Origin of the sequence: Streptomyces sp. MP131-18 (assembly GCF_001984575.1) — a bacterium.
In the GTDB taxonomy this organism is placed as follows: Bacteria; Actinomycetota; Actinomycetes; order Streptomycetales; family Streptomycetaceae; genus Streptomyces; species Streptomyces johnsoniae.
The window spans coordinates 7,418,833-7,519,616 of sequence record NZ_LZNS01000001.1; the positions used below are offsets into that span (position 1 = coordinate 7,418,833).

Sequence of the window (100,784 nt, forward strand, 5' to 3'; positions counted from 1 at the left end):
CGCTACACGTCGGCGGGCAAGACCATCTGGACGGAACAGCTGCTCGACCGGGACTGACCGGCTGCGGAACGGCGTTGTCGGTGCCAGCGCCTAAGGTGTGCCCGTGACCGTATCCGCCCAGGCCCCGGGCCCGCAGACCGGCCGCAGCCCCGCACCGGGGCCCGCGGCCGACGAGGGGCTCGCCCGCAGACTGCGCGCCCTCGCCTGCACCGCGCCCCTGCACGATCTGGACTCCCGCAAGGCCAACCTGGCGGGCGAGTACGGCACGTACGCCATGGCCGAAGTGGCGCTCGCCGCCATCGATCTGGTCACCCTCAGCATGGACTTCGACACCGGCGCCGATCACGAGCAGATCGTCGCCAGGCTCCTGCCCCGTATCGCCGCCCAGGCCCCGCGCCGCCCCGCCGCCGAGCACGAGCGGGTGGCCCGCTGGGTGCTGGACAATCTCATCAACGTGGGCAGTGTCGACCGCGGCTTCCGGGCCGTCTACGGCACCTTCGGCCCGGACGGCGTCTACGTGCGCAGGGACTACGACTTCAAGCTCGTCGAGGAGGTCCAGGGCCCCGGCGGCGGCGTCTACCTGCGCACCACCGACGAGGCCGTCAACGTGCTCGTCGGCGCCCTGGACACGGACGTCACCAGCGCCCAGATCGCCGCCGAGGTCAAGCTTGAGGTCCTCATCAGCCGCGGGCGCCTCGCCGATGCGCAGCTGGCCGCCGAGCAGGCCAGATACCGCACCGTGCAGTACGCGGAGACGCTGCGGCGCACCCTGGAGACCACCAGGCGCGACGTCCGGGCCGTCGACTGGCTGCGCGCCGTCCCCGACATGATCACCGAGGCGCTCGACCACATCGCCGACCGCTACCGCCACGAAAACGCGATCCTCACCAACATCCGCCGTGCCCGCGACGAAGCCGTCGACACCGGCCACAAGCTGCGTGCCGCCGAGCTGGTCGACATCGTCAAGGACTGCATCCGCCGTCACACCCAGCTCCAGACCCGGCTCCTCGAAGCCGGGCCGCTCTTCCGGGCCGAGCAGGACCGGCAGGCGTTCCAGCCGCCCGCCGCCCGCGCCGGGACGGACCTGTACGGTCAGCTCCTCGCCCCGCTGCTGCCGCTGCCCGTGGAGCGGGCCACCCGCGTCACCGACGCGTTCTTCGCCCGCGGCACGGGGCCGCGCCCGCCGGCCGCCGTACGCCTGGGCGACCTCACCGAGCTGCTGCTCACCCCGCCGCCGCCGCGCGAGCACCTCGGCGCCGAGCTGCCCGAGCCGGACCTCGTCGCCACCCCGGACGACAGCCGCTTCACCGAGGAGCAGCTCGGCGCCGCCCTCGACCTGCTCCGGCTCCCCGAGGACGCGCCGCGCCGCCTCTCCGGGCTCCTCGCCGAGGCCCGCCGCGGCGATGCCGACCTCCCGTATCTCGTCGCCCTGCTCGCGGTCCACGCCGCAAGCCCGCCCGTCGGCACCGCGCACCGGCAGGGCGAGCCGCGGCTGCTGTTCGCCGTCGACGACGGCGCCGAGCTGGACGACCCCGAGTTCGGCGGCGCCGACCTGATCGTCGGCACCGCCCTGCTGGCCCCCCGCGGGCCCGCCGCATCCCACGAGCCCGCCGGCACCGACGAGGAGGACTGAGTGACCGAGACCGCCCCCGCGGAGCGGGACGCCCGCACCGCCGCGCCGCTCTCCCCGGCGGACGCCGCCGACGCCGCCCGGCTGGTGTCCTTCGGCCTCCAGCCGAAGCTCGTGCCCGCCCGCGACGCCGAGTACGCCGCCCTGCTGCGGCGCTACCAGGAGGAGCCCGGGTTCGGCCGCCTCGCCGACGCCGTCGCCACCGGCCTCGGCCTCATCGTCCTCGAAGTGTCCCCCCGCGCGGGCATGGCCGTCGCCGCCGCGGAGGACTCCGTCTTCGCCGTCCGCATGAGCGAGTACGCGCGCCGCGCCACCGCCGACCCCGCCGACCGCTTCCTGCACGGCCTGGCCCATCTCGCCGTCGCCGCCCTGGCGTTCCCCCGCCCCGCCGACCTCGCCGACGAGGGCTACCTCGGCCGCGTCACCGTCAACGGCGTGGAGGCGTTCGTCCGCCAGGCGTGCCACCGGCTGGCGGAGCGCGCCGCCGAGCACGGCGACAACACCGACCCGGAGACCGAGGCGCCCGGTCTTGAGGCCGCATGGCGGGTGTACGCCCGCCGCAGCGCCACCGGCGCCACCAAGGACGCCCGCCGGCTCGCCGGTTCGACCACGGGCATCGTCGGCAAGGCCGTCGCGTTCCTCGCCGACTCCGGATTCCTCCAGCGCACGGGCGACGACGCGGGCGGCACGTACCGCACCACCGCGCGCTACCAGCTGCAGGTCAGGGACATGGCCGCGGGCAGCGCCATGACCGAGCTGCTCGCCCTCGGCGTCGTCCCGGTCGGCGACGGCTCCGCCGCCCTGCTGCCCCCGGAGGAGGACGCCGCCCTCGACCTGGTGGACGGCGCCGGCCTCCCCTTCCACCGCTGACTCCGCCGCCGCTCCACGGAAGACCCGACATGTACGAGCTGTCCCGCATCCGCCTCTACTCCATCGGACCGGCAGGCGCCCGCTACGCCGACACCGTGCTCGACCTGCGGGGCGTCGGCGCCCCCGTGCCCAGGCCCGCGCCGGCCCAGGCGGACTTCTTCGAGGACGAGCCCACCGGCCCGCCCCGCAGACCTGCCCCGGCGGGCGTCCTCTTCCTGGAGAACGGCGGCGGCAAGTCCGTCCTGCTCAAGCTCATCTTCTCCGTCATGCTGCCCGGCCACCGCAACACCCTGGGCGGCGCCAGCTCCGGCGTGCTGCGCAAATTCCTGCTCGCCGACGACTGCGGGCACGTCGCCCTGGAGTGGCAGCACACGGTCACCGGCGAAACCGTCGTGGTCGGCAAGGTCAGCGAGTGGCGCGGCCGGCAGGTGTCGAGCGACCCGCGCAAGTTCGCCGAGGCGTGGTACTCGTTCCGGCCGGGTCCTGGCATGAGCCTGGACTCCCTGCCCGTCGCCGAGTCCACGGCGCTGCGCCCCCGCGCGGAGCGGGACGGCAGCTCCGGCGCCAGGGGCAGGCGCCGCACGATGAAGGGCTTCCGCGACGTCCTGACCGAGACCGCCAGGACCTACCCGAATCTCGACTTCGTCTGGGAGGAGATCCACGAGCGCTGGGTCGACCACCTCGGACGCCTCGGCCTGGACCCGGAGCTGTTCCGCTACCAGCGCGAGATGAACGCCGACGAGGGCGAGGCCGCCGGCCTGTTCGCCGTCAAGAACGACTCGGACTTCACCGACCTGCTGCTGCGCGCCGTCACCGACACCCGCGACACCGACGGCCTGGCCGACCTCGTCCACGGCTTCGCCCATAAGCTGGGGCGCCGCGCCGAGTTGACCGCCGAGCGGGACTTCACCGCCGGCTCCGTCGACCTGCTCACGCACATCACCGAGGCCGCGGCGGAGCGCGAGTCAGCCCGCGCCGTGCACGGCGCGGCCGGGAGCCGGGCCCGGGCCCTCGCCCAGCGGCTCGCCGCGCGCGGCGGCGCCGAGCGCGGCCGGGCGGCCGAGCTGGCCGGCCGGGTCACCGACGCCGCGGCCACCGCGACGCGTGCCGAGGAGGCCCGCGCACACGCCGCCCGCACCGCCGCGGAGCTGGCCTACCGGCACGCCTCGCTGGCCCTGGCCGCCGCCGAGAAGGCCGGGGCGGCCCAGCGCCGCGAGCTGAGCGACGCCCGCACCCTGCACGCCGCCTGGCAGGCCGCGGAGACCGTACTCGCGCACCGCGCCGCCGCGGACCGTTCGGCCCGCGTCGCCGCCGCGATCCGCGAGGCGGAGCGCGACGCGGCCCCCGCCCTGGCCGCCCGCGGCCGGGCCGCCGCCGCCCTGGTCCGGGCCCTGCACGCCGCGGCGGGCGAGGGCGAGCGGGCCGCGGCCGAGCAGGAAGAGCGGGCCGGTGTCCTCCAGTCCGCGTCCGAGGCCGCCCACCGGGACGCCACCGCCGCCGCCACCGAGGCGCAGCGCGCCCGCAGCGAGGCCGAGCACCTGCGGCAGCGGCTCGCCGAGGTCGAGCAGGAGACCGAGCAGGCCGTACACGCGGGCTGGTTGGAGCCGGCCGGCGCGGGCCGCGACGGAGGCACGGACCCGGCGCGCGCCGCGCTCGCCGCGAGCGACGCGGAGCAGGCCGCCGTCGCGGCCTGGGAGAGTGCGCGAGACGCCGCCGCCCGCACCGCGGAGCAGGCCGGCGAGGCCGCGGCGGGGCACGCGCGCGCCGAGCTGGCCGCGGCCCGCGCGGCGGATGCCGGCGAGGCCGCGGCCGCCGCGTTCGCCGCGGAGCGCGACGCGGCCACGGCCCTGGCCGCCGAGCCCCGCGTCGCCGTGCTCCTCGGCCTCCCGCAGCCCGCCGAGGGCGGGGCCGCGCTGAGCGCCGAGGATCTTGACCGCAACGCCGACACGCTCGGCGCGCTCCTCGATGACGCCGTCGCCGCCGCGGAGCGGCAGCTGTTCGACCTGCGCACCGCCGCGGCCGACGACTCCAGAATTCTGTCCGCGCTCGGCGACGGTGGCCTGCTGCCGCCGGGGCCCGACGTCACGGCCACCGTCGAGTTCCTGGGCGAGCACGGCATCCCCGCGCTGCCCGGCTGGCGCTATCTCGCCCAGTCCGTCGACCCCGCCGACCACGCCACGGTGCTCGCCGCCAGGCCCGAGCTGGTCGACGGCGTCGTGATCACCGACCCGGACAGCCACGCCCGCGCCCGCGAGGCCCTGGCCGGCGCGGCCCTGCTGCCACGTTCCGCCGTGGCCGTCGGCACCGCGGCCGCGCTGCTCGCGCCGACCCCGCCGCCGGGCGGCGCCGACAGCGGCGTCTTCCTCGTCCCGCCCAACCCGGCCATGCACGACGAGAGCGCCGCCGACGCCGAGCGGCACGCCCTGCGCGAGCGCGCCGCGGCCCGCGACGCCGACATCCGGGCCCTCGCCGCCCGGCTCACCGCCGACCGCACCCTCGCCGCGCGCCTGTCCTCCTGGCGCGCCGGCTGCCCGGCCGGCCGCCTGGCCGAGCTGGCGGCCGCGGCTGAGGCGGCCACCACCGCGGCCGGGGACGCCCGCCGCCACCTCGCCGACACCGCCGCCGCCCGGGCCGCCGCCGAGGAGGCCGCTGCCGAGGCCGCCCGCGCCAGGGACGAACGGCAGGAGGCCGCGCAGCGGGCCCGCCGCTCGGCCGATGCCCTGGCCGGGCTCGCCTTCCGGCTCCGGGAGCGCGACCGCTGGCAGTCGCGCCTCAAGGAGCTGGCCGCCGACGCGGCCGAGGCCGAGGCCCGCGCCGCCGAGCTGCTCGACCGCGCCCGCGCCGCCGACGAGGACCGCCGTGGCGTCCAGCGCGCAGCCGATGACGCCCGCCGCACCACACGCGCGCTCCGCGCGGAGCGGGCCGAGGTCTCCGGGGCGCCCGACGATCCGCGGGGCCAGGAGCCTGCCGCCGGCGCGCAGCAGTCGCTGCCCGCGCTGCGGGAGGCGTACCGTTCCGCGTCCCAGCTCTACGAGAAGGTCGGCGTCGGCGCCGATCTGCGCGCGGAGCAGGCGCGCGCCGAGGGCGACGAGAGCGGCGCCCTCGCGACCCTCGACCGCCTCAGCAACAAGGTAAGGACCCGCGCCGCGCGGCTCCTCGACGGCCCGGAGGGTGCCGACGGCCCCTCCCGGCAGGCCGCCGCCGCCCGCGCCGAAGCACTGGTCCAGCTGCTGGAGTCGCGCGCGTCCGCCGCCAGCGAGCGTCTGGGGCGGCTCCGCGGCGAGGCCGAGCGCCTGGCCCCCGCCGAGGGTGATGCCCATATCGGCCTGCCCGATGAGCTCGTGCCCGCCGATGCGGAGGCGGCCCGCGACCTGCTGCGCACCGCAACCGCCGAGCTGGCGGCGCACGAGGACGCGCTGCGCGCCGCCCGCGACGCCCACCACGACCTGGTGGCGGAGCACCGGGCCGCGCAGGACGCGGCCGGCGCCTTCGACGAGACCGCCGCGCTGCTGCGGGACCTCCTGCGCGATCCGCCGCCCGGCCAGGCGCCCGCGGAGGCCGGGGAGATGTCCGGCGCGCAGCCGGCCGAGGAGGCGGAGCCCTACCCGGGCACCGCCGCGGCGGCCAGGGAGGCGGCGACCGAGGCCAGGCGCGCGCTGCGGTCCTGCGCGGCCGGTCTCGCCGCCGCCGAGTCGGCCGTCCGCGAGGCGTGCGACCGCCTCGTCCGGCATGCCAACGCCACTCGCTACGAGCAGGTCCGCACCCCCGCCAGGCAGCAGATCAGGGAGCTGCCCGCGGCGGCCCTGCCGGCTCACGCCGCCGCCTGGGCCGAGGCGTTCGCACCCAGGCTGCGCGTTCTCACCGACGAGCTGGCGCAGCTGGAGCGCAACAGGGAGAGCATCGTCGACCGGCTGCGGGGTCTGGTGGAGTCCTCCCTCGACACCCTGCGCTCGGCGCAGCGGCTCTCCCGGCTCCCCGAGGGACTGGGCGAGTGGTCGGGGCAGGAGTTCCTGCGCATCCGGTTCGAGGACCCCGACCAGGCGACGCTGGCCGAGCGGCTGGGCGAGGTCGTCGACGAGACGACCCGCGCCGCCGTCAGGAAGAACGCGGACCTGCGCCGAGACGGCATGTCCCTGCTGCTGCGCGGCGTGCACGCGGCGCTCGGGCCGCGCGGGGTGCACGTCGAGATCCTGAAGCCGGACGCCGTGCTGCGCGCGGAGCGCGTGCCGGTCGGCCAGATGGGCGATGTGTTCTCCGGCGGTCAGCTGCTGACCGCGGCCATCGCGCTCTACTGCACGATGGCCGCCCTGCGGGGGAACGATCGCGGCCGCGACCGGCACCGGCACGCGGGCACGCTGTTCCTTGACAATCCCATCGGCCGCGCCAACGCGACCTATCTGCTGGAGCTCCAGCGGGCGGTCGCGGACGCGCTGGGCGTTCAGCTGCTGTACACCACGGGCCTGTTCGACACGACGGCGCTGGCCGAGTTCCCCCTGGTGATCCGCCTGCGCAACGATGCGGACCTGCGCGCGGGGCTGAAGTACATCAGCGTCGAGGAGCATCTGCGCCCCGGCCTGCCGCGCCAGGACCCCGCCGCCGAGCCGGTGCACGGCGAGATCACCGCCACCCGCGTCTTCCGCCGCCCGCGCGAGGAGCCGGACGCCGCCCACTGAGCCGGGGCCTCCCGGCACCAGCTCCTCGACGGGCCGCCGCCGGGCGGGCGTGCGGGCCACCCGCCCGGCCCGCCCGCCCGGCCCGCAGGGGCCAGGTCACCGGCGGCGCAGCAGCCGGCGCCTGGCGGCGCTGCTCGGCTCCGACACCACGCCGTTGCGCTGGAGCCAGGACTGACGGGTGATCCAGATGTCGAGCACCGCCCACGTCGCCACGAAAGTGCTGCCGACCGACGACAGCGTCATCGGGAAGGCCAGCCACGATCCGGCCAGGGTGCACAGCAGGACCACCACGACCTGAGTGAGCGTCAGCGCGATGATGATGACGGCGCGCACGGCGGCGGCACGTACCGGGTCCGGCATGCGGGGTTTCGCGTACACGCCGCCTTCGCTCCTGCACGATGAGAACGCGGATATGTCTCTGCGTACATGGTAGAACGCCTTGCGTGCCCGGATGCGACCCACGAGTATGGGGCGGCTTTGTAGTCAACTCCAGGGAATCCCGGGGTTATCGGCCAGCCGCCACCCGGACCGGTAGTAGGCTCGCGCTGCCGGACCGGGCGGGTCCGGTGACCGCCGGTCCGCCGGGAACCGATCCCGCCGGAAACCAAGGGGAGGGCATGCGCTTTCGCGGCAAGTCGATCCGACGGAAGATAGGGGCGCTCACTCTGGTGCCGCTGCTGTCGCTCGTATCGGTCTGGGCGTTCGCGACGGCCATCACGGTCCCCGAGGCCCGCGAGGTGACCGCGTCCCGCGACGCCGCCACCGTGCTGTCCGCCCACACCGAGGACGTCGCGCAGTCCCTCCAGCGCGAGCGCCGCCAGACGCTCGTTCACCTCGCCGACCCCCGCCGGGCCGACGAGCTGCGGGAGTTGGAGGAGATCCAGGCCGCCACCGACGCCGCCGTCGGATCGCTCGCGCGGCGCGCTTCGGCCGAGCGCGGCGCGCTCGACGGCGTCGGCGGGGACCGGCTCGACAACCTCCTCGCCTCGCTCGAGAGCCTCGGCCCGCTGCGCGACCAGGTGGCCAACAGCACCATTTCGGGCACCGGCGCCCTGGAGAGCTACAGTTCGCTGGCCGATCCCGCCTACCGTTTCCTGGCCGTCCTCCAGCCACTGGACGACGTCGACCTCGCCCGCCAGGCGCGGGCCGTCACCGGCCTCGCGGAGGCCCGCGAGCACCTGTCCCAGGAGGACGCCCTCGTGGCGGCGGCCCTCGCGGCGAACCAGATCACCCAGGAGGAGCTGCGCGCCCTCGGCGATCTGATCGCCAGGCGCGACCTGGTCTACGACACCTACCTGCCCGATCTGCCGCTCGAGGACCGGCAGGCGCACGAGAGTTTCTGGGACAGCGGCACCGGCAGCCTCCTGACGTCCACCGAGGCCAGCCTCCTCGACGGCCGGCTCGCCGTCATCCGCCCCGACCAGTGGGAGCAGACCGGCAGCAGCGCGCATGAACAGCTGGGCGCGCTGCTCGCCGACGCCCAGAGCCGTTACGGGGCCAGGCTGGACCCTGGCGTCGACTCCGCCGTCGTACGTGGCGTGATCGCGGGAATCGGCCTGCTGGCCGTGGCCGCCTCCGCGGTCATCGCGGTGCGCGTCGGCCGCGGCCTCGCGCGGGACCTGCGGACCCTGTCGCGGGAGGCCGAGGACGCGGCCGAGTTGCGGCTGCCGGGCGTGAAACGGCGCCTCGCCGCCGGTGAGCGTATCGACGTGGGGACAGAGGCGCCGCAGCTGGAGTACGGCGACGACGAGATCGGCCAGGTGGGGCGCGCGCTCAACACGCTTCAGCGGGAGGCGGTCTCCGCCACCGTCGAGCGGACCGAGACGCGCCGCGGCGTGTCGGAGGTCTTCGTCAACCTCGCGCGCCGCAGCCAGGTGCTGCTGCACCGCCAGCTCAACCTGCTGAACGGGCTCGAGCGCCGCTCCGAGAGCGCCGACGACCTGGCCGACCTGATCAGGCTCGACCACCTCACCAGCCGCATGCGCCGGCATGCGGAGGGCCTGGTCATCCTCTCCGGCGCGGCGCCCGCCCGCCAGTGGCGCAAGCCGGAGCTGCTGATGGACGTGATACGGGCGGCGGTGGACGAGGTCGAGGACTACGAGCGTATCGAGATCCACCGCCTTCCGCCGTTCTCCGTCGCCGGGGGCGCGGTCGCCGATCTCGTGCACCTCGTCGCGGAACTGCTGGAGAACGCCACGCTGTTCTCGCCGCCGCACACCGCGGTCCAGGTCTCCGGGGAGCGCGTTCCGCACGGTTTCACGCTGGAGATACACGACCGGGGCCTCGGCATGACGGCGGACGCCCTGCGCGACGCCAACCAGCAGCTGGCCAAGGCCCCGGCCTTCGAACTGTCCGACACCGACCGGCTCGGACTGCACGTCGTTTCCCGCCTCGCGGAGCGCCACGGCATCCGCGTCTCCCTGCGGGAGTCGTCCTACGGCGGCACCACCGCGGTGACCCTGATACCCGGCGAGCTGCTCACCGAGGTTCCCGAGGAGCCGCAGGAGCGGGAGCGCCTCTCGCGCGCGCCCGGCAGGCCGGCCCTTCTCGACGGTCCCGTCGACGGCCCCGTCGAGCTGGAAGCACCGATCGGCGCCGTCGAACGCGGCGAGGGGGAGCCGGAGTTCGCCGGGCACACGGGTGGCCGCTTCGTCAACGGGCACGGGCGGGCCGCCGACGGGACCGACGAGAGGGACGAGGCGGGAAGCCGGGCGGCCGGCCACGCCGCCGGGCACGACGCGGAGCCCTCCGCATCCCCGCCGCGGCTTCCGCAGCGCAGGCGCGCCCCGGTCCTGGTCACCGACCACGGCCGCCCCGTGACCTCGCCGCCCGGCGAGGACGGGCAGGACAGCGAACCCACGACCGGCTCCGGACTGCCGCGCCGCGTGCGGCAGCGCGGCCAGGACCGCGCCGCGCCCGCGCCCGCGCCCGCGCCCGCGGAGAGCGAAGGCCACACCGGGGCAGAGACCGTTCCCGATCTGGACGCCGACGAGGTCCGCTCGCGCATGGCGGCCCTCCAGCGCGGCTGGCGGCTCGGACGGCAGCAGAGCGACCCCCGGCGGGGCCAGGCCCCGCCGGAACCGAGAGTGTAAGCAGCCAGACCAGCGTTAGGCAGGACCGATGACCGCACCGGAGTCCGGGGCTCACGGCGGCACCCCGCAGCACGGCACCGCGCAGGAGAGCAGCCGGATCAGCACACTTCTCGACGAGCTGGTCGACCGGGTGCCCAGCATCCGGCACGCCCTCGTGCTCGCCGCCGACGGCCTTCCCCGCGGCGCCTCGCGTTCGCTCGGCAGGGAGGACGGCGAGCAGTTGGCGGCGGTGGCCTCCGGGTTCCACAGCCTCGCGCGGGGCGTCGGCGGCCACTTCGAGACCGGGACCACCCGCCAGACCCTCGTGGAGCTCGACCACGCCTTCCTCCTGGTGACCGCGGCCGGATCGGGCAGCGCCCTGGCCGTGTTCGCCGAGGCCGACGCCGATATCGGGCAGGTGGCCTACGAGATGGCGCTGCTCGTCAAGCACGTCGGGCCGCTGCTCGCGACCGCGCCGCGCACCATTCCCGGCGGGCTCCCCTGACCGGCGCCGCCCGTTCTTCCGCGCCACGCTGCACGGATGTCGCGAACCGGTGACAAGGCCCGGGGCCGGTGAACCGCCGTGCCGGGCCCGGCGTCGATTGCGATGACGGTGGCGGCCCGGGACCGACGGGGGTGGCTCCGGGACGCCGCCGTCGTCCCGCTCACCCGCCCGCGGCCCCGGCCACCGCGCCGCGCGTCACGGGGAAGTCGAAGTAGGTGTCGGGGAACGGCTCCTCCCGCAGCGTGAAGTGCCACCACTCGGTCGCCACCGGCTCGAAGCCCGCGTCCGTCAGCACGGCGGCCAGCAGTGCGCGCGCCGCGCGCGCCCTCTTCCCGACGTCGCGGGAGGCGGGTGCCGAGCGCGGGTCGAAGAAGTCGAACGGCGTGCCCATGTCCACCGCTTCGCCCGAAGCCCGCCGGAGGGTGACGTCCACGGTGCTGCCGCGGCTGTGCCCCGACCGCGCGGCCAGGTAACCCTCGTCGAAAAGCCGCTCCTTGGGCACCCGCGGGTGATACTCCTCCCGCGTGCCGCCGTCCCGCGGATCGTCCGCCCACCGCAGAAACCGGTCCACGGCCCGCTGCGGCCGGTAGCAGTCGTACACCAGCAGGCCGAGATCCCGTTCCGCCAGCGCCCGGTGCGCCGCGCGCAGGGCCAGCGCGGCCTCCTCGGTCAGCAGGCACACCGGAGCGCGGTAACCGTCGACGGTCTCGCCGGTGAAGTTGTGCGGCGTCGCGTACCGCACGTCCTGCCGGATGCCGGGCGCGACGTCGGCCAGCGCGACGAACCCGTCCGGCGCGTCACGGCCCTCGGCCACCGGCGCGGGCGCCACCGAACCGGCGAGCCCGGCCAGCAGCGCGGCCAGGGTGAGGGCAACGGGAAGGCGGCGCACGTCTCCACACCTACCAGCGGCCCGCCGGCCCCGACAGCGGGCGCGGGCCCCCTGCCCGGCATTCGGGTGGGGCGGGCCTGGTATCCGCGCCGCTGACCTGGCATCGTCCAGGCAAACCGTGCCACGTGTACCCGCCGGGAGCCGCCATGACCGCCACGCACGACGCACCCACGCACGACGTACTTGAGCCCGCCGCGCCCGAGCCCCTGTGGCGCCCGGGCCCCGAACGGGTCGCCGCCGCCCGGCTCAGCCGCTTCCACGCGTTCGCCGCCGACCGCCACGGCGCCCCCGGCCCGGTGCCGGGCGACCCCGCGGGCAGCTATGCCGCCCTGCACCGCTGGTCCGTCACGCGGCTCGGACCGTTCTGGCAGGCCGTCGCCGAGTGGTTCGACGTCCGCTTCGCCACCCCGTACGACACGGTGCTCGCCGATGCCGCGATGCCGGGGGCCCGGTGGTTCCCGGGGGCCACCCTCAACTACGCGGAACACGCCCTGCGGGCCGGCGAGCCCGGCTCGCCGCGGGCGGCGGAGGCCGCGCTGCTCCGGGTCGACGAGGATCACCGGCCCGAGCCCGTCACCTGGGCGCAGCTGCGCGCCCGCGTCGGCGCGCTCGCCGCGGCGCTGCGGGAGCAGGGGGTGCGCCCGGGCGACCGCGTCAGCGGCTATCTGCCCAACGTTCCCGAGGCCGTCGTCGCCCTGCTCGCCAGTGCCGCCGTCGGAGCCGTGTGGACCTCATGCGCCCCGGACTTCGGCGCCCGCAGCGTCCTTGACCGTTTCCAGCAGGTCGAGCCGGTGGTGCTGTTCGCCGTCGACGGCTACCGCTACGGGGGCCGCGTGCACGACCGCACCGGCACCGTTGCGGAGCTGCGCCGCGGCCTGCCCACGCTGCGGGCCGTGGTGCACGTACCGCTGCTCGGCACGCCGGCCCCCGAAGGGGCCCTTGAGTGGGCGGAGCTGACCGACCACGGCGCCGAACCCGACTTCACGCAGGTCCCGTTCGACCATCCGCTGTGGGTGCTGTACTCCTCGGGCACCACCGGGCTGCCCAAGGCGATCGTGCAGTCCCAGGGCGGCATCCTGCTGGAGCACCTCAAGCAACTGGGGCTGCACTGCGATCTCGGCGCGGGCGACCGGCTGTTCTGGTACACCTCCACGGGCTGGATGATGTGGAACTTCCTGGTGTCCTCGCTGCTGACCGGCACCACCGCGGTGCTGTACGACGGCAGCCCAGGACACCCGGACACCGCCGCGCAGTGGCGGGTCGCCGAACGCACCCGCGCCACCCTCTTCGGCACCTCCGCCGCGTACGTGATGGCCTGTGCCAAGGCGGACGTCCACCCGGGGCGCGACTTCGACCTGTCCGCCACCAGGGGCGTGGCCACCACCGGTTCCCCGCTGCCGCCCGACGGCTTCCGCTGGCTGCACGAGGAGGCCGGGGCCGGGCTGTGGATCGCCTCGGTCAGCGGCGGCACCGATGTGTGCAGCTGCTTCGCGGGCGCCGTGCCCACGCTGCCGGTGTGGACGGGGGAGCTCCAGGCCCCCTGCCTGGGCACGGATCTGCGCGCTTTCTCGCCCGAGGGGCAGCCGCTGGTGGACGAGGTCGGCGAACTGGTCGTCACCACACCGATGCCGTCGATGCCGGTCGGCTTCTGGAACGATCCGGAGGGAGTCCGCTACCACGAGAGCTACTTCGCGATGTTCCCCGGCGTGTGGCGGCACGGTGACTGGACCACGCTGACCTCGCGCGGCACCGTCGTCATCCACGGCCGTTCGGACTCGACGCTCAACCGGCAGGGCGTGCGGATGGGGTCGGCCGACATCTACGAGGCCGTCGAACGGCTCCCGGAGATCCGGGAGTCGCTGGTCATCGGCGTCGAGGAGCCGGACGGCGGCTACTGGATGCCGCTGTTCGTCCGGCTCGCCGAGGGAGCCGTGCTCGACGACGCGCTGCGCGAACGGGTGCGCCGCACGATCCGCGAGGCCCTGTCGCCCCGCCATCTCCCGGACGACATCGTGGAGATCCCCGGCGTTCCGCACACCCTCACCGGCAAGCGGCTCGAAGTGCCGGTCAAACGCCTGCTCCAGGGCGTGCCGCTGGAGCAGGCGGCCAATCCGGGCTCGGTGGACGACCCGGATCTGCTCCGCTTCTTCGAGCGCATGGCCCGCGAGAGGGCCACTGTCAGTGACGGCGACTACGGTGGGTGACCAAGAGCTTCCGATCCGTTGAGGGGGAGTCATGGCACACACCAGGCGGCGCGCCGGACGCGCGGCATCCTGGCGGGAGTCGGCGGGGATGGTGGCGGTCGTCGCGGACGCGGGCGGGTTCGCCCTGATGCGCCGCTACGCGACGTTCCGTTTCACCGACCACACCAGCTATCTGCGGCAGACCGAGCTGCTGCTGCGCTCATTGGCGGGCCGGCACGGGCATACCACTGTCGCGCTGTTCGACCCGGTCGGATTCGCCGACTTCTGCGAGCGGGAGCGGCTGCCCCAGGACAGCGCGGCCAGCCGCGCGCGCTATACGGCGGAGGTCGCGGCCCGGGGGGCGACCGTGCCCTACGAGGGGCAGCCGATCGCCCGGCTGGTGCCCGCGCTGCTGGTCGCCCACCTGCGGTGGGAGACCTGGGAGGTGGGCACGGACCTGCTGGCGGCGGCCGGGGCCTGCCCCGACTGCGGGGCGCCGCACTCCCGTTGCGCGTTCCAGCGGGCCGCGGGGCAGCTCGCGGCCGTGATGGAGCGGGCCGGCCCCGGCGTTCACCACCTGGTGTGCAGCCTGATCGCCCCGACGGGCCCGCTGACCGCGGCCCTGCACGCGGAGCGCGCCGCCGACGGCTCGCTCGACGTGGGCGAGCCGGACGCGCTCGTGCTGTGCACGCTGCTCGCCGTCGGCCTGGCCACCGGCGAGCCGGGCGGTCTGGTGCTGCGCTCGGTGCGCGCCGCCGGGGGCGCGGGCGAGGAGGTGCGCGGGTGGAGCCTGCACCGCGGCCGGCTGCGGGCGCTCAGTGAGGGAGAGGTGTTCGCGGCCTACTGCACGGACGTGCGGACCGGCGAGCCGGTCCCGCCGGAGCCTGGGGTCGCCTACCGGGCGGCGGACGAGCTGCCGCCGGGCGGCTGCGCGGGACCGTGACCGGGGTGGGCGGTCCCCGGCATCGGACCGGGGACCGCCCACCCGGACGGCAAACCACCTGAAAGCATGTCTCCTCGGGACCGTCCGCCTCATACGGCCCACCTCGCGGCTGCGTTCGGCCCGGCCGGTAAGGTCGGACGCACAGCGCGGGCAGGGCTCGTTTCGACAGGTCAACAGGAGGGCGTCCGGGTGGAGATCCAGGAAACGGATATTCAGACGGACCGCGTCCTCACCATCCCCAACATCCTGAGCATGGCTCGGCTGCTGGGCGTTCCGGTATTCCTTTGGCTCGTCCTCTCACCGGTCTTCGACGGGCCCAACCTGGACGTGTGGGCGCTGGCCGTGCTGGCGTTCAGCGGCGTCAGCGACTATTTGGACGGCAAGCTCGCCCGCCGGTGGAACCAGGTGAGCGCACTCGGCCGCGTGCTCGACCCGGCGGCCGACCGCCTCTACATCCTCTCCACGCTCGTGGGTCTCACCTGGCGCGACATCCTGCCGCTGTGGCTCACCGGGCTCCTGCTGGCCCGGGAGCTGATGCTGCTGGTGGTGGTGTGGCGACTCGACCGGCACGGATATGCACCCCCACAGGTGAACTTTCTCGGTAAGGCGGCGACCCTCAATCTCATGTACGCCTTCCCGTTGCTGCTGCTCAGCGACGGTGGTGGCTGGCTCGCTACCCTCGCTGCTATTTTCGGATGGGCGTTCGCCGGCTGGGGTACAGCGCTCTACTGGTGGGCAGGGATGCTCTACGTGGTCCAGGTCCGCCGTCTCCTCAAGGCGGATGCCACGGCCGACTGAGCTCGCCCTGGCAGCGTCGCAGGGGCCTGGCGCCCGCATGTGCCGCAGTATTCCGGGGAGCCACCCCGGGCCCGGGCCCCTCCAGACGGGCGCAGTCGGAGTGACTGTCGACTCCCCAAGGAGGACACTTCCGATATGAAGGCCGTAGTAATGGCTGGCGGCGAAGGCACCCGGCTTCGCCCGATGACCGCGAGCATGCCCAAGCCCCTGCTGCCCGTGGCCAACCGCCCGATCATGGAGCACGTGCTCCGGCTGCTGAAGCGGCACGGACTCACGGAGACCGTGGTCACCGTGCAATTCCTCGCCTCCCTCGTGAAAAACTACTTCGGCGACGGTGAGGAACTCGGGATGGATCTCACCTACGCCCATGAAGAGAAGCCCCTGGGTACGGCCGGAAGTGTGAAGAACGCCGAGGACGCACTCAAGAACGATTCTTTCCTGGTGATTTCGGGGGATGCGCTCACCGACTTCGACCTGACCGATCTCATCCGCTACCACAGGGAGCGCGGTGCCCTCGTCACCGTCTGCCTGACGCGCGTGCCGAACCCACTGGAGTTCGGCATCACCATCGTCAACGAGGACGGACGCGTCGACCGTTTCCTGGAGAAGCCCACCTGGGGACAGGTGTTCTCCGACACCGTCAACACCGGCATCTACGTCATGGAGCCCGAGGTCTTCGACTACGTCGAGCCGGACGTCCCGGTCGACTGGTCGGGCGATGTGTTCCCCCGCCTCATGAAGGAGGGGAAGCCGGTCTACGGCTATGTCGCCGAGGGCTATTGGGAGGACGTGGGCACGCACGAGAGCTACGTGAAGGCGCAGGCCGACGTGCTCGAAGGGAAAGTCGACGTCGAGATCGACGGATTCGAGATCTCGCCGGGCGTGTGGATCGCCGAGGGCGCGGAGGTGCACCCCGACGCAAAGCTCAGGGGCCCCCTCTACGTCGGCGACTACGCGAAGATCGAGGCGGGCGCCGAAATCCGCGAGCACACCGTCATCGGCTCCAACGTGGTCGTCAAGGCCGACGCGTTCCTGCACCGGGCGGTCGTCCACGACAATGTGTACATCGGCCCGCAGACCAATCTCCGCGGCTGCGTCGTCGGCAAGAACACCGACGTGATGCGGGCCGCCCGCATCGAGGACGGCGCCGTCATCGGCGACGAGTGCCTCGTCGGCGAGGAGTCCATCGTCCAGGGCAACGTCCGGGTCTACCCGTTCAAGACCGTGGAGGCCGGTGCCTTCGTCAACACCTCGGTCATCTGGGAGGCGCGCGGCCAGGCCAATCTGTTCGGCGCCCGCGGCGTCTCCGGCATTCTCAACGTCGAGATCACCCCGGAGCTGGCCGTCCGGCTCGCCAGCGCCTACGCCACCACCCTGAAGAAGGGGTCCACCGTCACCACCGCCCGCGACCACTCCCGCGGTGCCCGCGCCCTGAAGCGTGCGGTGATCTCCGCCCTCCAGGCCAGCGCGATCGACGTGCGGGACCTGGAGAACGTGCCGTTGCCCGTCGCCAGACAGCAGACCGCGCGCGGCAGTGCGGGCGGGGTCATGATCCGCACCACCCCGGGCGTGCCCGACTCCGTCGACATCATGTTCTTCGACGAGCGCGGCGCGGATCTCTCCCAGGCGGGCCAGCGCAAGCTGGACCGCGTCTACGCCCGCCAGGAGTACCGCAGGGCCTTCCCGGGCGAGATCGGCGACCTGCGGTTCCCCGCCAGCGTCTTCGACGCGTACACGGGCTCCGTGCTGCGCGCCGTGGACACCACCGGCGTGGCCGAGTCCGGGCTCAAGATCGTGGTCGACGCCGCCAACGGCAGCGCCGGCCTGGTGCTGCCCAGCCTGCTCGGCCGCATCGGTGTGGACGCCCTCACCATCAACCCCGGCCTGGACGAGGCCAGGCCGACCGAGACCGCCGACGTCAGGCGCGCCGGACTGGTGCGCCTCGGCGAGATCGTCTCCTCGGCCCGCGCCGCCTTCGGCGTCCGCTTCGACCCCGTCGGCGAGCGTCTCGCCCTGGTCGACGAGCGCGGCCGCATCATCGAGGACCAGCGTGCGCTGCTGGTCATGCTGGACCTCATCGCGGCCGAGCGCCGCAGCGGGCGGGTGGCACTGCCGGTGACCACCACCCGCATCGCCGAGCAGGTCGCCGCCTACCACGGCACCCAGGTCGAGTGGACCACCACCTCGCCCGACGACCTGACCCGAGTCGCCCACAAGGAGGGCTCGGTCTTCGGCGGGGACGGACAGGGGGGCTTCATCGTCCCCGAGTTCTCGTCCGTCTTCGACGCCACGGCGGCGTTCACCCGGCTCATCGCCCTGGTCGCCCGCACCCAGCTCTCGCTCAGCCAGATCGACGCCCGCATCCCGCGGGCCCACGTGCTCCGGCGGGACGTCGCCACCCCCTGGGCCATCAAGGGACTGGTGATGCGCCGGGTCGTCGAGGCGGCGGGGGAACGCTCCATCGACACCACCGATGGCGTGCGCGTCGTCGAGCCGGACGGCAGGTGGATTCTCGTGCTGCCGGACCCCGCCGAGGCCGTCACCCACCTGTGGGCCGAGGGGCCGGACGATGCCGCCGCGCAGGAGCTGCTGGACACCTGGTCGACGGTCGTGGACAGCGCCGACCGCTGAGCACGAACGGGCCCCGCCACGGGCCCGATTCGGTCTCCTGAGTGGCGCGTGCGACGATGTGCGCCATGCCACAGCAGGAGCCCGGGCGACGTGTCCCGGCGCGCCCCGACGCCTCCATGTCGCTGCTGACCACCGTGATGAGCAACACCCTCGACGAGGGATACGCGGCGGTCGGCCGGCGGGCCGCCGGCCGGTCAGAGCTGCCGCGCACGCTGCGCGCCAGACTCTGGCTGGCCGGCGGCCTCGCGCTGGCCGCCGTGGTGGTCACCCTGGGCGCCGCACAGGCGCGCGAGGCGGAGCCCACCCTTGCCAGGGGGCGCGAGGAGCTGCTCGACCGCGTCGAGGCGCGCACCGCCGAACTGGACGACCTCCAGGGGGAGGTCGACGCGCTGCGCGCGGACGTCGACGAGCGGCAGCGCGACGCCATCGGCGACGCGCGCTCTGCGGCGGGCGAGCTGACCGCGCTCCTGGCCGGCGCCACCGCCGTCACAGGGCCGGGGATCGAGCTGGTCGTCAACGACGCCGAGGGCGCCGCCTCCGGCGCCGGCGGCCCGCGCGACGCCGGCTTCGCCGACACCGGCCGGGTGCGCGACCGGGATCTCCAGCGCGTGGTCAACGGGCTGTGGCAGGCGGGCGCCGAGGCGATATCGGTCAACGGCAGACGCCTGACCGCCCTGTCCGCCATCCGGGCCGCGGGCGACGCCGTTCTCGTCGACAACAGGCCCCTCGCCCCGCCGTACACGCTGCTCGCGATCGGCCCGGGGGACGAGCTGGCGGCGGCCTTCCGCGCCACCGCGGAGGGCCGCTATCTGGACGTGCTGCGCGAGGACTACGGCATCAGGGCCGGCACCACCGTCCACGACAGGCTGGAGCTGCCCGCCGCGCCCGGCCTCACCACGCGCACCGCCAGACCCGCCGCCGCACCGGAAACACCACGGGAAGCACAGCGGCAAGCACCGCCGGAAGATCAACCGGAAGAAGGGGGCGCGCCGTGATCGCCGTCCTGGGACTCGTGCTGGGGGTCGTGGTCGGGATTCTGACGCGCCCGGTCGTTCCGGCCGGTCTGGAACCGTACCTGCCCATCGCCGTCGTCGCCGCCCTCGACGCGGTCTTCGGCGGGCTGCGCGCCATGCTCGACGGCCTGTTCGACGACAAGGTGTTCGTCGTGTCCTTCCTGTCGAACGTCACGGTCGCCGCCCTGATCGTCTTCCTCGGTGACAAGCTCGGCGTCGGGGCGCAGCTGTCCACCGGCGTCGTCGTGGTCCTCGGCATCCGCATCTTCTCCAACGCCGCCGCAATCCGCCGGCACGTCTTCGGGGCGTGAGCCGGTGACCGAGGAGGAGACCGCGCCGCCGCCGCCCGGCCCGGAGCCGGGCCGGGACCGCCCCACCGGCCGCAGCGCCCTGCGCGCCGGGCTGTGGCCGCCGCGCGCGACGCGCAGCCAGCTGCTCGCCGCCGTGCTGCTGTTCGTGCTCGGGCTCGGGCTCGCCATCCAGGTGCGGGCCACCGGCAGCGAGGAGACGGCGCTGCGCGGCGCCCGGCAGGAGGATCTGGTGCGGATTCTCAGCGATCTGGAGGACCGCACCGCGCGCCTGGAGGAGGAGAAGAGCGGCCTGGAGGAGCAGCGCACCGAGCTGGAGACCAGCTCCGACCAGGCCGAGGAGGCCAGGCGGCAGACGGAGGAGCGCGAACGGCAGCTCGGGGTGCTCGCCGGTACCGTCGCCGCCGAGGGCCCCGGCATCACGCTGCGCATCGACGATCCACTCGGGGCCGTCGAGGCGGATATGCTGCTCGACGCGGTGCAGGAGCTGCGCGCGGCGGGCGCCGAGGCCATCCAGATCAACGACGTGCGGATCGCGGCGGGCACCTCTTTCGTGGACGAGAACGGCGGGGTGTTCGTCGATGGCGAGCCGGTGCGCGCACCGTTCCGGATCGGCGCCATCGGGCGGCCGCAGGACCTGGAGCCGGCGCTGAACATCCCCGGGGGCGTGGTGCAGTCCCTGGAGAACGAGCAGGCGGAGGTGTCGGTGGAGCGCCAGGAGAAGGTCGTCGTGGACGCCTTGCGATCGGCGGAGCAGCCTGACTACGCTCAGTCGTCACCGTGACGGAGCCGACGTCACGGGGGCTGCCACACTTCCGTGGCACTCGGTGAGGGAAACTGAACGGGGGCCGGGGACGTTGTCACGACGTCCTGTACGGCCGGTGAGAGACAATGGACCGGTCCCGTCCGACGACGGGCCGGGCTAGGCGCGAGGGGATCGCTGGTGAGCTTTTTCGCTAGATTGTTCGGCAGGCGTCGGAGCGGCGTGCACAGCGCCGCACGGAGCCGCGCCCGCCAACAAGGCGACCCAGCGACGGCGCCCGGCGGAGAGCCGGGGCGCCCGTTGTTCCGGGACGAGGTCGCCGGCCCCGGCGGCATAGGCTCCCAGGGGTCGGGACGCGAGACGGTCACCTGCTCCCGCTGCGGCCACAGGGCCGCCGCGACCAGCAGGTTCTGTTCCAACTGCGGCAATGGGCTGCGCCCGGGGCTCGAAGGCTCGTCAGAGACGACCTCCACCATTTCGATCACGGGCCTTGAGGCGTACGAGGCCGAGGTCACCGGGCAGCACCCGGCGCCGGCGCTCTCGCCCGAGGCACAGGCGGCGGTCGAGGCGCTGCCGCCCGGCTCGGCCCTGCTCATCGTGCGCCGCGGGCCGAATTCCGGGAGCAGGTTCCTGCTCGACGGGGACCTGACGACCGCGGGCCGGCACCCGCAGAGCGACATCTTCCTCGACGACGTGACGGTCTCACGCCGTCACGTGGAGTTCCGGCGCCAGCCCGACGCCAGCTTCACGGTGAGTGACGTCGGCAGTCTCAACGGCACCTACGTCAACCGGGAGCCCCTGGATTCGGCGGTGCTCAACAACGGCGACGAGGTACAGATCGGGAAGTACCGGCTGGTTTTCTTCGCCAGCAGGCAGGGGTTCTGACCTGCGAGCGTGGCCGCTCGCGCGCCGCACGGCGGTGCTCGACTATCCAAATGCACCGAGCACCGCCTAGGGTTGCTGTGTGAATCAGCTCGACGTCGTGGGCGTGCGGGTGGAAATGCCCAACAACCAGCCCATCGTGCTACTCCGTGAAGTCGGAGGCGACCGCTATCTCCCGATCTGGATCGGCCCGGGGGAGGCGACCGCCATCGCGTTCGCCCAGCAGGGCATGACTCCTGCCCGGCCCCTGACGCACGATCTCTTCAAGAACGTGCTGGAGGCGGTGGGGCAGGAGCTCAGCGCGGTACGCATCACCGACCTGCGCGACGGGGTCTTCTATGCCGAGCTCGTGTTCGCCAGTGGGGTGGAGGTCAGCGCCCGTCCTTCCGACGCCATAGCCCTCGCGCTGCGCGTCGGTACGCCGATCTACGGCAGCGATGCCGTACTCGACGACGCCGGGATCATCATTCCCGACGAGCAGGAGGACGAGGTCGAGAGGTTCCGCGAGTTCCTCGACCAGATCTCCCCCGAGGACTTCGGCACGAGCAGCCAGTAGCGGCGCGTGGCGATCGTTGACGCGCTGAGTGTGGATGCCTAGCGTCAATGGGGCATGTCTTGGGAGGAGCGCTGTGTGCGTGCTCATCGTGACAGCCGGTGAGCGACGAAGGCACGGTCGGGGCATGCGGAACGGAGGCCGGCGTGACAGGTAACGGCGACAGCAGAGCGGTGGGCGGGACATCCTCCCTCCCCGGCGCGCCGCCTCCACCAGGGCTGAGACCCTCCGCGGCCGGGCAGGAGCGCGAAGCGCCGGACCGGCTCGGCTACCGGGGCCCGAGCGCCTGTGCCGCTGCGGGCATCACCTACCGGCAGCTCGATTACTGGGCCCGCACCGGGCTGGTGCAGCCCAGCGTGCGCCCGGCCCACGGCTCGGGCACCCAGCGTCTCTACAGTTTCCGGGACGTGCTGGTCCTCAAGATCGTCAAACGGCTGCTGGACGCCGGGGTTTCCCTCCAGAGCATCCGCACGGCCGTTCAGGCGCTGTGCTCCGCGGATCTTGCGGAGCTGTCGGACATGACCCTGATGAGCGACGGTGCCACCGTGTACCGCTGCGCCTCCCCCGAGGAGCTGGCCGAGCTGCTGCGCGGCGGCCGGGGCGTTTTCGGCATCGCCGTCGGCGCGGTGTGGAGCGATGTGGAGGGCGCGCTGGCCCAGCTGAGCGCCGAGCGGCTCGACACGGGCGAGCCCGTGCCCGTCGCCCACCCGGGCGACGAGCTGGCGCGCCGCAGGCACCGCACGGGCTGATCCGGGCCCGGGCCCGGGCAGGCGTTCCCCCCCGGCTTGTCAGACCCGTGGGGCACCATCGTCGTGTGAGAGGCCAGCCGACGGTTCTGCACCTCGACATGGACGCCTTCTACGCCTCGGTGGAGCAGGCGGCCAAGCCGAGCCTGCGTGGCAAGCCCGTGATCGTCGGCGGTCTCGGGCCGCGCGGCGTGGTCGCCACCGCCTCCTACGAGGCCAGGCGGTTCGGCGTGCACTCGGCGATGCCCATGGCGCAGGCGCGCCGCCTGTCCCCGCACGCCGCGTTCCTGGTGCCGCGCTTCCAGGTCTACCGGGCGATCAGCGAGACGGTGATGGGTCTGCTGGCCGAGCTGTCCCCGCTGGTCGAGCCGCTGAGTCTGGACGAGGCGTTCGTCGATCTGGCGGCGGGCGGCACGGCCGCGTCCGCGGAGGAGGCGCGGCGCACCGGCGAGCGGCTGCGCGCCGGGATTCGCGAGGCCACCGGCGTCACCGGTTCTGTGGGCCTGGCAGGCTCCAAGATGCTGGCCAAGATCGCCTCCGAGCAGGCCAAGCCGGACGGTCTTGTGCTGATCCGCCCCGGCACGGAGCGCGAGCTGCTCGCGCCCATGCCCGTGCGGACCCTGCCCGGCGTCGGCCCGGCCACCGCGGAGGTGCTGCGCAGGGCGGGCATCACGACCGTGGGGGAGACGGTGCAGGCGGGTGAGGCCGAGCTGCTGCGGCTGCTCGGCAAGGCGCACGGCGCCTCGCTGTACCTCATGGCCCGCGGGGTCGACGAGCGGCCCGTGGTCGCGGACCGGGACACCAAGTCCGTATCCGTGGAGGACACCTTCGACGTCGACGTCACCGACCGGGCCCGCATCCGGTTCGAGGTGGCCGGGCTGGCGGACCGCTGCACGCGGCGCCTGCGGGCGGCCGGCCGCTCGGGGCGGACGGTGGTGCTGAAGGTCAGGCGCTACGACTTCACCACGCTCACCCGGTCCGAGACGCTGCGCGGCCCCACGGACGACCCCGAGGTGGTCCAGGAGGCGGCCCGGCGGCTGCTGGAGGGCGTGGACACCACGGAGGGCGTCCGGCTGCTCGGCGTGGGCGTCAGCGGGCTGGCCGACTTCACCCAGGAGGATCTGTTCGCCCAGGCGCTCCAGTCATCGCGCGCGCCGGAGCAGCCGGCCGCCGAGCCCTCGCCCGGCGGTGCGCCCGCGCCGCGGACGGCCCCGCGGGCCACCGACTGGCTGCCCGGGCTCGATGTGACGCACGAGCGGTTCGGACCCGGCTGGGTCCAGGGGAGCGGCGTCGGCCGCGTCACGGTCCGCTTCGAGCGCCCCGATTCGCCGCCGGGCCGAGTGCGCACGTTCCTGGTGGACGACCCGGAGCTGACCGGCGGCGAGCCGCTGCCCCTGGTCGAGCGGGCGGCCCCGGCAGGCGGCGGGAGTCAGGCGGACAGCGTGTCGTCCGGACCGAGCCGGGGGACGTCGAGGCCGTAGTGGTGGTACAGCTGGAGCTCCTGTTCGGGGGAGAGGTGGCGGCCCACGCCGAAGTCGGGGGCGTCCCTGATCAGGGAGCGGGGGAAGGGGACGCACAGCGTGTCGTCCACCAGCTCGCTCGGTTCGAGCGGAACGAACGCGTCGCGGCTGAACAGGCCGGTGCGCACGGCCGCCCATTCGGGTGCCCCGGTGGCGTCGTCGAGATACACCTCATCCACAGTGCCGATCTTGGTGCCGTCGCGGTCGAACGCCTTGAGGCCGATCAGACTGCGCGGGTCGATGTCGGTCTGCACGATTCCTCCAACTGATCACCACTGGTCCCGGAAGGTCTCTACGACCTACGAAAAGGCACAATCCGCGGACTGGCCAGTCGAGTGGCACCCGGGCCACCGGGACCACCCCCGCTGGTACCCTCAAAGACGGTCGACAACCTCGTGCGGGAGAGTCCCGGTGCCGACCAGGCCCCGGGCGCCGAAGGAGCAACTCCTCCCCGGAATCTCTCAGGCCCCTGTACCGCGCGGGGAAGACCACTCTGGAAAGCAGGGTGACGGGGGAGCGACGCTCCCCGGTTCCCTCACCGACGGTGCAAGCCGGGTCACGTGTGTGACGCGGTGAAGCTCTCAGGTCGACATGACAGAGGGGGAGGCAGCCAGGCGCCGGTGCCTGGCACCCCCGCAGGTCGCCGCGACCAGGAGGAGCCTCCCGATGACCGCTCGCCGCACCCCGTTGTCCGCCCTGGAGCAGGGCACTCCCTTCGCTGCCCGGCACATCGGGCCCGACGCGCAGGACCAGGCCAAGATGCTGGCCCACGTCGGCTTCGGCTCCCTGGACGAGCTGACCGCCGCCGCGGTGCCCGAGACGATCCGCACCACCGAGGCGCTGCGGCTGCCCGAGGCGCGCGACGAGGCGGGCGTGCTGGCCGAGCTGCGGGCCCTCGCCGCCAGGAACACGGTGCTGCACTCCATGATCGGCCTCGGCTACCACGGCACGTTCACCCCGCCCGTCATCCTGCGGAACGTCATGGAGAACCCGGCCTGGTACACCGCGTACACCCCGTACCAGCCGGAGATCTCGCAGGGCAGGCTGGAGGCCCTGCTCAACTTCCAGACCGTCGTCGCCGACCTCACCGGGCTGCCCACGGCCGGTGCGTCCCTGCTCGACGAGGCGACCGCCGCCGCCGAGGCGATGGCGCTGTCCCGCCGGGTCGGCAAGGTCAAGGGCGGGGTCTTCCTCGTCGACGCCGACTGCCTGCCGCAGACCATCGCGGTGGTACGCACCCGTGCCGAGCCGACGGGCGTGGACGTGCTGGTCGCGGACCTCGGTGACGGCATTCCGGCCGAGGCCGCGGAGCGTGGGGTCTTCGGCGTTCTCGTGCAGTACCCCGGGGCCTCCGGCGCCGTGCGCGACTTCCGCGGCCTGATCGAGGAGGCACACGGCCTCGGCGCGGTCGTCACGGTGGCCGCCGACCTGCTCGCCCTGACGCTCCTCACCCCGCCGGGGGAGCTGGGCGCCGACATCGCGGTCGGCTCCAGCCAGCGGTTCGGCGTCCCGATGGGCTTCGGCGGCCCGCACGCCGGCTTCATGTCCGTGCGGAACACCTACGCCCGCAGCCTGCCCGGGCGTCTGGTCGGCGTCTCCCGGGACGCGGCCGGGGCGCCGGCCCACCGCCTCGCGCTCCAGACGCGGGAGCAGCACATCCGCCGCGAGAAGGCGACGAGCAACATCTGCACCGCACAGGTGCTGCTGGCCGTGATGGCCGGCATGTACGCGGTGTACCACGGGCCGGACGGGCTGGCCGCCATCGCCCGCCGCACCCACAGGTATGCCGCGCTGCTCGCGGCCGGGCTGCGCGACGGCGGCGTGGAGGTCGTGCACGACTCCTTCTTCGACACCGTCACGGCCCATGTGCCCGGCCGGGCGGCGGAGGTGGTGGCGGCGGCCCGCGAGGCCGGGGTGAACCTGCGCCTGACCGACGCCGACCACGTCGGCGTCTCGTGCGACGAGACCACGGGACGCGGCCAGCTCGCCGCGGTCTGGGCGGCGTTCGGGGTGGCCGGTGACGCGTTCGGCATCGACGCGCTGGACGCGCGCACGCCGGACGCGCTGCCCGAGCAGCTGCTGCGAGGCGACGACTACCTCGCGCACCCGGTCTTCCACCGGTACCGTTCGGAGACCGCGATGCTGCGCTATCTGCGGCGGCTCGCCGACCGCGACTACGCGCTGGACCGGGGCATGATCCCGCTGGGCTCGTGCACCATGAAGCTGAACGCGACGGTGGAGATGGAGCCGGTCACCTGGCCGGAGTTCGCCGCGCTGCACCCGTTCGCGCCCCTCGAACAGGCCGAGGGCTATGTCGCGCTGATCCGGGAGCTGGAGGAGCGGCTGGCCGAGGTCACGGGCTACGACAGCGTCTCGCTCCAGCCGAACGCCGGCTCCCAGGGCGAGTTGGCGGGCCTGCTCGCCGTGCGCGCCTACCACCGGGCGGCCGGGCAGCCCGGCCGGACCGTCTGCCTCATACCGTCCTCCGCGCACGGCACCAACGCCGCGAGCGCCGTCATGGCCGGGATGCGGGTCGTCGTGGTCGCGACCGGCGAGAACGGCGATGTGGACGCCGATGACCTGCGGGCCAAGATTGCCGCACACGCGGACGAGCTGGCCGTGCTGATGGTCACCTACCCGTCCACGCACGGGGTGTTCGAGGAGGACATCGCGGATATCTGCGCGGTCGTGCACGACGCGGGCGGTCAGGTGTACGTGGACGGTGCCAATCTCAACGCGCTCGTCGGTCTGGCCAGGCCGGGCCGGTTCGGCGCGGATGTCTCGCACCTCAACCTGCACAAGACGTTCTGCATCCCGCACGGCGGCGGCGGTCCTGGCGTCGGCCCGGTCGCGGTCCGTTCCCATCTCGCGCCCCACCTGCCCGGCCACCCGCTCCAGCCCGCCGCGGGGCCCGCGGGCGGCGGAACGGGGCCGGTCTCGGCGGCGCCGTGGGGTTCGGCCGGCATCCTCCCGATCTCCTGGGCGTACGTGCGGCTGATGGGCGCGACGGGGCTGCGCCGCGCCACGCAGGTCGCGGTACTCGCCGCCAACTACGTCGCCAAGCGGCTGGAGCCGCACTACCCGGTGCTGTACGCGGGTCCCGGCGGGCTGGTGGCGCACGAGTGCATCATCGACGTGCGGCCGCTGACGAAAGCGACCGGCGTCAGTATCGACGACGTCGCCAAGCGGCTGATCGACTACGGGTTCCACGCGCCGACCATGTCGTTCCCCGTGCCGGGAACCCTCATGATCGAGCCCACGGAGAGCGAGGATCTGGCAGAGCTCGACCGGTTCTGCGAGGCGATGATCGCCATTCGTGCCGAGATCGACCGCGTCGGGTCGGGGGAGTGGCCCAAGGACGACAATCCGCTGGCCAACGCCCCACACACCGCGGCCCAGCTGAGCGGCGAGTGGCCGCACCCGTACACCCGGCAGGAGGCCGTCTTCCCGACCGGGGCCCAGGACCAGCGGGCGGGCAAGTACTGGCCGCCGGTCCGGCGCATCGACGGCGCCTTCGGGGACCGCAATCTGGTCTGCTCCTGCCCGCCGGTGTCCGACTACGCGGACTGAACGCCGGGCACGAGAGCCGGGGCCGGTTCGCGCCGTTGCGGCCCGGCCCCGGACGTTTCGGTGGTGAGCGGTCAGCTCGCCAGTCCGACGGGCGCGAGCCGGGTGCTCAGCACCGGAAGCAGCACGTCGGTGCGGACCGCCCGGTCGGCGGCGATCCCGGGCGGCGCGGGCGCCAGCGGGATGAGCAGGTCCTGCGGCTGAGGGCTGCCCTCGGCGGGGTCCGCGGCCGGGTCGGAGTGCAGCCAGAGCGTCAGCATGTACAGCTCCGGCACGGACAGCAGGCGCGGCTGGTAGGGCGCGGGCAGCGACTCGGCCAGCCGCACGGCCCGCTCCGTCGACGCGATGTACGGGCCCTCGCAGAAGTGCGAGAACGCCCAGCCCTCCGGCGTGCGCGCGGTTTCCGCCGCGCCGACGGCCCGGCCGTCGCGCGTGAGCAGGAAGCGCCAGCCGGTCAGCCGGGCGTCGGGCGGCACGGCGGACCCGGTAACCGGCGACAGCCGGTGCACGGGCAGCGGAAGGGCCAGGTCCAGGGCGCCGTGGTCGAGGTACAGCGGATGCGGTGCCCGCCTCGTTGCGGGGTGAAGCGCCGTACGGATGCTGCGCTCGGCGGCAGCGGGAGCCGTCGGGTTAAGCACGGGCATGATGGGTCGCCTCTCGCTTCGGAGTAGGTCGCCTCTTGATGGGGAGACACGCCGTGCCGGATTTTATACGCGGCTTGTTGTCCCTACGTTTCAAGTAGCCCACCCGCGAGGTTTCGGCAAGGGGGAAATCCGGTCGCCGCGGGGGCAGCCGAGACGGTGATTATTCCAGGGGAATATGCCCTGATGGTGAGGCTGCGGCGCGCGGGACATGCGTGCCGTCCCGGCCACCTGGGCAGGATCGAGCCCATGACACCGCTCGACCGAGGAGGTGCCCCATGGGAGAGAAGGTCGTCGCCGACCGCTTCGATCTGGCCGCACGGCAGCGGTTCAGGGCCCGGCTGCACGCGTGTCTCGACGCCCTCGGCGCGCTGCTGCGCGAGGACCGCTTCGAGGGGCCGCGTGACCAGATCGGTCTTGAGGTGGAGCTGTGCCTCGCCGACTCCGACGGATCGCCCCGAATGGTCAACGACGAAGTGCTGTCCCGAATGGCGACCCGCGATTTCCAGGCTGAGCTCGGACAATTCACCCTCGAACTCAATATGGCGCCCCGACGGCTGTCCGGGCGGGTGTTCGACGATCTGGCCGAAGAACTGCGCATCGCCCTGGGCTATGCCGACCGAATGGCCGCGGAATTCGATGCCCGGTTGGTGATGACCGGAGTGCTGCCGACGATCACCGCTGAGCAGATGGCGCCTGACACGTTCTCCCCGGGTGACCGTTACATGCTGCTGAACGATCAGATCATGGCGTCACGCGGGGAGGCGATCACCCTGGACATCACCGGCGCCGAGCGGCTGCGCGGGACCTTCGAGTCCATAGCCGCCGAATCGGCGTGCACCTCGGTGCAGTTCCACCTCCAGACCACGCCGGAACGATTCGCCGACACCTGGAACGCCGCGCAGGCCGCGACCGCCGCGCAGATCGCCGTCGGTGCGAACGCCCCGTTCGTCTTCGGCCGCGAGCTGTGGCACGAGTCGAGGCCCCCGTTCTTCCTCCAGGCCACCGACAGCCGCCCGCCCGAGCACGCGGCCCAGGGAGTCCGCCCGCGGGCCTGGTTCGGGGAACGCTGGATCGACTCGGTCAGCTGCCTGTTCGAGGAGAACGTCCGCTACTTCCCCGCCCTGCTCCCGCTGTGCGGCGAGGAGGACCCGCTGGAGGTGCTCGCGTCCGGCGGCGTGCCGCGGCTGTCGGAACTGATCCTGCACAACGGCACGGTGTACCGCTGGAACCGGCCGGTGTACGCGGTCACCGGCGGCGTTCCGCACCTGCGCGTGGAGAACCGCGTGCTGTCCACCGGGCCCACGGTCACCGACACCGTGGCCAACGCCGCGTTCTACTACGGGCTGGTGCGCGCGCTGGCGGACGACCCGGAGCCGGTGTGGCGGCGGATGCCGTTCGCCACCGCGGAGGAGAACTTCCTCGCGGCCTGCCGGCACGGCATCGACGCCGAACTGAGCTGGCCAGGGCCGGGGGCGGGCGCCCCCAAGGCGTGGCCCGCCGCCGAACTGGTCCGCCGGCAGCTGCTGCCGCTGGCCGCCGACGGCCTCGACGCCTGCGGTGTCGCCGCCGCGGACCGCGACCACTACCTCGCCGTGATCGAGGGGAGGTGCCGCCGCCGCGTCACCGGAGCGGGCTGGCAGACTCGGGTCTACCACCAGGCGGTGGCCGATGGAGCGGACCGGACGAGCGCACTGCGCGATCTCGTCCGGCGGTACAGCGAACTGGCGCGGTCGGACGCTCCCGTGCACAGCTGGCCGGACGAGGGCTGACGCCCCCGGGGCCCGCGCGCGGGCGCACGGCGGCGGCGCGCGGACGGGAGGCGGCGTTGGGGCCGGAGCAGGTGACGAAGGCGGCCACGGGCGGCGCGGGACGGCGCTCCCGCCGCCTGCTCGGCCACGAAGTGCTGCTGGTGCTCGGGCTTTCTCTCGGCGCGAGCGCGATCGGGGCACTGATCCGCTTCTCGGGCGTGCTGACCCGCCCGGGCGGGCTGAGCGACCAGGCCGCCACGCTCAACAGCTCCCGGGCTCCCGACCGGCCATGGCTGGACCTGGCGTGGCAGCTGTTCGGAATCGCCACCGCGCTGGTGCCGGTCGCGTTGGTCGCCCACCTCCTGCTGCGCGAACGGGCCGAGGCCGCCGGCCCGGGGCTGCGGGGCATCGGCTTCGACGGGCACCGGCCCCGCTTCGACCTGGCCTGGGGAGCCGTGGTGGCCGCGGGCATCGGCGGCAGCGGGCTGCTGCTCTACCTCGGCGCGCACGCAGCAGGGGCCAACCTCACCGTCGTCCCCGAATCGCTGCCGGACGTGTGGTGGAAGATGCCGGTGCTGATCCTCTCCGCCATCCAGAACTCCGTGGTGGAGGAGGTCATCGTCGTCGGCTACCTGCTGCGCCGCCTCGGGCAGCTCGGCTGGTCGCCGATGGGCGCGCTGGTCGCCAGCTCCGTGCTGCGCGGCACGTACCACCTTTACCAGGGCATCGGCGGTTTCTTCGGGAACGTGGCGATGGGCGTGATCTTCGTCTGGCTGTACCGGCGGTGGGGGCGGGTCATGCCGCTGGTCGTGGCGCACGCGCTGATCGACATCGTCGCGTTCGTCGGCTATGCGCTGCTGGCCGGCCGCGTCGACTGGCTCCCCACCGCCTGACCGCCGTTACCGCGGGGGGCCGGTGCCCGCGGCGAGCGGGAGCGCCTCGATCCGGCCCGCGCCGCACACCGAGCCGAAGTCCCACTCGGCGCTGGTCGGGCTGTACTCGTCCGGCGGGATCACGGCAAGACCCGCGGGGTCGGGCCCGCAGTTGCCGTCGGCCGGGTCCTGTTCGCCGGGCACCGCGCTCCAGTGCAGCTGGGCCCAGGCGCTGCCGCCCGGTTCGACGGTGAGCACCTGCGGGGCGGCGGAGTCGTCGCGGACGGTCGTGGTCGGAATGTCGTCGCCGTCCTGGGCCGTGAGCTGGAGTCCGGGCCAGCCCTGGGTGCGGCAGGCGGTGTCGGAGGTGTTGGTGAGCACGAGCGCGGCGTAGCGGTTGCCGGCGCCGGGCGAGAGCGGGGTCAGCGAGGCGGACAGCGCGTCGGGCGAGCACCACGCCGGGTCGTCGGCGGCGGCCGGGGGCGCCCCGCCGCCCTCCTGGGCGGTGTTCTCCCGGTCGCTGTCCTCTTCTTCCCCGGACCCGGGGCCGGAGGTGTCGGGCAGCGGTTCGGCTTCCTCGGTCGCGGGGTCCGCTTCCGCCGGACCGCCGTCCCGTTCCGCGGAGCGCTCCTCCGCGGCGGTGTCGGACGCGTCGCGGCTTCCGGCGGTGTCGTCGGTGTCGTCCGAACCGGCGCAGCCGCCGGCTACGAGCACGGCGAGTGCGGCGAGTGCTGCGGTGCGTAGGGAATGAGACGCCATGATTCGTTCCTCCGGTGTGGGGATTCGGCTGGGCGGAGGAGTGCTGTGGGGATTGGACGCGTCCCCGTCAAAAGAGGTTCCCCGCGGACCGGTTGGCACGCCTGCTCGCGCACGGGCTTCCCGCCGGGCCTGTGCGGCGCAGCGGGGCAGCATCTAAGGTGGCAGACGTGATCAGGACTGTTCTTCCGCCGCCGGCCGCGTAACGCGGGCGGCCCCACCGAGGCACGTGCCGGGCGATGCGCCCCGGCGCGCGGCCGGTCCTGCCCGCCTCCGGGATCAGTGACCGCCACCTCGTCCTGTGTGGGAGAACCTTCATGCGTCATTCATCGTCCTCGCGTGTGCCGAGCGGCCTGCCGACCGGCCGTGGAGCGGCCTTCGTAGCCCTGGCCGCCGTCGCCTGGGGCACCGCGGGCGCCGTCGCGGCCCTGCTGTTCGACACCAGTGGGCTGGGCGCCATCGCCCTGACCTTCTGGCGTACGGCGGGCGGTCTCGTGCTGCTGCTCGCCGTCCGCCCGCTACTGCGCGGGCGGGGCGCGGCGCGCCCGCGCGTACGACCCACGGCGCAGCGCCCGTTGCGCCGGGCGGCGAGCGTCGGGGTGATGGGCGCCGGTTTCGCCCTGTTCCAGGCCGCCTACTTCGCGGCCGTCGACGCCACAGGGCTGGCCGTCGCCACCGTGGTCACCCTCGGCGCAGGCCCGGTCCTGATAGCGCTCGGCGGCCGGCTGCTGCTGGGGGAGCGGCTCGGCAGGGGCGGGGTGGCGGCGGTGGCCGGTGCGCTGGCCGGGCTCGCCGTGCTCTCCTTCGGCGGCGCGGACGGGGCGGGCGCGGTGCGGCCCTCGGGGCTGGCGTTCGCCCTGCTGGCCGCGTCGGGCTACACCGTCATCACCCTGCACAGCCGCAGGCAGGGCACGGCCGCCGTGGCGGCCGACCCGCTGACGACCACCCTCTCCTCCCTGGCCGTGGGAACGGGGCTGCTGCTGCCGTTCGCCCTGGCCGACGGGGTGCTTCCGCGGGGCGAGGACCTGGCCGCCTCGCTGTTCCTGCTCGGGTACCTGGCGGCCGTGCCGACGGCCCTGGCCTACGCGCTGTACTTCGCCGGGCTCGCCGTGGTGCGGGCCGCCACCGCCTCGGTGATCGCGCTGATCGAGCCGGTGACGGCCACGCTGATCGCCGTGACACTGCTCGGCGAGCGGCTGACCGCGGCCGTCGTCGCCGGCACGGCGCTGCTGCTCGGCGCGGTCGTGGGCCTGGTCCTGGCCGAGGGCCGGTCAGCCCCGGGCGTAAGCCGTCAGGTAGCCGGGAGCGGGCAGCCGCTCGGTGTCGTGGGGAACGGGGTCGCCGTGGACGGTGCGGACCGGGAGGACGCCGGACCAGTGCGGGAGTGACGCGTCCTCGGGATCGTCGTTCGGGCCGCCGCGGCGGACCTTGGCCGAGACCTCGGCGAGGTCGAGAACCAGCACGGCGGTCGCGGCCAGTTCCCGGGCGTTGGCCGGGCGGCAGTCGGCCGCCCGGCCCGGCACCACGTGGTCCACCAGCAGGTCGAGCGCGCGGGCCTTCTCCGCGGTGTCCGTCACGGGACGCGCGGTGCCGTGCACCACCACCGAGCGGTAGTTGACGGAGTGGTGGAACGCCGAGCGCGCCAGCACCAGGCCGTCCACATGGGTCACCGTCAGGCACACCGGCAGGCCCCGCTCCGGTCCGCCGGCGGCCCGCAGCGGGCGGGAGGCGGTGGAACCGTGCAGGTAGAGCCGCTCGCCCTCGCGCGCGTACAGGGTCGGCAGCACGGCGGGCGCGCCGTCGCGCACGAAGCCGAGGTGGCACAGGTAGCCCTCGTCCAGGACGGCGTGCACCAGCTCCCGGTCGTAGGAGACCCGTTGCCTGGCGCGGGTCGCGGTCGTGCGGGGGGTCTGCGGGTAGTCGGCCGCGTCGGGGGCGGTGGACATCGGACGCTCCTCGGGTCGGACTTGCCCAGCGCTTTGCACTAGTGCAAAATGCTGATTGTGCTAGGAGAATATCGAATCGAGGGCCGGGGCGCCTCCGACATTGCGGCCAGCGTCGAACGAGGCGTCGGCAGCGGCGCGTTGGCCCCCGGTCGGCCCCTGCCGACGCTGCGGGCGCTGGCCGAGCTGCTCGGCGTGAACCAGAACACCGTGGCCGCGGCGTACCGGATGCTGCGCGAGCGGGGCGTCATCGAAACGGCCGGCCGCCGCGGCAGTCGCGTGCGCGCCCGTCCGGCCAGCACTCCGCGCGAGGCCGTCGGCGTCGATGTACCGCCCGGCGTCCGCGACCTGTCCCGCGGCAACCCCGCCCCGGCCCTGCTGCCGCGGCTCGGCACCGTGCTCGCGTCCGCCGCCGCCCGCGCCACGCGTTCCCCCGTGCTCTACGGCGACCCGCCGGTGCACGCCGCGCTGGAACGGGTGGCCCGTGACCGCTTCGGACGGGACGGAGTGCCCACCGGCCGGATCGCCGTCACCTCGGGCGCGCTCGACGCCGTGGAACGTGTCCTCGCCGCGCGCCTGCGCCCCGGCGACACGGTGGCCGTCGAGGACCCGGGCTGGGGTGCGCTGCTCGACCTGATCCCCGCACTCGGCCTGCACACCGCGCCCGTCGCGGTGGACGACGAGGGCCCGCTGCCGGAGCGGGCGGCGGATGCGCTGCGCCGGGGAGCGCGCGCCCTGATCGTGACCGCCCGCGCGCAGAATCCGACGGGCGCCGCCATCTCCGCGTCGCGCGCCGCGGCGCTCCGTGCCGTTCTCGCCGCCCATCCGGACGTCCTCCTCATCGAGGACGACCACGGCGACGGCATCGTGGAGGTGCCCCCGCACCCGCTGGCCGGGCACACCAGCTGCTGGGCGTTCGTCCGTTCCGCCGCCAAGGCGTACGGGCCCGATCTGCGCGTTGCCGTGTGCACCGGCGACCCGGTCACCGTCGACCGGGTGCTGGGGCGGCAGCGCCTCGGCCCGGGCTGGGTCAGCCACCTGCTCCAGGACGCGGTGGCGCAGCTGTGGGAAGGCGGCGCGGAGGAGGCGCGGCGCGCGGCGCGGACCTACGGCGAGCGCCGGGACGCGCTGCTTGGCGCCCTCGCCGCCCGCGGTGTGCCGGCCCACGGCCCCAGCGGCCTGAACGTGTGGCTGCCGGTTCCGGACGAGACCACCACGGTCGCCAGGCTGCTGCACGCAGGATGGGCCGTCGCGCCCGGGGCCCGCTTCCGGCTCGCCGCGCCGCCGGGCGTCCGGATCACCGTGGCGGACCTCGACGTGGCCGAGGTCCCGCCGCTCGCGGACGCCGTCGCGGCGGCCGTGCGGCCCTCGGCCGCGCGCCGGTACGACTGACCGCGCGCTCGCGTGCGGGTGACCGTGAAGCAGAGCGTCGCAGCCGGCGCACGGGCCCGTAGCATCACTGAGGTGTTGAACATCGACCGGCTGCGCGTCCTGCATGCCATCAGCCACCACGGCTCGGTCAGCGCCGCCGCGGCGGCGCTGCACGTGACCACGTCCGCGGTGTCCCAGCAGATGGCCAAGCTGGAGCGCGAGACCGGCCAGCGCCTCCTCGCCAAGAACGGCCGCGGCATCCGCCTCACCGACGCGGGCCGGCTGCTGAGCGAGCACGCCGACCGCATCCTGTCCCAGGTCGAGCTGGCCCACGCCGACTTGGAGGCCCAGCAGGGCCGGGCCGTCGGCGAGCTGCTCATCGGCGCGTTCGCCACTGCCGCCCGCGGCCTGTTCCCGCAGACGCTCGCCGCGCTGCGGGCCGGGCATCCGCGGCTGGCGCCGCGGCTGCGGGAGATGGAGCCGGAGGAGGCGCTGCGCGACCTGGCCCGCGGCGATATCGACCTGGCCGTCGTCCTGGACTGGTACAACAGGCCGCTGGCCCTGCCCGGCGGTCTGGCCAGGCAGCCGCTGCTGGACGACGTGGCCGACGTCGCCATGCCCGCCGAGCACCCGCTGGCCAGGCGGCGCGAGGTGGATCTTGAGGAGTTCGCCGACGACCCCTGGGTGTCCTGGCCGCCCGGCGCGATCTGCCACGAGTGGCTGATGTTCACGCTGCGCAGCCGCGGCGTCGAGCCCCGGATCACGCACACCGCGGCCGAACACCACACGCAGCTGGCGCTGATCGCGGCCGGGCTCGGCGTCGCCGTCGCGCCCCGGCTCGGACGTACGCCGGTGCCGGCCGGGGTCGCGGTGGTGCCGGTACGGCAGACGATCACCCGCCGCGTGTACGCGGTCTGGCGTGCGGGCGCCGACCGCAGGCCGTCGGTCGCGGCGGCGGTCGGCGCGCTGCGCGCCGCGGCCCTCGAGGTGGCCGAGGAGCCGCGGGGGGCCGCCGCCGGCTGATCAGGCGAGCCGGATGTCCTCCCCGCTGACGGTGACCTCGCGCGCCGTCAGCGGCTCGGTGGCCGGCCCCTGCACGACGCTGCCGTCCTCGATGGCGAACTTGCTGCCGTGGCACAGGCAGTCGATCGTTCCGTCGCGCACCTCGGAGACGGTGCAGCCCTGATGGGGGCAGACCGCGGAGAACCCGCGGAAGTCGCCCGCGGCGGGCTGCGTCACCACCACCCGCTGCCCGTCGAAGACCCTGCCGCCGCCCTCCGGCACGTCGGAGGCGGCACCGAGGCGTTCGCCCGCCTCGCCGCCGCCCTCGCCGCCGCCCGTCTCGGAACCGCAGGCGCCGAGCAGCCCCGTCAGTCCCACGGCACCCGCCGCCACCACGCTCCGACGGGATGTCACCGGTCCGGTCACGCCGGCCCCTTCCTCGTTGTGCCCGCTCGCGAACGTACCCGCCCGCGCCCGGCGCGAACGGCGCCGGGGGGCCCGAGAGTACCGGGAGCGCGCCGTTCTCACCTGGGGGAATGCTGCGTGAAACGTCCGCGACCCGCTACGTCACCCCCCTGCGGGAGGGTGGCATGTGAGGTCGTTCTCGAGCAGGCCGACGGGCGGCCGGGATGGGCGTGACCCTGTGTGAGCTACTCGCCAAGGGCGAGGGCGACGAAGTGGTCAGCGGTGCTGCCCACTTGGCGGACGTGGAGCGCCATCTGCGGCGCCTCACCGAATCCGAGACAGCCGTGGAAACGCTGGCTTGCGTCGGCGGCCCTCGGAGGCACGTCGGCGGAAGCGCTGTACCACCTGGCCCCGCTGGTCGGCGAACCAACAGCCGGCCTGTCCGGCCTCATGGAACGCCTCGCTCGCAACGGGCTCGTGGACAACGCCGGCGACAGATGGCGTCTGCAGCCGACGCTACGGGCCCCGTTGATGGCCCGATGGTTTTTCACCAGCCCGACGCGCGGACCATGGTCCACCCTCAGCGACGCTTTCCCGGACCATGCCCTCGATCCCGCCTCCGCGGTAGTGGCCGCTGCCCGGGTCTCCGCCTCGCCCGTTGCCCGGGCAGCGGCGAACGCGGGGGCCCAGGCACTGCCCGCGGCCACGACCTGGGACCCTCGAACCTTCGCGGTGATGTCCGAGTACGCCCAACTGGACCGACAAGCAGCCGCGGCCACACTCCACCCGCTGATCCAGGCCTCCCCGGGGTTGACCCTGCGCGCCCAGCGCATGCTCGACGCCATCTACGAGGGCCGTGCCCGCGCCGCCAGCGGCCCGGCGTTCGAGGTCGACCCCGGTATTGGTAACTGCCGCTGCCAGAACCTGTGGAATGAGTCAGGTGGTTCATCGGGGTGAACGGGGTCCAGCGCCTGGCGCCTGGCGCCGACGTGGGGCAGCCTGCAGCAGCAGGACGTGGTGCGCGTCGGCCTGCGTGAACGCCGACGCGGCGCCAAGACGCAGTCATGGCTTATATAAGTGAGGGTCGGTATATTCGCTGTCGTGCACGCCTTCGACATACTCGGTGACCCCGTTCGCCGACGCATTCTGGAGCTGCTCGCCGACGATGAGCAGACCTCCGGGGCGATCACGGAGATCATCCGGGAGGAGTTCGCCATCTCCCAGCCGGCTGTCTCCCAGCATCTGCGCGTGCTGCGTGACAGCGGGTTCGCGTCGGTGCGGGCCGAGGGTACGCGCCGGTTCTACGCCGTCGAGCCCGAGCCGCTGAGCGAGGTCGACGCGTGGCTGGACCGGTTTCGCCGGTTCTGGGAACAACGCCTCGACGCCCTGGGAACCGAGCTGGCCCGGGGCAGGCGTGCCCGCCACCTGGCCGGCGGGGAACCCGTCCGACCTGCGGGGTCCGGCGCCGACACGGGCAAGACCGATGCAACACCGAAGGAGACATGACATGAAAGATGTTCTCGACGAGCTGGCTGCCGTGCGCCGGGCGATGGGCACGGGCAGCGTGCCCGCCGGCGAGGCGTACACCATCGAGCTGCGGCGTCGATACGACGCGGAGATCGTTGACGTCTGGGACGCCATCACCAGCCCCGAGCGGCTACAGCGCTGGTTCAAGCCGGTCACCGGGGACCTTCGGCTTGGCGGACAGTTCGCTTTGGACGGTGGCGAGCACGGCGAGATCCTCCGGTGCGAGCCGCCGCATCTGCTGAAGGTGTCCTGGCTCTACGGGCCGGACGGCGACGCCTGGCCCGGCACAAGCGAGGTGGAGGTGCGCCTGGCCGCCGGCCCGGCCGGCGACACCGAGTTCGAGCTGATCCATGCAGCGGTCGTCGGGGAGCCCCTGTTCCCTACCTACGGCCCCGGCGCCGGAGGCGTCGGCTGGGACCTGGCCCTCTTCGCCCTGGGGCGGCTCCTGGCCGGCGGCGAGATCACCGGACACGAGGAGTTCGAGAAGTCGCCCGAAGGGCGCGAGTTCGGCCGCCGTAGCGCCGCAGCCTGGGGCCAGGCCCACCTGGCCGCCGGTGGCGAACCGGAGCACGTCGCGGCCGCAGTCGAGGCCACCACCAAGTTCTACGTACCCGACCCGACCTGACACCCCTGCTGCGGTGGACCGACCGGCCTCCTCGGCGCCCACGACGTGCAGGACAAGCCGGACCAGCAGGGCTGCGGCGCGTTGTTCCACACCATAAGGAAAAGGGCGATACCTCATGAAATGCATTGTCTCGACCGAGATCGCCCTGCCGCGGGAGACAGTGGTCCAGCTCCTCGCCGACCCGGCACACCTGCCGAAGTGGCTGCGGGGCCTGGTACTGCACGAGCCGCTGAACGGGAAACACGGGCAGCTCGGCACCAAGTCGCGCGTCGTGATGCAGATGGGGAAGCAGAAGATCGAGTGCACCGAGACCATCACCCGCCGGGAACCGGCAGACCTGCACGAGATCCCGAAAGGCAGCGTCGTTCACTTCGACCGCGAGATCGTCAGCGAGGGCATGTGGAACGCCGTGCGCGACCGGCTGACCGAAGCCGGTCCGGAGACGACACTCTGGGAAAGCGAGAGCGAATACCGGTTCAGCAGCGTCATGATGCGGCTGGCGGGACTTCTGATGCCCGGTGCCTTCCGCAAGCAGTCGGAACAGCACATGCAGGACTTCAAGCGTTTCCCCGAGCAGGGCAAGGACGTCCGCGAAGAGACGGACTGATCTGCCGTCACGCTCGGCGATGCCATGTAGGCGGGTTCTGTGCGGTGCATGATGAGGACATGACCTTCGAGGAAGAGGCTATCGAGACGTCGCCTTGGCGGGGACGGTTGCGGCGTATCGGATCCGGTGCCGCCTTCCTGGGTCCAGGCGGTGGCGGTCTCGGGGCTCCTTGACCCCGGTTCCTGGACACGGGTTATGCGGCTTGGGTCAGCGTAGTTGGTGTCGTTCGGAAGGTGTTCTCGTAGGCGGTCGGGCTGCGGTGGCCGAGGCGGGAGTGACGGCGTCGGGTGTTGTAGCGATGAAGCCAGTGGAACGCGTGGAGGCGGGCCTCGCGCTCGCTGGGCCAGTGCTTTCGGCCCTGGAGCGTCTCGCGTTTGAACGTCGCGTTGAAGGACTCGGCGAGCGCCTTGTCCGCGCTGGAGCCGATCGCGCTCATCGACTGGCGGACGCAGGCCTGGCGGCAGGCGTCCGCGAAGGCCCGGCTGGTGTATTGGGCGCCGTGGTCGGTGTGCAGGACCGCTCCGGCGAGGCTGCCGCGGGTGCGCTCGGCGGCGGCCGGTGCATCGATGACGGGGCCTGTGCGCATATGGTCCGCGATCGCCCGGCCGGCCAGGCGGCGGGAAGCAAGATCGATCACGGTGGCCAGGTAGAGGAACTTCCCGCCGTCCACCGGAAGGTAGGTGATGTCGCCGACGTACTTCGTGTTCGGCTCGGTGGCGGCGAAGTCGCGGTTGATCAAGTCCGGGGCCTTCATCCCGGCCGGGTCCGCGATGGTGGTGTGGTGCCTGCGGCGCAGCCGGGCGCCCGCCAGGCCGATGCTGCGCATCACTCGTGCGATCCGCTTGTGGTTGACGCGCTCGCCGTCGCGGAGCTTGGCGGTGATCCTCGGGACGCCGTAGGTGCCGTCCGACTCGTGGTGCACGGCCCGGATCCGGGCGGCCCGGTCCGCGGCCGTCACACGCCAGTAGTAGAAGCTGGAGCGGGCGATGCCCAGGATGGTGCACAGCCGCTTGACGCCGTAGCGGCGCTGGTGGTCGGCGACGAACTGGAAGCGGTTCAGGAGCCGTCAACTAACTACTGCCTGATTTGGATCTGCTGCGGCCTGTGACGTTATAGATGGCGTCCGTGAGGATGACGGAAGCGACTCTGGCGGCACTGGACGTGAAGTTCGTGGTGATGCTGCCGCACTTGGACGAGCGGCAGCGCCGCCTGTATCTGGCCTCCGAGGCCGATGCGCCTGGACACCAGAGCCTTGGGCCTGGCGCGGGCGAAACGCCGTTCGGCGACGAGGCTGGGGTGGGCGGTGCAGTGGGGCACGGTACGGATGCTCGGCACCTTTCTGACCGAGGACCTCACGGCGGTCCCGGCCGCCGTGGTGCGGTTCGTCGCCGAGCAGCTCGGGATCGGCGACGAGCACTTCGCCGAGTACGGGACGCGCTCGCAGATGGTCTACGAGCACGCGTGGGAGATCCGCGACGAGTACGGCTACCGGGACTTCGCCGCGGGTGAGGCGGATTTGCGGGAGTTCCTGGCGGCGCGGGTGTGGTCGTCGCTGGAGGAACCGCGCGCTCTGTCCGACCGGGCGGTGGTGTGGCTGGTGAACAACCGGGTGCTGCTGCCTGGCGTGACGACGCTGGCCCGGATGGTCGCCGCGGTCCGCCAGGAGGAGAACGACCGGCTGCACGCCTCGCTGTACGAGGCGGTCCCGTACGACCTGCGCACCGAGATGATCCGGCTGCTCGAAGTGCCGGAGAAGAAGCGGGTGTCGGAGCTGGAGCGGCTGCGGCTGGGCCCGATGCGGGTGTCGGGCAAGGCCATGGAACTTGCCCTGGATCGCGCCCGCGAGGTTCGTGGCCTGGGTGCCGGCGCCGTCGACGTCGGCCGGGTCCCGGCCGCCCGGATGACCGGGCTGGCCCGATACGGGCTGACCTCGACGGCTCCGACGCTGAAGCGGCTGGAAGCCACAAGGCAGACCGCCACCCTCCTGGCGGCCGTGCGACACCTGGAGACCGCGACGGCTCACGGTCCCCGTGCAGACCCTCTACGCGGGCTCGAACCCACGGTACTTCGGCCTGCGGCACAAGGGAGCCACCTGGCTGAACGTGGTCAACGACCAGGTGATGGGGCTGGGCGGGGTGGTCGTGCCGGGCACGCTGCGCGACTCGCTGTTCATCCTTGACGCCATCCACGCACGCGACGGCGGGCCGAAGCCGGAGGCCGTCATCACGGACACCGCGTCGTACTCCGACATCGTCTTCGGCCTGTTCGCCATCTGCGGCTACCAGTTCTCGCCGAGGATCGCCGACATATCCGACGCCCGGCTGTGGCCTACGAACACCGCGGCCGACCACGGGTCGCTCCAGCCGGTCTCCAGCCACACGATCCGCCTGGACCGGATACGCGTTCACTGGGGCGACATGCTCCGCGTGGCGGGCTCCCTGACCCTGGGGGAAGTCCGTGGCCACGACCTGATTCGCATGCTGTCCCGGGACGGCAAGCCGACCGGACTGGGCGAGGCGTTCGCCCACTACGGGCGAATCTTCAAAACCCTGCACCTGCTCCAGTTCGTCTTGGGCGAGGGCTACCGGCGGATGATCGGCGCCCAGCTCAACGTCACCGAGGCCCGCCACCGCCTCGCCCGGAAGATCTTCTTCGGCCAGCGCGGCGAACTGCGCCAGCACTACCGTGAAGGGATGGAGGGCCATCTCGGCGCCCTCGGACTGGCCCTGAACGCCGTGGTGCTGTTCAGCAGCCTCTACAACGACGCCGTCAAACAGTTCGCCGCCGCCGGCTTCCCCGTCACCGACGAGCTGCTCACCCGCCTCTCCCCGCTCCAGTACGACCACATCAACTTCCTCGGCCGCTACGCCTTCACCCGACCAGTCGCGCCTGGGCTGCGGCAGCTGCGCGACCCGCACACCGGTGACGAGACCGACGATGGCGAGGACGAGTAGCCGCGCCGCGCGCCCGTACAGTCGGACGGGTGGCTCTGTTCACGTCGCACAGCAGCGTTTCGACAGCAGCTCGGGCGGCGGCGCCTGGGAGCAACCGGGCACGATGTCAGCTCTGTTCGAGGTCCCACACGAGTACCCGGCCGTCCTGCCCCGCCGTGATGGCGACCGTGCGACCGTCCAGATCAGCGACGCGGACGCCGACAACCTCCCTGCCATGGTGTTCGTCGAACGGCCCATGGACGAGGCGGCGCTCCGCCAGCGACCACACGCACACCCGACCGTCTTTCGAACCGGTCACCGCGACCGGACGGCCGCCCACGACGCTGACATCCATGCAGGAAATAGCGGTCTCCTTCTCCTCTTTGTCCTCCTCGTCGAACTCTTCGTCAAACTCGATCGAATCCTCGTCGATCGGCCCTTCCCACTCCCAGACCCCGGTGTCGGGGTCCCCAAGGATCACCCGGTTCCCGCCGGCCGCCACCACCCGGGTGAGGCCGTCCACCGTCGCCAGACCGACGTCCGCCACTGGCACGGGGCAGGGAAACTCTCTGACGACGTTCTGGGTGTCGACGTCCCACACCGCCACACTGTCTTTGTAGGAGCCGAAGATCACGACCGGGCGGCCGTTCAGCGTGCCGGCCGCGATCCCGGCGACGGTGTCCCGGTTTCCATAGAGAACAGCTGGTTCGACATCTGTGGCACCGTTGGTATCTTTACGTGCCGCATTCCACATGTATGTACGGTCGCTACAGCTGATGAAGAACGGTTGCCCGTTCAGCCACACCGTCGCCACTTTCCCCGTACCGCCGTGGCTGAGACGCGCGTGCACGCGGACAGCTCCGCTGGTCAGATCCCACTGCGCGAAGGACTCTCGGTACTCGGCCCCACCAACCACGATCCGACCGTCCACGACGGCGGCGCAGACTCTGGTGAACAGCTCAGCGTCCTTGTCATTGCTGGTCGGGGGGTACCCGATCATCGCGCGGAAGTCGTCGGGGCGGTACGGCATGTCCAGCCGGTACCGCGTCCATCGGTCCTCGGACGGCTCCCAGGTGTACGCGGACGGCTCGACGGCGCAGACGACGAGGAGACGACCGTCGACGGTGACAAGGTCGAGGTCCCAGAGGCGCCCGGTAGGGAGTTGACTCGAGAGAGCAAGTGCAGTCATGCGCCCTGAGTGTAGAAACGAGGTCTGACAGACCCCCCTCCGCGTCACCGCCGTCCCCTCGATGCACCGCAGCCTCCTCGCCCGGTGCCAGCCACTCGACGGCACCAAGGGACTCCCCGGTCGTCCCGGCTCAGCGCAAGGCCCGCCGCGAGTACGAGAACCGCGTCAGCCCCCTCGGTACAGCCGGGCCGTGATCCCTGTCAGCCGCTACCGCTGGTTTCCGTTCGGATACTCCCGATGGCCCGTGGCCGCAGACCCGCGGAACGTCGGATGCGGCGTGCTCAGGCTCGGCGGCCGGCGGCGGCCTCGATGAGCTCGGTGAGGCGGGCGAGCACGGTGGTGAGCTGGTCGATCTGTTTGCTGATGCGGGCGTGTTCGGCGTTGAGCATGGCCCACTGGTGGTCGGTGGTGGTGTCGGTGTCGATGCAGGGGAGCAGTTCGGCGATGCGGCGGCTGGGCAGGCCCGCGGCGTAGAGCTGCTGGAAGATGCGGACCCGGTCGACGGCGTCTTCGGCGTACTCGCGGTGGCCGCCGGGGCTGCGGCCGGGCGTGAGGAGCCCCTGCTCCTCGTAGTAGCGCAGTGCGCGGACGCTCACTCCGGAGCGCCGGGCGACCTCTCCGATGCGCACGCTTCCCCTTCTCGTCGAACCCTCGTCGAAACCCGGACGCAGGACTTGATTCTGACGTCAGCGGTAGGTATTAGCGTACCCGACATGGCCACACCGAACACGGAACCGAACACCCCTGCCCACCCAGCGCCCGGTCTCCTGATCGAGGGCGCGGTCGCGCTCGTGACCGGCGCCAACCGAGGACTGGGCCGCCACTTCGCCCGGCAGCTCCTGGAACGCGGCGCGGCGCGTGTGTACGCGACCGCCAGGCATCCTGAGGCGGTCGACCTGCCCGGCGTCGTGCCACTGCGGCTGGACGTCACGGACGACGACGAGGTCCGGGCCGCCGCCGCGGCGGCGGGTGACGTGACACTCCTGGTGAACAATGCCGGGGTCAGTCACGGGACGAACCTCGTCACCGCCGACCTGGCAGCCATACGCGCGGAGATGGAGACGAACTTCTGGGGCACTCTGGCCGTCGTGCGAGCGTTCGCTCCTGTGCTCTCGGTCAACGGGGGCGGGGCGATCCTCAACGTACTGTCCGCGCAGTCCTGGCACGCCTACCCGGGCACGAACGGCTACCACGCCTCCAAGGCAGCCCAGTGGGCGTTGACGAACGGCGTGCGAACGGAGCTTGCCGAGCAGGGCACGCTCGTGACGGGGCTGCACCTGGGAGCCGTCGACACCGACTTCAGCGCCGCCTACGACGGACCCAAGGGTGATCCCGCCGTCGCCGTCCGTGCCGGCCTGGACGGGATCGAGGCGGGGGTGGCCGAGGTGGTTTCCGACGATTGGAGCGCGCACGTCAAGAAGTCACTGGCCGAGGATCCCGCCCGACTGTACGACGAGATCCGCGCCGGCATCGTCTGATCGGATCGTCCCGGTTCGACCAGGTGCATCCGTGGCCCGTAAGGCCGAGGCTGCAACCGGGTGCCCGGCCTCGGGCGTTCGCTAAGCAGAGCGTCCGAGTGGTGATCACCTAAGCGGAAAGCGCCTCTGGCCAGCGAGAATGAGGATTTTCGAGGTCCTTGTCCGCGTATGAGCCTGAGGCGCTTTTCAGGTGGGGAAGCGTATCGGGTCGTACCCTCGTGTACGCGTCGAGGGCGGCGGTCGGGCGATGGTCTCGCAGGCGGGCGGCATCCTGCTGGTGGAGCCGTTCCGCAGACTGGGCTGGATCAGGCGATGTCGGCCGCCCTGACACCGGCGCAAGGCGCGGGCAGCCCACGATCCCGGCAAGGTCCTCCTGGACGTGGCCTCGGCGGTCGCGCAGGGCGGGGACTGCCTCGCGGATGGGCGCTGCTCCTCTTTGCGGCCGACTCAGCGGACCGTCGGAGCTGGCGGCGCGGCCACTTCGCACAGCTCGGCGGCGGCCTGGGCGACGAGCTCGGAGAAGGCTGCGTCCGGGTCGGCCAGCCAGCGGGACGTGGCGCGCCGGGAGACCGCCATCGCCACGTCGATGATGAAGCGCGCCTTGTCGGGCTGGACGCCGCGGCGCCCGAGCGCCGGCACCAGCGCCTCGGCGATGTGGGCGAGCTTGATCAAATCGCGCTCGGCCAGTGCCGGGCTGGCGGCGATCACTCTGACGCGGCGCAGCAGGAACTCGCGCGAGCGAAAGACCTCGTCGGCGGTCCTCAGCGCGGTCAGCAGCGCCTCGAGTGGCCTGAGGCCCGGGTCGGCCGCCTCGACCTGTCCCACGAGGTGCGCCTCGATCTCGTGGCCGGCGAAGAGGACTTCCCGCTTGTCGGGGAAGTAACGGTAGAAGGAGCGCTCGGTCAGACCGGCGGTGCGCGCGATCTGCGCGACCGACGTGCGCTCGTACCCCTGCGTCTCGAACAGCTCGAGCGCCGCGCGCTCGAGCCGACCCTGTGCGTCGGACTCCCATCTCGGCATACGCCTCAGCGTATGACAGCAGATGCTGTTGTCGCGCTAGGATCAATGACAACAGATGCTGTCATCACATAGGAGATAGTCATGAAGGCTCTTCAGTTCGACAGATTCGGGTCCCCGGAGGTGATCGTGCTCCGCGACGTCCCGAAGCCGGAGCCGGGACCCGGACAGATCCGAATAGCCGTGCGGGCGTGCGGCCTGACCCCGGCTGACTGGGTGGTCGTCGACGGACTCTTCGCCGACCGGATGCCGCCGCTGCCGCGCGGGCTCGGCCTCGAGGTCGCGGGCACCGTCGACGCGCTCGGCGAGGGCGTCACCGGCACGGAGATCGGCGACCCCGTGTTCGGCCCGGCCACCTTCGACGGCCCGACGGCCGGTGCCGCCGAGTTTGCGCTGATGGCGGCCTGGGCGCGCATCCCCGAGGGCGTCACCGCCGAGCAGGCCGCCGCGCTGCCGATGGCGGCCGAGACGGCGTGGCGCGCGCTCGACGACCTCGGCGTCCAGCCGGGTGAGCTGCTGCTCGTCCACGGCGCGGGCGCCACGGTGGGTGAGGCGGCGGTGCGCTTGGCGCTGCACCGGGGTGTTCGGGTGATCGCCACCGCCGGGCCGACCCGGGCCGCTGCCCTGGGAGAGATCGGCGCCCAGGTGACCGGCTACGGCGACGGTATGGCCGAACGCGTTACCGCACTGGCCGGAGGCCGCGTCGACCGTGCCCTGGACGCGGCCCCGACGGGCGGCCGGATCGACCGAGCCGACCAGGCCAGCCCGGCCGGCGGCTCACTGCCGACCCTGATCGATCTGACCGGTGATCCCGACCGCGTCCTCACCGTCTCGGACTTCGCCGCCGCGGCCGAACTGGGGGCCCGGATCACCACCGAGATCCGCTACGACCTGATGGGCGAGTTCGCCCGGCTGGCCGGCGAAGGCGTCCTGGCCGTACCGGTCGCCCGCACCTACACGCTCGACCAGATCCAGGAAGCGGCCAAGCTCAGCCAGTCCCGCCGACCCGGCGGCAAGCTCATGCTCGTCCTGTGATCGCCTTGCTGGCCTGGTCAGGCGAAAGGAGTCCACACAACCCCCGATGATCAGGCGATGACCGTACCCGTTCCCGACCAGGATTCCCTACAGGATCGCGAAGTCACACTGGAGTGCTAACCGCCGGTCACGGTGGAGTTGCCGTGGGGAGAACCCGGCGCGGAGCAGTTGAGCAGGTCCTCCTTGCTGCTCACGACTCGCTTCAGTAACGCCGTCGCCGTGAACACCCGGGACACGTACACGTGGAAGCCTGCTCTGGCGAAGGCCGGGGCCACCCCTCGTCAGGCCCCGGGGCGAAGCCTTGGCAATGGGGCGGCGTCGCCCAAGAACGGCTTCCATGTGCTCCGGCACACCTATGCCTTCATCGTGCTGGACCACTCCGCCCACTTCATGTCGGAGGGCGGCGGTGGGCCTCGGCGGACGAAACTCCCCAGGAACTCCCCAGAGATGATCAAGGTGGGTCGCCGCGCCGGAGGGCCCGGCGATCCACCATGCATTCCAAGGCTGGAGGGGCGTATAGCCTGGAACGATGCTGCGTGAAACGTCCGCGACCCGCTACGTCACCCCCCTGCGGGAGGGTGGCTCGCTGCCGGGCATCGTGGAGGCCGACGACCTCGGCACCTATGTGATGAAGTTCACCGGGGCGGGGCAGGGCCGCAAGTCCCTGGTGGCCGAGGTGATCTGCGGCGGGCTCGCCCGCCGCCTCGGGCTGCGCGTGCCCGAGCTGGTGCGCATGAGCCTGGACCCCGTGATCGGGCGGAGCGAGCCCGACCAGGAGGTGCAGGCTCTGCTGAAGGCCAGTGCCGGGCTCAATCTGGGCATGGACTTCCTGCCGGGCTCGCTCGGCTACGACCCGCTGGCCTTCCGCGTGAGCGCGGCCGAGGCGGGGCGCGTCGTGTGGTTCGACGCTGTCGTCAACAATGTCGACCGCTCGTGGCGCAACCCCAACCTGCTGGTCTGGCACGGCGATCTGTGGCTGATCGACCACGGTGCCGCCCTGATCTGGCACCACAACTGGCAGGCCGCGGGCGCCTCGGCGGCCAGGGCGTATGACGCCTCCGACCACGTGCTCGCCGCGTTCAACCCGGATGTCGCCGCGGCGGCGGCCGAGTTGGCGCCGCGGGTGACGGGCGACCTGCTGGCCGCGGTGCTCGCGGAGGTGCCGGAGGCATGGCTGGCGGACGAGCCGGGGTTCGGCGGGCCGGACGAGGTGCGCGCCGCCTACGCCGAGGTCCTGGCCGCGCGTGCCGCCTCGGTCCACGAGCGCATCACCCTGGGCCCGCCCACCCCGGAGCGCGGGTCCAACGCACCCGGCTGGCTGACGGCCTGGCCCCACCGGAAGCCGGAGGCGGCGCGATGAGCGAGGGAGGGCGGGCCACGCCCGCGGCGACGACCGGCCGGGACGTGTTCGAGTACGCGCTGCTGCGGGTCGTGCCGCGCGTGGAGCGCGGCGAGTCGTTCAACGCCGGGGTCGTGCTGTACTGCCGGACGCGTTCCTTCCTCGCCGCGCGCATCCACCTCGACGAGGACCGGCTGAGGGTGCTCGACCCGGACGCCGACGTGGTGGGCGTGCGGGCGGCGCTGGCCGCGGCGGAGTGCGTCTGCCTGGGCGGTCCCGCGGCGGGGGCGGCGGGCGCGGACGACGCGGGCCGCCGGTTCCGGTGGCTGGTCGCCCCGCGGAGCACCGTCGTGCAGCCGGGCCCCGTGCACACCGGGCTCACCGCCGATCCGCCCGCCGATCTTGACCGGCTGCTTCGCGTGCTGGTCCGTTGACAGATCGTGCGCCGCTTTCTAGCGTCAGCCATACGCCGGTTACCTGTCGGTAGCCAGGCCGTCGACGGCGAGGAGAAGCAGACATGTCCACCCCTGAGCAGCGCGTCGCCATCGTGACCGGGGCGGCCCGGGGCATCGGCGCGGCCACCGCCCGCCGGCTGGCCGCGGAGGGCCGCGCGGTCGCCGTCGTGGACCTGGAGGAGTCGGCGGGCAGGGGCACGGTGGACGAGATCACCGCGGCCGGCGGCCGGGCGCTCGCCGTCGGCTGCGACGTCTCCGACGCCGACGCCGTGCGGGCGGCGGTGTCGCGGGTCGCCGAGGAGCTGGGCCCACCGCAGATCCTCGTCAACAACGCGGGTGTGCTGCGGGACAATCTGCTGTTCAAGATGAGCGAGGGGGACTGGGACACCGTCATGAACGTGCACCTGCGCGGCGCGTTCCTGATGTCCCGTGCCTGCCAGGCTCACATGGTCGAGGCCAAGTTCGGCCGTATCGTGAGCCTTTCCTCCAGCTCCGCCCTCGGCAACCGCGGCCAGGCCAACTACTCCGCCGCCAAGGCCGGGCTCCAGGGCTTCACCAAGACCCTCGCGATCGAGCTGGGCAAGTTCGGCATCACGGCAAACGCCGTCGCGCCCGGGTTCATCGTCACCGACATGACCGCGCAGACCGCCGCCCGGGTCGGTATGGGCTTCGAGGACTTCCAGCAGGCCGCCGCGGACTCCGTCCCGGTGCGGCGCGTCGGCAGGCCGGAGGATGTCGCCGGGGCCATCGCCTTCTTCACGGGCGAGGCGGCCGGCTTCGTCTCCGGCCAGGTGCTGTACGTGGCCGGCGGCCCCCTCGACTGAACGGGAGATCTCCTCGATGAACGCATCACAGGTCGCGGTGGTCACCGGCGGGAGCCGCGGGATCGGGTACGGCATCGCCGCCGCCCTCGTCGCCCGCGGCGACCGGGTGTGCATCACCGGCCGGAACGCGGAGCCGCTGGCCGAGGCCGTCGCCGCCCTCGGCCCGGAGCGCGCCATGGGCGTCGCGGGCAAGGCGCACGACGAGGCGCACCAGGCGGAGGTGGTCGAACGGGTCATGGACGCGTGGGGCCGCATCGACCACCTGGTCAACAACGCCGGGCGCAATCCGGTGCTCGCGCCCCTCGCCGACGCCGACGCCGCGCTGCTGGCCAAGGTGTTCGAGACCAACGTGCTGTCGGCCTTCGGCTTCGCCCGGCGCACGTGGCACGCCTGGCAGCGCGAGAACGGCGGCAGCATCGTCAACATATCGTCGGTCGCCGGGCTCAGCGCCTCGCCGTTCCTCGGCGCCTACGGCGTGAGCAAGGCCGCCCTGATCAATCTCACCGAGCAGCTCGCGCACGAGTTCGCCCCGGGCGTGCGGGTGAACGCGATCGCGCCCGCCGTGGTCAGGACCAAGTTCGCCGCGGCGCTGTACGAGGGCCGCGAGGCGGAGGCGGCGGCGGCCTACCCGCTGGGCCGGCTCGGCCTGCCGTCGGACGTGGCGGGCGCCGCGGCGTTCCTCACCTCGCCGGACGCGGGCTGGCTGACCGGGCAGACCCTGGTGCTGGACGGCGGCCTTTTCCTCAACGCCGGGCTCGCCTGACCGCCGCTGTCAGTGCCTGCGGGTACGTTGCTGATCAACAACTCATCGCGTAACCCCGGAGGTTCACGACGTGATCGGCATGCTGCCCGAGTCCTGGCAGGGCGTACTCGGCGAGGAGCTCGACAAGCCCTACTTCAAGGAGCTGACCGAGTTCGTCGAGCAGGAGCGGGCCCGCGGCCCGGTGTACCCGCCCCGCGAGGAGGTGTTCGCCGCCCTGGCCGCGACGCCGTTCCCCCGGGTGAAGGTGCTGGTCCTCGGGCAGGACCCGTACCACGGGGAGGGCCAGGGGCACGGGCTGTGCTTCTCGGTGCGCCCCGGCGTGCGCGTTCCCCCGTCCCTGCGCAATGTCTACAAGGAGATGCACGCCGAGCTGGGGCACCCGGTCCCGGACAACGGGTATCTGATGCCGTGGGCCGAGCAGGGCGTCCTCCTGCTGAACGCGGTGCTCACCGTCCGGGCGGGCGAGCCCAATTCCCACAAGGGCAAGGGCTGGGAGAAGTTCACGGACGCGGTGATCCGTGCCGTGGCCGCCCGGCCCGATCCGGCGGTCTTCGTCCTGTGGGGCAGCTACGCCAGGAAGAAGCTCCGCCTGATCGACACCGAGCGGCACGCCGTGGTGGAGGGGCCGCACCCCTCGCCGCTCTCGGCGGTGAAGTTCGCGGGCACCCGGCCCTTCACGCGGATCGACGAGGCCGTCGCCGCTCAGGGCCACTCTCCGATCGACTGGCGCGTTCCCGACCTCGGCGAGCGGTCTCAGCCCGCCGCGAAGGAGCCGTCGAAGGTGTAGGAGATGGACGTCTCACCGGGCGACGCGGTGTAGGCACCCGTTCCTCGCAGCCCGGCGAGGCCTCCCCCGGCCGAGCCGGGCAGTACCTCCAAGGAGCAGTGCACGGTCCCCGTCGTGTCGAACGTGCCCCACTCCCGCAGCACGAAGGTGCCCTCGCGCCCGTCCACGGTGCCCTCGCAGCGTTCGAAGCCGGAGAAGGCGCCGGTGCCGTCCGCCGCGTAGGAAATGCTGTACGTGCAGGCGGTTTCCGCGGCCGTGATGACGCCGGTGAAGGCGTTGATCACGGTGGCCCGGGCCAGCCGGGCCCCGCCCTCCTCACCCGCGACGACCGACTCCTGCCAGTCCTTGCAGGTGAAACTGCCATCGGTGCACTCCGGCATGGTGACTCCCTTCCCCGGTGGCGCGGGCCCTCCCCGCGCCGGACACCGCCACCCTGCCCGCCTTACCTGACATCTTCTGTCAGGTACCGCGGCACAATGGGGGAGTGCGCGCCGACCGACTGCTGACCCTGCTGCTCCTGCTCCAGAACCGCGGGCGGCTGACAGCCGGGCAGCTGGCCCGTGAGCTCGAGGTCTCCGTCCGCACGGTCTACCGCGACATCGAGGCGCTGGCCGCCTCGGGCGTCCCGGTCTGGGCCGACCGCGGACCGGACGGCGGCTACCGGCTCACCGACGGCTACCGCACCCGCCTGACCGGGCTCACCGGCGGCGAGGCGGGCTCGCTCCCGCTGGCCGGCATGCCGTCCGCCGCCGCCGAACTGGGGCTCGGCGCGGAGCTGGCCACGGCGCAGCTGAAGCTGCGGGCGGCGCTGCCCGCCGCGCTGAACGAACGGGCCGGCCGCGTCGCCGAGCGCTTTCACCTCGACGCCACCGCCTGGTTCCGGGACGCCGACCCGGTGCCGTTCCTCGCCACCGCCGCCGCGGCGGTCTGGGAGGACCGGCTGCTGCGGGTCCACTACCGGCGCTGGGCGGGTGAGGTCAGGCGCGAGCTGCACCCGCTCGGCCTCGTGCTGAAGGGCGGCATCTGGTACTTGGTGGCGGCGGCGGAGGACCAGGTCCGCACCTATCGCGTGTCCCGCCTGCTCGCCGCCGAGGTGCTGGGTCCCGCGCCCGCCAGGCCGGAAGGGTTCGACCTCGCCGGCCACTGGACGGCCTCCGCCCGCCGCCTGGAGGCCGGCCGCTACCGCGACGAGGCCACCGTGCGCGTCACGCCGCGCGGACTGCGGCTGCTGCCCATGCTGTTCGGCGCGGCGGGCGCCGGGGCGGCCGCCGCGGCCGGGCCGCCGGACGCGCACGGCCGGACGGAGGTCGTCCTGCCCGTGGAGTCCGTGCCCGTGGCCGTCGGCGACCTGCTGCGGCTCGGCACCGAGGCCGAGGTCCTCGGCCCGCCGGCGCTGCGTGCCGCGGTCGCCGAGGCGGTCGGGGAGCTGGCCCGCCGGTACCGGTGACGGGCGCGGGGATCGGTGCCCGGGCGGCAACTGCCGCCGCGTATCCTGCCGGTCCACGCATTCGCGATCACCGAGGAGGCCCCGCAGTGAAGGTCGGCGTGATCGGGCTCGGGGATATCGCCCACAAGGCATACCTGCCCGTGCTCACCACCCAGCCCGGTGTGCAGCCTCACCTGCACACCCGCACCCGCGCCACTCTGGACCGCACAGGAGACACCTACCGCCTGCCGGACGGCCAGCGCCACGACGACCTCGACTCGCTCATCGCCGCGGGGCCCGACGCGGCGTTCGTGCACGCCCCCACCGGCGACCACCCGTACCTCGTCACGCGGCTGCTCACCGCGGGCATACCGACCTACGTCGACAAGCCGCTGGCCCGGCACCTCGGCGACGCCCAGCGCATCGTCGAGCTCGCCGAGCGCCGCGGCGTGGGCCTGGCCGTGGGGTTCAACCGCAGGCACGCGCCCGCCTACGCGCACCTCGTCGAGCACCCGCGCGACCTCATCGTCATGCAGAAGCATCGCCGCGGGCTGCCGGAGGACCCCAGGGACATGGTGTACGACGACTTCATCCACGTCGTCGACACGCTGCGTTTCCTCGCGCCCGCCGCCATCGACCGGGTCGCCGTCAGCTGCCGGGTCGGCGGCGGGCTGCTGCACCACGTGGTGCTCCAGCTCTCCGGTGAGGGGTTCACCGCGGTCGGCACGATGAACCACAGGTCGGGATCGGCCGAGGAGATCGTCGAAGTATCGGGGCAGGACGCCAAGCGGGAGGTGCGCAACCTCGCGGAGATCATCGACCACAAGGGCCAGCCGAGCATCCGCCGCCGGGGCGACTGGGTGCCCGTGCCCCGGCAGCGTGGGATCGAGCAGGCCGCCGTCACGTTCCTCGACGCCGTGCGCGCGGGGCGCGCGATCAGCGCCCAGGACGCGCTGCGCACCCACGAGCTGTGCGAGCAGATCGTCCTCGCCGCGCTGGAGCAGGACGGGCGGCCGGCTACTGCTCCGAGGTGATCTCCTCGCCGGTGCCGACGTCCTCACCGGCGTGCGGCTCGATGACCCCGAACCAGACCAGCGCCAGGATCACCGTCCCCACGACGATCCGGTACCAGACGAACGGCATGTAGCTGCGGGTGCTGATCCACCTCATGAACCACGCGATGATCGCGTAGCCCACGAAGAACGCCACCACCGTCGCGAAGATCGTCGGCCCCCAGGAGACGTGCGAGCCCTCCTCGCCGATCGAGGTCAGCTCGTAGGCGCCGGAGGCCAGCACCGCCGGGATGGCCAGCAGGAACGCGTACCGCGCCGCGGCTTCCCGCCGGTAGCCGAGGAACAGGCCGCCGGTGATCGTGGCCCCCGACCTGGACACGCCGGGGACCAGCGCCATCGCCTGCGCCAGCCCGTACAGCAGGCCGTCCCTGACAGTCAGGTCCTCCAGGCCCTTGCGCGGCTTGACGGCGCGGTGCTTGCCGCCCGTCGCGTCCCGCATCGCGAACCGGTCGGCGACGCCGAGGATGATGCCGAGGACGATGAGGTTCACGGCGATCAGCCGCAGGTCGCGGAACGGGCCGTCGATGGCGTCCTGAAGGGTCAGACCGAGTACGCCGATCGGAATGGAGCCGATGATCACCAGCCAGCCCATCCGCGCATCGGGATCGGAACGGAGGCTGCGGTCGACGAGGGACCGTGACCAGGCCGAGACGATCCGCACGATGTCCTTGCGGAAGTAGATGAGAACGGCCAGCTCGGTGCCGATCTGCGTCACCGCGGTGAAGGCCGCGCCGGGGTCCTCCCAGTCGAACGCCACGGCCGTGAGCCGGAGATGTGCGCTGGACGAGATCGGCAGGAACTCCGTCAGACCCTGGACAAGACCGAGAATCAGCGATTCGAACCAAGACATGGACTCTGCGGCATCCCAGGGGAGAGTGTCGAGACGAGTGACGTGCGTGAAGCGAGATCACTCTAAGCCAGACGAGGGGGTGCCTCGAACCGCGGCCCCGGGAAAAGCATTCGACGCGGGACGAACGAGGCGCCATCATCATCCGCATGACCCGGCAGGCCGCCTTCCTCGCAGCGCCGTCCGCAGCAGCGGACGCGCCGAAGGCCGCCGTCTTCTTCGCGTTCTTCCCGGCAGTCGGCGCAGCAGCCGCAGCCGACGGCGCTCGACGCTGACCCTTCCCGGATCGTTCCGCGGGCCCCGCAGGGGGAGGGTCGGCGGGAAACAGGGGTCCGTGTACCGGCCGTGCCCGTGGTGGTGGTGCCGGTATCCCACCGCAGCAGCGAGGAAGACTCCGCCATGCCCAAGCAGGCGTACGTGCGCACCAAGCCCCACCTCAACATCGGCACCATGGGGCACGTCGACCACGGCAAGACCACCCTGACCGCCGCCATCACCAAGGTGCTCAGCGACCGCGGCAGCGGCGCGTTCGTCCCCTTCGACCGCATCGACCGGGCGCCCGAGGAGGCGGCCCGCGGCATCACCATCACCATCTCGCACGTCGAGTACGAGACGGCGACGCGGCATTACGCGCACGTGGACATGCCGGGCCACGCCGACTACGTCAAGAACATGGTGACGGGCGCCGCCCAGCTGGACGGCGCGATCCTCGTGGTCTCCGCCGTCGACGGCGTGATGCCGCAGACCGCCGAGCACGTGCTGCTGGCCCGCCAGGTCGGCGTCCGGCACGTCGTCGTCGCCCTCAACAAGGCCGACGCCGGGGACCCGGAGCTGACCGACCTGGTCGAGCTGGAGGTGCGGGAACTGCTGTCCTCGCACGGCTACCAGGGCGACGCCCTGCCGGTGATCCGCGTCTCGGGCCTCGGTGCGCTGAACGGCGAGCCCCGCTGGACCGCCGCCGTCGAGGCGCTGCTCGACGCCGTCGACACCTACGTGCCGGTGCCCGACCGTTACCTGGACGCGCCGTTCCTGCTGCCCGTGGAGAACGTGCTGACCATCACCGGCCGCGGCACTGTCGTCACCGGCGCCGTGGAACGCGGCACCGTGCACGTGGGCGACCGGGTGGAGGTGCTCGGCGCCGGTACGGAGACCGTGGTCACCGGGCTGGAGACGTTCGGCAAGCCGATGACCGAGGCCCAGGCGGGGGACAACGTGGCGCTGCTGCTGCGCGGCGTGCCGCGCGATGCCGTGCGCCGCGGGCACGTGGTGGCCCGGCCGGGCAGTGTCACGCCGCGCCGCGCGTTCACGGCCGAGGTGTACCTGCTGACCACGGCCGAGGGCGGCCGGCGCACCGGCGTCGTGTCCGGCTACCGGCCGCAGTTCTACATCAGGACCGCGGACGTGGTCGGTGACATCGACCTCGGCGCGGCCGGGCGCGCGCTCCCGGGCGAGAGCGTCACGATGACGGTCGGTCTCGGCCACCCGGTGCCGCTCGAACCTGGGCTCGGTTTCGCGATCCGCGAGGGCGGGCGCACCGTGGGCGCGGGCACCGTGACGGCGGTTGCCGACGCCTGAACCCACGCGTCCCGCCCCGCCCCGTCCCGCCGTGCGGGACGGGGCGGGGCCGCGACCGGGTGACAATGGAGCCGTGAACCAGCTGCTGCCGGTGACCCGGACCACCGACCTCGGTACCGCGCGTCTGCTGCCCGACCTCGACCGCGAGGGCGCCTGGCTGCTCACGGTCGACGACGCGCCCCAGTCCTACCTGGACCCGGCCGATCCCACGCACCTGGAGTTCGAGTACACGCGCCGCCTCGCCGACGTGGTGGACACCGCGGCCGGTCCCGGCCGGCCGCTGGACGTCCTGCACCTGGGCGGCGGCGCCCTCACGCTGCCCCGCTGGGTCGCGGCCGTCAGGCCCGGTTCGCGCCAGCGGGTGGCCGAGGCGGACCGCGGGCTCGCCGAGCTGATCGCCGACCGGTTCCCGCTGCCCGCGGGCTGCGGTATCGAGGTCGAGGTCACGGATGCCAGGGCGGCGGTGTCCGCGGCGCCGCCGGGTGGCGCGGACGTCGTCGTGGGCGACGTGTTCAGCGGCACGCGCATCCCCGCGCACGTGACCACCACCGGGTACGCCGGTGCCGTCGCCCGTGCGCTGCGGCCGGGCGGGATCTACGTGGCCAACCTCGCGGACGCCGCGCCGTTCGTCTTCCTGAGGTCCCAGCTCGCCACGTTCGCACAGGACTTCGGTCGGCTGTGCGTGCTGGCCGAGCCGGCGGTGCTGCGTGGTCGGCGCTTCGGGAACGTGGTGCTCGCCGCCTCCGACGCCCCGCTGGACGTGGCCCGCATGGCCCGCCGCGCGGCGGCGGACCCCTTCCCCGCGCGGGTGCTGCACGGCGACGCGCTCGCCGCGCTGCTCGCGGGCGCCGCCCCGGTGGCGGACGGCGCCGCGGTGCCCTCGCCCAGGCCGCCCTCCGGCGCGTTCACCGTGGGCTGACGGCCGGGGTCAGGCGTTGGACCCCTCCTCGGGGTAGGGGCGCAGGCTGTTCATGATCTGCTCGACCGTCTCGTCGTCCAGCTCCTCCGGGTAGCCGGTGTCCATGACCAGCACCCACGTCGCCAGGTCGTTGTTGAGGTCCAGGTAGGAGACGGCGACGACCTTGCCGTCCCAGGTCCCGCACTCGTTCTCCGGGTCCTCGGGGACGTCCGTGATGGTGGCGGTGGCCGTGTGGCCGACGATGCCGTGCTCGCTCTCGAACGGCTCGGCGTCGGTGACCTGGAGGTTGCCCTGCCGCTCCTGGTCGTAGGCGGCCAGGGCCCAGCTGCCCGCCTCGTTGCGCACGGCCTCCTCGGTGCCCGTCGCGCCCTGCCCGCCCTTGGTGCCCGCCACCGCGCGCCAGCTGACGCCGGTCTCGGACTCGGCACACCAGTCCTCCAGGTAGGTGGAGGGTGCGGACATGGAGATGACCGGGTCGCCGAAGGACAGTTCGTCCTCGGCCTCCTCGTCGTCGTTCGTGGTGTCCTCGTAGCCGACCATCAGGCTTTCCGCGCCGACCGTCCAGTCGTCCGGCGGCACGTCGAACGCGTTGTGGCGGTTCTCTATCGTCTGCACCTGCCAGTCGGGCGCCACGACCGGGTCCGGGACCTGGAGCACACCCTGGCGGGGGTCGTCCGGGTCGGGACGGTCCTGCTCGGGCTCCTCGGTCTCCCCGGATTCCCCGGTCTCCTCCGCGGAGGGGGAGGCCCCGCCGTCGCCGCCCGCGTTCGCCTCCTTGTCGTCCTCCCCGCCGAGCACGACGACACCGGTGACCACCGCCGCGGCCACGACCGCCGTCGCGACGGCGACCGCGATGGCCGTCCTGCCGCGCCGCCCGCCGCCCCCGCCGTCCGGTGTCAGCCGGGTCCCGCCGCCGTCCGTGGCCGACGGTGCGATCGGACCCGGTTGCTGCCACTGCCCGGTCGCCTGCTGCCCCGGGTACTGCGGGCCCGCGGGCGGCCGGCCGACGGGCGGCTGCCCCGTGGGCTGCTGCCACTGCCCACCCGCCTGCTGGTCCTGGTACGGGTTGGACTGCTGGTAACCCGGCTGCTGGTACGGGTTCGACCACTGGGAGGAAGGCTCGCCCCCCGGCTGTTGTTCTCCTGGCCTCATGGGCGTCGACCCTAAGGCCGCCGCATGCTTCTCAACCATTCAGGAGCCGCTTTTGCTACGGACCTGCGACTTACCCGTTGGTAACATGTGGCCATGAGCGAAGAAACCACCGCGTCCATAGGCGACGCGCTCACCGCCACGGTGCCGATGGTGCGCACCCTCGGCCTGGAGTTCCTCCACACCGACGCGGAACGTGCCGTCGTGCGGCTGCCCGACCGGCCCGAGTACCGCAACCATGTCGGCGGTCCGCACGCCGGGGCGATGTTCACGCTCGCGGAGTCGGCCAGCGGTGCGGTCGTCCTCGGCGCGTTCGGCGCCGAGTTGTCGCGGGCCGTGCCGCTCGCCGTCCGTGCCGAGATCCACTACAAGAAGCTGGCCCGCGGTCCTGTCACCGCCACCGCGGTCCTCGGCCGCCCGGTCGCCGACGTCGTCGCGGACCTGGACGCCGGGCAGCGCCCCGAGTTCCCCGTGCGCGTCACCCTCACCCGTACCGACGAGGCGGTCACCGGCGAGATGACGGTGGTGTGGACCCTGCGGCCCAACGACTGAAGCAGCCCGGCGCTCGCGGGACTTCAGCCGGAGGCGAGCAGCAGCGTCCCGGCCATGGCGAGACCCGCACCCGCCGCCTGGACCGCCCGCAGCCGCTCCCTGAGCATGCCGCGGGCGGCCAGCGCCGTGACGACCGGGTAGAGCGAGGCGAGCACGGCGGCGACCGTGACCGGGCCGATCCGGGTGGCCAGGGCGTACGTGGCGTTCGCCGCGACGTCCGCGAGGCCGACGAACGTCAGGGCGGGCAGCGCCGCGGCCAGCGCCTGCGGGCCGCCCGCCGGCAGCGCCGCGGCGAACCGGCCGCCCGCCCGCTCCCGGTCCCTGCGCGCCGCCGCGTACAGGGCCGCGCCGCCGACCGCGACGTTGCACACGCGTTGCACGAACAGCGCGAGGAACAGCCCGTTCACGGTCGTGGACGCCTCGGCGATCAGGGCCAGGACCGCGCCGAACCCGAGGGCGGCGAACATGGTGTGACTCAGCGTCCGCCGCTGCACCGGCGCCCCCCTCAGCTGCGGCCCGCCGGCCAGCACGATCCCGGCGAAGGCGACGAGGATGCCGGTGTACTGCACGGCGCCCGGCCGTTCGCCCATGACCAGGGCGACGCCGATCGGCACCGCGACGGCGGTGGCGACCAGCGGGGAGACGACGCCCATCGGGCCGAGGGCGAGCGCCCGGTAGAAGCAGAGCATCGCGATCGGGCCGACCACGCCCGCCGCCACGGCGAACCACAGCCGTTCGCCCGCCTCGCTCCACGCGCCGGTGGCCACGACGACGACGCCGAGCACCGCGGCGGCCAGCAGCTGCGAGACGAGGACCACGGTCAGCGCGGGCATGCGCCGGGTCAGGAGGCCGCCGCCGAAGTCGGCGAGCCCCCACATCAGGCTGGTGGCCAGGGCCAGGGCAACCATGTGGCGATGCACCTCGCAAGGTCGTCGGTACAGTGTGATGAACGATTGGGTCCACCGCAGAGTAGTGCACTCTGGTGGACTGCGCGTACAAAATAATGACGCAGATGTGCAGGAGACGGCACCCCGTGACGGACCTCGACGAGTTCACCCAGTCCCTTGCCCGGAATCTGCGGCGACTGCGCGCCGAGCGCGGCCTGACGCTCGACGCGCTGGCGGCCCGTGCCGGGATCAGCCGCGGCATGCTGATCCAGATGGAACAGGCCAGGACCAATCCCAGCGTCGGCACCGTCGTGAAGGTCGGCGACGCCCTCGGCGTCAGCATCTCCGCGCTGCTCGACTTCGACCGCGGCCCCGCAGTGCGCCTCGTACCGGCCGGGCAGGCCGTGCGGCTGTGGTCCACGGAGGCGGGCAGCCGGGGCACGCTCCTGGTCGGCACCGAGGCGCCCGGGCCGCTGGAGCTGTGGCACTGGCGGCTGATGCCGGGGGAGGGGCATGCCTCGGACCCGCATCCCCCCGGCACGTCCGAGCTGGTGCACGTCACCGCGGGCGAGTTGACCCTCCAGGTGGACGGCGCCGACCACCCGGTCCCCGCCGGCACGTCCGCCGCGTTCGAGTCCCACGTGCCCCACGGCTACCGGAACGACGGGACGGAGCCCGTCGAACTCACCATGGCGGTCGCGGTCCCCGCGCCGCGCTGAGTCGGGCGCCGCTGGTACGGTGCGCCGCATGCAGGCACCCTTCGGCGACTTCGACGACGTCCGCCCGGCCGCGGAAGCGGTCGATTTGATGTGCGGGCCGGTCGCGGCTGCCGTGTCGGCCTGGCGCGGGTCCGTGTCCGTGGACCAGTTCGTCCACGTGGACACCGCCGCGGAGAAGGCCGACACCGCGGATTTCATCGCGGCGTACGGGGCGGACCTGGCGGCCGTTTCGGCCAACTGCGTTGTCGTCGCGGGCCGGCGCGCCGGTGAGACCAGGCTCGCCGCCTGCGTGGTGCCCGCCGGGCTGCGGCTCGACGTCAACGGCGCGGTGCGCCGTCATCTCGGCGTCCGCAAGGCGTCGTTCGCGCCGCGGGAGACCGTGGTGGACGAGACGGGGATGGAGTACGGCGGGATCACGCCGCTCGGACTCCCCGCAGGCTGGCCGGTGTTGCTCGATCCCGCCGTGGTCGGACTGCCGCACGTGCTGCTGGGCAGCGGTACGCGGCGCGGGAAGCTGATCCTGCCGGGCAAGGCGCTCCTCGATCTGCCGGGCGCCGAGGTCGTGCCGGGTCTCGGCCGCTGAGGCCGCACGGCCCGCCCCCGCCGACCCTTCCGCGGCGCGGCGCCCGAGGGGCCGCATATCGCCCGACTCGCCGGGCCGACCGGCCCGGTTGCCTCCTGCCCAAAGCCTAAAATGCGACATATCGGACCATAAGGTAGCGTCTCATTACGTTGGCACCGCTACCCCAGCGGATCGGCTGATATAAGGAGGCATTGATGCTCGCTCAGAAGACCACGCCGTTCATCGCGAACCCCACCGAAGAGGCTGCCGTCCACGCCCTGATGGTCGAGCAGGAAGCGCCGCTCAGCGACGCCCCGCTCTACTCGCCCGAGGCCGTCGGCGTGCTTCTCCTGCTGCTCCTCCTGTCGCCGAAGACTCCTTCGGAGCCGGGGGACAAGTGAACCGTGAACGAGTCGGCATCGGCCGCCCGCCGCACGCCGGTCCTGACCCATCGGTGGAGCGCCACTGATGCGTCCTGCTGAGGGCTCCGTGCGTGCGGCGTACGCGGACGCGATCGCTGTCTTGGCACACCGTGTCCTCGACACCCTGCGGGGTGTCGGGGACACGGCCCCGCTCGCCGGCTTCGTCGAAGGAGCCGCCGACCCCAAGGCCGCCCTCGCCGCCATCCGCATCATCGGCGCGGACACGCTCGCCGCCCAGGCCCTGGGCGGCGCCGCCGCGCACCCGGGGGACGTCGCCGCCGTCCGGCAGGCCGCCGCCGTCTTCCCCACCCCCGTCCATGTGCCGGCGCCCCCCGAGGGCTCCGCCGAGAACTGGGCCGTCGCCTGGCGGGACTGGGCCACCGCCCGCCTGCTCGAACGCCACGCCGACGGCGGCGCGGAGACCCACGCGCCGCAGCCCGCGGCCGGGCCGGCGCTCGCCCCGAACGGCTCCTGGCAGAGCTGGGCCGTGCTGATGGCGCAGCTCTCCCCGCTGAGCCTGCCCGGCGTCGAAGGCCCCGTGCCCGACGCGGCCAGACGCCACCCCGTGTCCCTGGCCCGCGGCATCACCCGCGCCATGCTCCGCCGCGACTACCCCACCGCGGCCCGTCTGGCCCGCTGGATCGCGGTGCTCCACCGCGACGGGGTGCCGCTTCCGCTGGACCCCGCTCCGCTCGTCGAGCACATCTCGCTGCACGCCGGGGGCGGCACCCGCCTCGCCCTCGACGTCGCCATCGCGCGTGCGCTGCTCGCCACCACTCCCGGGAGGACCGCCGGATGAACAGGCAGCCGACATGACGGCGCCCGTCACCTCCACCGCCCACCGGATCGCCACCCGCGCGCTCGGCTGGCTCCACACCCATCGCGCACGCGCCGGGCTGCCCGCGGACACCACCGCCGACCTGGGCGATCCCAACAGCGTGTACAAGCCGCTCGGCGAGACCGCACTCGCCGGGTCACTCGTGCTGCGGGACGCCGCGGCCGGCAGCACGGACAAACGGATCGCCAAGGAGCTGCTCGACCACAGTTGGGCCCAGTTCCGCCAGGGCGACCTGCTGTACGAACGGCAGCTGCGCCACCAGCTGATGACCGATCCGCTGGAGACGTACGCCCACTTCGCCCGCTCCGGCTACCACCACGAGGGAATGGCACGTCTGCTGCGGCACAACGCGGGGCTCGCCTCGGTCCGCGCCGCCGAGGTCGTGCCCAACCGCAGACTGGCCATCGCCAACGCGGCCCGCCTGGCGGGCGTCGACCTCGGCACCGACTGGGACGCCCTCGCCCGCGCCACCTGGCTCGGCGCGGCCGCCGAACCGTGGGCCATCGACTGGATGACCGCGTACGCCATGACGCACACGGTCTTCCACCTGACCGACTGGGGCGGCCGCCCCGAGGGGCTGCCCGTCGAGATGGCCGGCTACCTGACCACCTGGCTGCCCGTGTGGATCGACATCTGGCGCGAGGTCAGCCAGTGGGACCTCGTTGCCGAGCTGATGATCGTCGGCGCCTGCCTGGAGGAGCCCCTCTGCGATCCGGAGAGCTGGGCGGCGCTGGCCGCGGTCCAGCACGAGGACGGACTCGTGCCCCGCGACGGCGAACCCGTCGCGGAGGACGAGCAGCAGCGGTTCGTCGACCACCAGCACACGGCGGTCGTCGCGGCCGTCGCCGGGTGCGTCGCCGTCGCCCGCACCCTCACCACGACCGGCGGCACCGGCGCATGAGCGTCGGGCACGCCCCGCCCACCGGCACCGGAGAGGCGGACCGGCTGCTCGGCCCGCTGGTCGCCGCGGCGGGCGGGGCGAGCGCCGTGGCCGTCGCGGCACACCGCGGCGGCCGGCGCCTGCTGGCCGCCGCCGGTACCACCGCACACGGCGGCGGCCCGGCCGCCGACCCGCGCACGCCGTTCGAAATCGGCTCGGTCACCAAGACGTTCACCGCGCTGCTCCTCGCCGACATGGCCGCCAGGGGCGAGGTCGGCTACGACGATCCCGTCGACCGCCACCTGCCGCCCGGCACGGCGCCCCGTGCCCGCGGCGGCCCGGTCACCCTCCTCCACCTGGCCACCCACACCTCGGGACTGCGCCGGCTGCCCCCCGGGCTGCTGCGCAGCGCGGCGCCGCGCTGGTACAGCAACCCCTACGAGCGGTTCGACACCGCCGACCTGCTGACCTCGCTGCCGCGGGCCCGGCCGTTCGCGCGCCCCGGTGAGCGGATGCGCTACTCCAACTTCGGCGTCGCCCTCCTCGGCCTCGCGCTGGCCCGCGCGGCGGGAAGCGACTACGCGGAGCTGCTGACCGGGCGCGTCCTGGCCCCGCTCGGGCTGACCGGCACCGGCTGCACCGACGGTCCGGACCGCGCGACCGGCTACTGGCGGGGCAGGGCCCGTCCTGGCTGGCGCATCCCCGGCCTCGCCGCCGCCGGAGCCCTGCGCTCCAGCGCCCGCGACCTGCTCCGCTACCTGGAGGCGCACCTCGCGCCCGGCACGGCGGCCCAGGGGAACGGTGCCCTGCGCACGGCCCTCACCGAGGTGACGCGGCCCCGGCTGGTGGCGCCGCCGGGCCGCGACCGGATCTGCCTGGTCTGGAACGCGCGCCCGCGGCCGGGACACGACCTGTACTTCCACTCCGGCGGCACCCGCGGCTGCACGACGTTCGTCGGCTTCAGTCCGCAGCGCGACGTCGCGTTCGCCGCGCTGGCCAACACCTCGCCCACCCTGCGCGGCGCGTTCGTGCAGCGCGCGTACCTCACCCTGCGGGCGCTGGCCGCCGCGCCCGACTGACGTTCAGCCGCTCACGGGGAACTCGTACACCAGTCGGAAGCGGCCCGCCGGCACGGTCAGATCGGCCGTCTCCACCGCCCGGTCGCCCGCGTAGTACGTCCGTTCAAGCGCTTGCACCGGGCCGCCAGCCTGGATACCGAGGCGGCTCGCCTCCGCGGGCGTCGCGGCCCGCGCCGTGACCGCCTCCGCCGCCCGGTCCACGCGTACCCCGATGTGCGCCATCCTGGCGACCACGCCGTGTCCCGCCAGTGGGCCCGCCTCGGGCAGCGCGACCGGCGTGCCGCCCGTGAGCGCCAGCGGCTCCCAGCTCGTGGAGATCATGCCCCGCTCGCCGTCGGTGCGGAAGGTGTACTCGCTGCACATCACGGGCTCCCCGGCCGCGATGCCGAGCCGTTCGGCCACCTCCGCGGTCGCCGGGACGGTCGCCGAGACGCAGTCGCGGCTGCTGTGTGCCTCCCGGCCCGTCTCGCCCGGCACGTACGGGATGCCGCCGAGCCGCCCGTCGTGCCAGGACCGCACCATCGGCCGCGGCTCCGACGGCTCGCGCACGTACACGCCGCTGCCGACCCGGCCGTGGACCAGTCCCTCGGCCATCAGCAGCCGCACCGCGGAGATCGCCACGTTCGGCCCGACGCCGTGGGCCCGCACCAGCTCGGCCCGGGACGGCAGGCGGGAGCCGGGGGGCAGGCCGCCGTCGCGGATGCGGCGGCGCAGCGTCTCGGCGACGCGCAGGTAGGCCGGCGTCTCGGACATGGCGGGGCGGCTCCTCTCGGTCGGCACCGCTGTGACCAACGGCACATGCGGCCACCTGATGCAGCAGGCGGAACGGTGTTGTGCCGTGGCAACCCGGGGCATCCCCATGCTATTCCCGGCGGCGGCGCCGACCTGATGGAACAGGTTGGTGCGGAATATGGGACGGCAATTGACCACGGAATGGGACGCCCTTGACGGGCCGGACGGAAACGAGGCAGATTTCCCGTTCGTTGAACGCCCCGGAGATTCTGCGAATGTGAAGCCACCATGCCCGATGCCGCCGAGCCCGCGGAAGCGGTCGACGTCGCCGTGGTCGGCGCGGGCCCGCGGGGCATCTCCACGGTGGAGCGCATCGTGGCCCGCCACCGTTCGGCTCACCGCCAAGGCACGGGGCCCGAGCTGCGGGTTCTCCTGATCGATCCGTACCAGGCCGGGCCGGGGAAGGTCTGGCACACCGAGCAGCCCGCCGAGCTGCTGATGAACACCATGAGCGCCGACAACACCGTCTTCCCCGATCCCTCCGTGCGGCTCGCCTCTCCCGTGGACACGGGACCCACATTTCTGGAGTGGCTGCGCAGAATCGCCGCGGAAGGCCATCGGAACGCCGAGTGCGTGGCATTCGCCAGGGCTTCGGGAGAACGGGATTACGCGCCCCGCCGCATCTACGGCGAATATCTCGCCGACGCCGTGGAATCGATACGCAGCGCCCCCGGGCCGGTACGCACCGCGGTGTCGCGCGACACCGTCGAGCGGATCCTGCCCGGCGGGGGCGGCCACCTGCTGCGCCTCGCCTCCGGCGGTACCGTCACGGCCGGGGCCGTGGTGCTGGCCACCGGGCACCTCGACGCGGCGCGGCCCGTGCACGGCGGGCACCTGACCGGCCGCCACCCCACGGACTACGGCCTCGACGCCGTCCCCGCGGGCGCCGAGGTGCTGCTGCGCGGCGGCGGGCTCAACGCCTACGACGTCATCGCCCTGCTGACGGCCGGCCGCGGCGGACGGTTCACGCCCGCGGGCTACGTCCCCAGCGGCCGCGAGCCGCGGCTGTGGATCACCACGCGGCGCGGCGTTCCCTACCACGCGCGGGTCGACACCCCGGGCGTGCGCACGCCCGTCGCGCATCTGACGCCCGGTGCCGTCGACCGGCTGGCCGCGCGCGACCGCATCGACTTCCGTTCCGACGTGCTGCCGCTGCTGCACGCCGATCTCGCACTCGCCTGGCGGGAGCGCGGGGCCGCCGGCCCTCTCGACCTGGAGGCGGTCGCCGCGCCGCTGCGCGGCCGCGGCTTCGCGGACGCCGACGCGCTCCAGGAGTGGTTCGCCGGACACCTGGACGCCGATGCCGCCGCCGCGACGGACCCGGCCCTGCCGCCCGCCGCCGCACTCGCCGTCGCGATCCGCCAGGCGCGGCCCGCGCTGACCCGCATCATCACCGCGGGCAACCTCACCGGCGAGTCCTACCGGCGAGACATCCTCGGTCACCTCAACGGATTCGCGAACTTCCTGTCCGCGGGGCCGCCCGCCCGCCGGGTCCGCGAGCTGCGGGCCCTGCTGGCCGCCGGCGTGGTGCGCCTGCTCGGCCCGGCGCGGCCCGCCCCGGGCGGCGGCTGGGCGTCCGCGGCCGTGCCCGGCCTCACCCTCGTGCCCGATCTCGTGATCGACGCCTGGATTCCGGCCGTCGACGTCGCCTCGGCGGGGCCGGGCATCGTCCGTGCCCTCCTCGCGGACGGTGTGGGCCGCCCGCACACCCTGCCATCCGCCACCCCCGGCGCCCCGCCCCTGCCCACCGGGGCGCTCGACGTGCGGGCCGCGGACGGGCGGGTGCGATGTCCCGGCGGCGGTGTCCACGACGCGCTGTTCGCCGTCGGAGTGCCCCTGGAAGGGGTGCGCTGGACCACCGCCATCGGTGCCCGCCCCGGCACCGACTCCGCCTTCTTCCACGAGACCGACCAGGTCGCCGCCGAGGTGCTCGCCCACCTCGCCGGCGTCCCTGAGGAGATCCTGCCGTGACTGCCGCGACACCGCCGAGCACCGTTACCGCCGAACACCCGGGCCACTGGGTCGAGTTCGGCCTCTCCCCGACCTCCGCCGCCGCTCCCGCCGGGCCGCGGGGCGCCTTCCTCGACCTGAGCGGCACCCCGGCCGAACAGGGCGCGCAGCACGGCCGTGCCGCCCGCGCGGCCATCGCCGCCAACATCGACGCCGTCCGCCGCGATGTCGCCGAACTGTGCGGCGACGAGGCCGCACGCGAACGCTACGAGCGGTGCCTGGCCGCCAACACGGACTTCCTGCGCCGCCACGACCCCGAGCAGTACGCCGAACTCGCCGGAATCGCCGAGGGCGCGGGCGTCGCCCTGCGGGACGTCCTCGCGCTCAACCTGCCCGCCCACATGGTGCTGCGGTGGCTGCCGCAGGAGTGCAGCCAGCTCGTCGTCGGCGGCGAACGGGCCGCCGCAGGCACCACGCTGCTGGCCAAGACCCGCGACATGGCCGGCCACTTCGTGGACCACGTCGTGCTGCGCCGCCGCTACCCGGACGGGCGGCGCGTCGTCGAGGTGACCGTCGCGGGCAGCGTGCTCTGGCCGGGGAGCGGCGTCAACGACGCCGGTGTCGCCATGTCGACCTCCGGGGTGTGGAGCGTCAGGACCGATGTGGACTGGCGTGCCTCGGGCGAGGGCTGGATTCTGATCAACAGCCACGCGCTGCTGCGCCGGGCCGGGACGGCCGAGGAATTCGCCGCGCTGCTGCGCGACCAGCCGCGGCTGTCGGGCCTCAACATCGCGCTCGCCGACCGCACCGGCCGCCGACTCGCCGTCGAGGCCACGGCGCACGACGTCTTTCTGCGCGCCGACTCCGACCGCCACGTGCTGACCAATCACTACGAGTGCGCCGCCACGGCGCCGCTCGCCCCCACCGCGGAGGAGAACGGCTCCTCCTACCACCGGGGCCGCGTCGCGGGCACCGCGCTCGACGCGGCCCGCGGGCTCACCCCCGGTGAGCTGGCCGTGCTGCTCGCCGACCACGACGGCCACCCGCAGCACAGCCTGTGCCGCCACCAGGTCGAAGGCGTCGGCTCGGAGACCACCTACGCCTCCATCGCCGTGCTGCCCGAAGGCGCGTTCTACGTCACCCTGGGCAACCCGTGCGCCTCCGACCGTTCCGTGTTCGCGGGGGACGGCCGGTGACCGCGCTCGGCCGCCGCGGATTCCTCGGGCTCGGCGCGGGCGCGGCGCTCGCGCTCGGCCTCACCGGATGCCTGTCCGCCGCCTCCCCCGCCGCCAGGGCGCGCCGCTCCGAGGCGGTGATCGGCCTGTCCGCCGCCGTCACCACGCTCGACCCGATGAACACCACCTCGGTCGGCACGGACCTGTCCGTCCTGTCCTCCGTCTACTCCTCGCTCGTCACCCGCAGGCCCGACCTGTCCATCGGCCCGGATGCCGCGGTCTCCTGGGACCGGCCGGAACCCACCCGCTGGCGTTTCCGGCTCGACGGGAACGCGGCGTTCGCCGACGGCACCCCGCTGGACGCCGAGGCCGTCGCGTGGAACGTCGCACGGCTCCTCGACGACGGCAACGCGCTGCGGATGACCTCCAACTTCCCGCTGCTGCGGGGCGCCGAGCCCGTCGACGCGCACACCGTCGACCTCATCACCGCCGAGCCGGACGCCGATCTCCCGGCCGCCCTGTCGTTCCTGTACCTGCTCAGCCCCGGCTGGGCGGCCCGCCACAACCCGGCGACCGAGGCCATGGGTTCTGGGCCGTACGAGATCGTGCGCTACAGCCCCGGCGGCAACGTCGAGCTGCGGGCCCGCCCCGGGTACTGGGGCCCCGCCCCCGCCATCAGGGACATCACCTTCCGCATCACGCCCTCGGAGTCGGCCCGCGTCTCCGGGCTGCTCTCGGGCGAACTCGACATGGTCGCGGGGCTCGACCCGCAGGACCTCGAACGGCTGGCCGCCGACCGGGCCTTGACGGTGCACCAGCTGGACACGACGCGGATGGCGTTCATCAAGCTCAACACCCTCACCGGCCCGATGCGCGACATCCGGGTGCGGCACGCCGTCAACTACGCCGTCGACAAGCGGGCCATCACCGGCAGCCTGCTGAAGGACACGGTGGACCCGAGCCCGGGCCAGCTGCTGACCGCCGACTACGCCGGCCACGACGACGGCCTCACCGGCTACCCCTACGACCCGGAGCGGGCCCGCGCACTGCTCGCCGAGGCAGGATTCGGTCCCGGCCGGCCGCTCAGCGTCGAACTGACCGTGCCCAGCGGGCAGTACGTCGCGGGCGACCTGATCGTGCAGGCCGTCGCGCAGCAGCTGCGGCAGGTCGGGGTGCGGGCCTCGATCAACAGCATCCCGTTCACCGTCTACATGCAGAAGTACCTCGTCGACCAGGACATGTCGGATATGCAGTACATCACGCAGGCGTGGCCGACGCTGGCCGCCGGCGGCCTGTACGGCCTGTTCGTCTCCGACAGCCCCTACGCCTACTGGGCGGACGAGGAGTTCACCGACGCCGTCACCGAGGCGCGCGCGAGCACCGACACCGCCCGCCGCGACGAGCTGTACGCCGCCGCGGCCCGGCGCGCCCGCGAACAGGCGCCCGTCCTCTTCCTCTTCCCGCAGCCCGGCATCCACGGCACCGCGAAGAACCTCCGCTGGCAGCCACGCCCCGACGACTGGGTGCGGCCCGCCGAGATGGCGTGGAAGGAGGCGGCGTAGATGCTCGCGTTCGTCCTGCGGCGGCTCGGCATGACCCTGGTCGCCGTCTGGGGTGCCCTGTCGGCCGTCTTCCTGGTGCTCCACACCTCCGGCGACCCCGCCCTCATGATGGCCCCCGTCGGCGCCGACGAGGAGCAGATCGCCGCCCTCAGCCACGCCCTGGGCTACGACCGGCCCATCGCGGAGCAGTACGTCGCCTTCTTCGGCGACGTACTGCGCGGCGACTTCCCCGATTCGCTGACCTTCCAGCAGTCCGCGCTGCACGTCGTGTGGGAACGCCTGCCGGCCACCCTCACCCTCGCGGCCACCGCGCTCGCCCTGGCCTGCCTCGGCGCCGCCGCGGCGGGCCTGTGGGCCGGGGGAGCGGGCGGGCGCGGCGGTGCGCGGCGCGAGTGGCCGATGTGGCTGGTGTTCCTCGCCCAGTCCGTGCCCGGCTTCTACATCGGCGTGCTGCTGGTCTGGATCTTCGGCGTGGAACTGCGCTGGCTGCCCACCTCGGGGGCCGCCGGCCCCGCCGCGCTGATCCTGCCCGCCGTCACCCTCGCCTGCGGCGTCACCCCGCCGCTCGCCCGCGTCTTCCGCAACAGCCTGCGCGGCGAACTCGCCCGCCCCTACACCAGGACCGGCACCGCGCTCGGCATGTCCCGCGCCCGCGTGCTGCGGCACGCCGCACACGGTTCGATGCTGCCCGTCGTCACCGTCCTCGGCCTCGAAGCCGGGGCCCTGCTCGGCGGCACGGTCATCGTGGAGAGCGTCTTCTCCTGGCCGGGCGTCGGGCAGCTGGTCATCACCGCGCTCCAGAACGAGGACTATCCGCTGGTGCTGGCCGACCTGACGTTCCTGATCACCGCCTTCGTCCTGGTCAACCTGATCGTCGACCTGCTCTACGGCCTCCTCGACCCCAGGGTCAGGCACAGCAGCGGAAGGAGCTGACCGATGAGGAAAACCAGGAAGTCAAGGGCGGCCCGCCGGAACCCGTTCTTCTCCGCCGGAGCGTTCGGCGCCTTCGTGCTCGGCGCCATCGTGCTCGTCACCCTGCTCGCGCCGCTGATCGCCCCGCACGACCCGCTCGCCCAGGACCTCGCGCACACCAACGCGGCGCCCGGCGAGCACGGCTACCTGCTGGGCACCGACCAGCTCGGCCGCGACCTGCTCAGCCGCCTGCTGTACGGCGCCAGGACCCCGCTGCTGGTCGGCGTGCTCGCCGTGCTCTGCGGCGGCCTGTTCGGCACCGCGCTCGGCCTGCTCGCCGGGTTCACCCGCGGCTGGCCCGACCAGGTGCTGTCCCGCCTCACCGACATCCAGCTGGCGCTGCCCTCGATCCTGCTGGCGCTGCTCGTGCTCTCCTTCGGCGGCCAGTCGACGGCCGTCCTGGTGCTGGTGATCGCGCTCACCGGCTGGCCGGCCTATTTCCGGCTGGTCCGCGCCCGCGTCCTCGCGCTGCGCACCAGCGAGTACGTGGAGGCGTCCCTGACCCAGGGCATACCCGCCTGGCGGGTCGCGGTCCGCGACCTGCTGCCCGGCGTCCGCGGCCTCGTCGCGGTCACCGCCACCCTCGACCTGTCCCGCGCCGTGCTGATGGAGGCCGGCCTCAGCTACCTCGGGCTCGGCGCCCAGGCCCCGGAGGCGGACTGGGGGCTGATGGTCTCCGAGGGCCAGGGCCAGCTCCTCAGCTCCTGGTGGATCGCCGTTCTGCCCGGCCTCGGCCTCGTGTTCCTGGTGATCTCCGCCAACCTGCTGGGCGACCACCTGGCCCACCGGCGCGAGGACCACGGCGGCCGGGAGGCCGCCGCCGAACCGTCCCTGGCCGCCCCGACCCCCGCAAGGACCCCCTGATGCTTCCCGACGCCACCGCCGTGCGGGCCCGCTGGGCCCGCGTCCAGGACCAGCTGCGCGCCGACGACGTCGACGCCATGATCGTCGTCAAGCCGCAGAACACGTTCTACCTCTCCGGCTACACCCCGATGATCTACTCGCACCCGGTGCTGGTCGTGCTGCCCGCCGCTGGGGACCCCGTCTTCGTCCTGCACGCGCTGCGCGCCCACTCCTCCCGGCAGACCTCGCTGATCACCGACATCCGTCCCTACGGGCGGTGGGCCAGGGAGATCGGCCCCGACCACTGGTGGCAGGTGCTGGCCGACGTGCTGGCGGAACGCGGCCTGTCCCGCGGACGCATCGGCGTGGAGGGCGAGTTCCTGCCCCTCAACCACCACAGGACCATGGAACGGGCGCTGCCGGCCGCCACGTTCACCGACAGCGGCCAGGCGCTCATGCGCGCCCGCTACGTCAAGGACGCGGCCGAGCTGGAGTCGTTCCGGATCGCCTGCGAGATCGCCGACGCCGGCATGGACGCGGCGCTGACCGCCAAGCGCGAGCGGCGCAGCGAGGTCGAGGTGTCGGCCGCGGCGATGCGCACGATGCAGGAGGTGTGGTCCACCCGCCACCCCGACCGGCTCGCCATGGACTTCGGCAACCTGGAGGGCGGCGTCTTCAACGCCCTGTGGGCCTACTCCCTCGTCGGCGACCGCGTCCCGATGAACTCCGCGCCCCCCACCACGCGCCGTCCGGCCGAGGGCGAGATCCAGTGGACCGTCATCTGGACGGCCGTCGACGGCATGCACGCCGAGAACGAGCGCTCGGCGGCCATCGGCAGGCTCGACGCCGAACGGCAGCGGGCCTTCGAGGCGCTGCTGGCCATCCGTGATGAGGCACAGGGCGTCCTGCGGCCCGGCCGCACCTGCGCCGATGTCTACGAGGCCGCCCGCGCCGCGTACCGCCGCCACGGCTACGGCGACTACCTGCCCGGCCGCGTCGGCCACGGCCTGGGGCTCGGCCCGCACGAGCAGCCCAGCCTCGGACCCGGCGAGAACCTGGTGCTCGCCCCCGGCATGACCCTGACCTTCGAGCCGAACCTGCGCATCCCCAGCTTCGGCGGCCTCCAGCACTCCGACAGCCTCGTCATCACCGACGACGGCTTCGAGTACCTCACCCGCACCCGCCGCGACCTGATCCAGGTCTGAACCAGGAGAGCGCCATGGCTCAGCACCACGCGGCACCGGCCGCTCCGCCCCTGCTCCGGATCTCGGGACTCGGCGTCGCCTTCGGCGGTACGGCCGCCGTGCGCGACGCCTCCTGGGAGGTGCGGCCCGGCGAGATCGTCGGGCTCGTCGGCGAGTCGGGATCGGGCAAGAGCGCCACCGGACTCGCCGTTCTCGGGCTGCACGGACCGCACGCCCGCGTCACGGGAAGCATCCGCCTCGACGGGCGCGAACTGGCGGGCGCGGACGAGAAGACGCTGCGCGGCATCCGCGGCCGGCGCGTCGCGATGATCTTCCAGGACGCGCTCGACGCCCTCAACCCCTACCGGACGGTCGGCGCCCAGCTGGCCGAGGCATACCGCCTCCACCACGACGCCGGCCGCGCGGCGGCCCGCGAACGGGCCGTGGAACTGCTGGAGCGCGTCGGCATCGACCGCCCGGCCCAGCGGGCGAGGGAGTACCCGCACCAGTTCTCCGGCGGGATGCGCCAGCGCGTCATGATCGCGCTCGCGCTGGTCAACGAGCCGGAACTGATCATCGCCGACGAGCCCACCACGGCCCTGGACGCCACCGTCCAGGCCCAGGTCCTCGGCCAGCTGGTCCGCCTCCAGCGCGAGACCGGCATCGCCGTCGTCCTCATCACGCACGACTTCGGCGTCATCGAGCAGGTCTGCGACCGTGTCGTGGTCATGTACCGCGGCCGCGTCGTCGAGCAGGGCCCCACGCGCCGCGTCCTCGGCGGCGCCGTCCACCCCTACACCCGCGCCCTGGTCGCCTCCGTGCCCAGCATGGACGACGCCCCGGGCCGCCCGCTGCCCACCGTTCCCGAGGTCATCGGGCGCCTGATGGGCGAGGTCGACGAGGAACGGCTGGCCGACCCCGCCCTGCGCGTACCCGAAGGCGCCCCGCGCACCGCACCGGAACCCGCGGACGAGCCCGCGGACGCCGCGGAGCCCGCGGCCGCGGCGGGCGGGACCGCCGCGGAGGGCGGGGCACTGCTCAGCGTCCGGGACCTCACCGTCACCTACCCGGTGGGGCTGCGGCGCAGCCACACGGCGGTGCGCGGCGTCTCGTTCGACATCGCGCCGGGCGAGACGTTCGGGCTCGTCGGCGAGTCCGGTTCGGGGAAGAGCACCGTCTCGCGGGTGCTGCTCGGCCTCAAGCAGCCCGCCGCCGGCCAAGTCCTCCTGGACGGCGAGGACATCACCCGCCTCGGCCGCCGCGGGCGGCGCCGCCTGGCCCCCCGCGTGCAGATGGTCTTCCAGGACCCCTACGGCTCGCTCAACCCCGACCGGCGCGTCGGCGACACCGTCGGCGCGGGGCTCGCCCTGCACACCGGCCTCGGCCGTGCGGAGCGCCGCGCACGCGTGGCCGACCTCCTCACCGAGGTCGGACTCGACCCGGCGCTGGCCGACGCCTACCCAGGGCGGCTCTCCGGCGGGATGCGGCAGCGCGTCGGCATCGCCCGGGCACTGGCTCTGGAACCCGCCCTGCTGATCGCCGACGAACCCGTCTCCGCCCTCGACGTGTCGGTCCAGGCGCAGGTGCTCAACCTGCTGTCCGACCTCAGGCGGCGGCGCGGCCTCGCGATGCTGTTCGTCTCCCACGACCTCACCGTGGTGCGCCACATGAGCAGCCGCATCGCCGTGATGCGGGCCGGGGAGATCGTCGAGGCGGGCGACCGCGACCAGATCATGGAGTCGCCCGCGAGCGACTACACCCGGGCACTTCTGGACGCCGGCTACTCCATCAGCCGCGCCGGACGGGCCGCGTGAGGAGCCGCCCCGTGCCAGAAACACCCGACGCGATCGACCGCTTCACCGGCCACCTCCCCGAGGCGGCCCGCCTGCGCGCACTGCGCCCGCGCCTGCGCGCCCACCAGCAGCGCGCCCACGACGTGCTGTTCACCGGCCCCGGCGCCCTGCCCGAGGCGCGGACCGCCGCGCACGCCGTCGCCGCCGAGCACCGCCACGCCGCGGCCCGCGACCACTACGCGGACCTGCTCGGCGTCCCGCCCGCCGGGGGCACCGCGGCCCGGCGGCGCGCGGACGCGGCCGTCGCGCACGCCCGGCGGCTGACCGCCGCCCCCTGGACCGCGTCCGGCACGGACATCGCGGACCTGCGCGCCGCGGGGTTCTCCGACGCGGAGATCGTCACCCTCTCCCAGTCCATCGGCTTCGTGAACCAGCAGCTCCAACTCGCGGCCGCGCTGCGGCTGCTGGCCACCGGGCGGCCCGCCGAGGGACCCTCGGCCACGGTGGCCGGCGGCGCCCGCTTCACCACCGACGTCCTCACCTGGCAGCCCGCGGTACGCCCGCTGGCCGCCGAGGAGCTGAGCGAGGAGCACCGCCGCGCGCTGGCCGGGAAACGCGCGGACTCCCCGTACTTCCGTACCCTCGGCCACGACCTGGGCATCCTCGCGGAACGCACCGCCATCGACCTCGCCGCGTTCACCGCAGAGGGCGGCCTGCCGCGCGCCGAGCGCGAACTGGCCGCCACCGCCGTGTCCCTGCACAACGGCTGCGTCTACTGCGTGTCCGTGCACGCCAGGCTCGCCGGGCGGCTCGGCGGCGATCCCGAGGCCGTCGCCCGCCTCCTGGCGCACGGCTCGCGCGCCGTCATCGGCCGCCGCGGCGCCCTGGTCGTCCGGCTCGCCGCGGGCCTCGCGCCCGTGCCGCTCACGGCCAACGGCGCCGACGTGGCCGCCCTGCGCGACGCCGGTCTCTCCGACCTGGAGCTCGTCGATCTCGTGCACTGCGCCGCGTTCTTCGCCTGGGCCAACCGCCTCATGCTCAGCCTCGGCACGCACCGCGGGCCCACGGCGGGGGAAGCGGCGTGAACGGCCCGCCCGGCGGCCGCCCGCACAGCTCCCACTGGGGCGCCTTCCACGCCGTCCACGACGCCGACGGGCTGCGGGTGCGCCCCGACCCGGCCGACCCGGAACCCTCGCCGCTCCTGGACAACCTGCCCGGCTTCACCCGCGCCCGCGTCACCCGGCCCCATGTCCGCCGCGGCTGGCTGACCGGCGGTCCAGGACCCGACACGGCCCGTGGCACCGACGACTTCGTGCCCGTGGACTGGGCGGAGGTCGTCCCGCTGCTGGCCGGCGAACTGGACCGGGTGCGCACTGTCCACGGCAACCGCGCCATCTTCGGCGGCTCCTACGGCTGGGGCAGCGCCGGGCGCTTCCACCACGCGCAGAGCCAGGTCCACCGCTTCCTCAACGCGCTCGGCGGCTACACCCGTTCGGTCAACACCTACAGCCTGGGCGCCTCCCGCCCGCTGCTGCGGCACGTCGTCGGCAGCGACGCGCCGATCGCCGAGCCCACCACCTACCCGGTGCTCGCCGAGCACACCAGGCTCTTCGTCTGCTTCGGCGGCATGCCCGCCAAGAACGCCCAGGTCAACGCGGGCGGCGTGAGCCGGCACGGCGCGGCCGGCCACCTGCGCGCCGCCCGTGCGCGCGGGGCGCGCTTCGTGCTCGTCAGCCCGCTGCGCGACGATCTGACCGACGACCTGGACGCCGAGTGGCTGGCGCCGGAACCCGGCACCGACACCGCCCTGATGCTGGCGCTCGCCCACGTGCTGCTGACCGAGGACCGCCACGACGAGGGCTTCCTGGCCCGCCACGTGACCGGCTTCGACGCCTTCCGCGGCTACGTGCTCGGACACACCGACCACGTGCCCAAGACGCCCGACTGGGCCGCGGCGATCTGCGGCATCCCCGCCGCCCGTATCGCCTCGCTCGCCCGCGAGATGGCCGCGACCCGCACCATGATCTCGCTCAGCTGGTCGCTCCAGCGGGCCCACCGCGGCGAACAGCCCCTGTGGGCCGGAGTCGCGCTGGCCGCGCTCCTCGGCCAGATCGGCCTGCCCGGCGGCGGGTTCGGCCACGGCTACGGCGCCACCGCGGGCATCGGTGCGGGCGTGCTGCCCTACCGGCTGCCGACGCTCCCGCAGGGCATCAACCCGGTGCCGGACTTCATCCCCGTCGCCCGCATCGCCGACCTGCTGCTGAACCCGGGAGGCCGCTGCGACTACGACGGGCAGCGGCTGACCTACCCCGACATCCGGCTCGTCTACTGGTCCGGCGGGAACCCGTTCCACCACCACCAGGACCTGGCCCGGCTGCGCCGCGCGTTCACCCGGCCCGACACCGTCGTCGTCCACGAGCCGTACTGGACCGCGACCGCCCGGCACGCCGACATCGTGCTGCCGGCCACCACCACCCTGGAACGCGAGGACATCGGCGGCGCCAAGGAGGACCCGGTGCTGATCGCGATGCACCGCATCGCCGAACCGCAGGGGCAGGCCAGGGACGACTACGCGATCTTCGCCGCGCTTGCCGCGGAGCTGGGCGTGGCCGAGGAGTTCACGCAGGGCCGCACCGCGCGGCAGTGGCTGGCCCACCTCTACGAGAGCTGGCGCGCCGGCCTGGCACCCGAGCATGCCCCGGCCGAGGACTTCGCCGCCTTCTGGCACGCGGGGCGCGTTCCGCTGCGCGGCCGGCGCGAACGGCACACTCTGTACGCCGCGTTCCGCGCCGACCCGGATGCCCACCCGCTGCCGACGCCCAGCGGTCGCATCGAGCTGTTCTCCCGCACGATCGACTCCTTCGGCTACGACGACTGCCCGGGCCACCCCGCCTGGCTGCCGCCGGCCCCGCCCGACCCCTCGTTCCCGCTGCACCTGATCGCGAACAACCCCGCCACCAGGCTCCACAGCCAGCTGGACCACGGTCCGCACAGCGCCGCGTCCAAGATCGACGGCCGCGAGCCGCTGCGGATGCACCCGGGGGACGTGGCCGCGTTCGGGCTGCGGCCCGGCGAGGTGATCCGCGTCCGCAGTGCCGTCGGCTCCTGCCTGGCCGCCGTCGTGCCGAGCGACGCGCTGCGCCGCGGGGTGGTCCAACTCGCCACCGGGGCCTGGTTCGACCCGTCCGCGCCCGGGACCGCGACCTGCGTGCACGGCAACCCCAACGCGCTCACCGCAGACGTCGGCACCTCACGCCTGGCGCAGGGCTGCACCGGCCAGTTGGCCCGCGTCACGGTCGAACGCCTCGCCGCGCCGCCGCCACCGGTCCGCGCGCACGGCCCGGCCTGAGGCGCCGCGGCTCACAGGCCGCGCAGGACGGCGGCCTCGACGGGCGAGTACGCGCCGTCCGCCCGTTGAAGCGTCAGCGGCGCGACCGGGTCGAGCGGCGGCTGCGCCAGGAACCTGGGCGCGGTGCCGCGGTGCGGCTGCGCGGCGTGGATGAGGAACGGGTGGCACAGGAAGACATCCCCCGCCCGGCCGGTCGCCTCCACCATCGGACGGCCGGGGGCGTCGAGCCGCCCCGCCGCGTCCATCTCGCGGCACAGCTCGAACATGTCCTTGCCCTCCTCGCCCGCCGGGGCCAGGAACGAGGGAACGTCGAGGTGGGAGCCCACCTTGATCCGGGTCGGCGCGTCGTCGGGGCCCACGTCGGAGAAGAGGAAGAGCATCAGCAGCGCCCGCCCCCGCGAGCGAAGGTTCAGCCGGGGGCTCGTGCCGTCGGGGCCGCCGCCGAAGCTCGCGTCCAGGTGCCAGCCCGCGTCGCCCGGATCGTCCGGGTGCGGGAACCGGATGGGGAACGTGCCAAGGCCCAGCCGCGGCAGCCAGCGGCCCGCGCCCACCAGCTGGTCGAACGCCCCGTGCAGCCGCGGCGTGTTGGCGGCCTTTCCGAAAGGCTCGGCGTCCGAGCCCGTGATCCGCACGACCGGCTCGGTCCACGTCCCCTGGTCGTCGGGCGAAAGCCCCGTCAGCCGCCAGAGCTCCGCCCGCCCGGCATCGGCCACTTCGCGGGGGAAAGCTTCCCGGATCGGAACGAAGCCCTCGGCGACGAAGCGTTCGACATCTTCCGGTGAAAGTGGTGCTGGGGTCATGGCAGTCATTGAAGGCAGGGGGCGACCGCCTCGCAAAGGTTTTTCCGCCGGCCGCAGGCCGCCGCCCCCTCCCTCAGGCGACCGTGTCGGAGGCCGCCGCCTCGGCCAGCCGCGAGAAGCCGTCCCCGCCGTGCCCCGCGTCGATGGCCCGCCGCGCCATCGCCTCGGCGGCGGCGATCAGCCCCACGTCCAGGCCCCTGGCCTCCGCCACGTGCCGCACATGCGCCATCCCGGCCGCGGCCGAGGTGATGTCGGAGTCCTCGGCCGGGTGCCGCCCGGCGTCGACGCGCCCCGCGAACTCCTCGACGATGTCCGGCAGCAGGCCCAGCACCCCGCGGGCGAACGGCGCCAGGTCCGTGGCGCTGATGTGCTCCGCGCGGGCCAGGGCCAGGCCGTGCATCGCCCCGCTCACCGCCGTCCAGAACATGTCCAGCAGCGCCACGTCGTACGAAGCGGCCCGGCCCGGATCGTCCCCGCCCAGGTGGGTCGCCGTGCCGCCCAGGACCGCCAGCACCGGGCGGGCCGCCGCGTACACCGCCTCGTCGCCGCTGTAGAGGACCACCGCGGACGGCTCGCCGATGGTGCCGGGCGGGCTCATGATCGCCCCGTCGAGATAGCCGATGCCGCGGTCCGCCGCCCACGCCGCGGTCCGCCGCGCCCGGTCGGGCGCGTCCGCGGTCAGGTTGACCAGCGTCCGCCCGGCCAGGGCGCTGCCGATGGGCTCCAGCACGGCGTGCACCGCGTCGTAGTCGAGCACGCAGATGACGACCAGCCGCGCGGCGCGCACCGCATCGGCGGCCGAGGCGGCCCGCAGCGCGCCCCGGGCGACCAGTTCGTCGTCCTTCCCCGCCGTCCTGTTCCACACCGTGGTGGGATGGCCGGCCGCGAGGAACGCCCCGGCCAGCGCGCGGCCCATGGGTCCGAGGCCGAGCACGGTGACCGGGGCGTGGCCCTCTTCCTCCGTCGTCGAGTGGATAGTCGAGTGGAAAGTCGTCATGCCCGGGACGCTAGACCCTCTCACCGGTGAGAGGGTCAAGCACCGCCGCGGCGGCCGGTCAGTCCGCGCCGAACAGGACGGAGTCCACGTCGAACGCGTTGTCCTGCGCCGACCTGAACACCAGGTGCAGCTTGTGGGTGCCCGCCGACTCGGCCACGGGCACCGGGGGCGTGGACTGGTAGACGTCCCAGTCCCCGGTGTTCGGCACGTCCGTGGTGGCGAGCAGTTCGCCGTCCGGCGCGCCGGCGCGCAACTCGATGGTGCCGCCGCCGAACGGGGACGACACCCGGTAGCTCACCGTTGCGGTGCCCTCGACGCTCGTCGGCTCGAAGGCGATCCAGTCGCCGTCGCTGATGTCGCCGATGCGTTCGCCGTTCTCCGCGCCCTCCTGGGCGACGATGCGCGTGCCCGACTGGTCGTGGTGGTACTCGGCCTGCTTGTGCCGCGGCTGGAGGACCGCACGGCCGTAGCCGGTCAGCGCGCCGGTGCCCTCGGCGCCCTCGTCGGTGTAGCTGGCGTTCAGCACGTACCACAGGTCGGCGCCCTCCGGATGGCCGCCGAGGTCGCCGGTGTCGACCGTTCCCTCGCAGCCGGTGAGGTCGGTGGTCGGGTGCTCGTGGTCGTCGTGGCCCAGTGCCGGGTTCACGGTGACGCGGGAGCAGTCGATCTCGCCGTCCTCCGGATCGGTGACGGTCACCCGGTAGGGCACCTGGTCACCGAACTCGATGAACCGCCCGTCGACCGGCAGGTCGAGCTCCACGGTCGGGGCGGTGTTCCCCACGGTGATCGGGACGTTCGCGTGGCCCTCGTTGCCCTCGGGGTCCGTGACCCGCAGCCGGGCGGTGAACTCGCCCACGTCCGGATAGGTGTGGGAGGCGTTCGGCTCCTCCGCGTCGAACGTGCCGTCGCCGTCGAAGTCCCAGGCGTAGGTGAGTGCGCCGCCGTCCGGGTCGGACGTGCCCTCGCTGGAGAAGTCCACGGTCAGCGGGGCCGGTCCGTCGGTCACCGAGGCCGTCGCGCGGGCGGCGGGCGCTCTGCCGCCCGTGATGTGGTCGATCCGGTAGAGCCCGGAGTCGTTGTTTCCGCCGCCGAAGGAGCTGCCCCACTCCAGGACGTACAGGGAGCCGTCCGGGCCGAAGGTCATGTCCATCGGCTTCACGAACTCCGCCGTGGACAGGAAGTCGTTGATCTTCAGCACGCCGCCCGCGGAGTCCGGGCGGATCTCCTTGATGTAGTTGCGGGACCACTCGTAGAAGAAGTGGGCGCCGTCGAAGTACTCGGGGAACTTGGTGGGGGAGGGGTTGTCCGGGTCGTACCGGTAGACGGGCCCGCTCATGGGTGCCGAGCCGCCCTCGCCCATCTCGGGGAACTGCTCGGACACGCCGTAGCCGTACCAGACTTCCGGCAGCTGAAGGGGCGGCAGCGCGGTCAGACCCGTGTTGTTCGGCGAGGGGTTGACCGGGTTGGCGCAGTCGAACTTTTCGCCGACCTCCCCGGTGTCGGGGTCGTACGGCGCGTACGCCTGGTTGTCACCGTGACAGAAGGGCCAGCCGAAGTTCCCCGGCTCCCTGATCACGTTGTACTCCACCAGCCCCTCCGGGCCGCGTTCGGTCGCCGGGGCGCCGCGGTCGGGCCCGTAGTCGCTGACGTGGAGGTCGCCCGTCTCCTGGTCGACCGTGAACCGGAACGCATTGCGGAAGCCCATGGCGTAGATCTCGGGCAGCGTGCCCTCGGTGCCCTCCGCGAAGAGGTTGCCCTCGGGAATGCTGTACCCGCCGTCCTCGGTGGGCAGGATGCGCAGGATCTTGCCGCGCAGGTCGTTGGTGTTCCCCGCGGTCCTGGCCGCGTCCAGCATCTCCTGTCCCTCGCGCCAGTCGAGCGGCGCGTACCCCTGCCAGTCCGCCGACAGGTTGGGCGGCACGTCGTCCCCGGTGCTCAGGTACAGCGTTCCGTCGGGGCCGAATTCGAGGCTGCCGCCGGTGTGGCCCGGCTCGGGATAGGTGCGGTCCCGGTACGCCGGCACTTCGAGCAGCGTCTGCTCCGAGGCGAGGTCGAGGGAGTCGCCCTCGACGGTGAAGCGTGACAGCCGGTTGACGTCCTCCTCGCTCTCCGCGGGAGAGTAGTACAGGTAGATCCACTGGTTCTCGGCGAATCCCGGATCGAGGGCGAGGCCGACGAGGCCGTCCTCACCGCCGGTGTACACATCGAGCGTGCCCGCGGGAACCGCCGCGTGGGTCTCCGGGTCGAAGATCCGCACCTCGCCGCCGCGCTGGGCGTAGAAGACGCGGCCGTCCTCGGCGACGTCGACCTCCATCGGATCGGAGGTGTTGTCGTCGAGGGTGACCTTCTCGTAGTTGTTCCACACCGTGCCGCTGCAGTCGCCCGGCGCGGCGCCCGCCGCCCACCGGACCCCGCCCACGACGTGGTCGCGGAAGTGCTCCTCGTCGTAGGACGCCGCGTCGTGGCCCATCGCGGTCGCCCAGACGCTGCCGCCCTCCGCCTCGCGGCACCACGAGATCGGGTGGTCGGGGCCCATCGCCGAGCCGCCCGGATCGTAGGTGGACTCGTCCGCCGTGACCAGCACGTGCACGTCACCGCGCGGATTGACGTCGAAGTTGTACCACTCCTCGGGGCGTTCCCAGCGCTCGGGAAGCGTTGCCGTGGAGGGGTGGACCCGGTCGGCGACGTGCGCCGTCCCGTCCAGGACGCCGGGGGAGTGGGCCGGCATGTGTGCGCCGCCGTTGATGAGGTCGTCCCACCACGGGAACTCTTCCTCGATGCCCATGTCCAGCGTGTTGTGGATCGCCGCGATGCCGCCGCCGTTGCCGACGTACGTCTGGACGGCGGCCCGCTGGGCGTCGGTCTCCCAGATCATGCCGGAGTTCTGGAGCATGATCACCACGTCGAAGCCGGCGAGGTCGGCGTCGTTGAACACGGCCGCGTCGTCGCTCTGCACCACCTCGAAGTCATGCTCGGCCGCCTCCTCCTCGATCATCTCGATGCCGGCCGGTATGGAGTCGTGGACGTAGCCGACGGCCTTGGTGAACAGCAGGGCGCGGAACTCCGCGGCCTGCTCCTCGGCCGCCGCCGCGGCCGGCAGCGCGCCGGCCGCGAGCAGGGGGGCGACGGCGAGGGCGAGGGCGGCTCTCGCTCGTCTGCCGGGGGTGCGTTTCCTCATGGGGGGTCCTCTCCGTGGGGGTGAGGCACCGGCGCGGCATGTCCCGAGTGGGCCGGGCCGGCGAGGTCAGAGAGCGGCGAACGTGCGGCGCAGGAACGCGAGGCCGTCCACCGCGATGGCGTCCTGGTCCTCGGCCAGGGGCCGCCACACGGAAGCGGCGACCGCGATGCTGTCGTTGTGCGCGGTGAACGACTCGATGCAGACCGCCCCGCGGTAGCCGCTGTCGCGCAGCGCGCGCAGGAAGCCCGGCCAGTCGAGGTGGTCCGCGCCGGGCGCACCCCGGTCGTTGGCGCAGACCTGGACGTGCACGATGCGCCCGGCCGCCTGCCGCACCGCGATGTCGAGGCCGCGCTCCTCGATGTTCTGGTGGTAGGTGTCGAGGGCAAGACCGATGACGTCCTCGGGCAGCCCCTGAAGGGCCGTCAGAGTCTGGTCCACGGTGTTCAGCAGGCTCGTTTCGTACCGGTTCAGCGGCTCGACGGCGATCCGCACCCCCGCCTCGCGGGCGTGCGCCACGACCGGCGCCAGAGCGTCCCGCAACTCGGCGTACGCGGCGGTGCGTTCGGCCGCCGTCAGCCGCCAGGTGCGGCCGACCGCCGTGTACACCGGGCCCGCGACGACGCCCGCGCCGGTCTCCCGCGCCGCGTCCACGCACACCCGCAGGTAGTCCGTGGTCGCGCGCACCGCCCCCGGGGCGGCGGCCACCAGGTCCCGGCCCGGCGGCATGACCGCCACGACGGCCGCCGGGCGCAGCCCGTGGTCCGCGAGCAGCGCGGCCACGGAACGGGGCGACCAGTCACCCGGCTCCTCAAGCGGCAGTTCGACCGCGTCGAAGCCCCAGCGCGCCAGCCGCGGCACGGTGCGCGCCAGCGCCTCATCGGTGACCGGCGAGTGCCAGATCCACGGATTGGCCCCGATGGGCGGCGCGCCGCTCACTCGCCGCCCCAGTCCTGCGGATACCCCGGCATGCCCTCGCAGCCGCACATGGCGTAGTGCAGCGGCGGCATGTCCTCGCTGAGGTAATCCGCCAGCGTGTCCTGCGTGATGGTGGGCTGCGGCAGCCGCCACTCCACCGGCACCTCCTCGCCCGCCAGGACCCGCAGGGCCGCGACGACCGGGGTGCGCCACTGGAACGTCGGGTAGGTCGGGGCGACGGCCGTCAGGTCCCGTTCGTCCCACGCCTGGAGGAAGTCCTGCTGGTCCTCCCCGGTGATCGGCGGCACCTCCTCGCCGGCGTCCTCGAACGCCTCGACGGCCGCGACGGACGTCGCCCCGGAGTCCATCCAGACGCCGTCGATGCCGCCGTGCCGCTGGATCGCGTCGGTGACGATCGACTTGGTGACGGCCGGGTCCCCGTCGGTGAACTCCACGTCCGCGACCGTGAGGCCCGCCTCCTCGAAGGCCAGCTCCGCGGCGGACCAGCGGTTCTCCAGGACGTCGACGCCGGGGGAGATGCGCAGCGCCAGGATGTTGCCGCCCTCCGCCACGTTCTCCACGAGGAAGTCGGCCGCCGCGGCCCCGTAGGCGTAGCCGCCGATGGGGTGGATGAACGTGACCGGGCAGTCGGTGTTCACACCCCGGTCGAAGACGATGACCGGCAGCCTGCCGCACGCCTCCTCGATCGCCGGGGTCAGCGTGGCCGTCGTGTTCGGCGAGACGATCAGGGCGTCGCAGTCCTGGTTGCTCAGCTCCTGGATGTCCGAGATCTGCTTGTCGTCCTGCCCCTCCGCGTCGACCACGGTGAACTCGGTGATCTGCTCGTGCAGCGCCACCTCGGCCTCCATGGTGCGCAGGCCGACCTGCCGCCACGGGTTGAAGACGCCCGCGTTCGAGAAGCACAGGTGCACGTCGTCGCCCTCGACCGCGTACTGGCTCGTGTCGGCCATCTCCGGGCGCAGCATCTGCTCCCACGGCCGGTCCTCGGGGCCCTCGGGCGTCTCGCGGGTGAGCGCGAGCTGCTGCTCGTACTCCGCCTGCGTGAAGAACTCCGCGTCCTCGCCGCCGTCCTGTGACGGTGAGGCGGATCCGGCGGGCGCCGAGGGCCCGTCGGACGGGGTGTCGCTCGTACAGGAGGTGAGCAGCGCCGCGGACAGCAGGGCCGCGGCGAGCAGCGGGCCGGTTCTTCTGATCATGAGCGGGGACCTCCGGAGGGTACGGAAGGGGAACGGCGGCGCAGCCGGGACCAGTCGGCGGCGCCGAGGGCGACGGCGGCGATCACGATGACGCCCTGGACCGTGGACTCCAGGGCGCCGGACACGCCCTGGAGGTTGAGCAGCGTGAACAGCGCGGTGAGCGAGAACGCCCCCGCCATCGCGCCGACCACCGAGCCGCGCCCGCCGCCGAGCAGCACGCCGCCCAGCACGACCGCGGTGATGGCCTCGAACTCCATGCCGGTGCCCGCCTGCGCGGAGACGCCGGAGAAGCCGCCGACGAGCACCGCGGCCAGCGCGGCGGCGGCGCCGGACAGGACGAACGCGACGGTGCGGGCGCGGTGCACGCGCACGCCGGCGAGCGCCGCGGTCCGCTCGCTGTCGCCGGTCGCCACCAGCGTGCGCCCGAAGCGGGAACGCATGAGCAGCACCGCCGCGACGCCCACCGCCAGGCACACCAGCACCGCCCACGGCACCCGGCCCAGGACGTCGTCGCGGCCCACCGCCCTGAAGTCGTCCGGCAGATAGCCCTGCGGGGAGCCGCCGGTCCAGAAGAAGACCCCGCCCTCCAGAATCAGCATCATCCCCAGCGTCGTGATGAACGAGGGGACACCGAGCCCCGTGGTGACGAGGCCGTTGACCAGCCCCACGGCCGCGCCCGCGAGCAGCAGCGCGCCGCACACGACCAGCCAGTGCGCCCCGGGGAACTCCGCATAGATCTCCGCGGCCACGACCACGCCCGCCGTGACCACGGCCCCCACGGACAGGTCGAACTGGCCGCAGACGATGACCAGATACTGTCCGGCGGCCAGCAGCACCAGCGGCGCCGCCCGCCGGATGAACGCCAGGAAGCGGTCCGGCTCGTAAAAACCGGGATCGGTGAACGCGAGCGCCACCAGCAGCGCCCCGAGCAGCGCGTACACGGGCAGACCGGTGCCGAGCAGCGCCAGCAGGCGCGCCCGGCGGGCGGCCCGGGGGACGGCGGAATCGAGAGTGGTCACGCGCTCCTCCTCACCGAACGCCGCCGCCTGGCGTAGAGCGCGACAGCCGCGATGATCACCACGCCGCGCAGCACGTTCTTGAAGAACGGGTCGACGGAGAGCTGGTTGAAGACGCTGTCGAGAACGGCGAGCACCGCGACGCCGCCCAGCGTTCCGACGACCCCGCCGCGGCCGCCCGCCAGCACCGTGCCGCCGAGCACCACGGCGGCGATCGACTCCAGGTCGTAGCGCGCCTCGGTGCCCGCCCACGGCGAACCCGCGCCGAATCGCGCGGCGAGGAAGAGGGCGGCCACGCCCACGCACAGCGAGCACAGCACGTGCGCGGCGACCACCGTCCGGCCGGTGCGCACCCCGGACAGGCGCGCGGCGTGCGCGTCACCGCCCGTCGCGTACATGTGGTGTCCCAGGCGCGCGCGCCGCAGGATCAGCCACAGCGCCAGGGCCACCGCGGCCAGCAGGAAGACGGACACCGGCACGGGCCCGATCCGGTCGTAGCCGAGGCGCTGGAACGTCACGGGCACCGACCCGGCGGGCCCGCTGTAGTTGTCCTCGATCCAGCCGCGCAGGATGAACGCGACGCCCAGCGTGGCGATGAACGCGTTCACCTTCAGCCCGGTGACGATCAGCCCGTTGGCCAGCCCCACCGCGGCGGAGAGCGCGAGGACGGCGATCACGGCGGTCACGACGTTGCCGTCCTGCCCCGCCATGGTCTCCGCGGCGACCAGCGTGCCGAGACTGGCGAGGTACGCCACGGACAGGTCGAGGGAGCCGGTGAGGATGACGACGGTCTGGCCGAGCGCGATCAGGCCGAGCGCCACGCAGTTCTGGAGGATGCCGGTGACGTTCCCCTGCGTCATGAACGCGCCGCCGCGCGCGTCGACGATGACCCAGCCCAGCAGCGTCACGCCGAGCGCGGCCAGCCAGATGCCGACGGCCGGGTCGCCGAGCCGGACCGCGGGCCACCGGGAGCGCGCCGGACGCCGGGCCCGCCGCAGGGCGGCGGACGGCGAGCCGGGGCTCTCGGCCGTCACGCGGCACCGCCCGCGTGACCGAGCGCGGTACCGCCGCTGGTGGCCAGGCGCATGATGTCCTCCTCCGAGGCTCCGGCGGGCAGTTCGCCCGCGATGCGGCCGTCGGCCATGACGAGGACGCGGTCGCTCATCCCGATCAGCTCGGGCAGCTCCGAGGAGATCAGCAGCACGGCGAGCCCCTCGCGGGCCAACTCGCGGACGAGCGTGTGGATGGCGGCCTTGGCCCCCACGTCGACGCCCCGGGTCGGCTCGTCGAACAGCAGCACGCGCGGCCGGGCCGCGAGCCACTTGGCGATGACGACCTTCTGCTGGTTGCCGCCCGACAGGAAGCGGACCTCCTGGCCCGTGCCGCGCGAGGTCAGCCGTACCCGGTCGAGCAGCTCGGCCAGGGCGCGCGCGTCCGGCGGGCGCTCCCGCGCCGGCACGGCCCTGGTGACCAGCAGGGCGTTGTCCCGCACGGACTGGCGCAGCGCGAGCCCTTCGGTCTTGCGGTCCTCGCTCACCAGCGCGATACCGGCCCGGATCGCCTGCCGCGGGCGGCGCGGCCGGAGCCGCCTGCCGCCGACGGTCATCTCGCCAGCGGTGAACGGGTCGGCGCCGAACAGGGCGCGGGCCAGGGCGCTGCGCCCCGAGCCTTGGAGCCCGCCGACCCCGAGGATCTCGCCCGCACGCAGGGACAACGAGATGTCCGTGAGCCTGCCGTTCCCGGCCCGGGACGCGGTCAGCACCGTGTCCGCCACCTCCGCCGCGACCGCCCGCGGCGGGTAGTAGGCGGTCAACTCCCGTCCGACCATGGCCCGGACGATGTCGTCCACGCTGCTGTCCTCGGTGGCGACCGTGGTGACGCGGCGGCCGTCCTTGAGGACGGTGATGCGCCGGGACAAGGTGAACACCTCGCGCAGCCGGTGCGAGATGTAGAGGATGCCGAGGCCGCGGGCGGTGAGGCGGCGCACCAGGTCGCACAGCGCGGCCACCTCGTGCTCCGCGAGCGCGGCCGTGGGCTCGTCCATCACGAGGATGCGGACGTCGGCGGCGAGCGCCTTCGCCACCTCGATGACCTGCTGCCGTGCGACGGAGAGTTCGTGGACGGGCGTTCCGGGGCTGATGCCGACCGCACCGAGGTCGTCGAGCAGCCGGGCGGTGCGCCGTTCCATCGCCGCCCGGTCGACGAAGCCGAGACGCTTCGGCTCCCGGCCGAGGAATACGTTTTCTGCCACGGTGCGGTGCGGCAGGAGTGCCAGCTCCTGGTGGATGATGCCGACGCCCGCCGCCTGGGCCTGTGCGGGATGGCCGAAGGAACGGGCCACGCCGTCGATTTCGATACGACCGCCGTCGGGCGTGTGCTCGCCGCTGAGCAGCTTCATGAGGGTCGACTTGCCGGCCCCGTTCTCGCCGACGATGGCGTGGACCTCGCCGGGGAGCAGGTCGAGCGTGACGTCGTGGAGAACTCGGTTGCCGAGGAAGCTCTTTGACATGTCCTGCATCGTCAGCATGATGAGCAATGTCGTGGCAGAAGTTTGGCCTGTCAAGGTCTCAAGTAGGGGTAAGAATGGGGAAAAATTCCTTACTTGCGCCTGCTCTCGAAAGTCTTTCTCCTGGGAGTGGCGAAAGTTTCCGCGTGGAGGTGCCATGCCCTCAGTGCCGACGCCGCGCAGCGCCGCGGCGCCAGGTCCCGCTTCGCCGGGCCGGATTCTCGCGCTGATCGCCGAAGGGGCCGCGGAGACGCGCGCCGACGTCGCCCGGGTGACCGGCCTGGCCCGTTCGACGGTGTCGCAGCGCATCGATGCGCTCATCGCCCACGGGCTGGTCGAGGAGAGCGCACCGGGCGACGCATCCGGCGCCCGAACGGTACGCAGGCTGCGGCTGCGTTCGGCCGACCACCTGGTGGCCGGGGTCGGGCTCGGTGCCACGCACGGCCGCGTGTCCCTTCTCGACATCGGTGGCCGGGAGTTGGTCAGCCGGGAGAGCGGCATCCGGATCGCGGAGGGGCCGGACGCCGTGCTGGACGGCGTGGCGCGCACCGTCCTCGCGCTGCTGGACGAGGCCGGGCGGCCACGCACCGCACTGCGGGCCGTCGGGGTGGGCGTGCCGGGGCCCGTGGAGTTCTCGACGGGGCGGCTGGTCGAGCCGCCCCTGATGCCCGGCTGGCACCAGTACCCCATTCCGCGCTTCTTCGCCGACCGCCTCGGGGTGTGCACCCTCGTCGACAACGACGTGAACATGATGGCCCTGGCCGAACAGCGCCGGGTCTTCCCCCGGGTCGGCCATCTGCTCTTCATCAAGGTGGGCACCGGCATCGGCTGCGGCGTCGTCGCCGACGGGCGCCTGCACCGCGGCGCGCAGGGCACGGCGGGCGATATCGGGCACATACGGGTCGGCGTGGACGAGACCCCCTGCCGGTGCGGCAACCTCGGCTGTCTGGAGGCCGTGGCGGGCGGCGCGTCGCTCGCCAGGAGACTGAGCGCCCTCGGCCTGCGGGCCGCCTCGGCGACCGACGTCGCCGGCCTGGTGAAGTCGGGGAATCACGCGGCGATCCGGCTGGTGCGCGAGGCGGGGCGCTGCGTGGGCGACGTGCTCGCCGGGCTCGTCAACTTCTTCAACCCGGAGGCCGTCGTGGTCGGCGGTGCCCTCGCGGCCGTGCACGACCAGCTGGTCGCCGGGGTGCGCGAGGCGGTCTACGGCCGCTCGCACCCGCTGGCGACTCAGCACCTGATCATCGAGCCGAGCCGGACATCGCGCAGCGCCGCCGCGCTGGGGGCCGGGCTGCTGGCCACCGGCCACGTGCTGTCGCCCGCCCGCGTGGACACCGCGCTGGCCGGTGCCGTCCCCTGAGGCCGGTCCGCGGGGCCCCGTTCACCCATGAATAAGATTTGCCTTATATAAGGAAGGTCTATTACTTTGGCTGCCGTGCACGCGCTCGACGTCCTCGGGGACCCCGTCCGGCGCCGGATACTCGAGCTGCTCGCCGAGGGCGAGCGGCCGGCCGGCGCCGTCACCTCCGTCATCCGGGACGAGTTCGGCATCTCCCAGCCGGCCGTTTCCCAGCACCTTCGGGTGCTGCGCGAATCGGGGTTCACCACCGTCCGGCCGCAGGGCGCCCGCCGCCTCTACGCGGTGGCCCCCGCCCGCTTCGAGGAGGCGGACGCGTGGCTCGCCCACTTCAGGAGGTTCTGGAACCAGCGGCTGGACGCGCTCGAAACCGAGCTGGCCCGTGAGAGGCACCGCAAGAAACCGTAAGAACGTAAGAAGAGGGAACCCGCACATGAATGACTTCATCGACCACGTCCACGCCGTCCACCGCGAGGTCGGCCGTCGGACCATCTCCGCAGGGGACGGCGTGACGGTCCTGCTCCGGCGCCGATTCGACAGCCCGGTGGCGGACGTCTGGGACGCCTGCACCCGGCCGGAGCGGCTGGCCCGCTGGGTCGCGCCGGTGAGCGGGGACCTGCGCGTCGGCGGCTCCTACCAGCTGGAGGGGAACGCCAGGGGCGAAGTGCTGCTCTGTGAGCCGCCGCGCCTGATCCGGGTCAGCTGGGTCTACGGCGAGGACGTGACCGAGCGGGACATCTCCGAGGTGACCGTACGGCTCACCCCCGACGGGGACGACGCCACCGTGTTCGAGCTGGAGCACGCCGCCGTGTCCGAGCCGGAGTTCTTCGACCGTTACGGTCCTGGCGCCACCGGCGTGGGCTGGGACGGGGCGCTGCTCGGCCTCGCCTTCCACCTCGCGGGCACGGATCTCGCCGACCGGGACACCCTGCACACGACCGAGGCGGGCCGGGCGTTCGTCGTGCGGACCAGCAGGGAGTGGGGCGCCGCCCACCGGGCGGCGGGCGCCTCGGCCGAGGACGCCGACCGGGCCGCGGCCGCCACCGCGGCCTTCTTCGCCCCGGAGAGCTGAGCCCCCCGCGCGGGCGGGGAATTCCGCGGCGCGCGGAATTCCCCGGACGACGCTACGGTGATCGAGGAGGAGTTCCGGGCCGGGCGGAGAAAGAGGCGGCGCGATGAATGATTTCGTGATCAATTCGACGACGGCCGGAATTCAGCGGGACCCCGCCGTGGCCGCGCTCGGTACCGGCCACTATTTCGTCGTGTGGAGCGACAGCAGCGACGCGAGCATCAAGGGCAGGCTCTACCTGACGAACGGGCAGCCGGCCACGGAGGAGTTCGTCGTCAGCGAGCCGGCCCCCGCCCCGCCCGATGTCCTGCGGGAGCGGCCCGCCATCGCGGCAACCCCGCTGTCCGGCGCGTTCGTCACCTGGGTCGAGTCCCCCGCGACCGTTCCCGGGCCCCGCCCGCACATCAAGATGCGCCGCTACGGGACCGACGGGCGCCCGATCGGCGACGCGACGCAGGTCAGCACGACCGACGCGGACCCGGGACAGGGCCCGGCCGTCACGCACATGATCGACGCCGGTTTCCTGATCACCTGGGCCGACGCCGCGCCGCGGCGGCGTATCCTGGCCCGGCGCTACGGCTTCGACGGCGCGCCCGAGGGCGCGGAGTTCGCGGTCAGCACCACCGAGGGATTCCACACGACCCCGTTCACCGCCCGGCTGGACGGGAACGTCGTCATCGGCTGGCGCGCCGATCCGCACCCGGTCGCGGGCGGCGCCCTCACCCTGCGCGTGCTCACCTTCGACGGCGCGGCCGTCACGCCGGAGACGACGCCCAACCTGTCCGGCTACGCCGGTGGCGGCGCGGCGGTCACGGCCCTGGACACCGAGCAGTTCGTCCTCGCCCATGTGCGGGTGGCCCCCGACGGCTCGCGCAGCAGCGTGGAGACGAGCGTCTTCGCCAAGGACGGCGCTCTCGCGGAGCCCGGCGTCCCGGCCTGCTCGGGCGCCGGCCTCAGCTGCGCCGATCCGGCGCTCGCGCCGCTGGCCGACGACCGGTTCCTGGCGGCCTGGGTGCAGAGGTCTGCCGCCACCGGCACCGGGCACACGGTACTGGCGAAGATCATTTCCATCACCGGTGGTTCGCTCGCCGAGCCGATCCGGCTCAGCGGCGACACACCGGGCGAGCGGTTCGAGGTGGCCGCCGCGACCGTGGCGGGCGCGCCGGAAGGCCCGAGCGCGTTCGTCGTGTGGACCGACCTCTCCGGCGCTGGCGAGGCCGCCACCACCGCCGTCCGCGGCCGGATGCTCCGCATCCAGGGCGAGGGCACGCTCGCGTAGCGCCGGAGGCCCGTCCCGCGGCGCCGGGGACATACAAACGACGCACAGCCCGGGGAATTCCTCCGGTACGGCCGGGACACGGGCCCGCGGCCTCGGTAATGTGGTGCGGGCAGCGGGGGTACGGCGGATATTCGCATTCCGGCACGCGCGGGTGGTGCGTCCGGGGAAGCTCCGCCGTTTCCCGTTCTCCGCGGGCAGGCGCCGTGCGGAGCGTGCGAGTTTTCTTGTGCTGAGCCAATGAGGCAATTCCAGGCCGCGGTATTCCCGTCCCCGTCCCCGCGGGCCGGGCGTCCGGCCCGCGGACAGGACTCCCGCACCGCGCGGCGGCGGCCTACGATGGCCGACATGTCCGCACCCGCCCGTCATCTGTGCCTCGCGCTGTTCGCGAGCTCGGCGTGGTGCGTCGACGACGGGCTCTGTCGCCGCTGACCCGTGGCCGGGTCCGCCCGCCGGGGCGGAGCCCCGCCCCGCGGCCCGCTCCCGCGGCCCTCCCCGTTCCCGCCCCTGATCCATGCACGCCCTTCCGGAGAATCCGTGTCCACGACCTCCACCCCGTCCCCGCCGGCGCCCGCACCGGCCGCGAAGCCGCGGCTGTTCCCCGTGCTCGCGCCGTCCCCCACCCGTGTCCCGCGGCCGCCCGCGCCCGAGGCGCCGCCGGTGCGGCGGCTGCCGCTCGCGGTCTCCGGCGTGCTCGCCGCCGCGCTGGTGGCGTACGTCTTCGCCGCCCACGGCGCCAAGCCGGGCGTACTGCTGCTGCTCGGACTCGGGCTCGGCTTCGCCCTCTTCCACTCGCGGTTCGGCTTCACCTCCGCCTGGCGGCAGCTGATAGCCGTCGGCAACGGCAGCGGGCTGCGGGCCCACGCGCTGCTGCTCGGCACCACCGCCACGTTGTTCGCCCTGATCATCGGCACCGGCAGCGGCCTGTTCGGCTCCGTGCCCGCCCCGTCGGCTGGGTCGCTGGGCATCGGCCTGCTGGCCGGCGCGTTCCTCTTCGCCATCGGCATGCAGCTGGGCGGTGCCTGCGCCTCGGGCACCCTCTTCGCCGTCGGCTCCGGCCAGTCCTCGATCGTGCTCACCCTGGGCGGCTTCATCGCCGGGTCGACGCTCGCGGCCTGGCAATTCGACCTGTGGAACGACCTGCCCGCGTTCGACCCCTATGTGCTGTCCGACCGCGTCGGCTGGTTCGGCTCCTGGGCCGTGACCATCGCGGCGCTCGCGGGCATCGTCGTGCTCACCCGCGTCGTCCAGCGCCGCCGCACTCCGCCGCCCACCGGCGCCGTCCCCACCAGCAGGGGCGCCGCCTTGCGCGCGGTGCGCGGCTCCTGGCCACTGGCGGCCGGTGCCCTGGTCCTCGCGGTGCTCGGCGCGGGCGTCCTGCTGGTGTCCGGCGGCGCGTGGGGGGTGACCAGTGCGTTCGCCCTCTGGGGCAGCGAAGCGGTGGGCGCGCTCGGCGGCCGGCCGGAGAGCTGGAGCTTCTGGCAGCAGCCGGGGAACGCGGACATGCTCGCCGGGCCCGTGCTGGCCGACAAGAACAGCCTCACCGACATCGGCATCATGATCGGCGCGGCCGTCGCCGCCTCGCTCGGCGGCACGTGGGCGCTGCACCGGGGCATTCCGTGGCGCACCGCCGTGGCGGCCGTGCTCGGCGGCGTGCTCATGGGCATCGGTGCCCGCCTGGCCGGCGGCTGCAACATCGGCGCCTACCTGGCGGGCATCGCCTCCGGCAGCCTGCACGGCTGGGTGTGGGGCGCCTGCGCGCTGGCCGGTACGTGGGCGGGCCTGCGGCTGCGCCCGCTGTTCGGCCTGGCCAACCCCAAGCCGGGAGACGGCGTCTGCTGAGCGGTGGCCCGCGCCCACCGCCGCGAACTGCCGGTCGCCGAGGGCCTTCACGGCGCGCGAGGGGGTGTCGTCGTCCTGGTGGGTTGCCGTGCGGTGTCGCCGCCCCCTGCCCGGCGGCACCGCACGGCGCGCGGCTCACGTCTCCCCGGCCGCGAGCGCGCCCGGCCGGTGCGCGGCGCGAGGTGGACGTCCTTGCGTCGCGCACCGGGTTGGTCACGAGCGTCGGGTGCGGGCGATCCCGACGTCGTGCGTTCCGGTCAATCCCGGTCAGGGGCCGTTCGGCCGCGCCGTCCTCGATCGAGCCGGCTGCGTCCGCACGGCGCCGCACACCTCCGCGGGGCAGGGCGCAGTGGCCGCCCCCGTGGTGAACGAGCCGCTGTCGAGGGCGACCGAGTCCACGACCAGCAGGTGGAGCACGTGCCGGTCGTCGAGGGGAATCCCCGTGCCCCGCCGAACGGTGGCGTGGCAGTCGCTGTCCGGGCAGGCACGGGCGTCCTCACCGGGCCGCCGCCCGGAGGCCGGCGCCGCTGCTCCGGTCGTTCCCCGACGGCTCGTCGCCGGCACAACGGGCCGCTCTGCGCGGTCCTGTCCTCATCGTGTCTCCTCCTGGCGCCCGGCGGTGTCGGCCGGTGCGTGCGTCTCCTTTGTAACGCGCGGCGTCGCGAGGGGTCCCGGCGTCCGTTGCTGTCCGGCGGCCGGGTCCCGTTCCCCGTCGTCGCGAGGCGCCGCGGCCAGCGCGGTGGCCAGGCACAGGGCCGCGGCGGCCGGCGCGAGCGAGATGCCGCCGCGCGGCGAGGGCGCGACGAGCACGGCCAAGCCGAAGGCGGCGGTGCCGAGGGAGCCGCCCACCCGGCGGGCTACCTCAGGCGGCTCGCCGCGGAGAGCGGCGGGTCCGCCGCCTGACCGGCGCCGCACCGCCGGCCCGGGCCCGCGGTGCGGCGCCGGTCAGGCGGGCAGCGAGGCGAGCCAGTCGACCAGGAGCCGGTTGACGTCCTCGGCGCGCTCCTGCTGGAGCCAGTGGCCCGCGCCGTCCAGGACGTGCGAGGCGGTCAGGCCGGGCATCGTGCTGGGGAACGCGGCGATCGCGTCGGCCAGCCAGGTGGTGGAGGCGTCGAGCCCGCCGCCGATGAACAACGAGGGCTGCGTGATCGCCGCTCCCTCCCACTCGGCGAGGTCCTCCCAGTCGCGGTCGACGTTCCGGTACCTGTTGAGCGCCCCGGTCATGCCGGTGCGTTCGAACTCGCCTGCGTACACGTCGAGATCCCGCTCGCTGAGCCACGCCGGCAGCGGGCCGGCCGGGAAGCGGTCCGACAGCTTCCCGCCCTTCGGCACGAAGTGGAGATCCGGCTCCTCGGGGCCCGGCATCGTGTCGGCGGACAGGCCGGCGTAGAAGCCCCGCAGCCAGCCCCTGACGTCCGGCTCGATCTCGGCCTCCGCGCGGCCAGGCTCCTGGAAGTAGCTGACGTAGAAGTCCTCCGAGCCGCCGCCGATCCGCGCGAACGCCTCGGTGGGCCGCACATCCCCGCGGGGCGTGTAGGGGACGCTCAGCAGGGCGGCGGCGGAGAAGACGTCCGGCCGGAGCAGGGCGGCGTGGGCGGCGATGCCCGCGCCCCAGTCGTGCCCCACGATCACCGCGGAACGCTCGCCGAGGGCCCGGACCACGGCGGCACTGTCGGCCACGAGCTCGCGCATCCGGTAGGCGGCCACGTCCGCGGGCTTGGCGGAGCGCCCGTAGCCGCGCACGTCCAGGGCGACCGCGCGGTATCCGGCCGCGGCGAGCACGGGCAGCTGATGCCGCCACGAGTACCACGACTCGGGAAAGCCGTGCACGAGCAGGACCAGCGGCCCCCGGCCCTGCTCGACCACGTGCGTGCGGCCTGCGGGGGAGGGCACCAGCCGGTGCGCGGGGCCTGCGGCCCGACCTGATCGGGACATCGTTTCCTCCTGAAAGCGCATCCGGGAACCGGAATGCGGCGTCGGCGAGGATGCCGTACCGCATGTTCAGGATCATGCCGCCGGCCGCGGACCGCACCGCCGCGGTGTTGCCGTTCCGGCAACCCCGCCGTTCCGGCAACCCCGCCGTTCGTTGCCGTGTCCGTGACTAGATCAGGTGTGTGAGAGGCAGGGATGTGGTGTCCGCCGCCGTGGCGACGCGGCGACCCGCATGGGAGAACTCACGGCAAAGGGGAACACCGCATGTCTGGAGAAACCGGCTGGGAATTCGTGGACGACCGCGGACAACGGGCCACCGCGGAACGCCGCCCGGAACGGGTCGTCGCCTACATCCAGGCGGCCGCGGCCCTGTGGGACTTCGGCCTCGTGCCGGCCGGCCACTTCGGCTCCCTCCACGACGACGGCGGGACGCCGGACGCGGCCAAGGCCGGGGACCTGCCCCTGGACCGCATCCGCTACTTCGGGTCCGGCACACAACTGTCCGCGGACGAAGTCCTGGCCGCCGAGCCCGACCTGCTGGTCACCGTCACCTACGACGGCGAGAACGTCTACGGCCTGCCGCCCGGGACCGTGGACAAGCTGACGGCCGCCGTGCCGACCGTGGCACTCGGCGTGAGCCCCGGACGCGAACTCGGCGACGTACTCGAACGGTTCACCGCCCTCGCCCGCTCACTCGGCGCGCCGGACGACGCCGGGCGGCAGCACACGGAACGGCTCGGCCACGCCGTCGAACGGCTCCGCGCCGCCGCTGCGGCCCGCCCCGCCATCCGGGTGCTCGCCCTGTCGGCCGCGAGCCCCGACACCGCCTACCTGGCGCGCCCAGGCGCCTGGCCCGACCTCCGCGCCCTCGCCCGGCACGGCGTGCGGCTCGCCGGACCGCCCGAGGGGCCCGGCGTCAACTGGGCCACCACCGGCTGGCAGGAAGCCGTCGCGCTCGCCCCGGACATCGTCCTCACCGACGTGCGCAGCAACGCCGCCCCGCCCCAGGACCTGGCCGGCAGCGACGCGTGGACCGCCCTGCGCGACACGGCCGCCTTCCTCCCGTGGAACCCCGAGATCCCCGGCAGCGCCCTCGCGCACGCCCGGTTCTTCGACGGAGTCGCCGAGGCACTGGAACGGGCGCCGCAGGACACCGGCGGCCGGTAGCGGGCGCGGCGCGCCCGCCGCCTCGCGGCGCGGTCCGGGACACCACCCCGACACCGCGCGCCTGGCCGGCGGCGCACGTGCGTCCTAGCGAACGAGCCCGGGGGCGGCCCGGCTGACGTCCGTGGCGCCGCGGAGGATGGAGCCGAACAGCTCCTGGAGTTCGAGGCCGGGGTCGACGCCGTACTCGTCCGCGAGCAGCGTCCTGGTCTGGTGATAGATCCGCAGGGACTCCGCCCGCCGGCCGGAGCGGTAGAGGGCCTGCATCAGCAGCCAGCTCAGCCGCTCCCGGGTCGGGAACCGCATCCGCAGGGTCGCCACGTCCGCGGCGATGACCGAGGAGTCCCGCCCCAGCGCCAACTCGGCCTCCCACCTGCTCTCCATGGCCAGCAGGCGCAGCTCCTCCAGCCGGGCGGCGGCCTGCGCACCCGCATCGGAGTCGCGCACCTCTTGATAGGGGGAGCCGCTCCACAGGGACAGGCACTCCTCCAGGGTGCGGCTCGCGCGCCGGTATTCGCACTCGTGCAGCAGGCGGCGGCCTTCGCGCAGCAGCCGTTCGAAACGGCAGGCGTCGACCACCTCCGACTCGACGTCCAGCACGTAGCCGGAGGGGTCGCGCCGCAGAATTCTGTTCCGGTACCAGGGCGGGCTGTTGGGCTCCAGCGTGCGCCGGAGGTTGGACACGTAACTCTGGAGGTTCGCCATGGCCGCGCCGGGCGGTTTCCGGGGCCAGACGGCCTCCTTGAGCCGGTCCGGAGCCATGGCCTGGCCCGGGGTCAGCAACAGTGCCGACAGCACGGCCCGTTGACGGGCGGGCCCCAGGTCGACCGGACACTCCCGGGACCAGACCCTCAGCGGACCGAGCACGCTGACATGTAAACCGACAACGAGTGTCACTTATAGCCACCCTCCAGTAACGGTATGTAATGGCCGTGAGCGCACGGACCCATGCGGCCCATCGCTGGCGCACCGCTTCGTACGACGATCAAAGCGCAGGTTGGTTGCGAGTCCAAGGGGAGTGTGCCCCGATGTACGCCCATGAGTCACTTACTTGTTCGCATCCGCCGCTGTCCGATCCCGGGCATCCGAAGCCAGGGGCGCACGAGAGCGGACCCGGAAGCACCTTTCGTGCGACCACGCCCATCCGTGCGGTTTTCCCGGGAGCCTTTGCCAATTCATTGGCTTCTTCCCTCCACGTCACTTCTCCAAGTTGCCTCCAAGATGTCTCCAAGACCCCGCCAAGTTGGCCGTGCTACCGTTTCGGAAGTCGTGCAAGGAGTGCTCGTTGAGTAAATCCGAAAGCATTGCATCCGATGCGCGCAAATTTCCGGGTGGGGTAGTCGCGGTCGTGGGGATGCACTGTCATGCGCCGGAAGTCCCGGCTCCGGAAGGGCTCTGGCGGCTGCTCACCAACGGCGGCCGGCCCGTCCCCGCCCCGGCGGACCGCGCCAGGGCGGCCCTGCCATCGGACGCCGCACGGGCCGCGCTCGACGTTGCCGGGCTGATTTCCGAGCAGGTCAACGCGCATCGCACGGGCGTCTACCTGCGCGCGGGCGATCCGGAGGTGACGGCCGGCCGGCTGGCCGCCGCACTGGACCTGCACGGCCCCCACCGCACCCTCGGCCCCGACCGGGTCTCCGCCGTCGCCGCGGTGGAAGCGGCGGCGGAAGGTTTAATGCGCGACGACTGCGCAATTGCGCTCGCCGATGCCTCGCCTCCCGAATCGTCACCGGGCAGCGCGTTTTTCGTGCTGCGCCGACTGCCCGACGCGCTGGCGGAAGGGCACCGTATATCGGCGCTACTCCGCAGTAAGGAGACGGGTCTGCATCTGGAATCCGTCGAGCGCGACGGCGTGGTGTTCGTCTTCCCCGGGCAGGGCTCGCAGTGGCCCGGCATGGCACTCGAACTGATCGGTTCTTCACCCGTCTTCCGCGAACAGATGTATGAGTGCGCCCGCGTTCTCGAACCATTTACCGGGTGGCAATTACTGGACGTCCTCCAGGGCGTTCCCGGCGCTCCACCGCTGAAGACCGCCGACGTCGTCCAGCCCGCACTCTTCTCGGTGATGGTCTCGCTGGCGGCGCTCTGGCGCTCCTGCGGCGTGGAGCCGTCCGCCGTGGTGGGCCAGTGCCTCGGCGAGGTGGCCGCGGCCCACGTGGCCGGTGCCCTGACCCTCGCGGACGCCGCCCGGGTGGCAGCCGTGTGGAGCAGGGCCCAGGCCGAACAGGCCGGACACGGCGACCTGCTGTCGGTCGTCGCCACTCGCGGCGAAGTGGAACCCCTGCTCGGCCGGTGGAGCCCGCGCCTTCACATAGCCGGAACCAACGGCCCCCGCTGGGTCCTCGTAGCCGGGGAACGGGCGGCAGCCGACGAACTCCTCGCGGAACTCTCCGAACGCGGCCTCCGCGCAAGGAAACTGAGCAACGGGCTGGCCGCGCACTCACCGAACCTGGCGCTGGACCACGAAAGTCTGCGCAACGGACTCGTCGGCATCACCCCGCGGCCGTCCCGCCTGCCGTTCTACTCCTCAGTCACCGGCGACCGCCTCGCCACCGACGGCCTCGACGCCGCCTACTGGGGCCGCAACATCACCGGCGAAATCCGCTTCGAGGACGCCACCCGCGCACTAGCCGCCCGCGGATACCGCACGTTCGTCGAGGTCAGCCCGCATCCAGTGCTCACCGTCGGCGTCCGGGAAACCCTCGACGACCATGGCATCGAGGACCGGGCCGCCCTCGTCGTCGGGTCCCTGCGCAACGGCCAGGGCGGCCCCGACCGCTTCCTGGCCTCACTGGCGGAGCTGCACGCCCACGACGGCTTCGCCGAACAGCTGCCCGCGCCCGGCCTGCCCGACCGGGAACAGCGCCGCATTCTCCTCGACCTGCTGCACACCCACCTGACGTTCCTCCTCGGCCACGCGGCACCCGCCACCCTCCGCCCCGAACAGCCCTTCCGGGCCCTGGGCATCGACTCGGTGACCGCGGTCGAGCTGCGCAACCGGCTCAACCAGGCCACCGGCCTGAAGCTCCCCGCCACCCTCCTCTACGACCACCCCACGCCCGGCGCCGTGGTCGAACGCCTCAGGGCCGGCCTGCCCGGCCACCACCAGGACGGCACCGAGACGCCCGAGGAGCCCTCCGCCGCGCCCGACCTCGGTGAACCGTTGGCCATTGTGGGGATGGCCTGCCGCTATCCGGGGGATGTGCGGTCGCCGGAGGATTTGTGGCGGCTGGTGGCGGGTGGGGTGGATGCGGTGTCGGATTTTCCTGTGGACCGGGGCTGGGATGTGGAGCGTCTGTTCGATCCGGATGCGGGGGTGCCGGGGAAGTCGTATGTGCGGCAGGGGGGTTTCCTGCGGGACGCGGGTGATTTCGATGCGGAGTTCTTCGGGATCAGTCCGCGTGAGGCGTTGGCGATGGACCCGCAGCAGCGGTTGTTGCTGGAGACGTCGTGGGAGGCGTTCGAACGGGCCGGGATCGTCCCGGACTCCCTGCGCGGCAGCCGCACCGGCGTGTTCATCGGCGCCATGGCCCAGGACTACGGTCCACGCATGCACGAGCCGGCCGGCGGCGTCGAAGGACACGTGCTGACCGGAAGCAGCGTCAGCGTGCTCTCCGGCCGGGTCGCCTACACGCTGGGTTTTGAGGGGCCGGCGGTGACGGTGGATACGGCGTGTTCCTCGTCGCTGGTGGCGCTGCACCTGGCCGCGCAGTCGCTGCGCAGCGGAGAGTCCTCACTCGCGCTGGCCGGCGGAGTCGCCGTCATGGCCTCACCCGGCATGTTCGTGGAGTTCAGCCGCCAGCGCGGCCTGGCCCCCGACGGCCGGTGCAAGGCGTTCGCGGCCTCGGCGGACGGTACGGCGTGGGCGGAGGGGGTGGGGGTGTTGCTGTTGGAGCGGTTGTCGGATGCGCGGCGGAACGGTCATCGGGTGCTGGCGGTGGTGCGGGGTTCGGCCGTGAATCAGGACGGTGCGTCGAATGGGCTGACGGCGCCGAATGGTGTGGCGCAGCAGCGGGTGATTCGGGCGGCGTTGGCGAATGCGGGTGTTTCGGCGGCCGAGGTGGATGTGGTGGAGGCGCACGGCACCGGTACGACGCTGGGC

General features: G+C 73.4%; 89 protein-coding genes, 3 pseudogenes and 2 riboswitches (1 of these 94 running past the window's edge). Of the genes and pseudogenes, 65 read left to right on the top strand and 27 right to left on the bottom strand.

The genetic code is table 11. From position 1 onward, the window contains the following. The 4 genes in view from STBA_RS33020 to STBA_RS33035 are tightly spaced (at most 46 nt apart) and all read left to right on the top strand, a layout consistent with a single transcriptional unit that may run on beyond the window. Window positions 1–57, top strand: the end of a protein-coding gene (locus STBA_RS33020) for a SpoIIE family protein phosphatase (RefSeq protein ID WP_077062678.1). 2,496 nt of this gene lie to the left of the window's left edge; the window shows 57 of its 2,553 coding nt (coding positions 2,497–2,553); the start codon falls outside the window, past its left edge; the stop codon is at window positions 55–57. Between the two features lie 46 nt (window positions 58–103). After that, window positions 104–1,633, top strand: coding sequence for a hypothetical protein (locus STBA_RS33025; protein WP_253195167.1), 1,530 nt, complete (start codon window positions 104–106; stop codon window positions 1,631–1,633). Next, window positions 1,634–2,500, top strand: a complete 867-nt coding sequence (locus STBA_RS33030) for a hypothetical protein (RefSeq protein WP_077062680.1) — start codon at window positions 1,634–1,636, stop codon at window positions 2,498–2,500. Between the two features lie 29 nt (window positions 2,501–2,529). Beyond that, on the top strand, window positions 2,530–7,173 hold the full coding sequence (locus STBA_RS33035) for a hypothetical protein (RefSeq protein ID WP_077062681.1): 4,644 nt from the start codon (window positions 2,530–2,532) through the stop codon (window positions 7,171–7,173). A gap of 96 nt (window positions 7,174–7,269) precedes the next feature. Here STBA_RS33035 and STBA_RS33040 read toward each other — a convergent pair whose 3' ends face one another. Next, window positions 7,270–7,551 (bottom strand): hypothetical protein, encoded by a 282-nt coding sequence (locus STBA_RS33040; protein WP_253195169.1) that lies wholly within the window; start codon window positions 7,549–7,551, stop codon window positions 7,270–7,272. Window positions 7,552–7,790: 239 nt separating this feature from the next. Between STBA_RS33040 and STBA_RS33045 the strand changes: the two genes are divergently transcribed. Next, entirely contained in the window at window positions 7,791–10,265 is a 2,475-nt protein-coding gene (locus STBA_RS33045) for a nitrate- and nitrite sensing domain-containing protein (RefSeq protein ID WP_077062682.1), read from the top strand. Between the two features lie 28 nt (window positions 10,266–10,293). Then, window positions 10,294–10,749 carry a roadblock/LC7 domain-containing protein gene (locus STBA_RS33050; RefSeq protein ID WP_077062683.1) on the top strand — a complete coding sequence of 152 codons (456 nt, stop codon included), beginning with the start codon at window positions 10,294–10,296 and terminating at the stop codon, window positions 10,747–10,749. 160 nt (window positions 10,750–10,909) lie between these two features. Here the strand turns inward: STBA_RS33050 and STBA_RS33055 are convergent, their stop codons facing one another. Next, on the bottom strand, window positions 10,910–11,638 hold the full coding sequence (locus STBA_RS33055) for a M15 family metallopeptidase (protein ID WP_107485153.1): 729 nt from the start codon (window positions 11,636–11,638) through the stop codon (window positions 10,910–10,912). 146 nt (window positions 11,639–11,784) lie between these two features. Between STBA_RS33055 and STBA_RS33060 the strand changes: the two genes are divergently transcribed. From STBA_RS33060 to STBA_RS33110, 11 genes are all read left to right on the top strand, one after another. Then, a complete protein-coding gene (locus STBA_RS33060) occupies window positions 11,785–13,842 on the top strand; it encodes an acetoacetate--CoA ligase (protein WP_077062684.1) in 2,058 nt (685 codons plus the stop codon). Between the two features lie 31 nt (window positions 13,843–13,873). After that, window positions 13,874–14,764 carry a hypothetical protein gene (locus STBA_RS33065; protein WP_077062685.1) on the top strand — a complete coding sequence of 297 codons (891 nt, stop codon included), beginning with the start codon at window positions 13,874–13,876 and terminating at the stop codon, window positions 14,762–14,764. A 189-nt stretch (window positions 14,765–14,953) separates the two neighbouring features. Beyond that, on the top strand, window positions 14,954–15,562 hold the full coding sequence (locus STBA_RS33070) for a CDP-alcohol phosphatidyltransferase family protein (RefSeq protein ID WP_077062686.1): 609 nt from the start codon (window positions 14,954–14,956) through the stop codon (window positions 15,560–15,562). 135 nt (window positions 15,563–15,697) lie between these two features. Beyond that, window positions 15,698–18,193, top strand: coding sequence for a mannose-1-phosphate guanyltransferase (locus STBA_RS33075; protein WP_077062687.1), 2,496 nt, complete (start codon window positions 15,698–15,700; stop codon window positions 18,191–18,193). Between the two features lie 56 nt (window positions 18,194–18,249). Then, window positions 18,250–19,188 (top strand): DUF881 domain-containing protein, encoded by a 939-nt coding sequence (locus STBA_RS33080; protein ID WP_171987921.1) that lies wholly within the window; start codon window positions 18,250–18,252, stop codon window positions 19,186–19,188. Then, window positions 19,185–19,517 (top strand): small basic family protein, encoded by a 333-nt coding sequence (locus tag STBA_RS33085; RefSeq protein ID WP_077062689.1) that lies wholly within the window; start codon window positions 19,185–19,187, stop codon window positions 19,515–19,517. Before STBA_RS33080 ends, STBA_RS33085 begins: the two co-directional genes overlap by 4 nt. A 4-nt stretch (window positions 19,518–19,521) precedes the next feature. Next, complete coding sequence (locus STBA_RS33090; RefSeq protein ID WP_107485155.1) at window positions 19,522–20,298, top strand: DUF881 domain-containing protein; 777 nt, start codon at window positions 19,522–19,524, stop codon at window positions 20,296–20,298. 159 nt (window positions 20,299–20,457) lie between these two features. Beyond that, complete coding sequence (locus tag STBA_RS39140) at window positions 20,458–21,162, top strand: FHA domain-containing protein (protein ID WP_077062691.1); 705 nt, start codon at window positions 20,458–20,460, stop codon at window positions 21,160–21,162. Between the two features lie 79 nt (window positions 21,163–21,241). Next, window positions 21,242–21,715 (top strand): bifunctional nuclease family protein, encoded by a 474-nt coding sequence (locus STBA_RS33100; RefSeq protein WP_059008346.1) that lies wholly within the window; start codon window positions 21,242–21,244, stop codon window positions 21,713–21,715. 143 nt (window positions 21,716–21,858) lie between these two features. After that, complete coding sequence (locus STBA_RS33105) at window positions 21,859–22,461, top strand: MerR family transcriptional regulator (RefSeq protein ID WP_077063784.1); 603 nt, start codon at window positions 21,859–21,861, stop codon at window positions 22,459–22,461. Window positions 22,462–22,526: 65 nt separating this feature from the next. Then, on the top strand, window positions 22,527–23,939 hold the full coding sequence (locus STBA_RS33110; protein ID WP_077062692.1) for a DNA polymerase IV: 1,413 nt from the start codon (window positions 22,527–22,529) through the stop codon (window positions 23,937–23,939). On the opposite strand, the gene STBA_RS33115 is transcribed toward STBA_RS33110, so the two are convergent. Beyond that, entirely contained in the window at window positions 23,888–24,232 is a 345-nt protein-coding gene (locus tag STBA_RS33115) for a PRC-barrel domain-containing protein (RefSeq protein ID WP_077062693.1), read from the bottom strand. The two genes, STBA_RS33110 and STBA_RS33115, sit on opposite strands and share 52 nt — an antisense overlap. Before the next feature lie 134 nt (window positions 24,233–24,366). Further along, window positions 24,367–24,465: riboswitch (glycine riboswitch) on the top strand. Next, a riboswitch (glycine riboswitch) is annotated at window positions 24,466–24,586 on the top strand. Between the two features lie 58 nt (window positions 24,587–24,644). Between STBA_RS33115 and gcvP the strand changes: the two genes are divergently transcribed. Then, the gene (gcvP, locus tag STBA_RS33120) at window positions 24,645–27,548 is read left to right on the top strand and encodes an aminomethyl-transferring glycine dehydrogenase (protein WP_077062694.1); all 2,904 of its coding nucleotides are present in this window, start codon (window positions 24,645–24,647) and stop codon (window positions 27,546–27,548) included. Between the two features lie 71 nt (window positions 27,549–27,619). Here the strand turns inward: gcvP and STBA_RS33125 are convergent, their stop codons facing one another. Next, entirely contained in the window at window positions 27,620–28,189 is a 570-nt protein-coding gene (locus STBA_RS33125) for a hypothetical protein (RefSeq protein WP_077062695.1), read from the bottom strand. Between the two features lie 275 nt (window positions 28,190–28,464). Here STBA_RS33125 and STBA_RS33130 point away from each other — a divergent pair, with 275 nt between their 5' ends. Both STBA_RS33130 and STBA_RS33135 read left to right on the top strand, forming a co-directional pair. Further along, window positions 28,465–29,958, top strand: a complete 1,494-nt coding sequence (locus tag STBA_RS33130) for a glutamate--cysteine ligase (protein ID WP_077062696.1) — start codon at window positions 28,465–28,467, stop codon at window positions 29,956–29,958. Window positions 29,959–30,014: 56 nt separating this feature from the next. Further along, window positions 30,015–30,830: a CPBP family intramembrane glutamic endopeptidase gene (locus tag STBA_RS33135; RefSeq protein ID WP_216355999.1), complete on the top strand. Its 816-nt coding sequence runs from the start codon at window positions 30,015–30,017 to the stop codon at window positions 30,828–30,830. 6 nt (window positions 30,831–30,836) lie between these two features. Here the strand turns inward: STBA_RS33135 and STBA_RS33140 are convergent, their stop codons facing one another. Beyond that, complete coding sequence (locus STBA_RS33140) at window positions 30,837–31,568, bottom strand: DUF4232 domain-containing protein (protein WP_077062697.1); 732 nt, start codon at window positions 31,566–31,568, stop codon at window positions 30,837–30,839. A gap of 314 nt (window positions 31,569–31,882) precedes the next feature. Between STBA_RS33140 and STBA_RS33145 the strand changes: the two genes are divergently transcribed. Continuing rightward, window positions 31,883–32,953 carry an EamA family transporter gene (locus tag STBA_RS33145; protein ID WP_107485295.1) on the top strand — a complete coding sequence of 357 codons (1,071 nt, stop codon included), beginning with the start codon at window positions 31,883–31,885 and terminating at the stop codon, window positions 32,951–32,953. On the opposite strand, the gene STBA_RS33150 is transcribed toward STBA_RS33145, so the two are convergent. Further along, complete coding sequence (locus STBA_RS33150) at window positions 32,837–33,511, bottom strand: pyridoxamine 5'-phosphate oxidase family protein (protein ID WP_077062699.1); 675 nt, start codon at window positions 33,509–33,511, stop codon at window positions 32,837–32,839. The genes STBA_RS33145 and STBA_RS33150 overlap by 117 nt on opposite strands. Window positions 33,512–33,568: 57 nt before the next feature. Here STBA_RS33150 and STBA_RS33155 point away from each other — a divergent pair, with 57 nt between their 5' ends. Together STBA_RS33155 and STBA_RS33160 are read left to right on the top strand one after the other, a co-directional pair. After that, window positions 33,569–34,900: an aminotransferase class I/II-fold pyridoxal phosphate-dependent enzyme gene (locus STBA_RS33155; RefSeq protein WP_077063786.1), complete on the top strand. Its 1,332-nt coding sequence runs from the start codon at window positions 33,569–33,571 to the stop codon at window positions 34,898–34,900. Window positions 34,901–34,972: 72 nt separating this feature from the next. After that, complete coding sequence (locus STBA_RS33160; protein WP_077063787.1) at window positions 34,973–35,902, top strand: LysR family transcriptional regulator; 930 nt, start codon at window positions 34,973–34,975, stop codon at window positions 35,900–35,902. Here STBA_RS33160 and STBA_RS33165 read toward each other — a convergent pair whose 3' ends face one another. Beyond that, entirely contained in the window at window positions 35,903–36,307 is a 405-nt protein-coding gene (locus STBA_RS33165; protein WP_077062700.1) for a Rieske (2Fe-2S) protein, read from the bottom strand. It abuts the gene before it with no gap. A 714-nt stretch (window positions 36,308–37,021) separates the two neighbouring features. On the opposite strand from STBA_RS33165, the gene STBA_RS37435 reads away from it, so the two are divergent. The 4 genes from STBA_RS37435 to STBA_RS33190 all read left to right on the top strand — a co-directional run bounded on the left by STBA_RS37435 (window position 37,022) and on the right by STBA_RS33190 (window position 39,045). After that, window positions 37,022–37,243: a hypothetical protein gene (locus STBA_RS37435; protein ID WP_143659601.1), complete on the top strand. Its 222-nt coding sequence runs from the start codon at window positions 37,022–37,024 to the stop codon at window positions 37,241–37,243. 144 nt (window positions 37,244–37,387) lie between these two features. Beyond that, entirely contained in the window at window positions 37,388–37,792 is a 405-nt protein-coding gene (locus STBA_RS33180; RefSeq protein WP_077062703.1) for a metalloregulator ArsR/SmtB family transcription factor, read from the top strand. A 1-nt stretch (window position 37,793) separates the two neighbouring features. Further along, window positions 37,794–38,438, top strand: coding sequence for an SRPBCC family protein (locus STBA_RS33185; protein WP_077062704.1), 645 nt, complete (start codon window positions 37,794–37,796; stop codon window positions 38,436–38,438). Between the two features lie 115 nt (window positions 38,439–38,553). Next, window positions 38,554–39,045, top strand: a complete 492-nt coding sequence (locus tag STBA_RS33190) for an SRPBCC family protein (RefSeq protein WP_077062705.1) — start codon at window positions 38,554–38,556, stop codon at window positions 39,043–39,045. 193 nt (window positions 39,046–39,238) lie between these two features. On the opposite strand, the pseudogene STBA_RS33195 reads toward STBA_RS33190, so the two are convergent. Further along, window positions 39,239–40,108: pseudogene (locus STBA_RS33195) on the bottom strand (IS3 family transposase); the annotation flags it as partial. Between the two features lie 168 nt (window positions 40,109–40,276). Between STBA_RS33195 and STBA_RS39145 the strand changes: the two are divergent. Both STBA_RS39145 and STBA_RS39150 read left to right on the top strand, forming a co-directional pair. Then, window positions 40,277–40,642 (top strand): annotated as a pseudogene (locus STBA_RS39145) (DUF4158 domain-containing protein); the annotation flags it as partial. A gap of 433 nt (window positions 40,643–41,075) precedes the next feature. Then, a complete protein-coding gene (locus STBA_RS39150) occupies window positions 41,076–41,999 on the top strand; it encodes a Tn3 family transposase (protein ID WP_077062707.1) in 924 nt (307 codons plus the stop codon). Window positions 42,000–42,105: 106 nt separating this feature from the next. Here the strand turns inward: STBA_RS39150 and STBA_RS33210 are convergent, their stop codons facing one another. Both STBA_RS33210 and STBA_RS33215 read right to left on the bottom strand, forming a co-directional pair. Next, window positions 42,106–43,167, bottom strand: a complete 1,062-nt coding sequence (locus tag STBA_RS33210) for a WD40 repeat domain-containing protein (protein ID WP_143659602.1) — start codon at window positions 43,165–43,167, stop codon at window positions 42,106–42,108. A 281-nt stretch (window positions 43,168–43,448) separates the two neighbouring features. After that, window positions 43,449–43,796, bottom strand: coding sequence for a MerR family transcriptional regulator (locus tag STBA_RS33215; protein WP_077062709.1), 348 nt, complete (start codon window positions 43,794–43,796; stop codon window positions 43,449–43,451). Window positions 43,797–43,880: 84 nt separating this feature from the next. Here STBA_RS33215 and STBA_RS33220 point away from each other — a divergent pair, with 84 nt between their 5' ends. Further along, the gene (locus STBA_RS33220) at window positions 43,881–44,645 is read left to right on the top strand and encodes an SDR family oxidoreductase (protein ID WP_077062710.1); all 765 of its coding nucleotides are present in this window, start codon (window positions 43,881–43,883) and stop codon (window positions 44,643–44,645) included. A gap of 190 nt (window positions 44,646–44,835) precedes the next feature. Next, window positions 44,836–45,066: pseudogene (locus STBA_RS39155) on the top strand (transposase); the annotation flags it as partial. A gap of 26 nt (window positions 45,067–45,092) precedes the next feature. Here the strand turns inward: STBA_RS39155 and STBA_RS33230 are convergent. Continuing rightward, window positions 45,093–45,665 carry a TetR/AcrR family transcriptional regulator gene (locus STBA_RS33230; RefSeq protein WP_077062711.1) on the bottom strand — a complete coding sequence of 191 codons (573 nt, stop codon included), beginning with the start codon at window positions 45,663–45,665 and terminating at the stop codon, window positions 45,093–45,095. Between the two features lie 81 nt (window positions 45,666–45,746). On the opposite strand from STBA_RS33230, the gene STBA_RS33235 reads away from it, so the two are divergent. The 6 genes from STBA_RS33235 (at window position 45,747) to ung (ending at window position 50,865) form a co-directional block, all read left to right on the top strand. Then, window positions 45,747–46,697 carry an NADP-dependent oxidoreductase gene (locus STBA_RS33235; protein WP_077062712.1) on the top strand — a complete coding sequence of 317 codons (951 nt, stop codon included), beginning with the start codon at window positions 45,747–45,749 and terminating at the stop codon, window positions 46,695–46,697. Between the two features lie 529 nt (window positions 46,698–47,226). Then, entirely contained in the window at window positions 47,227–48,057 is an 831-nt protein-coding gene (locus STBA_RS33240) for a HipA family kinase (protein ID WP_077062713.1), read from the top strand. Further along, window positions 48,054–48,470 carry a DUF3037 domain-containing protein gene (locus tag STBA_RS33245; RefSeq protein ID WP_077062714.1) on the top strand — a complete coding sequence of 139 codons (417 nt, stop codon included), beginning with the start codon at window positions 48,054–48,056 and terminating at the stop codon, window positions 48,468–48,470. The genes STBA_RS33240 and STBA_RS33245 overlap by 4 nt, the downstream gene beginning before the upstream one ends. An 83-nt stretch (window positions 48,471–48,553) precedes the next feature. Continuing rightward, window positions 48,554–49,315, top strand: coding sequence for a 3-oxoacyl-ACP reductase FabG (gene fabG / locus STBA_RS33250; protein ID WP_077062715.1), 762 nt, complete (start codon window positions 48,554–48,556; stop codon window positions 49,313–49,315). Window positions 49,316–49,331: 16 nt separating this feature from the next. Next, complete coding sequence (locus STBA_RS33255) at window positions 49,332–50,078, top strand: SDR family oxidoreductase (protein WP_107485156.1); 747 nt, start codon at window positions 49,332–49,334, stop codon at window positions 50,076–50,078. Window positions 50,079–50,157: 79 nt separating this feature from the next. Beyond that, entirely contained in the window at window positions 50,158–50,865 is a 708-nt protein-coding gene (gene ung, locus STBA_RS33260; RefSeq protein ID WP_077063789.1) for a uracil-DNA glycosylase, read from the top strand. Here ung and STBA_RS33265 read toward each other — a convergent pair. Then, a complete protein-coding gene (locus STBA_RS33265) occupies window positions 50,832–51,245 on the bottom strand; it encodes a DUF3224 domain-containing protein (RefSeq protein WP_077062716.1) in 414 nt (137 codons plus the stop codon). The genes ung and STBA_RS33265 overlap by 34 nt on opposite strands. A gap of 104 nt (window positions 51,246–51,349) precedes the next feature. On the opposite strand from STBA_RS33265, the gene STBA_RS33270 reads away from it, so the two are divergent. After that, window positions 51,350–52,312, top strand: coding sequence for a WYL domain-containing protein (locus tag STBA_RS33270; protein ID WP_077062717.1), 963 nt, complete (start codon window positions 51,350–51,352; stop codon window positions 52,310–52,312). An 86-nt stretch (window positions 52,313–52,398) separates the two neighbouring features. Beyond that, on the top strand, window positions 52,399–53,325 hold the full coding sequence (locus STBA_RS33275) for a Gfo/Idh/MocA family oxidoreductase (protein ID WP_077062718.1): 927 nt from the start codon (window positions 52,399–52,401) through the stop codon (window positions 53,323–53,325). On the opposite strand, the gene STBA_RS33280 is transcribed toward STBA_RS33275, so the two are convergent. Further along, window positions 53,309–54,214, bottom strand: coding sequence for an undecaprenyl-diphosphate phosphatase (locus tag STBA_RS33280; protein WP_077062719.1), 906 nt, complete (start codon window positions 54,212–54,214; stop codon window positions 53,309–53,311). The genes STBA_RS33275 and STBA_RS33280 overlap by 17 nt on opposite strands. Before the next feature lie 146 nt (window positions 54,215–54,360). Here STBA_RS33280 and STBA_RS39365 point away from each other — a divergent pair, with 146 nt between their 5' ends. From STBA_RS39365 to STBA_RS33290, 3 genes are all read left to right on the top strand, one after another. Beyond that, window positions 54,361–54,486: a hypothetical protein gene (locus tag STBA_RS39365; protein WP_290443956.1), complete on the top strand. Its 126-nt coding sequence runs from the start codon at window positions 54,361–54,363 to the stop codon at window positions 54,484–54,486. Between the two features lie 124 nt (window positions 54,487–54,610). Beyond that, complete coding sequence (tuf, locus tag STBA_RS33285; RefSeq protein WP_077063790.1) at window positions 54,611–55,786, top strand: elongation factor Tu; 1,176 nt, start codon at window positions 54,611–54,613, stop codon at window positions 55,784–55,786. Between the two features lie 73 nt (window positions 55,787–55,859). Then, window positions 55,860–56,705 carry a fused MFS/spermidine synthase gene (locus STBA_RS33290; RefSeq protein ID WP_077062720.1) on the top strand — a complete coding sequence of 282 codons (846 nt, stop codon included), beginning with the start codon at window positions 55,860–55,862 and terminating at the stop codon, window positions 56,703–56,705. A 9-nt stretch (window positions 56,706–56,714) separates the two neighbouring features. On the opposite strand, the gene STBA_RS33295 is transcribed toward STBA_RS33290, so the two are convergent. Next, window positions 56,715–57,857, bottom strand: a complete 1,143-nt coding sequence (locus tag STBA_RS33295; RefSeq protein ID WP_077062721.1) for a hypothetical protein — start codon at window positions 57,855–57,857, stop codon at window positions 56,715–56,717. 93 nt (window positions 57,858–57,950) lie between these two features. Here STBA_RS33295 and STBA_RS33300 point away from each other — a divergent pair, with 93 nt between their 5' ends. Continuing rightward, the gene (locus STBA_RS33300; protein ID WP_077062722.1) at window positions 57,951–58,406 is read left to right on the top strand and encodes a DUF4442 domain-containing protein; all 456 of its coding nucleotides are present in this window, start codon (window positions 57,951–57,953) and stop codon (window positions 58,404–58,406) included. Window positions 58,407–58,429: 23 nt separating this feature from the next. On the opposite strand, the gene STBA_RS33305 is transcribed toward STBA_RS33300, so the two are convergent. Beyond that, window positions 58,430–59,314: an EamA family transporter gene (locus tag STBA_RS33305; protein ID WP_077062723.1), complete on the bottom strand. Its 885-nt coding sequence runs from the start codon at window positions 59,312–59,314 to the stop codon at window positions 58,430–58,432. Window positions 59,315–59,439: 125 nt separating this feature from the next. Here STBA_RS33305 and STBA_RS33310 point away from each other — a divergent pair, with 125 nt between their 5' ends. The 6 genes from STBA_RS33310 (at window position 59,440) to STBA_RS33335 (ending at window position 63,793) form a co-directional block, all read left to right on the top strand. Further along, complete coding sequence (locus STBA_RS33310) at window positions 59,440–60,012, top strand: XRE family transcriptional regulator (protein WP_077062724.1); 573 nt, start codon at window positions 59,440–59,442, stop codon at window positions 60,010–60,012. Window positions 60,013–60,040: 28 nt separating this feature from the next. Then, window positions 60,041–60,595, top strand: a complete 555-nt coding sequence (locus STBA_RS33315; RefSeq protein WP_077062725.1) for a YbaK/EbsC family protein — start codon at window positions 60,041–60,043, stop codon at window positions 60,593–60,595. A 194-nt stretch (window positions 60,596–60,789) separates the two neighbouring features. Continuing rightward, window positions 60,790–60,975 carry a hypothetical protein gene (locus tag STBA_RS33320; RefSeq protein ID WP_077062726.1) on the top strand — a complete coding sequence of 62 codons (186 nt, stop codon included), beginning with the start codon at window positions 60,790–60,792 and terminating at the stop codon, window positions 60,973–60,975. A gap of 121 nt (window positions 60,976–61,096) precedes the next feature. Continuing rightward, window positions 61,097–61,795, top strand: coding sequence for a hypothetical protein (locus tag STBA_RS33325; RefSeq protein WP_143659603.1), 699 nt, complete (start codon window positions 61,097–61,099; stop codon window positions 61,793–61,795). Between the two features lie 13 nt (window positions 61,796–61,808). Further along, window positions 61,809–62,735: a hypothetical protein gene (locus tag STBA_RS33330; RefSeq protein ID WP_077062728.1), complete on the top strand. Its 927-nt coding sequence runs from the start codon at window positions 61,809–61,811 to the stop codon at window positions 62,733–62,735. After that, the gene (locus STBA_RS33335; RefSeq protein ID WP_077062729.1) at window positions 62,732–63,793 is read left to right on the top strand and encodes a serine hydrolase domain-containing protein; all 1,062 of its coding nucleotides are present in this window, start codon (window positions 62,732–62,734) and stop codon (window positions 63,791–63,793) included. The genes STBA_RS33330 and STBA_RS33335 overlap by 4 nt, the downstream gene beginning before the upstream one ends. A 3-nt stretch (window positions 63,794–63,796) precedes the next feature. Here the strand turns inward: STBA_RS33335 and STBA_RS33340 are convergent, their stop codons facing one another. Beyond that, window positions 63,797–64,546 (bottom strand): GntR family transcriptional regulator, encoded by a 750-nt coding sequence (locus STBA_RS33340; RefSeq protein ID WP_077062730.1) that lies wholly within the window; start codon window positions 64,544–64,546, stop codon window positions 63,797–63,799. A gap of 267 nt (window positions 64,547–64,813) precedes the next feature. Between STBA_RS33340 and STBA_RS38160 the strand changes: the two genes are divergently transcribed. From STBA_RS38160 to STBA_RS33385, 9 genes are read left to right on the top strand one after another with little or no spacing between them, the layout of a single operon-like run. Next, on the top strand, window positions 64,814–66,556 hold the full coding sequence (locus tag STBA_RS38160; RefSeq protein WP_077062731.1) for an FAD/NAD(P)-binding protein: 1,743 nt from the start codon (window positions 64,814–64,816) through the stop codon (window positions 66,554–66,556). Beyond that, window positions 66,553–67,731 carry a C45 family peptidase gene (locus STBA_RS33350; protein WP_077062732.1) on the top strand — a complete coding sequence of 393 codons (1,179 nt, stop codon included), beginning with the start codon at window positions 66,553–66,555 and terminating at the stop codon, window positions 67,729–67,731. Before STBA_RS38160 ends, STBA_RS33350 begins: the two co-directional genes overlap by 4 nt. Further along, entirely contained in the window at window positions 67,728–69,272 is a 1,545-nt protein-coding gene (locus STBA_RS33355) for an ABC transporter substrate-binding protein (RefSeq protein ID WP_079252294.1), read from the top strand. Before STBA_RS33350 ends, STBA_RS33355 begins: the two co-directional genes overlap by 4 nt. Beyond that, entirely contained in the window at window positions 69,273–70,205 is a 933-nt protein-coding gene (locus STBA_RS33360; RefSeq protein WP_077062733.1) for an ABC transporter permease, read from the top strand. A gap of 3 nt (window positions 70,206–70,208) precedes the next feature. Then, the gene (locus STBA_RS33365; RefSeq protein ID WP_077062734.1) at window positions 70,209–71,108 is read left to right on the top strand and encodes an ABC transporter permease; all 900 of its coding nucleotides are present in this window, start codon (window positions 70,209–70,211) and stop codon (window positions 71,106–71,108) included. Next, on the top strand, window positions 71,108–72,292 hold the full coding sequence (locus STBA_RS33370; RefSeq protein ID WP_077062735.1) for a Xaa-Pro peptidase family protein: 1,185 nt from the start codon (window positions 71,108–71,110) through the stop codon (window positions 72,290–72,292). Before STBA_RS33365 ends, STBA_RS33370 begins: the two co-directional genes overlap by 1 nt. Window positions 72,293–72,306: 14 nt before the next feature. After that, window positions 72,307–74,085, top strand: a complete 1,779-nt coding sequence (locus STBA_RS33375) for an ABC transporter ATP-binding protein (protein ID WP_077062736.1) — start codon at window positions 72,307–72,309, stop codon at window positions 74,083–74,085. A gap of 11 nt (window positions 74,086–74,096) precedes the next feature. After that, on the top strand, window positions 74,097–75,149 hold the full coding sequence (locus tag STBA_RS33380) for a peroxidase-related enzyme (protein ID WP_107485157.1): 1,053 nt from the start codon (window positions 74,097–74,099) through the stop codon (window positions 75,147–75,149). Continuing rightward, the gene (locus STBA_RS33385) at window positions 75,146–77,413 is read left to right on the top strand and encodes a molybdopterin-dependent oxidoreductase (protein WP_077062738.1); all 2,268 of its coding nucleotides are present in this window, start codon (window positions 75,146–75,148) and stop codon (window positions 77,411–77,413) included. Before STBA_RS33380 ends, STBA_RS33385 begins: the two co-directional genes overlap by 4 nt. An 11-nt stretch (window positions 77,414–77,424) precedes the next feature. Here STBA_RS33385 and STBA_RS33390 read toward each other — a convergent pair whose 3' ends face one another. The 8 genes from STBA_RS33390 to STBA_RS33425 form a co-directional block, all read right to left on the bottom strand. Further along, window positions 77,425–78,213 carry a phytanoyl-CoA dioxygenase family protein gene (locus tag STBA_RS33390; RefSeq protein WP_107485159.1) on the bottom strand — a complete coding sequence of 263 codons (789 nt, stop codon included), beginning with the start codon at window positions 78,211–78,213 and terminating at the stop codon, window positions 77,425–77,427. 73 nt (window positions 78,214–78,286) lie between these two features. Next, on the bottom strand, window positions 78,287–79,210 hold the full coding sequence (locus STBA_RS33395; protein ID WP_077062740.1) for an NAD(P)-binding domain-containing protein: 924 nt from the start codon (window positions 79,208–79,210) through the stop codon (window positions 78,287–78,289). A gap of 58 nt (window positions 79,211–79,268) precedes the next feature. Beyond that, window positions 79,269–82,388 carry a ThuA domain-containing protein gene (locus STBA_RS33400; protein WP_077062741.1) on the bottom strand — a complete coding sequence of 1,040 codons (3,120 nt, stop codon included), beginning with the start codon at window positions 82,386–82,388 and terminating at the stop codon, window positions 79,269–79,271. Between the two features lie 66 nt (window positions 82,389–82,454). Next, window positions 82,455–83,324, bottom strand: a complete 870-nt coding sequence (locus STBA_RS33405) for a sugar phosphate isomerase/epimerase family protein (RefSeq protein WP_077062742.1) — start codon at window positions 83,322–83,324, stop codon at window positions 82,455–82,457. After that, complete coding sequence (locus STBA_RS33410; RefSeq protein ID WP_077062743.1) at window positions 83,321–84,520, bottom strand: substrate-binding domain-containing protein; 1,200 nt, start codon at window positions 84,518–84,520, stop codon at window positions 83,321–83,323. The genes STBA_RS33405 and STBA_RS33410 overlap by 4 nt, the downstream gene beginning before the upstream one ends. Continuing rightward, window positions 84,517–85,539 carry an ABC transporter permease gene (locus tag STBA_RS33415; RefSeq protein ID WP_077062744.1) on the bottom strand — a complete coding sequence of 341 codons (1,023 nt, stop codon included), beginning with the start codon at window positions 85,537–85,539 and terminating at the stop codon, window positions 84,517–84,519. Before STBA_RS33415 ends, STBA_RS33410 begins: the two co-directional genes overlap by 4 nt. Continuing rightward, on the bottom strand, window positions 85,536–86,534 hold the full coding sequence (locus STBA_RS33420) for an ABC transporter permease (protein WP_107485296.1): 999 nt from the start codon (window positions 86,532–86,534) through the stop codon (window positions 85,536–85,538). The genes STBA_RS33415 and STBA_RS33420 overlap by 4 nt, the downstream gene beginning before the upstream one ends. Window positions 86,535–86,566: 32 nt before the next feature. Further along, window positions 86,567–88,063 carry a sugar ABC transporter ATP-binding protein gene (locus STBA_RS33425; protein ID WP_077063792.1) on the bottom strand — a complete coding sequence of 499 codons (1,497 nt, stop codon included), beginning with the start codon at window positions 88,061–88,063 and terminating at the stop codon, window positions 86,567–86,569. Window positions 88,064–88,199: 136 nt separating this feature from the next. Here STBA_RS33425 and STBA_RS33430 point away from each other — a divergent pair, with 136 nt between their 5' ends. The 5 genes from STBA_RS33430 to STBA_RS33450 all read left to right on the top strand — a co-directional run bounded on the left by STBA_RS33430 (window position 88,200) and on the right by STBA_RS33450 (window position 93,586). Next, window positions 88,200–89,402, top strand: a complete 1,203-nt coding sequence (locus STBA_RS33430; RefSeq protein ID WP_077062746.1) for an ROK family transcriptional regulator — start codon at window positions 88,200–88,202, stop codon at window positions 89,400–89,402. 75 nt (window positions 89,403–89,477) lie between these two features. Further along, the gene (locus STBA_RS33435; protein ID WP_077062747.1) at window positions 89,478–89,807 is read left to right on the top strand and encodes a metalloregulator ArsR/SmtB family transcription factor; all 330 of its coding nucleotides are present in this window, start codon (window positions 89,478–89,480) and stop codon (window positions 89,805–89,807) included. Between the two features lie 25 nt (window positions 89,808–89,832). Further along, complete coding sequence (locus STBA_RS33440; RefSeq protein ID WP_077062748.1) at window positions 89,833–90,471, top strand: SRPBCC family protein; 639 nt, start codon at window positions 89,833–89,835, stop codon at window positions 90,469–90,471. 103 nt (window positions 90,472–90,574) lie between these two features. Then, the gene (locus STBA_RS33445; RefSeq protein WP_077062749.1) at window positions 90,575–91,747 is read left to right on the top strand and encodes a hypothetical protein; all 1,173 of its coding nucleotides are present in this window, start codon (window positions 90,575–90,577) and stop codon (window positions 91,745–91,747) included. 591 nt (window positions 91,748–92,338) lie between these two features. Then, entirely contained in the window at window positions 92,339–93,586 is a 1,248-nt protein-coding gene (locus STBA_RS33450) for a YeeE/YedE family protein (protein WP_077063793.1), read from the top strand. 591 nt (window positions 93,587–94,177) lie between these two features. Here STBA_RS33450 and STBA_RS33460 read toward each other — a convergent pair. Continuing rightward, window positions 94,178–94,435, bottom strand: coding sequence for a hypothetical protein (locus tag STBA_RS33460; protein WP_077062751.1), 258 nt, complete (start codon window positions 94,433–94,435; stop codon window positions 94,178–94,180). 96 nt (window positions 94,436–94,531) lie between these two features. After that, complete coding sequence (locus STBA_RS33465) at window positions 94,532–95,521, bottom strand: alpha/beta hydrolase (protein WP_077062752.1); 990 nt, start codon at window positions 95,519–95,521, stop codon at window positions 94,532–94,534. 261 nt (window positions 95,522–95,782) lie between these two features. Here STBA_RS33465 and STBA_RS33470 point away from each other — a divergent pair, with 261 nt between their 5' ends. Continuing rightward, window positions 95,783–96,685 (top strand): ABC transporter substrate-binding protein, encoded by a 903-nt coding sequence (locus STBA_RS33470; protein ID WP_077062753.1) that lies wholly within the window; start codon window positions 95,783–95,785, stop codon window positions 96,683–96,685. A gap of 84 nt (window positions 96,686–96,769) precedes the next feature. Here STBA_RS33470 and STBA_RS33475 read toward each other — a convergent pair whose 3' ends face one another. Beyond that, window positions 96,770–97,549, bottom strand: a complete 780-nt coding sequence (locus tag STBA_RS33475; protein ID WP_077062754.1) for an AfsR/SARP family transcriptional regulator — start codon at window positions 97,547–97,549, stop codon at window positions 96,770–96,772. Between the two features lie 418 nt (window positions 97,550–97,967). Here STBA_RS33475 and STBA_RS37455 point away from each other — a divergent pair. Further along, on the top strand, window positions 97,968–100,784 hold a 2,817-nt coding region (locus STBA_RS37455), incomplete at its 3' end, for a beta-ketoacyl synthase N-terminal-like domain-containing protein (RefSeq protein WP_290443958.1).

What these genes read in the sequence shown, in the direction of transcription:
- STBA_RS33410 (WP_077062743.1), bottom strand. Translation starts at nt 84,520, where the DNA reads ATGATCAGAAGAACCGGCCCGCTGCTCGCCGCGGCCCTGCTGTCCGCG.
- STBA_RS33190 (WP_077062705.1), top strand. Translation starts at nt 38,554, where the DNA reads ATGAAATGCATTGTCTCGACCGAGATCGCCCTGCCGCGGGAGACAGTG.
- STBA_RS33465 (WP_077062752.1), bottom strand. Translation starts at nt 95,521, where the DNA reads ATGTCCCGATCAGGTCGGGCCGCAGGCCCCGCGCACCGGCTGGTGCCC.
- STBA_RS33430 (WP_077062746.1), top strand. Translation starts at nt 88,200, where the DNA reads ATGCCCTCAGTGCCGACGCCGCGCAGCGCCGCGGCGCCAGGTCCCGCT.
- STBA_RS33335 (WP_077062729.1), top strand. Translation starts at nt 62,732, where the DNA reads ATGAGCGTCGGGCACGCCCCGCCCACCGGCACCGGAGAGGCGGACCGG.
- STBA_RS33295 (WP_077062721.1), bottom strand. Translation starts at nt 57,857, where the DNA reads ATGAGGCCAGGAGAACAACAGCCGGGGGGCGAGCCTTCCTCCCAGTGG.
- STBA_RS38160 (WP_077062731.1), top strand. Translation starts at nt 64,814, where the DNA reads ATGCCCGATGCCGCCGAGCCCGCGGAAGCGGTCGACGTCGCCGTGGTC.
- gcvP (WP_077062694.1), top strand. Translation starts at nt 24,645, where the DNA reads ATGACCGCTCGCCGCACCCCGTTGTCCGCCCTGGAGCAGGGCACTCCC.
- STBA_RS33320 (WP_077062726.1), top strand. Translation starts at nt 60,790, where the DNA reads ATGCTCGCTCAGAAGACCACGCCGTTCATCGCGAACCCCACCGAAGAG.
- STBA_RS33150 (WP_077062699.1), bottom strand. Translation starts at nt 33,511, where the DNA reads ATGTCCACCGCCCCCGACGCGGCCGACTACCCGCAGACCCCCCGCACG.
- STBA_RS33050 (WP_077062683.1), top strand. Translation starts at nt 10,294, where the DNA reads ATGACCGCACCGGAGTCCGGGGCTCACGGCGGCACCCCGCAGCACGGC.
- STBA_RS33130 (WP_077062696.1), top strand. Translation starts at nt 28,465, where the DNA reads ATGGGAGAGAAGGTCGTCGCCGACCGCTTCGATCTGGCCGCACGGCAG.
- STBA_RS33035 (WP_077062681.1), top strand. Translation starts at nt 2,530, where the DNA reads ATGTACGAGCTGTCCCGCATCCGCCTCTACTCCATCGGACCGGCAGGC.
- STBA_RS33330 (WP_077062728.1), top strand. Translation starts at nt 61,809, where the DNA reads ATGACGGCGCCCGTCACCTCCACCGCCCACCGGATCGCCACCCGCGCG.
- STBA_RS33300 (WP_077062722.1), top strand. Translation starts at nt 57,951, where the DNA reads ATGAGCGAAGAAACCACCGCGTCCATAGGCGACGCGCTCACCGCCACG.
- STBA_RS33220 (WP_077062710.1), top strand. Translation starts at nt 43,881, where the DNA reads ATGGCCACACCGAACACGGAACCGAACACCCCTGCCCACCCAGCGCCC.
- STBA_RS33470 (WP_077062753.1), top strand. Translation starts at nt 95,783, where the DNA reads ATGTCTGGAGAAACCGGCTGGGAATTCGTGGACGACCGCGGACAACGG.
- STBA_RS33265 (WP_077062716.1), bottom strand. Translation starts at nt 51,245, where the DNA reads ATGCCGGAGTGCACCGATGGCAGTTTCACCTGCAAGGACTGGCAGGAG.
- STBA_RS33065 (WP_077062685.1), top strand. Translation starts at nt 13,874, where the DNA reads ATGGCACACACCAGGCGGCGCGCCGGACGCGCGGCATCCTGGCGGGAG.
- STBA_RS33395 (WP_077062740.1), bottom strand. Translation starts at nt 79,210, where the DNA reads ATGACGACTTTCCACTCGACTATCCACTCGACGACGGAGGAAGAGGGC.
- STBA_RS33145 (WP_107485295.1), top strand. Translation starts at nt 31,883, where the DNA reads ATGCGTCATTCATCGTCCTCGCGTGTGCCGAGCGGCCTGCCGACCGGC.
- STBA_RS33255 (WP_107485156.1), top strand. Translation starts at nt 49,332, where the DNA reads ATGAACGCATCACAGGTCGCGGTGGTCACCGGCGGGAGCCGCGGGATC.
- STBA_RS33390 (WP_107485159.1), bottom strand. Translation starts at nt 78,213, where the DNA reads ATGACCCCAGCACCACTTTCACCGGAAGATGTCGAACGCTTCGTCGCC.
- fabG (WP_077062715.1), top strand. Translation starts at nt 48,554, where the DNA reads ATGTCCACCCCTGAGCAGCGCGTCGCCATCGTGACCGGGGCGGCCCGG.
- STBA_RS33305 (WP_077062723.1), bottom strand. Translation starts at nt 59,314, where the DNA reads ATGGTTGCCCTGGCCCTGGCCACCAGCCTGATGTGGGGGCTCGCCGAC.
- STBA_RS33445 (WP_077062749.1), top strand. Translation starts at nt 90,575, where the DNA reads ATGAATGATTTCGTGATCAATTCGACGACGGCCGGAATTCAGCGGGAC.
- STBA_RS33080 (WP_171987921.1), top strand. Translation starts at nt 18,250, where the DNA reads ATGTGCGCCATGCCACAGCAGGAGCCCGGGCGACGTGTCCCGGCGCGC.
- STBA_RS33245 (WP_077062714.1), top strand. Translation starts at nt 48,054, where the DNA reads ATGAGCGAGGGAGGGCGGGCCACGCCCGCGGCGACGACCGGCCGGGAC.
- ung (WP_077063789.1), top strand. Translation starts at nt 50,158, where the DNA reads ATGCTGCCCGAGTCCTGGCAGGGCGTACTCGGCGAGGAGCTCGACAAG.
- tuf (WP_077063790.1), top strand. Translation starts at nt 54,611, where the DNA reads ATGCCCAAGCAGGCGTACGTGCGCACCAAGCCCCACCTCAACATCGGC.
- STBA_RS33235 (WP_077062712.1), top strand. Translation starts at nt 45,747, where the DNA reads ATGAAGGCTCTTCAGTTCGACAGATTCGGGTCCCCGGAGGTGATCGTG.
- STBA_RS33280 (WP_077062719.1), bottom strand. Translation starts at nt 54,214, where the DNA reads ATGTCTTGGTTCGAATCGCTGATTCTCGGTCTTGTCCAGGGTCTGACG.
- STBA_RS33440 (WP_077062748.1), top strand. Translation starts at nt 89,833, where the DNA reads ATGAATGACTTCATCGACCACGTCCACGCCGTCCACCGCGAGGTCGGC.
- STBA_RS33210 (WP_143659602.1), bottom strand. Translation starts at nt 43,167, where the DNA reads ATGACTGCACTTGCTCTCTCGAGTCAACTCCCTACCGGGCGCCTCTGG.
- STBA_RS33060 (WP_077062684.1), top strand. Translation starts at nt 11,785, where the DNA reads ATGACCGCCACGCACGACGCACCCACGCACGACGTACTTGAGCCCGCC.
- STBA_RS33140 (WP_077062697.1), bottom strand. Translation starts at nt 31,568, where the DNA reads ATGGCGTCTCATTCCCTACGCACCGCAGCACTCGCCGCACTCGCCGTG.
- STBA_RS33315 (WP_077062725.1), top strand. Translation starts at nt 60,041, where the DNA reads ATGCAGGCACCCTTCGGCGACTTCGACGACGTCCGCCCGGCCGCGGAA.
- STBA_RS37435 (WP_143659601.1), top strand. Translation starts at nt 37,022, where the DNA reads ATGTCCGAGTACGCCCAACTGGACCGACAAGCAGCCGCGGCCACACTC.
- STBA_RS33045 (WP_077062682.1), top strand. Translation starts at nt 7,791, where the DNA reads ATGCGCTTTCGCGGCAAGTCGATCCGACGGAAGATAGGGGCGCTCACT.
- STBA_RS33185 (WP_077062704.1), top strand. Translation starts at nt 37,794, where the DNA reads ATGAAAGATGTTCTCGACGAGCTGGCTGCCGTGCGCCGGGCGATGGGC.
- STBA_RS33230 (WP_077062711.1), bottom strand. Translation starts at nt 45,665, where the DNA reads ATGCCGAGATGGGAGTCCGACGCACAGGGTCGGCTCGAGCGCGCGGCG.
- STBA_RS33400 (WP_077062741.1), bottom strand. Translation starts at nt 82,388, where the DNA reads ATGAGGAAACGCACCCCCGGCAGACGAGCGAGAGCCGCCCTCGCCCTC.
- STBA_RS33240 (WP_077062713.1), top strand. Translation starts at nt 47,227, where the DNA reads ATGCTGCGTGAAACGTCCGCGACCCGCTACGTCACCCCCCTGCGGGAG.
- STBA_RS33370 (WP_077062735.1), top strand. Translation starts at nt 71,108, where the DNA reads ATGCTTCCCGACGCCACCGCCGTGCGGGCCCGCTGGGCCCGCGTCCAG.
- STBA_RS33075 (WP_077062687.1), top strand. Translation starts at nt 15,698, where the DNA reads ATGAAGGCCGTAGTAATGGCTGGCGGCGAAGGCACCCGGCTTCGCCCG.
- STBA_RS33125 (WP_077062695.1), bottom strand. Translation starts at nt 28,189, where the DNA reads ATGCCCGTGCTTAACCCGACGGCTCCCGCTGCCGCCGAGCGCAGCATC.
- STBA_RS39365 (WP_290443956.1), top strand. Translation starts at nt 54,361, where the DNA reads ATGACCCGGCAGGCCGCCTTCCTCGCAGCGCCGTCCGCAGCAGCGGAC.
- STBA_RS33360 (WP_077062733.1), top strand. Translation starts at nt 69,273, where the DNA reads ATGCTCGCGTTCGTCCTGCGGCGGCTCGGCATGACCCTGGTCGCCGTC.
- STBA_RS33375 (WP_077062736.1), top strand. Translation starts at nt 72,307, where the DNA reads ATGGCTCAGCACCACGCGGCACCGGCCGCTCCGCCCCTGCTCCGGATC.
- STBA_RS33425 (WP_077063792.1), bottom strand. Translation starts at nt 88,063, where the DNA reads ATGCTGACGATGCAGGACATGTCAAAGAGCTTCCTCGGCAACCGAGTT.
- STBA_RS33340 (WP_077062730.1), bottom strand. Translation starts at nt 64,546, where the DNA reads ATGTCCGAGACGCCGGCCTACCTGCGCGTCGCCGAGACGCTGCGCCGC.
- STBA_RS33365 (WP_077062734.1), top strand. Translation starts at nt 70,209, where the DNA reads ATGAGGAAAACCAGGAAGTCAAGGGCGGCCCGCCGGAACCCGTTCTTC.